The 115,343-nt window shown below is 57.1% G+C and carries 105 protein-coding genes, 1 tRNA gene and 1 pseudogene (2 of these 107 cut by a window edge); 53 read left to right on the top strand and 54 right to left on the bottom strand.

Translation table 11 applies throughout. The features are described 5' to 3' along the window. The 10 genes from GOV88_RS02145 to GOV88_RS02100 form a co-directional block, all read right to left on the bottom strand. Window positions 1-1,798: the 5' portion of an efflux RND transporter permease subunit gene (locus GOV88_RS02145; protein ID WP_171121181.1), read on the bottom strand. Its footprint begins 1,340 nt before the window's first position; the window shows 1,798 of its 3,138 coding nt (coding positions 1-1,798); its start codon is at window positions 1,796-1,798; the stop codon falls past the left edge of the window. Between the two features lie 3 nt (window positions 1,799-1,801). Continuing rightward, complete coding sequence (locus GOV88_RS02140; protein WP_171239396.1) at window positions 1,802-2,980, bottom strand: efflux RND transporter periplasmic adaptor subunit; 1,179 nt, start codon at window positions 2,978-2,980, stop codon at window positions 1,802-1,804. Window positions 2,981-3,264: 284 nt separating this feature from the next. Further along, on the bottom strand, window positions 3,265-4,983 hold the full coding sequence (metG, locus tag GOV88_RS02135) for a methionine--tRNA ligase (protein WP_171239395.1): 1,719 nt from the start codon (window positions 4,981-4,983) through the stop codon (window positions 3,265-3,267). A gap of 105 nt (window positions 4,984-5,088) precedes the next feature. Further along, window positions 5,089-6,324 (bottom strand): MFS transporter, encoded by a 1,236-nt coding sequence (locus GOV88_RS02130; protein ID WP_171121184.1) that lies wholly within the window; start codon window positions 6,322-6,324, stop codon window positions 5,089-5,091. 70 nt (window positions 6,325-6,394) lie between these two features. Continuing rightward, on the bottom strand, window positions 6,395-6,991 hold the full coding sequence (locus GOV88_RS02125) for a YceI family protein (RefSeq protein ID WP_171239394.1): 597 nt from the start codon (window positions 6,989-6,991) through the stop codon (window positions 6,395-6,397). Next, entirely contained in the window at window positions 6,988-8,202 is a 1,215-nt protein-coding gene (locus GOV88_RS02120) for a CynX/NimT family MFS transporter (protein WP_171239393.1), read from the bottom strand. Before GOV88_RS02120 ends, GOV88_RS02125 begins: the two co-directional genes overlap by 4 nt. A gap of 64 nt (window positions 8,203-8,266) precedes the next feature. Then, the gene (locus tag GOV88_RS02115; protein ID WP_171239392.1) at window positions 8,267-8,887 is read right to left on the bottom strand and encodes an ImuA family protein; all 621 of its coding nucleotides are present in this window, start codon (window positions 8,885-8,887) and stop codon (window positions 8,267-8,269) included. A gap of 48 nt (window positions 8,888-8,935) precedes the next feature. Next, entirely contained in the window at window positions 8,936-9,517 is a 582-nt protein-coding gene (locus GOV88_RS02110; RefSeq protein ID WP_171239391.1) for a TIGR02281 family clan AA aspartic protease, read from the bottom strand. A 41-nt stretch (window positions 9,518-9,558) separates the two neighbouring features. Further along, a complete protein-coding gene (locus GOV88_RS02105) occupies window positions 9,559-10,179 on the bottom strand; it encodes a MarC family protein (protein WP_171121189.1) in 621 nt (206 codons plus the stop codon). After that, complete coding sequence (locus GOV88_RS02100) at window positions 10,176-12,029, bottom strand: ABC-F family ATP-binding cassette domain-containing protein (RefSeq protein ID WP_171239390.1); 1,854 nt, start codon at window positions 12,027-12,029, stop codon at window positions 10,176-10,178. The genes GOV88_RS02105 and GOV88_RS02100 overlap by 4 nt, the downstream gene beginning before the upstream one ends. A 109-nt stretch (window positions 12,030-12,138) precedes the next feature. Between GOV88_RS02100 and GOV88_RS02095 the strand changes: the two genes are divergently transcribed. Then, window positions 12,139-13,341, top strand: coding sequence for a multidrug effflux MFS transporter (locus GOV88_RS02095; protein WP_171210651.1), 1,203 nt, complete (start codon window positions 12,139-12,141; stop codon window positions 13,339-13,341). A 99-nt stretch (window positions 13,342-13,440) separates the two neighbouring features. Next, the gene (gene ndk, locus GOV88_RS02090) at window positions 13,441-13,863 is read left to right on the top strand and encodes a nucleoside-diphosphate kinase (RefSeq protein ID WP_170352964.1); all 423 of its coding nucleotides are present in this window, start codon (window positions 13,441-13,443) and stop codon (window positions 13,861-13,863) included. A 54-nt stretch (window positions 13,864-13,917) separates the two neighbouring features. Here the strand turns inward: ndk and GOV88_RS02085 are convergent, their stop codons facing one another. Continuing rightward, window positions 13,918-14,265 (bottom strand): TfoX/Sxy family protein, encoded by a 348-nt coding sequence (locus GOV88_RS02085; protein WP_171210652.1) that lies wholly within the window; start codon window positions 14,263-14,265, stop codon window positions 13,918-13,920. Between the two features lie 487 nt (window positions 14,266-14,752). Between GOV88_RS02085 and GOV88_RS02080 the strand changes: the two genes are divergently transcribed. From GOV88_RS02080 to GOV88_RS02070, 3 genes are read left to right on the top strand one after another with little or no spacing between them, the layout of a single operon-like run. Beyond that, window positions 14,753-16,105, top strand: coding sequence for a CHAD domain-containing protein (locus GOV88_RS02080; RefSeq protein ID WP_171239389.1), 1,353 nt, complete (start codon window positions 14,753-14,755; stop codon window positions 16,103-16,105). A gap of 3 nt (window positions 16,106-16,108) precedes the next feature. Then, on the top strand, window positions 16,109-16,864 hold the full coding sequence (locus GOV88_RS02075; protein ID WP_171239388.1) for a ParA family protein: 756 nt from the start codon (window positions 16,109-16,111) through the stop codon (window positions 16,862-16,864). Then, window positions 16,861-17,328, top strand: coding sequence for a CYTH domain-containing protein (locus GOV88_RS02070; RefSeq protein WP_171239387.1), 468 nt, complete (start codon window positions 16,861-16,863; stop codon window positions 17,326-17,328). The genes GOV88_RS02075 and GOV88_RS02070 overlap by 4 nt, the downstream gene beginning before the upstream one ends. Here GOV88_RS02070 and GOV88_RS02065 read toward each other — a convergent pair. The 10 genes from GOV88_RS02065 to GOV88_RS02020 form a co-directional block, all read right to left on the bottom strand. Beyond that, on the bottom strand, window positions 17,309-18,619 hold the full coding sequence (locus tag GOV88_RS02065) for a HAMP domain-containing sensor histidine kinase (protein WP_254449138.1): 1,311 nt from the start codon (window positions 18,617-18,619) through the stop codon (window positions 17,309-17,311). The genes GOV88_RS02070 and GOV88_RS02065 overlap by 20 nt on opposite strands. Window positions 18,620-18,668: 49 nt before the next feature. Further along, complete coding sequence (locus GOV88_RS02060) at window positions 18,669-19,349, bottom strand: response regulator transcription factor (protein WP_171121197.1); 681 nt, start codon at window positions 19,347-19,349, stop codon at window positions 18,669-18,671. Between the two features lie 183 nt (window positions 19,350-19,532). Next, a complete protein-coding gene (locus tag GOV88_RS02055) occupies window positions 19,533-20,969 on the bottom strand; it encodes a Do family serine endopeptidase (RefSeq protein ID WP_171239385.1) in 1,437 nt (478 codons plus the stop codon). 334 nt (window positions 20,970-21,303) lie between these two features. After that, window positions 21,304-21,507, bottom strand: a complete 204-nt coding sequence (locus GOV88_RS02050; protein WP_171239384.1) for a hypothetical protein — start codon at window positions 21,505-21,507, stop codon at window positions 21,304-21,306. Window positions 21,508-21,720: 213 nt separating this feature from the next. Continuing rightward, a complete protein-coding gene (locus GOV88_RS02045; protein ID WP_171239383.1) occupies window positions 21,721-22,320 on the bottom strand; it encodes an NTP transferase domain-containing protein in 600 nt (199 codons plus the stop codon). A 31-nt stretch (window positions 22,321-22,351) separates the two neighbouring features. Further along, entirely contained in the window at window positions 22,352-24,769 is a 2,418-nt protein-coding gene (locus GOV88_RS02040; protein WP_171239382.1) for an FAD-dependent oxidoreductase, read from the bottom strand. 92 nt (window positions 24,770-24,861) lie between these two features. Next, the gene (locus GOV88_RS02035) at window positions 24,862-26,169 is read right to left on the bottom strand and encodes an HlyC/CorC family transporter (RefSeq protein WP_171121201.1); all 1,308 of its coding nucleotides are present in this window, start codon (window positions 26,167-26,169) and stop codon (window positions 24,862-24,864) included. 63 nt (window positions 26,170-26,232) lie between these two features. Beyond that, window positions 26,233-27,186, bottom strand: a complete 954-nt coding sequence (locus tag GOV88_RS02030; protein WP_171239381.1) for a site-specific tyrosine recombinase XerD — start codon at window positions 27,184-27,186, stop codon at window positions 26,233-26,235. 2 nt (window positions 27,187-27,188) lie between these two features. Continuing rightward, window positions 27,189-28,712 carry a hypothetical protein gene (locus GOV88_RS02025; protein ID WP_171239380.1) on the bottom strand — a complete coding sequence of 508 codons (1,524 nt, stop codon included), beginning with the start codon at window positions 28,710-28,712 and terminating at the stop codon, window positions 27,189-27,191. Next, window positions 28,702-28,851 carry a hypothetical protein gene (locus GOV88_RS02020; protein WP_171121204.1) on the bottom strand — a complete coding sequence of 50 codons (150 nt, stop codon included), beginning with the start codon at window positions 28,849-28,851 and terminating at the stop codon, window positions 28,702-28,704. Before GOV88_RS02020 ends, GOV88_RS02025 begins: the two co-directional genes overlap by 11 nt. A 79-nt stretch (window positions 28,852-28,930) precedes the next feature. Between GOV88_RS02020 and GOV88_RS02015 the strand changes: the two genes are divergently transcribed. Then, window positions 28,931-29,518 carry a shikimate kinase gene (locus tag GOV88_RS02015; RefSeq protein WP_171121205.1) on the top strand — a complete coding sequence of 196 codons (588 nt, stop codon included), beginning with the start codon at window positions 28,931-28,933 and terminating at the stop codon, window positions 29,516-29,518. Further along, window positions 29,518-30,630 (top strand): 3-dehydroquinate synthase, encoded by a 1,113-nt coding sequence (gene aroB / locus GOV88_RS02010; protein ID WP_171239379.1) that lies wholly within the window; start codon window positions 29,518-29,520, stop codon window positions 30,628-30,630. Before GOV88_RS02015 ends, aroB begins: the two co-directional genes overlap by 1 nt. On the opposite strand, the gene GOV88_RS02005 is transcribed toward aroB, so the two are convergent. Then, entirely contained in the window at window positions 30,631-31,701 is a 1,071-nt protein-coding gene (locus GOV88_RS02005; RefSeq protein ID WP_171239378.1) for a site-2 protease family protein, read from the bottom strand. 18 nt (window positions 31,702-31,719) lie between these two features. Continuing rightward, window positions 31,720-32,229 (bottom strand): single-stranded DNA-binding protein, encoded by a 510-nt coding sequence (gene ssb, locus GOV88_RS02000; protein ID WP_171123044.1) that lies wholly within the window; start codon window positions 32,227-32,229, stop codon window positions 31,720-31,722. A 209-nt stretch (window positions 32,230-32,438) separates the two neighbouring features. Here ssb and GOV88_RS01995 point away from each other — a divergent pair, with 209 nt between their 5' ends. Beyond that, window positions 32,439-33,023, top strand: coding sequence for a lytic transglycosylase domain-containing protein (locus GOV88_RS01995; protein ID WP_171123046.1), 585 nt, complete (start codon window positions 32,439-32,441; stop codon window positions 33,021-33,023). Between the two features lie 59 nt (window positions 33,024-33,082). Here the strand turns inward: GOV88_RS01995 and GOV88_RS01990 are convergent, their stop codons facing one another. The 5 genes from GOV88_RS01990 to miaA form a co-directional block, all read right to left on the bottom strand. Next, entirely contained in the window at window positions 33,083-35,170 is a 2,088-nt protein-coding gene (locus GOV88_RS01990; protein WP_171239377.1) for an ABC transporter ATP-binding protein, read from the bottom strand. Between the two features lie 94 nt (window positions 35,171-35,264). Continuing rightward, the gene (locus tag GOV88_RS01985) at window positions 35,265-36,728 is read right to left on the bottom strand and encodes an ABC transporter permease (RefSeq protein ID WP_171121211.1); all 1,464 of its coding nucleotides are present in this window, start codon (window positions 36,726-36,728) and stop codon (window positions 35,265-35,267) included. A 13-nt stretch (window positions 36,729-36,741) separates the two neighbouring features. Beyond that, window positions 36,742-37,788, bottom strand: coding sequence for an ABC transporter permease (locus tag GOV88_RS01980; protein WP_171121212.1), 1,047 nt, complete (start codon window positions 37,786-37,788; stop codon window positions 36,742-36,744). Between the two features lie 122 nt (window positions 37,789-37,910). Further along, on the bottom strand, window positions 37,911-39,581 hold the full coding sequence (locus GOV88_RS01975) for an ABC transporter substrate-binding protein (RefSeq protein WP_171239376.1): 1,671 nt from the start codon (window positions 39,579-39,581) through the stop codon (window positions 37,911-37,913). A gap of 327 nt (window positions 39,582-39,908) precedes the next feature. Next, on the bottom strand, window positions 39,909-40,802 hold the full coding sequence (gene miaA, locus GOV88_RS01970) for a tRNA (adenosine(37)-N6)-dimethylallyltransferase MiaA (protein ID WP_171239375.1): 894 nt from the start codon (window positions 40,800-40,802) through the stop codon (window positions 39,909-39,911). 96 nt (window positions 40,803-40,898) lie between these two features. Here miaA and pyrH point away from each other — a divergent pair, with 96 nt between their 5' ends. The 9 genes from pyrH (at window position 40,899) to GOV88_RS01925 (ending at window position 51,192) form a co-directional block, all read left to right on the top strand. After that, window positions 40,899-41,651 (top strand): UMP kinase, encoded by a 753-nt coding sequence (gene pyrH / locus GOV88_RS01965; protein WP_171121215.1) that lies wholly within the window; start codon window positions 40,899-40,901, stop codon window positions 41,649-41,651. Window positions 41,652-41,891: 240 nt separating this feature from the next. Next, window positions 41,892-43,118 (top strand): aminotransferase class V-fold PLP-dependent enzyme, encoded by a 1,227-nt coding sequence (locus GOV88_RS01960; protein ID WP_171239374.1) that lies wholly within the window; start codon window positions 41,892-41,894, stop codon window positions 43,116-43,118. Between the two features lie 45 nt (window positions 43,119-43,163). Continuing rightward, complete coding sequence (locus GOV88_RS01955; RefSeq protein WP_171239373.1) at window positions 43,164-44,588, top strand: deoxyribodipyrimidine photo-lyase; 1,425 nt, start codon at window positions 43,164-43,166, stop codon at window positions 44,586-44,588. 69 nt (window positions 44,589-44,657) lie between these two features. Continuing rightward, window positions 44,658-45,866 (top strand): cyclopropane-fatty-acyl-phospholipid synthase family protein, encoded by a 1,209-nt coding sequence (locus GOV88_RS01950; protein WP_171239372.1) that lies wholly within the window; start codon window positions 44,658-44,660, stop codon window positions 45,864-45,866. Between the two features lie 16 nt (window positions 45,867-45,882). Further along, on the top strand, window positions 45,883-46,323 hold the full coding sequence (locus tag GOV88_RS01945; protein ID WP_171121219.1) for a TrgA family protein: 441 nt from the start codon (window positions 45,883-45,885) through the stop codon (window positions 46,321-46,323). Between the two features lie 28 nt (window positions 46,324-46,351). Next, the gene (locus GOV88_RS01940; protein WP_171239371.1) at window positions 46,352-47,467 is read left to right on the top strand and encodes an NUDIX domain-containing protein; all 1,116 of its coding nucleotides are present in this window, start codon (window positions 46,352-46,354) and stop codon (window positions 47,465-47,467) included. A 69-nt stretch (window positions 47,468-47,536) separates the two neighbouring features. Beyond that, complete coding sequence (locus GOV88_RS01935) at window positions 47,537-48,571, top strand: cysteine synthase A (protein ID WP_171210669.1); 1,035 nt, start codon at window positions 47,537-47,539, stop codon at window positions 48,569-48,571. After that, entirely contained in the window at window positions 48,571-51,012 is a 2,442-nt protein-coding gene (locus GOV88_RS01930; protein WP_254449137.1) for a DUF3772 domain-containing protein, read from the top strand. Before GOV88_RS01935 ends, GOV88_RS01930 begins: the two co-directional genes overlap by 1 nt. A 90-nt stretch (window positions 51,013-51,102) precedes the next feature. Then, a tRNA-Ser gene (locus GOV88_RS01925) sits at window positions 51,103-51,192 on the top strand. A 6-nt stretch (window positions 51,193-51,198) separates the two neighbouring features. Here GOV88_RS01925 and nadC read toward each other — a convergent pair. From nadC to nadA, 3 genes are read right to left on the bottom strand one after another with little or no spacing between them, the layout of a single operon-like run. Beyond that, window positions 51,199-52,047 carry a carboxylating nicotinate-nucleotide diphosphorylase gene (gene nadC / locus GOV88_RS01920; protein ID WP_171123070.1) on the bottom strand — a complete coding sequence of 283 codons (849 nt, stop codon included), beginning with the start codon at window positions 52,045-52,047 and terminating at the stop codon, window positions 51,199-51,201. Next, on the bottom strand, window positions 52,044-53,609 hold the full coding sequence (locus GOV88_RS01915) for an L-aspartate oxidase (protein ID WP_171239369.1): 1,566 nt from the start codon (window positions 53,607-53,609) through the stop codon (window positions 52,044-52,046). The genes nadC and GOV88_RS01915 overlap by 4 nt, the downstream gene beginning before the upstream one ends. 8 nt (window positions 53,610-53,617) lie before the next feature. Continuing rightward, on the bottom strand, window positions 53,618-54,670 hold the full coding sequence (gene nadA / locus GOV88_RS01910) for a quinolinate synthase NadA (protein WP_171239368.1): 1,053 nt from the start codon (window positions 54,668-54,670) through the stop codon (window positions 53,618-53,620). A 458-nt stretch (window positions 54,671-55,128) separates the two neighbouring features. Here nadA and GOV88_RS01905 point away from each other — a divergent pair, with 458 nt between their 5' ends. The 5 genes from GOV88_RS01905 (at window position 55,129) to GOV88_RS01885 (ending at window position 59,370) form a co-directional block, all read left to right on the top strand. Beyond that, window positions 55,129-56,088 (top strand): glycosyltransferase family 2 protein, encoded by a 960-nt coding sequence (locus GOV88_RS01905; protein ID WP_171210674.1) that lies wholly within the window; start codon window positions 55,129-55,131, stop codon window positions 56,086-56,088. Continuing rightward, on the top strand, window positions 56,085-56,471 hold the full coding sequence (locus GOV88_RS01900) for a GtrA family protein (protein ID WP_171123078.1): 387 nt from the start codon (window positions 56,085-56,087) through the stop codon (window positions 56,469-56,471). Before GOV88_RS01905 ends, GOV88_RS01900 begins: the two co-directional genes overlap by 4 nt. A 9-nt stretch (window positions 56,472-56,480) precedes the next feature. Then, window positions 56,481-57,227 carry a methyltransferase domain-containing protein gene (locus GOV88_RS01895; RefSeq protein ID WP_171239367.1) on the top strand — a complete coding sequence of 249 codons (747 nt, stop codon included), beginning with the start codon at window positions 56,481-56,483 and terminating at the stop codon, window positions 57,225-57,227. Further along, the gene (locus GOV88_RS01890) at window positions 57,227-58,636 is read left to right on the top strand and encodes a hypothetical protein (protein ID WP_171239366.1); all 1,410 of its coding nucleotides are present in this window, start codon (window positions 57,227-57,229) and stop codon (window positions 58,634-58,636) included. Before GOV88_RS01895 ends, GOV88_RS01890 begins: the two co-directional genes overlap by 1 nt. Before the next feature lie 131 nt (window positions 58,637-58,767). Next, window positions 58,768-59,370: a YrbL family protein gene (locus GOV88_RS01885; RefSeq protein ID WP_171123084.1), complete on the top strand. Its 603-nt coding sequence runs from the start codon at window positions 58,768-58,770 to the stop codon at window positions 59,368-59,370. Window positions 59,371-59,450: 80 nt separating this feature from the next. Here GOV88_RS01885 and GOV88_RS01880 read toward each other — a convergent pair whose 3' ends face one another. The 5 genes from GOV88_RS01880 to GOV88_RS01860 all read right to left on the bottom strand — a co-directional run bounded on the left by GOV88_RS01880 (window position 59,451) and on the right by GOV88_RS01860 (window position 65,429). Beyond that, window positions 59,451-60,011, bottom strand: coding sequence for a sarcosine oxidase subunit gamma (locus GOV88_RS01880; RefSeq protein ID WP_171239365.1), 561 nt, complete (start codon window positions 60,009-60,011; stop codon window positions 59,451-59,453). Then, window positions 60,004-62,946 carry a sarcosine oxidase subunit alpha family protein gene (locus GOV88_RS01875; protein ID WP_171239364.1) on the bottom strand — a complete coding sequence of 981 codons (2,943 nt, stop codon included), beginning with the start codon at window positions 62,944-62,946 and terminating at the stop codon, window positions 60,004-60,006. Before GOV88_RS01875 ends, GOV88_RS01880 begins: the two co-directional genes overlap by 8 nt. Continuing rightward, window positions 62,943-63,230 carry a sarcosine oxidase subunit delta gene (locus GOV88_RS01870; RefSeq protein ID WP_171121233.1) on the bottom strand — a complete coding sequence of 96 codons (288 nt, stop codon included), beginning with the start codon at window positions 63,228-63,230 and terminating at the stop codon, window positions 62,943-62,945. Before GOV88_RS01870 ends, GOV88_RS01875 begins: the two co-directional genes overlap by 4 nt. Window positions 63,231-63,243: 13 nt before the next feature. After that, a complete protein-coding gene (locus GOV88_RS01865) occupies window positions 63,244-64,494 on the bottom strand; it encodes a sarcosine oxidase subunit beta family protein (RefSeq protein WP_171239363.1) in 1,251 nt (416 codons plus the stop codon). Window positions 64,495-64,571: 77 nt separating this feature from the next. Further along, entirely contained in the window at window positions 64,572-65,429 is an 858-nt protein-coding gene (locus GOV88_RS01860) for a LysR family transcriptional regulator (protein ID WP_171239362.1), read from the bottom strand. Between the two features lie 107 nt (window positions 65,430-65,536). Between GOV88_RS01860 and GOV88_RS01855 the strand changes: the two genes are divergently transcribed. From GOV88_RS01855 to GOV88_RS01830, 6 genes are read left to right on the top strand one after another with little or no spacing between them, the layout of a single operon-like run. After that, window positions 65,537-66,136: an amino acid synthesis family protein gene (locus GOV88_RS01855; RefSeq protein ID WP_171121236.1), complete on the top strand. Its 600-nt coding sequence runs from the start codon at window positions 65,537-65,539 to the stop codon at window positions 66,134-66,136. Next, window positions 66,108-66,887, top strand: coding sequence for an alpha/beta fold hydrolase (locus GOV88_RS01850; RefSeq protein WP_171239361.1), 780 nt, complete (start codon window positions 66,108-66,110; stop codon window positions 66,885-66,887). Before GOV88_RS01855 ends, GOV88_RS01850 begins: the two co-directional genes overlap by 29 nt. Beyond that, window positions 66,884-67,804: a flavin reductase family protein gene (locus GOV88_RS01845; protein ID WP_171239360.1), complete on the top strand. Its 921-nt coding sequence runs from the start codon at window positions 66,884-66,886 to the stop codon at window positions 67,802-67,804. The genes GOV88_RS01850 and GOV88_RS01845 overlap by 4 nt, the downstream gene beginning before the upstream one ends. Next, complete coding sequence (locus tag GOV88_RS01840; RefSeq protein WP_171239359.1) at window positions 67,804-68,838, top strand: LLM class flavin-dependent oxidoreductase; 1,035 nt, start codon at window positions 67,804-67,806, stop codon at window positions 68,836-68,838. The genes GOV88_RS01845 and GOV88_RS01840 overlap by 1 nt, the downstream gene beginning before the upstream one ends. Window positions 68,839-68,846: 8 nt before the next feature. After that, window positions 68,847-70,325 (top strand): aldehyde dehydrogenase, encoded by a 1,479-nt coding sequence (locus GOV88_RS01835; protein ID WP_171239358.1) that lies wholly within the window; start codon window positions 68,847-68,849, stop codon window positions 70,323-70,325. A gap of 26 nt (window positions 70,326-70,351) precedes the next feature. Continuing rightward, a complete protein-coding gene (locus GOV88_RS01830) occupies window positions 70,352-71,224 on the top strand; it encodes a DUF1989 domain-containing protein (protein WP_171239357.1) in 873 nt (290 codons plus the stop codon). Here the strand turns inward: GOV88_RS01830 and argE are convergent. Both argE and GOV88_RS01820 read right to left on the bottom strand, forming a co-directional pair. Next, entirely contained in the window at window positions 71,221-72,378 is a 1,158-nt protein-coding gene (argE, locus tag GOV88_RS01825; RefSeq protein WP_171239356.1) for an acetylornithine deacetylase, read from the bottom strand. The genes GOV88_RS01830 and argE overlap by 4 nt on opposite strands. Continuing rightward, complete coding sequence (locus GOV88_RS01820) at window positions 72,375-73,559, bottom strand: M24 family metallopeptidase (RefSeq protein WP_171123106.1); 1,185 nt, start codon at window positions 73,557-73,559, stop codon at window positions 72,375-72,377. Before GOV88_RS01820 ends, argE begins: the two co-directional genes overlap by 4 nt. An 86-nt stretch (window positions 73,560-73,645) precedes the next feature. Between GOV88_RS01820 and GOV88_RS01815 the strand changes: the two genes are divergently transcribed. The 8 genes from GOV88_RS01815 (at window position 73,646) to GOV88_RS01780 (ending at window position 82,899) form a co-directional block, all read left to right on the top strand. Then, entirely contained in the window at window positions 73,646-74,689 is a 1,044-nt protein-coding gene (locus GOV88_RS01815) for a pyridoxal-phosphate dependent enzyme (protein ID WP_171123586.1), read from the top strand. Continuing rightward, complete coding sequence (locus GOV88_RS01810; protein WP_171239355.1) at window positions 74,686-75,831, top strand: Xaa-Pro peptidase family protein; 1,146 nt, start codon at window positions 74,686-74,688, stop codon at window positions 75,829-75,831. Before GOV88_RS01815 ends, GOV88_RS01810 begins: the two co-directional genes overlap by 4 nt. Then, on the top strand, window positions 75,828-76,535 hold the full coding sequence (locus GOV88_RS01805; protein ID WP_171239354.1) for an aspartate/glutamate racemase family protein: 708 nt from the start codon (window positions 75,828-75,830) through the stop codon (window positions 76,533-76,535). The genes GOV88_RS01810 and GOV88_RS01805 overlap by 4 nt, the downstream gene beginning before the upstream one ends. Window positions 76,536-76,683: 148 nt before the next feature. Then, window positions 76,684-77,775: an ABC transporter ATP-binding protein gene (locus GOV88_RS01800; protein ID WP_171239353.1), complete on the top strand. Its 1,092-nt coding sequence runs from the start codon at window positions 76,684-76,686 to the stop codon at window positions 77,773-77,775. 98 nt (window positions 77,776-77,873) lie between these two features. Next, entirely contained in the window at window positions 77,874-78,962 is a 1,089-nt protein-coding gene (locus GOV88_RS01795; RefSeq protein ID WP_171121247.1) for an extracellular solute-binding protein, read from the top strand. 68 nt (window positions 78,963-79,030) lie between these two features. Then, window positions 79,031-80,302, top strand: a complete 1,272-nt coding sequence (locus GOV88_RS01790; RefSeq protein WP_170649476.1) for an ABC transporter permease — start codon at window positions 79,031-79,033, stop codon at window positions 80,300-80,302. A gap of 5 nt (window positions 80,303-80,307) precedes the next feature. Further along, entirely contained in the window at window positions 80,308-81,519 is a 1,212-nt protein-coding gene (locus tag GOV88_RS01785) for an ABC transporter permease (RefSeq protein ID WP_171121249.1), read from the top strand. A 162-nt stretch (window positions 81,520-81,681) separates the two neighbouring features. Continuing rightward, window positions 81,682-82,899: an aminopeptidase P family protein gene (locus GOV88_RS01780; protein ID WP_171121250.1), complete on the top strand. Its 1,218-nt coding sequence runs from the start codon at window positions 81,682-81,684 to the stop codon at window positions 82,897-82,899. A 21-nt stretch (window positions 82,900-82,920) separates the two neighbouring features. On the opposite strand, the gene speB is transcribed toward GOV88_RS01780, so the two are convergent. Continuing rightward, a complete protein-coding gene (gene speB / locus GOV88_RS01775; RefSeq protein ID WP_171239352.1) occupies window positions 82,921-83,895 on the bottom strand; it encodes an agmatinase in 975 nt (324 codons plus the stop codon). Between the two features lie 139 nt (window positions 83,896-84,034). Between speB and GOV88_RS01770 the strand changes: the two genes are divergently transcribed. The 3 genes from GOV88_RS01770 (at window position 84,035) to GOV88_RS01760 (ending at window position 86,423) form a co-directional block, all read left to right on the top strand. Further along, window positions 84,035-84,877 carry a glycosyltransferase family 25 protein gene (locus GOV88_RS01770; protein WP_171239351.1) on the top strand — a complete coding sequence of 281 codons (843 nt, stop codon included), beginning with the start codon at window positions 84,035-84,037 and terminating at the stop codon, window positions 84,875-84,877. A gap of 122 nt (window positions 84,878-84,999) precedes the next feature. Beyond that, window positions 85,000-85,368, top strand: a complete 369-nt coding sequence (locus GOV88_RS01765; RefSeq protein ID WP_171121253.1) for a group 1 truncated hemoglobin — start codon at window positions 85,000-85,002, stop codon at window positions 85,366-85,368. Next, a complete protein-coding gene (locus tag GOV88_RS01760; RefSeq protein ID WP_171121254.1) occupies window positions 85,365-86,423 on the top strand; it encodes an adenylate/guanylate cyclase domain-containing protein in 1,059 nt (352 codons plus the stop codon). Before GOV88_RS01765 ends, GOV88_RS01760 begins: the two co-directional genes overlap by 4 nt. Here GOV88_RS01760 and GOV88_RS01755 read toward each other — a convergent pair whose 3' ends face one another. The 9 genes from GOV88_RS01755 to guaA form a co-directional block, all read right to left on the bottom strand. After that, window positions 86,424-87,038 (bottom strand): TetR/AcrR family transcriptional regulator, encoded by a 615-nt coding sequence (locus tag GOV88_RS01755; protein ID WP_170384099.1) that lies wholly within the window; start codon window positions 87,036-87,038, stop codon window positions 86,424-86,426. 103 nt (window positions 87,039-87,141) lie between these two features. Then, window positions 87,142-88,011 carry a polyphosphate kinase 2 gene (gene ppk2, locus GOV88_RS01750; RefSeq protein ID WP_171239350.1) on the bottom strand — a complete coding sequence of 290 codons (870 nt, stop codon included), beginning with the start codon at window positions 88,009-88,011 and terminating at the stop codon, window positions 87,142-87,144. Window positions 88,012-88,060: 49 nt separating this feature from the next. Next, a complete protein-coding gene (locus GOV88_RS01745; protein WP_171239349.1) occupies window positions 88,061-89,020 on the bottom strand; it encodes an alpha/beta fold hydrolase in 960 nt (319 codons plus the stop codon). Further along, a complete protein-coding gene (gene metA / locus GOV88_RS01740) occupies window positions 89,004-89,921 on the bottom strand; it encodes a homoserine O-succinyltransferase (RefSeq protein ID WP_171121257.1) in 918 nt (305 codons plus the stop codon). Before metA ends, GOV88_RS01745 begins: the two co-directional genes overlap by 17 nt. Window positions 89,922-89,960: 39 nt before the next feature. Then, a complete protein-coding gene (locus GOV88_RS01735; protein ID WP_171239348.1) occupies window positions 89,961-90,833 on the bottom strand; it encodes an ATPase in 873 nt (290 codons plus the stop codon). A 49-nt stretch (window positions 90,834-90,882) separates the two neighbouring features. Beyond that, window positions 90,883-91,779, bottom strand: coding sequence for a DMT family transporter (locus GOV88_RS01730; RefSeq protein WP_171239347.1), 897 nt, complete (start codon window positions 91,777-91,779; stop codon window positions 90,883-90,885). A 98-nt stretch (window positions 91,780-91,877) separates the two neighbouring features. Next, on the bottom strand, window positions 91,878-93,008 hold the full coding sequence (locus tag GOV88_RS01725) for an OmpP1/FadL family transporter (RefSeq protein WP_171239346.1): 1,131 nt from the start codon (window positions 93,006-93,008) through the stop codon (window positions 91,878-91,880). A gap of 124 nt (window positions 93,009-93,132) precedes the next feature. Continuing rightward, entirely contained in the window at window positions 93,133-94,038 is a 906-nt protein-coding gene (locus GOV88_RS01720; RefSeq protein WP_171239345.1) for a DMT family transporter, read from the bottom strand. A 96-nt stretch (window positions 94,039-94,134) separates the two neighbouring features. Then, window positions 94,135-95,694, bottom strand: a complete 1,560-nt coding sequence (guaA, locus tag GOV88_RS01715) for a glutamine-hydrolyzing GMP synthase (RefSeq protein ID WP_171239344.1) — start codon at window positions 95,692-95,694, stop codon at window positions 94,135-94,137. Window positions 95,695-95,785: 91 nt separating this feature from the next. Here guaA and GOV88_RS01710 point away from each other — a divergent pair, with 91 nt between their 5' ends. Continuing rightward, entirely contained in the window at window positions 95,786-96,235 is a 450-nt protein-coding gene (locus GOV88_RS01710) for a GNAT family N-acetyltransferase (RefSeq protein ID WP_171121263.1), read from the top strand. Window positions 96,236-96,359: 124 nt separating this feature from the next. After that, the gene (locus GOV88_RS01705) at window positions 96,360-97,904 is read left to right on the top strand and encodes a trimethylamine methyltransferase family protein (protein ID WP_171239343.1); all 1,545 of its coding nucleotides are present in this window, start codon (window positions 96,360-96,362) and stop codon (window positions 97,902-97,904) included. A 1-nt stretch (window position 97,905) separates the two neighbouring features. Here the strand turns inward: GOV88_RS01705 and GOV88_RS01700 are convergent, their stop codons facing one another. After that, on the bottom strand, window positions 97,906-98,205 hold the full coding sequence (locus tag GOV88_RS01700; protein ID WP_171239342.1) for a DUF6477 family protein: 300 nt from the start codon (window positions 98,203-98,205) through the stop codon (window positions 97,906-97,908). Window positions 98,206-98,446: 241 nt separating this feature from the next. On the opposite strand from GOV88_RS01700, the pseudogene GOV88_RS01695 reads away from it, so the two are divergent. Both GOV88_RS01695 and GOV88_RS01690 read left to right on the top strand, forming a co-directional pair. After that, a pseudogene (locus tag GOV88_RS01695) lies at window positions 98,447-99,545 on the top strand (DUF6456 domain-containing protein). Window positions 99,546-99,601: 56 nt separating this feature from the next. Continuing rightward, window positions 99,602-100,525 carry a hydrogen peroxide-inducible genes activator gene (locus GOV88_RS01690; protein ID WP_171239341.1) on the top strand — a complete coding sequence of 308 codons (924 nt, stop codon included), beginning with the start codon at window positions 99,602-99,604 and terminating at the stop codon, window positions 100,523-100,525. Window positions 100,526-100,567: 42 nt separating this feature from the next. On the opposite strand, the gene GOV88_RS01685 is transcribed toward GOV88_RS01690, so the two are convergent. Further along, a complete protein-coding gene (locus GOV88_RS01685) occupies window positions 100,568-101,116 on the bottom strand; it encodes a peroxiredoxin (protein ID WP_171239340.1) in 549 nt (182 codons plus the stop codon). Between the two features lie 260 nt (window positions 101,117-101,376). On the opposite strand from GOV88_RS01685, the gene lipA reads away from it, so the two are divergent. Together lipA and GOV88_RS01675 are read left to right on the top strand one after the other, a co-directional pair. Then, window positions 101,377-102,327, top strand: coding sequence for a lipoyl synthase (gene lipA / locus GOV88_RS01680; RefSeq protein WP_171121268.1), 951 nt, complete (start codon window positions 101,377-101,379; stop codon window positions 102,325-102,327). Further along, window positions 102,324-103,475 (top strand): amidohydrolase, encoded by a 1,152-nt coding sequence (locus GOV88_RS01675; protein ID WP_171210704.1) that lies wholly within the window; start codon window positions 102,324-102,326, stop codon window positions 103,473-103,475. Before lipA ends, GOV88_RS01675 begins: the two co-directional genes overlap by 4 nt. Window positions 103,476-103,486: 11 nt before the next feature. Here the strand turns inward: GOV88_RS01675 and GOV88_RS01670 are convergent, their stop codons facing one another. Further along, the gene (locus tag GOV88_RS01670) at window positions 103,487-103,843 is read right to left on the bottom strand and encodes a hypothetical protein (RefSeq protein ID WP_171239339.1); all 357 of its coding nucleotides are present in this window, start codon (window positions 103,841-103,843) and stop codon (window positions 103,487-103,489) included. Window positions 103,844-103,951: 108 nt separating this feature from the next. Beyond that, window positions 103,952-104,494, bottom strand: coding sequence for a hypoxanthine phosphoribosyltransferase (hpt, locus tag GOV88_RS01665; protein ID WP_171239338.1), 543 nt, complete (start codon window positions 104,492-104,494; stop codon window positions 103,952-103,954). 73 nt (window positions 104,495-104,567) lie between these two features. Here hpt and GOV88_RS01660 point away from each other — a divergent pair, with 73 nt between their 5' ends. Next, window positions 104,568-105,014 carry a type II toxin-antitoxin system RatA family toxin gene (locus tag GOV88_RS01660; RefSeq protein ID WP_171123150.1) on the top strand — a complete coding sequence of 149 codons (447 nt, stop codon included), beginning with the start codon at window positions 104,568-104,570 and terminating at the stop codon, window positions 105,012-105,014. A gap of 38 nt (window positions 105,015-105,052) precedes the next feature. After that, window positions 105,053-106,348: an MmgE/PrpD family protein gene (locus GOV88_RS01655; RefSeq protein ID WP_171239337.1), complete on the top strand. Its 1,296-nt coding sequence runs from the start codon at window positions 105,053-105,055 to the stop codon at window positions 106,346-106,348. On the opposite strand, the gene pyrC is transcribed toward GOV88_RS01655, so the two are convergent. Further along, the gene (pyrC, locus tag GOV88_RS01650) at window positions 106,345-107,382 is read right to left on the bottom strand and encodes a dihydroorotase (protein WP_171239336.1); all 1,038 of its coding nucleotides are present in this window, start codon (window positions 107,380-107,382) and stop codon (window positions 106,345-106,347) included. The genes GOV88_RS01655 and pyrC overlap by 4 nt on opposite strands. Window positions 107,383-107,535: 153 nt before the next feature. Between pyrC and GOV88_RS01645 the strand changes: the two genes are divergently transcribed. Both GOV88_RS01645 and GOV88_RS01640 read left to right on the top strand, forming a co-directional pair. Beyond that, entirely contained in the window at window positions 107,536-108,444 is a 909-nt protein-coding gene (locus tag GOV88_RS01645) for a MoxR family ATPase (protein ID WP_171239335.1), read from the top strand. Between the two features lie 58 nt (window positions 108,445-108,502). Continuing rightward, complete coding sequence (locus GOV88_RS01640) at window positions 108,503-109,759, top strand: VWA domain-containing protein (RefSeq protein ID WP_171121276.1); 1,257 nt, start codon at window positions 108,503-108,505, stop codon at window positions 109,757-109,759. A 3-nt stretch (window positions 109,760-109,762) separates the two neighbouring features. Here GOV88_RS01640 and GOV88_RS01635 read toward each other — a convergent pair whose 3' ends face one another. Beyond that, on the bottom strand, window positions 109,763-110,263 hold the full coding sequence (locus GOV88_RS01635) for a hypothetical protein (protein WP_171239334.1): 501 nt from the start codon (window positions 110,261-110,263) through the stop codon (window positions 109,763-109,765). Window positions 110,264-110,510: 247 nt separating this feature from the next. Between GOV88_RS01635 and GOV88_RS01630 the strand changes: the two genes are divergently transcribed. The 4 genes from GOV88_RS01630 to GOV88_RS01615 form a co-directional block, all read left to right on the top strand. Beyond that, on the top strand, window positions 110,511-111,479 hold the full coding sequence (locus GOV88_RS01630; RefSeq protein ID WP_171239333.1) for an XdhC family protein: 969 nt from the start codon (window positions 110,511-110,513) through the stop codon (window positions 111,477-111,479). Beyond that, a complete protein-coding gene (locus GOV88_RS01625) occupies window positions 111,476-112,480 on the top strand; it encodes a molybdopterin-binding protein (RefSeq protein WP_171239332.1) in 1,005 nt (334 codons plus the stop codon). The genes GOV88_RS01630 and GOV88_RS01625 overlap by 4 nt, the downstream gene beginning before the upstream one ends. Window positions 112,481-112,586: 106 nt before the next feature. Beyond that, window positions 112,587-113,072, top strand: coding sequence for a (2Fe-2S)-binding protein (locus tag GOV88_RS01620; RefSeq protein ID WP_171121280.1), 486 nt, complete (start codon window positions 112,587-112,589; stop codon window positions 113,070-113,072). Between the two features lie 25 nt (window positions 113,073-113,097). Next, window positions 113,098-115,343, top strand: the 5' portion of a protein-coding gene (locus GOV88_RS01615; RefSeq protein ID WP_171239331.1) for a xanthine dehydrogenase family protein molybdopterin-binding subunit. The gene runs 115 nt beyond the window's last position; 2,246 of the gene's 2,361 nt are visible here — the first part of the coding sequence; the start codon lies at window positions 113,098-113,100; its stop codon lies off the right edge, out of view.

Genomic DNA, 115,343 nt, shown 5'->3' with positions numbered 1-115,343 from the left:
CCGGGATTTGGCGAATTTGGTCGTCCACGCGGCTCGAGACCGCCTCGGTGCGTTCAAGCGTTGCGGCGTCGGGCAACTGGATGTCAACGAACAGGTAGCCGTTGTCCTCAAGCGGGATAAAGCCGCTCGAAGTTTTTGACATGATTGTTCCTGTTCCCATCGCAAGGGCAACAACGATCCCCAAAGCGATGACCGGCAGGATCAGCAGCTTGCGCACGATCGCGACATAGCCGGACCGAACCGTGCCAATGAACTTTTCGAACAGAGCCAGCAACCCCTTGGGCGGGCCAGAGCGGGCGCGCAGAACAAGTCCGCACAAAGCCGGCGACAACGTAAGGGCGTTGATCGACGAGATGACCACAGCCGTCGAAATCGTCACGGCGAACTGAGAGTACAGCCGCCCTGAAATTCCGGGCATGAAGGTCACAGGTACAAACACCGCCAGCAGAACCAGCGTGGTTGCAATCACCGGCCCGGTGATCTGCCCCATGGCCTTGCGGGTCGCTTCTGCCGGGGGCAACCCCTCATCCGCGATAATGCGTTCTACGTTTTCCACGACAACAATGGCGTCGTCGACCACAATCCCGATCGCAAGCACCAAGGCGAACAATGAGATCGTATTTAGCGACATTCCAAAGGCCAGCAGAAACGCGAACGTCCCGATAAGCGAGACAGGGATCGCAACGGCAGGAATAATAGTTGCGCGCCAACTGCCCAGAAACACGAACACGACCGAGATCACCAGAATGAAGGTCAGGATCAAGGTTGAGACAACGTCCTTCAGAGATTGCTCTACAAAGTCGGTGGTGTTGAACGGAACCTGATATTCCACATCCGTCGGGAACGAGCGGGACAGGCGCTGCAGTTCCGCCTCAACCCGCTCGGATACGGCAAGTGCGTTAGCGCCGGGGGCCTGATAAATGCCGATAACGGTCGCGGGGACGCTTTGGAAATAACCTGAGGCGGCGTAGTATTCAGCCCCCAACTCGACCCGAGCGATATCTTTGACGCGGACGATCGAGCCCGCTTCCCCGGTCCGAATGACAATGTCACCAAACTCTTCCGCCGATGTCAGTCGACCCTTGGTTTTGATCGTATATTGGAATGTCTGTCCCTTCGGTACCGGCGGGGCGCCGATCGAACCCGCAGACACCTCGACGTTTTGTTCGCGGATGGCGCTGATCACATCGCCGGGTGTGATAGACAGCGCAGCCATCTGATCCGGGTCCATCCAGATCCGCATAGCGTATTCCAGATTGGTCAGAACATCGGCCTTACCAACCCCCTGAACCCGTGCCAGCGCGTCTTTCAGATTGATAGAGGCATAGTTCGACAGGAACACGCTGTCATATGTACCTTCGGGCGAAGTCAGCGTGACCAGCAACAGCATGTTCGTCGACGCTTTTTGCGTAACCACCCCCGATGATGTCACCTCGGCCGGCAGCGACGACATGGCCTGCGCAACGCGGTTTTGCACGTTCACGGAGGCGATATCCGGGTCGGTTCCGACTTCGAAGGTAATATTCAGCGAATAGCTTCCGTTGTCCGAGGAGGTCGACGTCATGTAAATCATGTCGTCCACGCCGTTTACCTGCGCCTCGATCGGGGCGGCTACGGTATTTTCAACAGTCTCGGCATTGGCCCCGGTGTAGGTTGTCGTCACACTGACCACTGGGGGCGTGATGTCGGGGAACTGGGCGACCGGCAGGACCATATAGCCAATGGCGCCCATAATTGTGAGGACAAGCGAAATAACAAGGGCCAGCTTTGGCCGGCTGATGAACAGGGCTGAGAACATGGGTTATTCTCCCGGCTGCTCAGACGCCACGACAGCGTCGACCGCGACGCCGGGGCGGACCCGTTGCAGGCCCTCGACGATGACGCTTTCTCCTTCACGCAACCCGTCCTTGACGATCACGGCGGTGCCTTCGTTGTTGCCAGTCGTGATATAGCGCTGTTCGACCATTTGCTGATCGTTGACGACCAGAACGAACTCACCCCGTTGATCACGTTGCAGCGCGGCTTGCGGGATCAGCACTTCGAGCGTGGGTTGCAGGGCTTCGATCCTGACGTTCAAAAATGCCCCATCGACGATCAGCCGTTTGGCATTCGCAAACTCGGCCCGCATCGAAATCGCGCCGGTCAATGGGTCGATCCGGTTGTCGACGAACACGATCTTGCCAGTCTCATCCAGTTTCGTTCCATTTGGAAGGTCGATGTGAACATTCGGGCTTTTGTCGCTTTCTGCAAGGGACGCAGGATTTTCGCCAACAGTTTCCAAAACCGAGGTAAATTGCTTTTCGTTTACCGAAAAATTCACGTAAATCGGCGCTTCGCTGACGATATTGACCAAGGGTGGATTGGTCGGACCAACCACATCCCCGACGCTTATTCCGACGCGGCCAATTCGACCGTCAAAGGGTGCGTGGATTTCAGTATAGCTCAGGTCCAGTTGGGCCTGTTGAATAGCAGCTTTCGAGGCTTTGACCTCAGCTTCGGCAACCAACTCATTGGCCCGCGCAATGTCGCGTTCCGATTCCGGCGTGGCATCCCGCTCATACAGCTCTTGCTTTCTTGTCAGCTCGACCTTGGCAAGCTCCAGATTGGCTTCGGCCCGGTCGAGATCGGCGTTACGGGCGTCTAGTGTCGCCTGATACAGATCGGGTTCAATGGTGAACAACAGATCGCCTTGTTTCACCAGAGCCCCATCTTCCACGTTCTGAGATTCCAGAAACCCGCTAACGCGTGCAACGATATCGGCTTTATTCAGCGCCTCGGCCCGTCCGATGAACGCGGCTTCCTCGGTGATTTCCTGCGTGTAGGCCGCGGCGATGGACACTTTGGGCGGCGCTGCGTCGTCCTGATCCTGAGCAATGGCAGGATGTGCCAGTCCGATTACGGTCAAAGCCACGGCGTGCCTCAGAAAACTGGGTTCCGCTTTGCTTTGGCCAAGTTTCAACAACGTCGATGCAAGGGACATGGCAATTGCCTCATTAAATTAAACTGTACGCAACCCGGATTTCCGGCCGCGATCCGAGTCGAGTGAACTTTTAGGCAGGATGGCGGGTTTGTTTCTTTTTCTCAAGCATGTTGACGCGTTTCCGCCGGATCGCTGGCGGAATTTCTTGCGGTAGCGTACGGGGTTACGAGCGCGCTTGCGCGAAAGATCGCGCGCCGGGCAGGTTAAAGGACGAGTCTGAGCACGAACCTGACAACAAAAAGGGGGCAAATTGCCCCCTTCGTGTTCAATGCTGTCGCGTGGCTTTAGTCGCGTGTACCGGCAAAACGGGTTTGCCAATCTTCGCGCTGTTCGTCGGTGATTTTGGCGAACAGAACGTCGGGAACAGAAAATTCATGCCCCGCTGGTAGTGCTTTCAGTGCCTCGGTCACGTCGTCAGGCCAGCTTGTGTCCAGCGTGTTCATCGCGCTCAGCATCTTGGCCGAGGTTTCGGGGATGAACGGCGCGCTCAGGACCGCGTAAAGGCGGATCAGGTTCAGACCCAAGCGGACCTGCGCAGCGGCCTGTTCGGGGTCTTCCTTGAAGGTCGACCAAGGGGCTGAAGATTGCAGATATTCGTTGCCCGCCACCCAGATTGCGCGCAGCTCCTGTGCCGATTTGCGAACTTCCATCGCCTCCATGAACCCTTCATAGGCGCGGACGCGCCGGGTAAGTTCCGCGATAAGTTCTTGTTCACGCTCGCCAAATGCGCCGCCTTCGGGAACCGCTTCACCGAATTTCGAACGGCAGAACTTGGTGATCCGGCTGACAAAGTTGCCCAACACGTCGGCCAAATCCTTGTTCACCGATTGCTGGAAATTCTCCCACGTGAACTCACTATCGCTGCTTTCGGGCGCATGGCTCAGCAGCCACCAGCGCCAGAAATCGGCAGGCAGAATGTCCAGCGCCTGATCCATGAACACGCCACGGCCCTGAGAGGTCGAGAACTGGCCGCCGTCATAGTTGAGGTAGTTGAAGGATTTCAGGTGATCGACCATCTTCCACGGCTCGCCCGAACCCAGAATGGTGGCAGGGAAACTGAGCGTATGGAAGGGCACGTTGTCCTTGCCCATGAACTGCACATAACGAACATCATCTGCGCCTTTGTCGGTGCGCCACCAGCGTTCCCATTCGGAATCCGGTTTGCCGCTGGCATCGGCCCATTCCTTGGCGCAGGCGATATATTCGATCGGCGCATCGAACCAGACATAGAAGACCTTGCCTTCCATCCCCGGCCAGTCCTGATCACCTTTTTTGACCGGAACACCCCAGTCCAGATCGCGGGTGATGCCGCGATCCTGCAACCCGTCGCCGTCATGCAGCCATTTCTTGGCAATGGATGTGGTCAGGATCGGCCAGTCGGTTTTGCTGTCGATCCACTCATCTAGTTGATCCTTCATCGCGGATTGACGCAGATACAGGTGCTTGGTCTCGCGCACCTCAAGGTCGGTCGAGCCACTGATCGCGCTGCGTGGCTCAATCAGGTCAGTGGGGTCCAACTGTTTGGTACAGTTCTCGCACTGATCCCCACGGGCACGGTCGTACCCGCAGTTGGGGCAGGTGCCCTCGATATAGCGGTCGGGCAAGAAACGACCATCAGCGTTGGAATAGACCTGTTTCTCGCTGACCTCGCGGATCAGGCCCGCATCGTCCAGCTTGCCCGCGAAATGCTGCGTCAGGTGCTTGTTCTGGTCGCTGGAGGACCGGCCAAAGTGATCGAAGCTTAGGCCAAACCGGTCGGCGATATCGGCCTGCACGCCGTGCATCTCGGCACAATACTCTCCTACTGGCTTGCCCGCCTTGGCGGCGGCCAGTTCCGCCGGAGTACCGTGCTCATCGGTGGCACACAGGAACATGACCTCATTCCCGCGGCCACGCTGATAGCGTGCGTACAGATCGGCGGGCAATTGTGAGCCGATCAGGTTGCCGAGGTGCTTGATCCCGTTGATGTAAGGGATCGCCGAGGTGATGAGAATCCGAGCCATTTTGTGCTTCCACGTAACTGTCTGCGCGCCCGTCTACATGATGTGACCGGCCAGCAAAACCCCAGCTTTTGCTTACCTGCCAGTTTGGACGTGAAAATCCAGAGTTCAGGGGCCGGACTTATGCTCTTCCCGTGACTTCTTCAGTAGCCGCCCGATTGTGAAAGAGGTGCGCGGTGCATAGACGTAATTCGTGCGCTCTTCTGGTGTTGGGCGCGATTGCATCCGGGCCAGACCAAAGACGATCAGCCCGACATGACCAACCGCCACAAATGCAAACAGCGCACCCGGTCCGAATTGCTGAATCAGGGTTGATGAGATGAATGGTGAGGCGATCGCCCCGAGCGCGTACCAGAACATCAATGCAGCAGAGAGTTCGACCCGCTGTTCCGTTGTGGCAAAGTCGTTGGCGTGGGCGGACGAGACCGAAAAGATGGGAAAGGTTGTCAGGCCAAATAGTCCTGCGGCCAGCATCACGCCGAACGTCCCGGCACCGCTAGCTGCCATGGTCACACCACAGCTTAGTACAGCGGCGACCGACAGCCAGATCAACACCCAGCGGCGGTCATATTTGTCCGCCAGCCAGCCCAAAGGATACTGTGCCAGCGCCCCACCCAAGACAAAGGACGCTAGGAAGAAAGCGATCTGATCTACGTCCAAGCCAACTTCTTGCCCGTAAACCGGCCCGACCATCCGAAACGATGCCGAGCTTAACGCAGCCACGATCACGCCCGCCACCGCCAAGGGGGAGCTGCGCCAGGCAAGCTTGGGTCGCAGTCGCGGCGCGTCAGGGGTTTTCGGCTGGCTTGCCCGTGTCAGGGTCAAGGGCAACAGGGACGCGCAACACAATATCGCCAACAGGTTGTACGAGACATAAGAGGCAGGCGGCAAAACGGCGATGATCAACTGGGCACATAAGGACGCGCCCATATCCGCGATCCGGTAAGTGCCCATCGCGCGCCCGCGTGTTTCGTTGGTCACCTTGGCGTTCAGCCAAGCCTCGATCACGGTATAACACCCGGCGACGCAGGTGCCCGATGCGATACGAAGCACCGCCCAAACATACGGATTTTCCGTCAACGTATGCCCCAACAGACCCATTGCACCCAAGGCAGTACAGACCGCAAAAGCGCGCGAGTGACCCACGCTTCCCATCAGGCGCGGCGCCCACCAGCAACCGATAAAGAACCCGATGAAATGCGCCGAGCCCAAAAGACCGATCTGCTCGGTCGTGAACTCAAGCGTCAGGCCCGAGATGGCATCCAGCGGGCCGACGCCGCCTGTTGATAGCTGCAACAGTATGACCGAGAGGAACAGGGCGGCAAAAGAAATGATGGTGCGCATAATGGCCTCAGATTGGCGCATCCTAAGCGGGACGCGCGCAGCTTATCGACTTTGTCACGTCGTTTTTCACCTATCCGATGCGTTTGATGCGGGCCTGAATGTCCAGCCCGACTGTATCCTGCACCAGATCAGCATAACCGGACGCGCCGAAGTCGTGCCTGTTTAGTGCTCCGGTCAAGTTGATTGAAAGATCGTCAAGATTGTCGGTGGCGCTGCCGCGTTCCCGAAACAGGTTCGCCTGGAGCGCGATAGGGCGGGTAACGCCGCGCAAAGTCAGATCACCGATAACCATCGCCCCGCGAGAGATACGCCCGCCTTCGCCTAACAGAATGCTGGTCGATTCGAATTGTATGGTCGGAAACGCGGCGGCGTCCAGAACGCTTTCGCTTAGCATCGGTTTGCGTGCAAACGGGACTTTGGTGCGTGCTTCGGCAACGCTCAGGACGACTGCAACGCGGCTGTTTGGCAGGTCGAGAAGGTCGATCTGAATATCGGCGCTTTGGATCGGCATCGTGCCGGATTGGGTGATGCCCGATAGCGCAAAGGTAAAGTCAACTGATGTTCCGTCCTGCAGCAGTTCGTAAGGCTGTAGCGCGGCCAGTGCAGGGCGGACCATCGGTAGGGTGACAAGCCCGGCCAGTAAGGTACGCCGTGACAGTATGGTCATGCGGGTACCTCTTGCCTGCGCGGGCGTGATCGGTTGAGCAGGGTCAAAAGAATGACGATGTTCAGACCATTCCAGAGAATGCCGTTGATAAATGCCAGTTGGTAGTTTCCGGTAAAGTCGTAAATCCACCCGGACATCCACCCGCCTAGGGCCATGCCCATGATTGTCATCATCATGACAAAGCCGACCCGCGCTCCGGCCTCTTGCGGAGGCATGTATTCGCGCACGACCAAAGCATAGCTGGGTACGATCCCACCTTGCGCCAGCCCGAACATAAGGCTGATGACATACAGGGAAACCATCCCGTCATACGGAAGGAACAGGAACAGGGCGATGCATTGCAGGACCGAGCCGATCAGCAATGTGTACAGACCGCCCAGCTTGTCCGCGACCATCCCCGAGATAACCCGGCTGACCACACCGCCAAGAAGCATCAGAGACAGCATTTCGGCCCCGACAGCAGGGCCATAACCCAGCCCCACGCAGTACGAAACGATATGAACCTGTGGCATCGACATCGCCACGCAACAGCCGATCCCGGCTAGACCCAGAATGTACTGCAGTGTTCGTGGGGATATGCCGACACTACGCGCGTTGATTTGCGCGTTTGCGGCTGCGGTTTGATGGGCCTCGACCGGGACCTGACGGCGCAGTAGCAGGGACAGGGGGATCACGACGACCAGTGTGATAATCGCCAATGTCAGATAGACCTGCTGCCATCCCTCGCGCGCCAGAATGCCAGACAGCAGGGTCGGCCAGATTGCGCCAGATAGATAGTTCCCGCTGGCCACCAGCGCCACGGCGATGCCGCGCCGCTTCATGAACCAGTGCGAGATATCGGCGATCAGCGGACCAAATCCGATCGAGGTTCCCAGGCCCAGCAACAGATGAGCCGCAGACAGTAGCGCCATGTTCGGTGCCCAAGTTGCAAGCAGGTAGCTGATTGCGCTCAGTGCCGCGGCCCCTATCAGCGCCTTGGTCACACCCAGCCGATCCACCAGTTGGCCCAGCCACATGTTGCCCAGCGCAAAGCCGATCATGGACAGGACATACGGGAACGATGCCTCGGCCCGGCCAGCGTCGAACTGCGCCTCGATTGCGGGCATCACCACGATCACGGCCCACATGCCTACATTCGCCACCGTCGCAATGGCGAGCGTGATCAAGAGGCGAAGCCAGGAATAGCGGTTGTCGTGGATCGCGTGGCTCATCCCGGCACGCTAGGGCGCAGGTTTGGTTTTGGCTAGTCACATCTTGCGTGATCTTCCGCCAGTGTCACACGCGGGCGTCTTCGGTTTTCATCTGGCGCAGGTTCAGCCCCGCGCGCGGTTTGGTCTGAGTGGCGTGCCAACTGACCGGGGGCAGGGCGCGGGCACGGCTGCGGGTCAGGGTCCAGCTGCGGACTTCCCCCGCATGATCGGCTGCCATATGCCAGCGCGTTTCGACACCCTGCGCACCGCCATCGCCGGGGGTCAGCAGCAACCCCAGCGGAGCCCGCCCCATCGCGCCGCCCTGTTCGGCGGCCAGATGCATCCGGCGCACGGGTGTCAGGCCGGGGGCACCGGGCAGGTCACCGATCACCAGCGGAATGGCCCCGCTGCGCAGCGCCTCTTCAAGGCACCACAGTACGTCTTCGGCACGGGTCGGGTGGACAAAGATGAACCGGGCCGGATCCGCAAAGGGCATCATCCCGTCGGGGTTTAGTTGACCGGGCTCCCACGCGGGGGAAATCCACAGCACCGGTCCCTGCGCCTGACCCGCCAGCCACATGGCAAAGCTGCGCCGGGCGGGGCCGCAGGCTTCGTGCACGCGACCCAGTTGCAGGGCGACTTGCGGATCAAGATTTATGCCCGGCGCTTCACGCGCGGGTTTGCGGCCAAGAAGATGAGTAGACATGCTTTCAATCTAGCATGTTCTTATTTTGTTCTCAATTTGGAAATGCCCTCAGCGGGACAAAATCATTCGACCGTCGGCAAACTGAATGTTCGAGAACCTGTGCAGGTAGTCCATCCCCAGAAGGGACTTGTGCAGCTCACCCTCATTGATCCAGGCCGAGACATTCTGGTCGGTGATCGGACCAACTGTAAAGGTTTCAAGCCGAACGGGTGCTGTCCGGACCTCACCGTTCGCAGTGGCCGCGCGGCCGAAATAGTTCAACTGATCGGGATCAATACCAACGCGGGAGGCGTCCTGTGCGCTCAGCACAATCTGACTGGCACCGGTGTCGACAAGGAAGGTAATCGGCTCTCCGTTCACCACAACGGGCAAATAATAGTGGCCATCATGGGCGCGGGGGACTTCGATCGTTTCGCCCGTCACAGTCATCTGCGGGGCAGGGCCGACGGTCGTGCGAATGTCTTCCCACAGACCCACAACGGCAATCACGCCGATAAAAATGAACACCCAGGCCATCGCCTGTTGCAGCGTCTTGTTCAGCGTCTGCCTGTTCTGCGAAATAAACCAGGCCACGACAGCCGCGCCAAGCAGTCCCAGATACGCAATGCGAGCTATGCTGTCGCCATCCATACTTTCACCTTAAACCATGAGCTTGGGTGATATATGGGGAGTCAGGACGCAAATCCAAAGGCTTTGAGGCCGTCCAGAATGAACTGTACGGACAGGGCGGCCAGCAGCATTCCCAGCAGGCGTGTTAGGACGTTCAGGCCGGTCTTGCCCAGAATGCGCGCGATAACGCCCCCAGACAGAAAAAAGGCGAAAACAACGGCCATAACGGCCAACATGACCACACAAGCCTCGACAATTCCCAGAACGCCGGGGTGTTGACCGGCCAGCAGAATGATCGTTGCAATCGACCCCGGCCCAGCGATCAGGGGAATGGCCAGTGGAAAGACCGATGGGTCAGGGTGCTCCTCTTCTTCGGCCCGGTCCTCGCGCCGTTTGGTGCGGCGGTCAAACAGCATATCGAGCGCGGTCAGGAACAGCAGCGCGCCACCCGCCACGCGGAAGGCGGGCATTGAGATGCCGACAAAGCCCAGCACGGCCTCGCCAAAGGCGGCGAAGGCAATCAGGATGCAGACGGCGGTCAGGCAACTGCGGATCGCAGTTTTGCGACGGGTTGCGGCGTCCATATCCTGCGTTAGCGCCACGAAGATGGGCGTGGTGCCGAATGGGTCGATGACCACGAATAGAGTGGTGAATGCGGTTACGAAAAAGGCCAGATCAATCATGCCGCGCTCTCTGCTTGTTCCAGGCGTTCGGCGGCTGCGACCCACAACGCTTCGGCTTTTTGCATGGCTTCGACCACCTCGGCGAACTTGCGGTTCCACGATTCCAGATCGCTGATCCGGTCATCTTCATACAGCGCCGGGTCCGCCAGTTTCGCGGACAGCTTTTCATGCATGTCTGTCAGCTTTTCAATCCGGTCCTCGCATTTGCGCAGATCGGCACGCAGGGCCAGCATGGTGTCACGTGACGGGCGTTTGGGCTTGGCGATTGCTGGCTTTTCCTTCACCGGTTTGTCACGGGCCAGCAGCATGGCACGATATGCCTCCAGATCACCCTCGAACGGCTTGACCGTCCCTTCCGAAACCAGCCACAGCCGATCCGCCACCAGTGACAAAAGATGCATGTCGTGACTGACCAGAACCACCGCGCCGGAATAGGCGGTCAGCGCCTCGACCAGCGCCTCGCGACTTTCGATATCCAAGTGGTTGGTCGGTTCATCAAGGATCAGCATATGCGGCGCGTCGATCGTCGCGATCAGCAGCGACAGGCGGGCTTTCTGACCGCCTGACAGACGACCGACCTGCGTTTCTGCCTGATCGGCGTTCAGTCCAAAACCGGCCAGACGGGATCGCCACTTGCCCGGTGCCTCATCCGGGCGCAAACGGCGCAGATGGTCCAGAGGGGTTTCGTCCACATACAGTTCATCCACCTGATGCTGCGCGAAATAGCCGATGCGCAGCTTGGAACTGCGGGTCATCTTGCCCGCCATCAGGGGCAGGCGATCGGACAGCAGTTTGGACAGGGTCGATTTACCCTGACCGTTCTTGCCCAGCAGGGCGATGCGGTCATCCTGATCAATGCGCAGGTTCAAACGGCGCAGCACCTCTGTGTCGCCATAGCCTGTGATCCCGCCTTCAAGATGGATGATCGGGGGCGACAGTTCTTCTGGCACGGGGAAAGAGAACGCGCGCAGGGCGGCCTCTTGCGGGGTCGAGACCAGTTGGATGCGTTCGATCATTTTCAGGCGCGACTGGGCTTGCACGGCCTTGGTGGCCTTGGCGCGGAACCTGTCCACAAAGCTTTGCAGGTGGGCGATGCGGGCCTTGGCCTTGGTGTTCTCCGATTCCACCTGCGCAATACGTTCCGCGCGGCGTTCGGCGAATTTATCGTAAGGCACCGCGTAATAGGTCAGCTTGCGGTCTTCCAGATGCAGGATCGAGCCCACCGCGCGGTTCAACAGTCCGCGGTCGTGGCTGATGATGATGACCGTATGCGGGTATTTGGCCAGATAGCTTTCCAGCCACAGCGCACCTTCAAGGTCCAGATAGTTGGTCGGTTCGTCCAGCAGCAACAGATCGGGTTGAGAAAACAACACCGCCGCCAGAGCGACGCGCATCCGCCAGCCGCCCGAGAAATCCGAGCAGGGTTTCAGTTGATCCTTATCATCAAACCCCAGACCTTTGAGGATGGAGGCCGCGCGCGCCTCGGCCGACCATGCGTCGATATCGGCCAGACGGGTCTGAATCTCGGCAATGCGCGAGGGGTCTGTGGCACTGTCGGCCTCGGCCATCAAGGCGCTGCGTTCGGTATCGGCGGCTAGCACCGTGTTGATCAGTGAGACATCGGACGAGGGCACCTCTTGCGCCACGCCACCGATCCGCGCGCGTTTCGGCAGTACGATATTGCCCGATTCCAGCGCAAGTTCCCCTCGGATCAGGCGGAAAAGGGTGGTCTTGCCGGTGCCATTGCGCCCCACAAGGCCCACCTTGTGTCCATCGGGAATGGTCGCACTGGCCTCATCGAACAGGGGGCGGCCTTCGACGGCATAGTTGATGTCTTCGATCCGTAACATGAGCCGCTCTTAGCAGAGCCGTGTTGCCGCCGCCAGCGGCTTGGCATGTTCTTCCCGGACACGATGTGATAGCGCTGGTCCGATTGGATTTCAGACGGTTTCTTGACCCATGCGAGCGGCCCAGACGCCCCCTTCCTTGGTCACCTTGATCTTTGCGACGGCACTGTCGGTGCTGTCGCTAAACATGTTCCTGCCGTCACTGGCACGCATGGCCGAGGATTTTCAGGTCGACTACGCACTGGTTAACTTCTCGGTCGCCGGTTACCTGGCGGTTTCAGCGATATTGCAACTTATCGTGGGCCCCTTGTCGGACCGGTTCGGGCGCCGACCTATAATGTTGATCGGGTTGGGGATATTCGCAATCGCCTCGCTGGGGTGCGTTTTGGCCGAGTCGATCTGGGTCTTTCTGGGTTTTCGATTGCTGCAGGCGGCCGTGGTTGCTGGCCCGGTTTTATCAAGCGCGTCGATCCGTGACAGATACGCCCCGAATGAAGCTGCCAGCAAACTGGGATACGTCGCCATGGCGATGGCCTTGGCGCCGATGCTGGGTCCGATGCTGGGTGGGGCCTTGGATATGCTGTTCGGTTGGAAGGCCGGATTCACATTGTACACCATGCTGGGGGCAGGGATGTTTGCGCTGCTTTGGCTGGATATGGGCGAGACGAACAGCACCCCATCAGCAACGTTTGCGGCTCAACTGCGCGAATACCCGCATCTGTTTCGGGCCCGCCGATTCTGGGGATACGCCTTGTGCGCGGCATTTTCGATCGGTGGGTTCTTTACCTTTATCACGGGAGCGCCCCTTGTGGCCGCCGCTTGGTTCGACCTTAGCCCGGCGTCGTTGGGGCTGGGTATTGGTATTATCACTGGCGGGTTCATGGTGGGGAATTTCATCACCGGGCGGATCGCGGCCCGAACACGCCTAACGACGATGATCCTGATCGGGCGAGTCGTGGCATCGACCGGTCCATTCTGCGGACTGCTGTTATTCTTGGCAGACTTGGGGTCTGTCTGGGTCTTCTTCGGATCAGCGATCTGTGTAGGCTTTGGAAACGGTTTGACCAACGCAAATGCATCGGCCGGAGTAATGTCGGTTCGACCGAAACTGGCAGGCAGCGCGGCGGGTTTATCTGGCGCGATGATTGTCGCTTTAGGGGCGGTGCTGACATCAATGACCGGGGCGCTGGTCAGCCCCGAAAACGGTCCTTACCTGGTGCTGGGCATGATGAGCGCGTGCAGTTTTGCAGGGCTGTTGGCCATTTTGTACGTGCGCTGGGTCGACCGGGTAGAGCCGTTGCCCGACGCGATCTGACGGTAAGGTCATCATAACGCTTTTCTTGGGTCAAATACCGTGCTAGGCGGCGCGCGATGGATTTCGGCGCAGCGCGCCAAACACGAAGGAGAGGCCGACATGGCACTGGAACGCACATTCTCGATCATCAAACCCGATGCAACCCGCCGCAACCTGACTGGCAAGATTAACGCCAAGTTCGAAGACGCGGGCCTGCGCATCGTCGCGCAAAAGCGCATCCACATGACCAAAGAACAGGCTGGCAAGTTCTACGAAGTCCATGCCGAGCGTCCTTTCTATGATGAACTGTGCGAATTCATGTCGTCGGCTCCGGTCGTTGTTCAGGTTCTGGAAGGCGAAGGCGCCATTGCAAAGAACCGTGAAGTCATGGGCGCAACCAATCCCGCAGACGCGGCCGCCGGCACCATCCGTGCCGAGTTTGCTGAATCGGTTGGCGAAAACTCGGTCCACGGTTCGGACGCACCTGAAACTGCAGCGGTTGAGATCGCTTACTTCTTCTCGGGCATTGAACTGGTCGGCTAAATCGTTGCCGGAACAAGTTGAAAAGCCGTCCTCAAAACTTGAGGTCGGCTTTTTCTATGCGGGTTTCAAATCGTCCGGTGACACCCGCACGCCGATCGCATCAAGGTCGGAAATCATTTGCGCCTCAGGCGCTGTTCCGACACTTGCTTTGATTGCGTCAAACCGTTTGCGCAGCGCCTTTTTCTCATCACCCTTGCAATCGTTCCAAGGGCGACCCTGCAGCCCCATAACCAGCACGTAATAGCCGATGAAATGCGGGCGTGATCCGGACTGTAGCAACTTGGTATACGCAGCATCTGCGCCCATCTCGCGCAGGTCCTGAGCCGAGTGTATGCCCGCACGCGCGCAGGCCTGTTCAAACGCGGGGCCAAGGTTGCGGATGGATGAAACCGGGTCAGTCATACATGCGTCTTAGCGATGCCAGTTGCTGCTGTCATGCACTTGTTCCGACCGCGTATGTAAGGTCAGCCAGATCAGGTGAGGTTTGGCAGGCTTGCTTTTGACAGACGTATGCGATTGCATGACAACATCCTGTCAAGCGAGGTGCCGATGTCCAAGAACAAGGAATCCGCAAAGAACGAAGCCAAGGCAAAAAGAAAAAATCTTTGCCGCTGGATGGGAACCCACTCAAGCTTCGCGCGATTGAAGAAGGTGAAAGCGCGCAGAACTTCGTGGAAGTCCTTGTGAGCGAGCACCTTGCAGCGCCACGGAAGGAACGCACGCTATGACAAGGGCGGACGCTTTGTTCGTTATTCATGGCGGGTTTGAACCTTCTTTGCTTGCGAAGCCGCTAAAGAAACTTTGCTTGAGGGTTGAGCCCGCAAAGGCCGCTCAGAAATTTCAGATACTGGACTGCTTTGATCAGTCAATCAGGATGTCCGGAGACGCCTTGGTTGAAACGTCCGGGTCGCTATTGCTTTTTCAATTCAGTGGTGAGGTATTGGCGCAGAACGCCCGGGGGAACGGCGCGTTTGTTCAAGATCTTCCAGACGGAGCCGTAAAGTCGGCTTTGCAGGGCTTTCCCAAATTACGCGCGTTGACCAGCATTGGAACAGGAACGCTCCGAGTTCACGAGTTTTCGGTTCTGGATGGCCTACAAAAAACTCAGGTCCGTGGATGCGTATATGCCTTGGACTCTGAGGTTGGTAAAATAAGTATCGTGTTCGTTCAGCGGCTGAAAGGATACGACAGTGCATTCAGCGCCGTTTGCACAAGGTTGAAAGGACTGGCAGCGAAGACAAACGGAGCAGACGCTTTGTTCGGGACGCTCTTTCCAGACGCGGTTCCGTACCGCGTAAAACCGGATATCACATTGAGCAAGGAAGAGCCGTCCATCGAGGTGGCAACGGACATCATTCGAACTTTCCTAGCCGTAGCGCGCCAAAATGAGGCAGGCGTAATTGCAGATATCGACACCGAGTATCTGCATGATTACCGAGTGTCCCTGCGTCGTGTCAGGTCGGTGTTGAGCCTGTTTAAAGGTGTGTTTTCAACTGAGCAGACAATCGAGCTGAAACACGCGTTCTCAGAGTTGATGGCCCCGACGGGACGGGTTCGTGATCTTGATGTGTATTTGCTGGATAAAGATAGATATTTCAAATTATTACCCTCCGGCCTTCACTTAGGCACCGAGGCCATGTTCGCGCAGTTTGAAAAAGAGCGTTTGCAAGCCCTTGGCACTCTTTCGCGACGGTTCAAATCTGCTGAATATGATCGTCAGTTGAATGATCTGACCGCACTCTTTTCAGATGTTGGAAGCCTTGAGCCCGGGCCCAACGCAAGTCGGGGGGCTTATGGGTATGCCTGCGCCATGATTTGGAAACGCTACCGAAAGGTTTGCAAACTGGCGCGGCAGATCACCCCCGAAACCCCAGACGAATTGGTTCATGATTTACGGATCGACTGCAAGAAGCTGCGATATCTGATGGAGTTCTTTGGGCCTTTGTTCGACGCAGGGGATTTCAAAACAATCATCAAGCCGTTGAAAAAGCTGCAAGATAACCTTGGATTGTTCAATGACTGCTCGGTTCAGCAAGAGGCGCTTTTGGAATTTGTTGCACGGGAAAGTAACTCTCAAAATCGTGCAAACGCTCAACTTGCTATGTCTGTCGGCGGGTTGGTTGCCATGCTGTATCGGCGGCAGAAATCAGAGCGAGCGCGCGTCATTGCCAATTTTCAGCATTTCAACAGCCCGAACATCCGACACCTGTTTCGCAGTCTGTTTCACCACAAGGAGGACTAGGGATTGAAGATCATAGCCTGTTACAGCAACAAGGGCGGCGTTGGAAAAACTGCGACTGCGGTCAATCTGGCCTATGCCTATGCGAAGGCAGGGAAAACTGTTCTTCTGTGTGATCTCGATCCGCAAGGGGCGTCAGGATTTTATCTGCGTGTCAAACCTTCGAAGAAACTGACGGATGCCCGTTTTTTCGAGGATGTAGAGCGCTTTACCAAATCTATCCGTGCCAGCGATTTCGAAGGGCTGGACGTTCTGCCGGCGAATATGACCTTTCGCGACTTTGATGTGTTTCTGTCTCGGATGCGCAACAAGAGATCGCGGTTGAAGAAAGCTCTGGTTGCGGCAGGCAGTGATTATGACGTGATCGTTTTGGACTGCCCGCCGAATTTTTCGACCTTGTCCGAGAACATTTTCAAAGCCGCAGACCAGATTGTTGTACCCGTCATACCGACGACACTGTCCGAACGGACCTTCGACCAACTGGTGAATTTCTTTGATCAGAAGGGGCTGCCAAAGAAAAAATTACGCGCCTTCTTTTCGATGGTCCAACGCCGAAAGACGTTGCATGTGGAAACGATGATGGTGATGCGAAAACTGTATCGAAAACGGTTCTTGCAGGCGTCGGTCCCGTTTGCCGCGGATGCCGAGCGGATGGGGCAGAATAGGGCGCCCGTCAGCGTCTATGCGGGACGCAGCGCGGCCAGTGCCGCGTATCGCGCGCTTTATGATGAGTTGGAAAACGGAGTGGTTTCAGACAAATGAGTACCGAAATCGAACGCAAATTCCTTGTGGCTGACCTGCCGGATTTAAGCCGTGCGGATAAGGCCATCGTGCGGCAGGGCTATCTGACATCTCCTAACGATTCGGCCGAATTGCGCCTTCGGCAGAAGAACGATCACTACTACCTGACCCTCAAGGGCGGTGGCTCGATGGTTCGGGTCGAGCGTGAGGCGGAAATTTCAGCCGAGCAGTTCGAAACCTTTTGGCCTGAAACCGAAGGACGCCGGGTCGAGAAAGAGAGGTATACCGGCGTGCTCTCGGATGGGCGTGTGTTTGAACTGGATGTGTTTCAAGGGGACCTAGCCCCGCTGCAACTTGTCGAGGTCGAGTTTTCGACCGAGGCCGAGGCGGTGGCCTTTACGCCCCCGGATTGGTTCGGCGCAGACGTGACGTCGGACAACCGGTACAAGAATAAGACAATGGCGACTAATGGCGTCCCAGCTTGATGGTCGCTTGCAGGCCGGGGTTGCTGTTTGAGGCCATGAAAGCACCGCCATGCATGTGCGAGATCGCGGCAACCAGTGCCAACCCAAGCCCCGCGTTTCGTTCGGTACGTGCGGGATCCAGCGTGACGAACGGCACTTGAAGGCGGGGCAGGTCTTCGTCTGGAACGCCGGGGCCGTGATCGCGGACACTCATGCACATGAACGGGCCATCCTCGGAAATTGTTATGTCGATGGATGTATCTTCAGGTGCATAGCGCATTGCATTTTCCAGCAGGTTTGACAGGGCCTGCGACAGCAAAGGGCGGTGACCCTGAATTGGTCTTGCCGTTCCATTGACGGTGATCTGAACTCCTTGATCCGAGGCCACGGGTTCATAAAGTTCAACAACATCGCCAACCAGTTGTTGCAGGTCGACGATTTCAAATTGCTCGCGTCCCACACCGGCCTCGGCACGCGAGATGTCAGTAAGCTGGCCCAGCACTCTGAGAACATGATCAATTTCCGCTGCGGCTCGTGCCACATCAATCTCGCGGTCCAGATCAGTTTTGCTTGGGTCGGACAGGGTTTCAATTCTCTGGCGCAGGCGCGACAGAGGGGATCTGAGGTCGTGCGCGATCGAGTTTGAGGTCGTGCGCAGATTGCTGATCAGTTCCTCGTTTTTGTCCAGCATGGTGTTGAGCGTGCGGGCCACCTGATCAAACTCATCACCTGTCCCGCGTAGGGGCATACGCCGGGACAAGTCTCCGGACACGATATTCTCGGCGGTGCTGGCTATATCTGACAGGCGAGAGAACACCAGTCGTGTAAACAACCACCCTGTTAAGACACTGAGCGCAAGGGCAATCGCCAGTGCTATGCCAACCGAGCGTAACAGAACCCTGTCAAACTGCTGCCGCGCCAGGGCGTCCCGTCCGACCAGCAGACGTTCACCACCCGGTAAGCGGATCGAGGCGGCGGAAATGGGGACCAGTTCATCATTGTCGGCGCGCCGAAGTTCAAGATCCACCCATCCGCTGCCGGCGGTGACGTCCGCAGGCCATTGTTTGAGATTGCCTGCAAGCTTCGCGCCAAAGCGATCGGTTAACAGGTACAGCGCATCCCTCTCGGACGCTGAGGGCAAGCGGCGTTCGATGGCCGTCAACAGACCTATAAGGCCGCGTCTTTCGTATTCATCGGCCAACCCGGTCAGTTCGGCGGATACAACCGATCGTGTTTCACCTTCGATACTGCGGTTGGCCGTGACATAGACCAAAGCCAGCACCGTCGCTGTCAGCAAGGTGCTGAGGACCATGCTGGCGAAAACCAATCTCGTTCGGGAATTATTGAAGGAAAGTTGAAGGTTATCCATCAGAGATCATGTAGCCGGCACCCCGGACGGTTTCAATCAAAGGCGGTCCGCCACCTTCATCCAACTGACGCCGCAGTTTTGAGATATGGACGTCAACCACGTTCGTATTCGGATCGAAGTGGTAATCCCAGACACCCTCAAGCAGCATCGTGCGCGACACCACGCGGTTCTTTCTGCGCAGAAAATACTCAAGGATCTGGAACTCTCGCGGGGTCAGCGAAACCTCGTGCCCGTCGCGCGTGACCTTGCGGGTCAGCAGGTCCATCTCAAGGTCGCGGCAGGTCAAGGTCGCGTTTTCTTCGGCCTCCTGAGGGCGCCGCAACAACGCTTCGATCCGCGCGTGCAGCTCTTGGAAAGAGAACGGTTTTACAAGGTAGTCATCCGCGCCCGAGCGCAGCCCCTTAACCCGCTCATCAACTGCGCTCATCGCGGTGAGCATCAGGACGGGGGTCTTCAGACCCGCAGCCCGAAGGGATCGGATCAGCGACAACCCGTCCAGCCCCGGCAGCATCCGGTCCAGCACAATGGCGTCAAACCCGCCGTCGGTGGCATGATACAGACCTTCACGGCCATCAGCGGCCTGTTCGACCACATAGCCCTCTTCGCCAAACCCTTTGGCGATGAACTCGCGGGTGTCTTCATCGTCTTCAACGATCAGCAGGCGACGGCTCATGGTCCGAACTCCTTTCTACCGGTATTTAAACACAAAATTTCGGGTAAAGCACTGGTTTTAGGGAAAGAACGTGCCGGGTGCGTCGTTGCGCACCCGGCAGTCCCGGCAGATAGCGGACAATTCAATCCGCCGGGGAGGCGCACGCCAGATATTCCCCATCACGTGGCGCGCGCGGGTGTCTGATCAGGCGATTTCAACCGCGACGAAGATCTGGTTGCCGCCACGATTGATCAAAACCAGCGCAGGATCGGTCTTTTCGCTGTCGAGTGCGGCCTTCAGCGCATCCGGCGAAACGGTTTCCTGCCCGCCAAGTTTCACGATCACGTCGCCGCGTTGCAGGCCAGCCTTGGCCGCCGGGCTTTCGGGCGTAAGGTCGGTCACGACGACGCCGTTGACATTTTCACCCACTCCCATCTCGGCACGGGTCGTATCGGTCAGCGGTGCGACGGTTACACCCAATGCGGTCCCCGAGATGGTTTCATCAACGGATTTGTCGATGTCTGCCGAGGCGCTTTGATGCTGGCCGATGGTCAGCTCAAGCTTTTGTTCCTTGCCATCGCGCAGAACTGTCAAAGTGCTGTCAGTCCCCACCTTCGTCGTGCCGACCAATAAGGGCAGGTCGCTGCTGGAGTCGACGGATTCATTGTTGAAGGTCAGAATGACATCGCCCTGTTCCAGGATTCCCTGGGCCGGGCTTCCATCGACCACTTCGGAAACCAGCGCACCTTTTGAGGCATCAATTCCCATCGCTGCGGCAATTTCAGGGCTGACATTCTGGATCGAAACACCCAACCAACCACGACTGACCTGACCGTCATCACGCAGGTCGGCAGTGATATGTTCCACGATGTTTGAGGTCACCGCAAAGCCTAGGCCAACAGACCCGCCGCTGGGCGAATAAATCGCCGAGTTCACGCCGACAACTTCGCCTTCCATGTTGAACAGCGGTCCGCCTGAATTGCCCTTGTTAATTGCCGCATCGGTCTGGATGAACTCGGCATATGGTCCTTGAGAAATGTTACGACCCTTGGCCGAAACGATGCCCGTTGTCACGGTCGAGCTCAGGCCGAAGGGATTGCCGATTGCCACAACGTCTTCGCCCACGCGGATCACGTCGCTGTCGCCCAACTCAACGGCCTGAAGGGACTCACCCGCGTCGATCTTCAGAACTGCGATGTCCGTCAGCGGGTCGGTCCCGACAACCTCGGCGTCAAAGGTGCGATCGTCGCTCAGGCGAACGGTGACGTTGGACGCGTTGTCGACAACGTGGTGATTGGTGACGATGTATCCTGCCTCATCCAGAACAAAGCCCGATCCGAGACCTTGTGCCGGGCCGCGTTGCGGGGCGTTGAACCCTTCTGGCGTACCAAACCGCTTGAAAAATTCACCGAACGGGTGGCTTTCAAAATCAAAGTCCTGTCCTCTGGCCGGAACCGCGGTGGCGTCCTGTTCCGCGATGATCGTCACGACGGATGGTGACACGCTCTCAACCAGATCGGCCAGTGCTTCGTCCGCTTTCGAGGGCAGGGCAGTCGTCGCAAGCAGAGCGGTGCTCAGTGCGGTGACACCCACCCAATTGGACGTGCGTGGCGTAAGAAGAGAGGATTTACGGATGCTCATATTGGTCTCCTGTTTGTATCACGCGGTTGCGGCCGCGCGTTACATCAGCAGATGACGTATCAGTCTTTGTGTTTCCTGTTTGAAAGATTAAGAAATCTTAATTTCGCCACATTGGGCCCGTCTTATACGCGGGTTGGGCGGTAAGACTTCGTGCGCCCAGGCGAATCAACGGCTCGAATCACCGGATTGTTGACGCACATGCGGGCAATGCCTGAAAAGGGCTGAATTGAAACAGTTTGGTTAACAAAGGAACGGATCCACAGATCCTTTGGCAATCGCTCGTGTTTTGGTTGTGACCAGGTATGGGGTTTAGTCTTTACTGGCTTCAACAAGCCTAAAATTGACTGGTCTTTAGTTGAATAAGAGCGCTCATAATGGCGATTTTAGCGCCGTTAGCACAAATTTCGGTTCCCTCAATGATTGTTTTTTCTTCGGCAGGATGTTGCGCAAAAACCATTCTGATACGTCGAAAATTTACCGTTCTTTCCAGTTTCCCGTTGTCTGATCCGGCGCGATGGGTGACGATGATCAGGCCCAAGCGAGGGGAGCCGAAGGCACTAGGGGGTGCCAACGGCCGTCACAGTCACTGGAAGCGCTGAGCGGCATGTTAACGAGGGGGTCTTGTTTAGGTTCAGCGGCGGAATAGCCAGCGTGCTACATGGCACAAATGGCCGCGCTTTCAGGATTGATGAAAAGTGGTAGTCCTGTTTTGGGCACCGGCCCGGTCTGAAAAGACCGGGCCGTGTTCTTTTCAGGCGTTTCTTTTTTGGTGCCATGCATCCCAGTCTTCCGGGGTGTCCAAGTCCAACAACGCGTTTTGATCCGGTAGGGGAACAAGGCACACGCGGTCAGCATGTGCCCGGACAACGGCCTGTGCGCCTTCATCGCCCGTCAGTCTTGCAAGGTCATCAAATAGTGATCGGTGGAAAACAACTGGATGGCCGGGTTTTCCGTTAGCCGTCGCGCCGCGCCAAACTAGGTTGTCCGGATGGTGTTGAACCGTGTCGATCACTGCTTTCAGGTCACCGGGCGTGATATCGGGTAAGTCTGCCAACAAAACCATGACGGCGGTGGCTTCAGGTGGGACGTGCCGCATCGCTCCGCGCAGGCTGGCATTCATTCCTTCGACAGCATCTGGAATTTCTACCATCTGCGCGTCCAGACCTTTGATCACGTCGTAACGCGGGTGCGGCTTTGGAGGAAGGGCGACGATGGTCGGCCCGGCCTGCAGCGCCGTTTCGAGTGAGCGACGCAACAAAGGCATACGGTCAACAGCTTGCAATAGCTTGTCCTTGCCACCCATACGACGTGACTGTCCGGCGGCCAAAAGGATAATGGGTAACGGAATCATGTGGCTAGAATGCCGCTGCCGGGGACGTATGTCATCCCCGCATGCGTGCGCCATCCGCGTCAAATAGTGGTTCCGAAATCACTCGAGCCTTCCTCAACTGGCCGAGAATTTCGATCTCGACCTCAAGCCCGTCGCTGATTTCTTCGACTGGCAGGAACCCCATCGCCACCGATTTTCTGGCATAGTGCGAATATCCGCCAGATGTACAGAAGCCGACGACCTGACCGCCCAGCCAGATCGGCTCATATGCGTTTACATCTGTGTCGTCCGCGTCAACTTCAAAGGCCACAAGTCTGCGTGCCGGGCCTTCGGCACGTTCTAATTCGGTCGCCGCACGGCCGATGAAATCCACGTTTTTCGAAAATGCAATGAAGCGGTCCAGCCCTGTTTCTGCTGCGGTGTAATCTGGTGAGTATTCGCGCATCCAGGACCCAAAGAACTTGTCCAGACGCAGGCTCATCATGGCGCGCATCCCAAAGGGCACCATGCCATGAGGCTGCCCAGCCTGCCACAAAGTCCACCAAAGTTGCCTCTGCGCCATGGGATCGCAATAGATTTCAAACCCCAAGTCGCCGGTATAACTGACCCGTTGAACGATGCAGTCCGTCATACCGATTGTCATGCGCCGCACATCCAGAAAGCGGAGGATTGCGACGTCGTCTCGCGTGCAGGCTGATAACACGTCGGCGGCCTTGGGACCGGCGATCTGAAACCCGTTCAAACGATCGCTGACATTTTCGATGATCACGCCGTCGGTTTGATTTTGCAGGAACCACCTCATGTGGAACGCTTGGCTGCCATAAGAGGCGGTGAGCTGAAATTCTTCGTCGCCAAGGCAGGATATGGTGAAGTCGCCAATCAACTTGCCCTTAGACGACAGCATGGGGGTCAGTGACAATCGTCCCGGTTGTGGAATTCGCCCCGCCATGATCCGATCCAACCATGCCCGCGCATTGGCGCCAGAGATGCGATATTTGCCGAAGTTGTGCACCTCGTTGATACCGACGCCGTTGCGGACAGCGTTGACCTCGCGGCCCGTCGCCGAGAATGCATCCGAGCGTCGGAACGAGGGGGTTTCATAGTCCGGCTCTTCGCCTTGGGCGAAATAGTTGGGCACCTCCAGCCCGTATTGCTGGCCCCAGACCGCGCCCAGATCACTGAAGATGTCGTACATCGGCGTCGTTCGGTTCGGGCGGGCGGCGGGTAGTTCCTCGTTCGGGTAGGCGACGCTGAATCGCTTCTGGTAGTTTTCGATCACCTTGGGGCGAGTGTAGCCGGGGCCGATCCAGTCGCCGAAACGTGCCACGTCCATGGCAAAGACATCGCGTTCGGGTTCGCCTTCGATCATCCATTGGGCCAGCGTCAGTCCAACGCCACCGCCCTGACTGAACCCGGCCATCACACCGCAGGCCGACCAGTAATTCCGCAGCCCCGGCACAGGTCCGACCAAAGGGTTGCCGTCTGGCGCAAAGGTAAACGGCCCATGGATCACCGATTTCACACCGGCCTCGGCCAGAACAGGAAAGCGGCGATAGGCGAATTCGATACTGTCGGTGATCTTGTCAAAGTCGTCCGGCAGGAGTTCGTGCCCAAACTCCCACGGGGTCCCATCCACGGCCCAGGGTTTGCAGGGTTGCTCATAAAACCCAATGCACAAGCCCCGACCTTCCTGCCGCAGATAGCTTTCGCCTGCGGGGTCCATCACATGCGGGTGTTCGCCCCCTGCATCAATGATGGCTTCGATCTGAGGAATCGAGTCGGTGACCAGATACTGATGCTCCATCGGGTGTAGCGGGAAATACACACCTGCCATGGCGCCGACCTCGCGCGCCCAAAGACCACCGGCATTGACCACATGTTCGGCATGAATCGTGCCTTTGTCGGTGACGACATCCCAAGTTCCGTCCCGCCGTTGAAGCGTTTCATGCACCATGCAATGTGTTTCGATGGTTGCACCGCCCATGCGGGCAGCCTTGGCATAGGCATGAGTTGTGCCGGACGGGTCCAAGTGGCCATCCAGCGGATCATAAAGCGCGCCGATTATCCCATCCGTGTTGGTGATAGGCGCAATTTTCTTGATCTCTTCGGGGACCACAATTTCGGTCTCAAGGCCCATGAAGCGGTGCTTGGCACGCTCGGCCAGCAGCATGTCGAACCGATCCTGATTGTCGGCCAGCGTAACACCGCCCACATGATGCAGGCCGCAGGACATGCCGGTGATCTCTTCCAGTTCCTTGTAAAGACGGATGGTATAGCCTTGCAGGGCGGCCATGTTGGTGTCGCCGTTGAGCGTGTGAAAACCGCCTGCCGCATGCCATGTGGAGCCGCTGGTCAGTTCGGACCGCTCCAGCAGCATCACGTCTGACCAGCCCAGTTTGGTCAGGTGATACAGGACCGAGCACCCGACAACACCACCCCCAATGACCGCCACCTGCGTTGTCGTCTTCACGTTGCTGCCTCCATCCGGTTTCGGCCCGAGCCTGCAAGCGCAGGCTTGGGTTTACTGTTCCGTTCCCGACATGCTGTGTCGCTGGTCGCGCGTCAGAGAGGGCGGATTTTCAACTCGGTTATCCGGTTGCCCTCGCGCGCCGTGACTTCGAAGCGGAAGCCGTGGAACGAGAAAACCTGGCCCGTTACCGGGATCATCTGCGCCTCGTGAATAACCAGACCTGCGACGGTGTTGGCTTCTTCGTCGGGCAGGGACCATTCCATCGCACGGTTCACGTCGCGGATTGTCATCGCTCCTTCGACCAAAAACTGACCGTCCTCGGTTCGCGTAACGGGGACGTCCTCTTCAAGATCGAATTCGTCGGCAATTTCACCCACGATTTCTTCAAGGATATCTTCCAGTGTGATCAGACCGCGCAGCGAACCATATTCATCCACGACCAGCGCAAAATGGCTGTGCATCCGCAGGAATTCTCGCATCTGGTCGTCCAAAGTCGTTGTTTCAGGGACGAAATACGGGTCGTTGGCAACCTTTGAGATATCAAACTCTTTCAGCCGGTTTGCATCCCCTTCGCTGCTGCCTGCATGCGCATACATGGCGCGGAACAAGTCCTTGGCATGAACGACACCCACGATGTTTTCAGGCTCATCCCGGAAAACGGGCAGGCGGGTATGGGGGCTTTTCAGGCACTGCTGTAGGATAACCTCGGGCGTATCCTCTGCATCGATCATTTCAATGTTCGAGCGATGAAGCATGATTTCTTCCACGGTTCGATCACCCAGATCCAAAGCACCCAGAATGCGGTCGCGATCTTCTTTTTCAACAACTCCTTCGGAATGGCCCAGTTGCAGCGCGCCTGCGATCTCTTCTCGTACCGCAAGGATGTTACTGTCGGGGTCGATCTGCACCCCAAACAGGCGCAAAACGCCGCGCACCAGCAAGCGCACCGCGGAAACGACCGGGGAAAACACGGTCACCACTACGCTGATCAATGGGGCCACGGCCGAGGCCGCTTTTTCTGCGTTGGTGATGGCGTAGGTCTTGGGCAGAACCTCGGCAAAGATCAGAACCAGAAGGGTCATGACCAGTGTCGCCAAAGCGACGCCGCTTTCCCCAAAGAGACGCGTGAACAAAGCGGTGGCCAAAGACGCCGCGAGGATGTTCACCAAATTGTTGCCCAGCAGGACCGAGCCGATCAGGCGTTCGTTGTCATCGGTGATATCCAGCGCCTTTTGCGCCCCGCGTGACCCTTTGTCGGCCTGCGCCCGTAGCTTGCCGCGCGACGAGGCGGTCAACGCTGTTTCAGAACCCGAGAAAAAGCCCGAAAGGACGAGCAAAAACAGAATGGCGCCGGTCGTAAACCAGAATGCGCCGTCGATCAGAGAAGAAGAGGGTTCCATCGGTCCTTGGTTGTTCGTGTTGCTGCAATGGTTATGGGGGCGCTGCCCCTGCAGATCAAGGGGTTAGCCCTTGTCGACGGGGTCTTTGGCAAGCGGGTGATGCTCGTACACCAGTTCGGCAAGCCGTTCGTCTAGTACATGCGTGTAAATTTCCGTGGTCGCAACATCAGCGTGGCCAAGTAAAGTCTGGATCGAACGCAAATCTGCGCCGTTGGCCAGCAAATGTGTTGCAAAGGCATGGCGCAACGTGTGTGGCGTGACTTTTTCGGGCGAAACGCCCCCTTGAACCGCAAGGTCCTTGATCAGTTGAAAGAACATATGCCGCGTCAGATGCCCGGATTTACCACGCGAGGGAAACAGGAATTTTGAGCGCTGAGCGCCATCTGAAACTTTTTGATCCTCGGTCTCATCCCGCACACTCAACCACGCGGCAAGCGCCTCTCGTGCGGGTGGAGACAACGGGACCATCCGCTCTTTGCCGCCCTTGCCAAGAACCAGCAGCATGCGTGGATCACCCCGTGCCGATGACACAGGCAAAGAAACCAGTTCGGTCACGCGCATTCCGGTGGCGTATAGCAGTTCCATCAGGCAGGTGTTGCGCACACGATCTTCCTTGGTACGCCCGGTTTCGCGCGCTGCTTGCAACAACCGGTCGACTTCGGGCACGTCCAGCGTTTTTGGCAGGCGCTTTTGACGGCCCGGTCCTTTGATCTGAATTGCGGGGTTGGCCTCACGCCAGCCTTCTTCAAACGCAAATCGGTAAATCTGTTTGATAGCTGAAAGCCTGCGCGCACGGGTGGATTGTGAAAGCCCCTGCGCGTCACAGTAGATCAGGTAGCTCTCGATCTGGTCGCGGCTTGCTTCTGGAAAACCGGTTTTTCGCCGATCCAACCATTCGGCAAAGTCCTTCAGATCCCTGCCATATGCCAGCAGCGTATTCGTGGCTGCACCTAATTCGGCCGCTTGTGCCTGTAGAAACGTGGAAATCCAAAGCTCCTGAGTGGCGGGGGCGGTCATGATCAGGTGCCCTGCAGGATCAACAGGTTCAGTGCAGCGCGTCGCGCGGTGTCCTCAAGACCCACGAGGCGCAACGTGGCAATAGCCGCCGTCAGATCAACAAGGTTCCCGCGCGAGCCATGCGCGAAAAGCTCCATCGTCTCAAGGATCGCTTCGCCCAACTGGTCATTGGACAGCAGGGCATTGATGTCCGAAGGCACTGGCGCGGCCCATGCAAACCCTTCTGCCACCGCATCCGCCAACGGAGAGGGGGACGGGGCGCGCCCGGGATCACCTTGCGCCAGCGCCGCCAGAAACTGACTTTCCTCTGACTGATCGGGGGCGGAAAGGGCCGCAGTTTCGTAAAGGTCAGACAACAGCATAATCCGCCACCGCAATTGCTCGACCGCCGGGTCGTCCAATGTGACGTGAGACAACTGACCTGCGAACAGTTCCGAAAATGGCACCTCTAGCCCGACGCTGCGCATTTGCTCCCATACGATGGGTAATGCCTCTGTGATGGCGGTCGGGTCGCCCGAGTTCAACGCGGTTTCAAATTGTTGAACCGCTGTGACCCTGTCCCACACGGCACCTGAGGCCGCCGGGGATCGTTCCGTATAGAGCCCAAGTAACTGGTTCGGTGTCAGCGCACCCACACGCGTCAGACGCTCAGCCGCTTCGATCTGGGCTTTCCAGCCTGCAACGTCGCGCAGATCGGCGTTCGCAAAGACTCGGGGCAGAGAGGCAGAGGGTAAACGCTCGCCAATGGCTTCGTAAAGGCGGAAGCTCAGCGGATCAGGGTTTTCCGGCTGCGGCAAGTATTCTGCGTCTTCGAACAGTTCCGGGCTGAGAAACCGGTCAAGGACATCAAGATCCTCGGGGGGCAAGACCTCTAGCGCGTGCGCGGCTTCCAGGGTGAGCGCAGCAGAGGGCCAATCCCCCCGGCGGGCTTTGCAGAAAATCTGCGCGGCATAGTCCTGTGACAAGTGGGGCTGGGCAATCAATGCGGTGCAGCTTCGGTCTTCGTCACCGGTCAGCAAGGTCGCGTCGAACCAGCGTTTGAAACGCTCGCGGCTGTTGGTCGGGCCGGCAAGCTGAACGAGAGATTGCGCCGGATCAGCCGCCCCTAGCTGCATCAGCCTGTCCAGACGTGCCAGCAATAGTGTTTCTTCGGCCTCGGGTCCGGACGGCGCGCGCGCCTCCGACAACAGCAAGGTAAACAGCAGGCGTTGCATGGCCGGGTTGTACTTGACCGGGACTCGGGCGATCAGTTCTGCCAGACGATCCGTTTCGCTGTTCTGCCAAAGACCGATGGGCAGGCCAGTTACGTTCGATGAAACAAGACCCAAGGGATGCGACAGCGCCTCCAGACGCGTGACCTCGACCTTGGGTCCGAGACCTGTTTGTGTCACCGGTGGTTCCAGCAAGACAGTACCCGGCAGGTTTTCGGGTGGCTCGCTCAGCCACTCAATAACAGAAAGAGGTTCCTGCTGCGCGTGGACCGAAGTGGCGAGAAACAGCGCAGCAACTGCGGCCTTATTCGACATTCAGGATTACCGGTTCTCGTATCTCTTGCTGCGGGGAGGAAAAATCCACGCCGAAGAGAGGGCCTAGATAGGCGTAGCCCACCAGCCCGATGAAACACAGGCAAACCAGATATATCAGGAACTTGATCAGACGACCCATTGCTCAACGCTGCCTCAATTTTGTGTTTTGTCCAAGTTATAACTGGCATTTTTCTTAAGATCACGTCATTCACGGTGAAATGAGCGAAATTAAGCATAACACCGTGACGTCCGAACACGATCACAGCTTCATACTGCACAAAACAGTGGTTTTGGTAGGTATGATGGGGGCTGGTAAAACAGCCGTTGGCCGTGCTTTGGCTGCAAGGCTTGGTGTTCCGTTCCTCGATAGCGATGCCGAGATCGAATCGGCGGCCAATATGACTATCCCGGAAATCTTTGAACGCGACGGTGAGCCGTTTTTTCGTGCGAAGGAAAGTCAGGTCATTGGGCGGCTTCTGGACGAAGAAAAAGGTGTTCTGTCCACCGGCGGCGGGGCGTTTTTGGCCGGTCAGAATCGCCAGATGATTACCGATCGCGGGGTTTCTGTCTGGTTAAAGGCCGATTTGAACGTGCTGTGGAATCGGGTCAAGCACAAGGACACGCGGCCCTTGCTGCGCACAGCGGACCCTCATGCGACGTTGCGCGCCTTGTATGAGGAACGTGTGCCGGTCTATTCGCAAGCCGACCTCTCGGTGACTTCTGACGGAGAGACGTCGATAGAAAATATGGTGGACAGGGTCGTCGATGCCTTGATGACGCGCCCGGATGTTTTGGAACGGAATTAATGCACCAAACCGTACATGTAGAGCTGGGTGAGCGATCCTACGATGTAGAGATCGGGCCTGATTTGCTGGGCCAGTCGGGGAAGATGATCGCACCTTTGCTCAACCGTCCCAAAGTTGCGGTTCTGACGGACGAAAACGTCGCAGCTTTGCATCTGGACGCGCTGCGGGAAGGTCTGGCCGATGCGGGTATCGAGATGTCGGCGCTGGCTCTACCTGCCGGAGAAGCCACCAAAAGCTGGCCGCATTTTGAGCGCGCGGTCGAATGGCTGCTAGCCGAAAAAGTCGAACGCCGCGATGTTGTCGTGGCCCTTGGGGGCGGCGTCATTGGCGATCTTGCAGGCTTTGCCGCCGCCGTTTTGCGGCGCGGCGTTCGGTTCGTGCAAATCCCGACCTCTTTGCTGGCACAAGTGGACAGTTCGGTTGGGGGAAAAACCGGGATCAACGCGCCGCAGGGGAAAAACCTGATCGGGGCTTTTCACCAACCCTCGCTGGTTCTGGCTGATACCTCGGTATTGGGTACAATGACCCAAAGGGATTTTCTGTCAGGCTATGGTGAGGTCGTAAAATACGGTCTGCTGGGCGATGCCGCGTTCTTTGAGTGGCTCGAGGCCAACGGCACCGATGTATCGGGCGGCGACATGGCAGCGCGCGTCCGGGCCGTGACGCGATCGGTTCAGATGAAGGCCGATATCGTCGCGCGCGATGAAACCGAACAGGGCGATCGCGCGTTGCTGAACCTTGGCCACACCTTCTGTCATGCGTTGGAGGCCGCAACCTGCTATTCGGACCGCTTGCTGCATGGCGAGGGTGTAGCTATTGGCTGCGCGCTTGCGTTTGAGCTGTCGTCGCGCCTTGGTTTGTGCGCGCAAGAAGACCCCAGCCGCGTTCGCGCGCACCTGCGTCAGATGGGAATGAAGACGGACCTTGCCGACATTCCGGGCGATCTTCCGGGGGCAGAGGCATTGGTCAATCTGATGGCGCAGGACAAAAAGGTTATCGACGGGCAGTTGCGCTTCATTCTGGCACGAGGAATCGGTCAGGCATTCGTAACCTCGGATGTCCCGCGCGAAGCTGTCTTGTCGGTGCTCGAGGACGCTCTGGCCGCCGCTTGATTAGCGTCCCCGGATGACCATCAACTCACCGATGTTTTCGCGCGTAATGTAGCCCACCATGTGACCGGCCTTGGTACAAACCGCTATGGCTGGCGCGCCTTTGTGCAGACGTTCCAGAACTGTCTCCAACCCGCTGGTGAGCTCTACCTGCGGAATATCGGCTTCCATTATGGAAATGGCGAGGTCTGATCGCGGAGTTTCCGCAGCCAGAGCCGCAAACAGGCGGTTGCGGGTCACGAAACCCTTTAGCGTTCCGTCTGCGTCCAACACTGGGAATTCATGCTGTGTGGTATGAATAACGGCTTGGGCGGCCGTCGCCAGAGTGTCTGACGGCGACAGCGATTGGTATTCGGTGATCATCGCATCGCGCGCCATAACCCGCCGCGCGACAGATCGCATGACCACGTCCTGACTCTCTGCGTTGGCTGCAACGAAGACAAACACAGCGATCAGAACCAGCAGTGGATTGCCCGTGCTGAGACCAAGAAAGCCAAAGCCCACAGCGACCGCTTGTCCGGCAAGCGCCGCGACCCGCGTTGCCTTGACGCGATCCATTTTAAGGCAAAGCAAGGCGCGAAAGACCCGTCCGCCGTCCATTGGAAAGGCCGGTATCATGTTGAAGGCGGCCAACAGCAGATTGACATAGGCCAACCGGTTCAAAAGGCCGGGGGCCGTGCTGTCGATTTGCGTCATCGTTTCCCAAGGCATTCCGGCCCCGAACGCAATCAGAATGATCCAGATGACGATGTTTACCGCAGGGCCAGCAAGGGCGACCCAGACTTCCTGCATTGGCTTCTCCGGCATTCGTTCCAGCCGAGCCAGCCCGCCAATTGGCAAAAGGGTAATGTCAGGAGTCTTGATCCCGTAACGCCGAGCCATCAGCGCATGGCCGAATTCATGCGCCACTACACAGGCAAACAGGGCGAGTACGAAGATCAGGTTCTCGACGACCGCCGACATGCCGCCGTTGGAGTATGCCGCAAAGCCGACCCAGGCCAGCAGCAGAAAAAAAGTGACATGGACCCTCAGTTCCGACCCAAATAACCGGCCGAGTGAGAAGGACCATGTCATCACCAATCTCCGTTTTGCTTAGAACGGAATCTCGTCGTCGTCGATTCCGCCGGATGCAGGGGCAGGGGATCCAGAGGGCGCGCCGTAGGGGTCGCCGTAACCGCCGCCGGCCTGACCGCCGCCATAGCCGCCAGACTGGCCTCCGCCGTAACCGCCGGACTGTCCGCCGCCGTCGCCACGACTATCCAGCAACGTCAGTTCGCCGCGATAGGGGCGCAAAACAACTTCTGTCGTATATCGGTCTTGGCCGGACTGGTCCTGCCATTTACGTGTTTCCAACTGGCCTTCGATATAAACCTTGCTGCCTTTGCGCAGGTACTGTTCAGCAATGCGGGCCAGAGGTTCCGAAAAGATCGCGACCGAGTGCCACTGTGTCCGGTCACGCCGTTCGCCGGTGTTGCGGTCCTTCCACGTTTCCGACGTGGCAAGGCGCAGGTTGCACACCTTGCCGCCGTTCTGAAACGACCGGACCTCGGGGTCTGCGCCCAGATTTCCGACCAGAATGACCTTGTTTACTGAACCCGCCATGTATGTCCTCGTTCTTGTCTGACTGGATCGCGCCCGAATCTGGCGCTTGTGTTCTGCTGCCGACCCTATACGGCCTGCGGCGCGGTTAAAACATAGTTGATGAAGACCGCACCGAGCAGCAAATCACTCAGAAAATTTTTACCAAGCTTTCATTTTTTACTGAAATATCTATACTCGGTCGGGTTCGTGGACGAGCGGGATTGGCATTAATGCGTTTTCTGGTTGGTTGGTTTTTAGGGTTTTGCCTTGCGCTGGTTTCAGTTCCGGCTGCGGCTCAGACATTGTCTACCAAAAGCCGCAAGGACATTTTTCTGAAGCAGGCCAAGATTTTGGACACTCGCGCGGCGACTCAGTATCGCGATTCCGAACGGCTGAAGCCCAAGCGAAAAACAGCTTCGGGGACGTTCAACAAGCGCTATAACGGTAAGTACCGCGGTCAATACCTTTCGTTGGCACGTCAAGCGGCCCGCAAGCACAATGTGCCTGAAGATCTATTTCTTCGACTTGTTCAGCAGGAAAGTGGCTGGAATCCCCATGCCGTATCGCACAAGGGTGCGCTGGGTCTTGCGCAGCTAATGCCCGGTACTGCGCAGCTATTGGGTGTGAATCCGCATGATCCCAAACAGAACCTTGAAGGTGGTGCGCGTTACCTGTCGTGGCAGTACCGCAAGTTCAAATCGTGGCGCTTGGCTTTGGCGGCCTATAACGCGGGGCCAAAGGCGGTTGAAAAGCACGGTGGTGTTCCGCCGTACAAAGAAACCCAGAACTACGTAAAGGTCATCTGGGGCGGGTAATTCAAACGATCTAGGGATAAAAGAACCGGCACTGTGACCGGTTCCGTCGCTATGATCGTTTATTCCGCCGCAATTTTGATGACGGGCTCCATCCGCGCCAAAATATCATCAGCCAAATGGCATTTTATCTGATGGCCGTCGGCAAGGGCTTTGACGGGCGGCACGTCATGCTCACACCGTCCGTCCGGCACCTCGGATTTCCAGCGGCAACGCGTCTGGAAAGGGCAGCCGGGTGGCGGGCTCATTGCGGACGGAATGTCGCCTTCAAGAACGATATGCTGTTTTTCGATCGACGTATCAGCGATCGGGACAGCACTCAGCAGGGCCTCGGTATATGGGTGATACGGAGGTGAGAACACCTGGTCCGTCGTCCCCAACTCGACCACATGACCCAAATACATCACCATCACTCGGTCACTCAGGTATCGCACAATAGACAGGTCATGGCTGATGAACAAAAGCGTGGTTTTTTGTTCGCGTTGAATCTCCATTAGCAGATCCGTGACCGCAGCCTGCACCGATACATCCAGCGCTGAGACCGGTTCGTCCGCAACCACGATCCGCGCGTCTCCGGCAAAGGCGCGGGCGATACCGACACGCTGCTTCTGCCCACCTGACAATTGCCGCGGCATTCGATCGGCAAAGGCGCGTGGAAGCTTCACCAGATCCAAAAGCTCCAGCATCCGCTTTTTGCGTTCAGCCTCAGAGTTCCCAACGCCGAAAATCTCCAGCGCCCGAATGATCTGACGGCCGACGGTCATGGATGGGTTCAGCGTGTCAAACGGGTTCTGGAATACCATTTGCACTTCACCCACGGTCTTGGCGTCGCGCTCTTCGATCGGCACAGCTTCGATGTTGCGATTATCCAGCAAAATCTGACCATCGGTCGCTGTTTCCAGCCCCATCAGAACCTTGGCAAATGTGGATTTGCCACAGCCAGACTCACCCACGATGGCCAGAGTTTCAGACTCATGAGCCTCAAAACTCAGGGTTTCATTGGCCTTTACAACTTTCTTTTCACCGCCACCGAATAGGGCATTTGCGGCCACCTCATAGTATTTCTTGAGGTTGTCCATCTTCAGAACAGTACGGCCGATTTCCGCTTTTTCCTTCTGCTCAGACACAGTGATCGGCGCGTTCCAGTCGATTTCCTTGAATTTCAGGCACCGCGTATGGTGGCGGTCGTTGCCCGGCACCGCCTCCATCAGAATGTTCTGCGCGTCACACCGGCCTTCCTCGAAATAGTCACAACGCGGCCCGAAATTACACCCCGGCGGGCGTTCGTGCGGCAAAGGAAAGTTTCCCGGAATTGCCACCAGAGGCCGCGCGTTCTTGTCAGCCCCAGGCAGGGGGATCGAGCGGAACAGCGCCTGCGTGTAAGGGTGCTGCATTTCGTCGAACACGTCATGGATCGAACCACGCTCAACAGCCTCACCGGAATACATCACGCAAAGCCGGTCGCAGGTCTCTAGCACCAGCCCCAGATTGTGCGAGATGAACAGCATCGAAGTGCCGTATTTCTTGCCCAAGTCCTTGACCAGCTCGACCACGGCAGCCTCGACCGTCACATCCAGCGCCGTTGTCGGCTCGTCCAGTATCAAAAGCGCGGGCTTCGACATCAGCGCCATAGCGATCACAATCCGCTGCTGCTGCCCCCCCGACAACTGATGTGGGAATGAGTTCAGCATCCGCTCAGGGTCAGGCAGGCGTACATCTGTAACCACCTCCAGAGCGCGCGCATAGGCTTCTTCTGCACCGACGCCTTCATGGATCATCGGCACTTCCATTAACTGCTTGCCGATCTTCATGGCAGGATTCAGCGATGCCATCGGCTCCTGATAGATCATCGCGATCTCATTGCCGCGAATATCGCGTAGTTCGTCCGATGTCATCTCGGCCAGATCGCGCCCTTTGAACTTGATGGTACCTCCGACAATGCGCCCGTTCTTGCCAAGGTCCTGCATGACCCCCAGTGCGACGGTGGACTTGCCGCAGCCGGATTCACCGACCAGTCCGACAGCCTCCCCGGGCTGGACGCTGACCGAAAAATCCATAACGGCCGGAATTTCCCGCAAACGGGTAAAAAACGAAATCGACAGCTTGTCGATCTCAAGAATTGGCCCGTCATAATCCGCCAGTTTGTTCATCTTGCTTACTCCTCGCGAGAGTCAGGGGATCCCCTTCATCTGGCTAAAAATATCCTGGGGGTCCGGGGGCAAAGCCCCCGGCCTTCGATCACAATCAGTCCTTCAGACTTTCTTCGCGCAAACCATCCGCCAACAGGTTCAGTCCCAGAACCAAAGACAACAGGGCCAAGGCAGGCGGCAGGGCGGGGTGCAGATAGATCGACAACAGCTTACGCCCTTCGTTGATCGTTGATCCCCAATCCGGGCTTTCCGGTGGCAATCCCAGCCCAAAGAAACCCAAAGTCCCCAAAAGGATGGTGGTATAACCAATCCGCAGACAGAAATCGACGATCAGCGGACCCCGCGCGTTGGGCAGGATTTCCCACAGCATGATATACCACGGCCCTTCACCGCGTGTCTGAGCCGCAGCGACATAGTCGCGGGTTTTGATGTCCATCGCCAAACCGCGCACGATACGGAACACGGTTGGTGAGTTTACAAAAACCACTGACACAAAGACGACTAAAATCCCTCCGGGCACATCAAAAAGGTCCAGATAGGTGGGCAGTCCCCAAATGCTGTAGTTGTCCGTGTTTACGATGTAGCCATTCGTTGAGATCAGCGACAGATACAGCCACAGCGCAACACCCAGAACACCAATCAATAGCGGTGTGCGGAACGTCGGCCTTGTGTAATAGCGCGAGTTCAGAAGCACACCAAGGAAGATGATCGGGAAGATGAACAGGATAGCGGCCATATAGTTCGGCACACCTGTTGCCACGATCTCGGGCGTCACAAGCAGGTAGAACAGCAGGATCACCGGGAAGGCCAGGATCAGGTTCGCCAGGAACGACAGCAGCGTGTCCAGACGTCCACCGTAGTAACCGGCGGGCAGGCCCAGCGTGATCCCGACCATGAAGGCAAACATCGTTGCCAGCGGCGCAATCTGAACAACGATCCACGCCCCTTTGACCATACGGCTGAACACGTCCCGGGCAAGATTGTCGCCCCCTAGCAGATACCAGGCGTACTCCCCGTCTTCTATACTGGGCAGAGGTGTCCCGGGTACTTTGTTTTTCATCCCCGAAACCTGCGAGAGCGGGTCGTGTGTCACGATCAGGTCAAGCGCGCCAAAGATGCCGGTAAACACCCAGAACATCACAAGCCCAAAGCCGATCATACCAATCGGGCTGTCAAACAGTTTACCGTACAGACCCAGCTTACGTTTGAATGCAATCGACATGGCGTAGAGAAGGACCAGCGACAACCAGACAGGCAGGAATTGTTGGGCCATGGCCCCGATGATACCGGCGCTTGTTCCCATGAGGACGCCCAGAACGATATAGGCAACGCCCAGCCCGACGCTTGCCAGAAAGCTAAAGCGCAGCACGGTTTGAATGAGGTTTCTCACACCCGATCCAGACGTCAGCGTCCCATCTGGGTTCACGGTCATCTGGGGTTCCGGCAGGATGATGCTGGCCAGTATCCAGGCCAAGATCGAAATAACCATCAGCGCCAAGGCTATGGCCAGTAACGGGTTCAGGAAGGCGATAGAGCCGGTCCAGGTAAGTGGTTCCATGATCTATCCCTCCTTACGAAATGCGGATGCGCGGGTTGAGGTAGACATAGCCGATATCCGAGATCAGCTGCGTCACCAGCACCACAAAGACCGACACGACCGATATCGCCAGCAAGAGCTGGATGTCGTTATTCCCCGCCGCCTGCACCAGCGCCCAGCCAAAGCCCTTGTAGTTGAACAGGGTCTCGACGATTACCACGCCATTCAGCAGCCATGGGAACTGCAGCATGATGACGGTGAACGGCGCGATAAGCGCGTTGCGCAGTGCGTGTTTCATAACGATGTTCGGGAACGACACACCTTTCAGGCGCGCGGTTCGGATGTATTGCGCCGTCATCACCTCGGTCATCGAGGCGCGGGTCATGCGGGCAATGTAACCCATCCCGTATAGGGCAATGGTCAACACTGGCAGGAAAAAGTTCTCGAACGTTGGATTTTCCATCGCTTGCGTGGCGGTCCCTTTGAACCATTTCAGCCCGACGGCAGACGAGGTGAAGATCGCGATGAAGATAACACCAGACACATATTCCGGCGTTGCCGTGGTGGTGATCGCAAAGGTCGAAAGGGTCCGGTCGGTGGCTGACCCTTCTTTCATGCCCGCCAGAATTCCAAGGATCAAAGCGGATGGAACCATCAACAGCATGACCCAGAACATCAGACGTCCCGTAAGCGCAAGCCGGTTACCAACAACAGTTGAGACTTCTTCTTTGAAGACCGTCGAATATCCCCAATACCCCTGCAAAATCCCGCAGAAATTCGGAGATTCTTCGGCTGTTTTGCCGGGCAGGATACATCTGCCTTGCACCGTGCCGTCTTCATTCGTGTGTCTGTAAGAAGGCAAGACACCCAGCCATTCGCCGTACTTTATGGGCGTTGGCTGAAGGTATCCGCCTTTTTCCAGAAAGCTTTCGACTTGCTCGTCCGACATCCTGAAATTGCCCTGCGTCTTCGCAAGCTTTTCAAGGTTCGGGTAGAGGTTGGTCAGAAAGAAGACCAGGAAGGTAAGGCACAGTGCGGTCAACAGCATAATGCCGACGCGCCTTAGTATGAAAAGTCCCATGGTAGCCCCTGTTGGTAGGCTAGCGTGTTGGTGGTTTTACCGCACGCATCGCTGTTTTTCTGGTCGCCGTGGTCAGGACGAAAAGGCCGCCCCCGGTAGGCGCGGCCTTGTGTTTTTTTGGCTTAGGAAACGATGCCGAACTTATACAGCTGCGGCAGATCCGCGATGTGCTTTTCGACGCCCACCATGTTGTCACGGTGGTGGCGCATTGCGGTCCTCCAGTATGGCTGGATGACGACGCCTTCGTCGATCATGATCGCTTGCAGCTTGGCCATCACTTCGCGGCGCTGGTCGACATCCGCGATCGAGTTTGCCTCGGCCAGCAGCGTATCGAACTCGTCATTGGCAAAGCCGGACTCGTTCCAGGCCACCCCGGACTTGTAAGCCAAAGCCAGAACCTGCGTGCCGAGCGGACGGTGGTTCCAGTTGGTCGACGAGTAGGGGTACTTGGTCCAGTCGTTCCAGAAGGTCGAGCCGGGCAGGATCGTATGCTTGGCTTTGATGCCCGCGTCGTTAAGCTGCGCGACGACGGCCGCGGTGGTGTTGCGACGCCAGTCATCGTCAATGGACTGAACTTCATGCTCAAAATCGCCCATGCCCGCTTCGTCCATCAGGGCTTTCGCCGCTGCAGGATCATACGGGATGCGGGTTACAGCCGAGTCGTGCTCGGGGTGCATCGGGCCAACGTGGCAGTTGTCGGCGGGAATGCCGTAACCTGACATCCCAAGTTCCAGACAGACTTCGTTATCGACCGCCATGGCCAGAGCCTGACGGACACGCTTGTCGCCATAGATCTTGTTGCCGTTCTCATCCTCGGCCAACTGGTTGGGGCGAATGACGATGGTAAAGCCCGACGGGATTTCCGAACGCACAAGACCGATGCTGTCAAAGATATCGACAAATTCGCCGACCGACTCCCAGTTCATGTCGATCTCTTCGGCCTCATAAGCAGCCAGGAATGCCGCAGGGTCGGTGCCGTAGTCGATGAACTCGATCCGGTCGATGTAGCCGCCTTTGCCGGCCTCATAGCCCCACCATTCGAATTCTTCGTTGCGTACAAGAACACCTTTGACGCCAACTTCGTGGCTTTCGGGGATCATGAAGCCCGTGCCGACAGGGTTGGCCAGCATATTATTTGCGTCAAAGCTGCTGTGCACGATAGCCGCCGGATAGTCGGCCATGCCCGGAATGATCGTGATGTCCGGGGCGCTGCATTTCAGCTTAACGGTATGAGTGTCGACAACAGTGATGGCCCCGTCTGCGGCTTTCTGGGTGCTCTCATCTACAAGCGATGCCATGCGTGACGCCATCGAGTTACCCTCGAGCCCTGCATCACACCAGCCTTCGATGTTGCGCGCAACGTCTTCGGCGGTGAAGTCGTCGCCGTTATTCCACTTGACACCCTTGCGGACATTCAGCGTGTACTCGGTCGCGTCATCGTTTGCTTCCCAGCTTTCCAGCAGCATGGGCTTGAACGAGCCGTCATTGTTGTATTCGACCAGATATTCCAGCCAGCCCGCGGTGAAGGTGGCAATCTGTGTCCAGTCATAGGTGCGCGGGTCCTTCAGGGCGCGGACTTCCATCTGATAGCGAATGGTGCCGCCACGCTGGGGTTCTTGGGCTGCCGCAGGTGACTTCAGGCCGATCATGCCATAGGCGGCTGGAACGGCGACACCCAATGCAGTTGCGCGCGCCATGAATTCGCGCCGACTAAGTTTACCGTCCCGATACTCTTGCGCATGCATTTCTGCCGCCCAGTGCATCGGTGCTCCGGTGATTGTTTGGTTTTCCATTTATGTCTCTCCCTGTGACATAGTATTTTTATTGATAGAGTTTCGAACAGCTCAGACCCGAACACGTCGGGCAGCAGGTTCTCGGGTTCTTGTTTTTCGGAATTTGAACACCCCCATGGGGACATTCGGCACCAGAATTTAAATCAGGTCAATGTTCGAAATCGTCATTCGAGGTACAAAAGCGACATCGGTGGCCAGAGTTTGTTAGCAACAATGTCCGGTTAACGTGCGCCGTTGTACCTCTTTGGCTGCGTCAGCAGCGGAGATTCGGGGAAATTTGAGGGGCCGTTGGAAACGCAGATCTTGGAGTTCAGCCTGCACAAGGTATCACTTTGAGAAATCTACCCGATTCCAGTTTTTCATTCTTGCGCGAAACCACGTCCGCTGCCGCTTGGCAAACTGCCGGGTCGAGATAGTTGCGCGCTCACGGGCATCCTGCAACGACATATGACCTTCAAGGTAGGCCATAAGCTCGGGTACGCCGATGGCTTTACAGGCTGGAAGCGTGGGATCGTACTTGTCGCGCATCGCTTCCACTTCCTCAAGCGCGCCAGTGTCCAGCATCATGTCAAAACGCCGCGTTATCCTGTCCAGAAGCCATTGTTTGTCCACGTCAAAGACGATGGGTACGGTGTCGTGTAGCCGTAGTATCGGGGGCGGTGTGTCGGCCTGCCAGTCGCGCAGGCTTCGGCCTGTGGACCGCTGCACTTCCCAGGCACGTTGAACACGGGCACGGTTTTGCGTGTCGATGCCCGCCAGGGTTTCTGCGTCGACACCATCCATAAGAGTGGACAAGTCCAGCCTGTCCGCCTCGGCCCGCACATCGGCGGGCGTGGCTGGAATATCTGCCATACCTTCGGTGAGGGCCGAGAAATACAACCCGGTCCCACCTACGACGATCGGGCGTTGACCGCCCGCCAATATCGGTTTGACGTCACGCAGCCAGTGACCCGTTGAATAGTCCTGATCGAATGCGACATGGCCGTATAACACGTGCGGTGCGCGCGCCTCCTCTTCGACTGAGGGACGGGCCGAGATAACGCGCCAGCAGTCATATACCTGACTGGCATCCGCATTGACGATGACGCCGCCGAACTGTTCGGCGATCTCTAACGCAAGGGCGGATTTTCCAGACGCCGTCGGGCCTGCGATCAGCACCGGAACACCATCCGGAATCTTGGGCAGGCGACCCAGGGTCTGCAGAGTTTTGCCATTGGTCATCCCGGCACGCCTCATTCCTTACCATCCGCATTGAACCTGCCGAGGTTTTGCTTCATTTTGCGCCGGAATTAAACCCGTGCCAGCCCGGAGCGCAACATGAGCCATTCCCCGACAACCAACACAGTTGAACCCCCTAAAACAAAGTACAAGCGCGTGATGCTGAAGATATCCGGCGAGGCACTGATGGGGGATCAAGGCTTTGGCCTGCATCCACCGACCGTTCAGCGTATCGCGCAAGAAGTGAAATCGGTTCACGATCTAGGCGTCGAAATCTGCATGGTCATTGGCGGCGGCAACATTTTCCGCGGCCTAAGCGGTTCGGCACAGGGGATGGAACGCACGACCGCTGATTATATGGGAATGCTAGCGACCGTGATGAACGCGCTTGGGATGCAGTCCGCCTTGGAAGAGGTCGGCGTATTTACCCGCGTTATCTCGGCCATTCGGATGGATGAGGTCTGTGAGCCCTACATCCGCCGCCGCGCCGTGCGTCACCTTGAGAAAAAGCGGGTTTGTATTTTTGCGGCCGGAACCGGAAACCCTTATTTCACCACCGACACCGCCGCGACGCTACGCGCCAACGAAATGGCGTGCGAGGCGATCTTCATGGGCAAAAACGGTGTCGATGGCGTGTATGACAAAGACCCCAAAGAACACTCAGATGCCGTGCGCTATGACACGGTGACCTATGACGATGTACTGGCCAAGCGACTGCGGGTGATGGATGCATCGGCCATTGCGCTTGCACGGGATAACAACTTGCCGCTGATCGTTTTTGGTTTGGATGAGCCGGGCGGCTTTCGCGGTATTCTTGCGGGCGAGGGGACCTACACCAAGGTTCAGGGTTAAATTACCCAAATCACGTCGCAAAGCCGGGTTTAAATGCTCGGCTTTTTTTGTCGTGAAGGAGGGCTCGCTTGACGACTAACGGTGTTCTGGGCAATTTGGCCCCGTCCTTGTGATCCGCAAGGGCTGCCGGTGTTTCCAAAGCACAGGCTGGGCTGGAAGACCTGCCATGATTTTCGAGGGGACCGAAATCATGCGCGGGCTCCTCATGGATTTAAGTGCATGATCAAGGAGGCCCGTGCAATGAGCACTCTGGATATCAACTTTGTTCGGTCACAGTTTCCGGCGTTTTCCGAACCTAGCCTGCAGGGGCAGGCGTTTTTTGAGAATGCAGGCGGTTCTTACACCTGCAAACCGGTTCTCGACAGGCTGAGCCGATATTATACCCAACGCAAGGTTCAACCTTATGGTCCCTATGAAGCCAGCCGATTGGCGGGGGAAGAAATGGACGAGGCCCGCAGCCGGATGGCGACCATACTGGGCGTTGAAACTGATGAACTCAGTTTTGGCCCGTCGACCACTCAAAACACCTATGTTCTGGCACAGGCATTTCGCCAGTGGATGAAGCCGGGCGACGCCATTGTCGTGACCAATCAGGATCACGAGGCGAATTCAGGTCCTTGGCGGCGGCTTGCGGATGAAGGCATTGAGGTCCGCGAATGGCAGATCGACCCCGAGACCGGGTCGCTGAACCCGCACGATCTTGAACACTTGCTGGATGAAAAGGTGCGTCTGGTTTGTTTCCCCCACTGTTCGAACGTGATCGGTGAGATCAATCCGGTTACCGAAATCACGGCCATCGCACATGCGGCGGGCGCTTTCGTTTGCGTCGACGGTGTTTCATACGCGCCGCACGGGTTTCCGAATGTCGGAGACCTTGGGCCGGATATTTACCTGTTTTCCGCCTACAAAACCTATGGACCGCATCAGGGCTGCATGGTGATCCGGAAATCTCTTGGAGAACTGCTGCCCAATCAGGCGCATTTTTTCAACGCGGATGTGCTGTATAAACGATTTACGCCCGCTGGCCCCGACCATGCGCAAATCGCGGCGAGCGCAGGTATGGCGGATTATGTCGACCTTCTGTGTGACCATCACAACGGGCCGGATGGCGACGCCACTGAACGCGGTGCCTTTGTACATGACCTTATGCGCGGGCAGGAAGTGGCCTTGCTTCAGCCGGTTCTGGACGCAGTCAAGGATCGGAATGCCGTTCGGCTGATCGGAACCTCCGATGCCACTCGGCGCGCGCCGACGGTGGCACTGGCTCTTACGCGCAACGCCGAGTCGGTGGCGGCTGATCTCGTGAAATACGGTATCATGGCAGGCGGGGGCGACTTCTATGCAGTGCGGCCATTGAAGGCGATGGGGGTTGATCTAACCCAAGGCGTGCTACGCGTCAGCTTTACGCACTACACCTCTCAACAGGAAATTGATCAATTATTGAATGCACTTGAGGCTGTTTTGTGATCCACTTTCAGCCCTGTTTCGTAGATCGAAGAAAACAGGGCAAAAATGGAAAACGAGCGGCCACCGATTATTGTTTGGTTCCGACGGGATTTGCGCCTGTCGGACCATCCCGCGCTGACGGCTGCCGTCGCCTCAGGACGGCCGGTCATTCCATTGTTTATTCTGGACGATCAGGCCGAAGCGCTCGGGGCTGCACCCAAATGGCGTTTGGGATTGGGCGTAGATGCGCTGGCGCGGGCGCTGAACAATTTGGGCAGTCGTTTGGTTCTGCGTCGCGGGCGCGCTCTTGCGGTTCTACAAGATATTATCGCGCGGACAGGTGCAACGGCCGTACACTGGACGAGGGCATATGATCCCGATGCAATTACTCGGGACAGGGATGTAAAGTCGCGATTGTCGGAGCAGGGCATCGAGGCAAAGTCTTTCACCGGTCATCTGCTGTTCGAGCCTTGGACCGTTGCGACCAAAGCGGGCCAGCCGTTCCGCGTTTTCACACCAATGTGGCGGGCAGTACGAGTTCGGGACGTCGCGCCGCCTGAACCGGGCCCCGCCACGTTGCGGGGTCCGCAGAGTTGGCCGAATTCAGACGATCTGTCAGAGTGGAATTTGGCCCAAGGTATGAACCGTGGGGCGACAATCGTGGCCCCTTATGTGCAGGCAGGCGAAGCCGCAGCGTTCGAAGCGCTTCAAGGCTTTCTGGACCGGATTGCGCATTATTCTGAAAACAGGGATCGGCTGGATCGTGATGCAACGTCCAATCTGTCCGAATATCTGTCTTTGGGGGAAATAAGCCCGCGCTCCGTTTGGCACTCCGTTCAAAACGCGGCGATGACTGGAGTGTCAGGGACCGATGCCTTCTTGCGCCAGCTTGTGTGGAGAGAGTTCGCTTACCACCTGATGTTCCATACGCCACACCTGTTGGCAGAAAATTGGAAACCAGAGTGGGAGATGTTTCCGTGGAATACGGACGCCACTCGCCCCGAGGTGATTGCTTGGCAAACGGCCAGAACCGGAATTCCGGTTATAGATGCCGCGATGCGCCAGATGTACGTCACGGGCCGGATGCATAACCGGGCACGGATGATAACATCCAGTTACCTGACCAAGCATTTGATGACGCATTGGAAAATTGGGATGCAGTGGTTTGCTGACTGTCTGATCGACTGGGACTCAGCCTGTAACGCGATGGGCTGGCAGTGGGTTGCAGGCTCGGGGCCTGATGCCTCTCCGTTTTTCCGTATCTTTAACCCTCTGACTCAGCAGGAAAAATTCGATCCGAGCGGGGAGTATGTGCGCCGTTGGATTGCCGAAGGGCAGTCAACGCCACCCGCGACGGCGTGTGCGTATTTTGACGCCGTTCCACGTTCTTGGGGCATCTCTGAGACCGATTTGTATCCCAACCCGATTGTTGAATTGCCTGCCGGTCGCGCACGTGCACTTGCGGCTTATGAAGGCCTAAAAAACCACTAAGGAACTGAAAACTTGCCAGAAACACAAACTCGTCCTAGCCTGAAACAACAACCGCATAGGGGAAAGCGGATGATCCATACGACAACAGAAGGGCAAAAGGGACTGCCGAGGTATTTCGCGCAAGTTCTGAAAATGCTGAACAAGATGGAATCCGGGCGGCTTGATATCGCTCTGCCGGATGGCCGCATTTTTCGAACCGAGGGCGCCAAGCCCGGACCGGTCGCACGGGTGGACATTCACAACCCCGACGTTTTCGCGCGACTGATCCGCGAAGGAGAGCTGGGTTTTTCCGACGCCTATCTGGAAGGAGACTGGAGCACCCCAGACCTGCGGTCCTTCATGGATCTTGTGCATTTGGGCACTGAAACGGTCTATGACGACTTTACCGGCAAGTTCCTTGTTCAGACCTATGAACGTTTACGGTTCTGGTTGCATGGCAATAGCCGGAAACAGGCAAAGAAGAACATCTCGTACCACTATGATTTGGGCAATGATTTCTATGCCTTATGGCTGGATGATACGATGACCTATTCCAGCGCCTTGTTTGAGACGGGGCAGGAAAGTCTCGAAAACGCGCAGACGGCGAAATACGCCAGTCTAGTTGATGAAATGGGCGCAAAGCCGGGTGATCATATTCTTGAAATTGGCTGCGGCTGGGGCGGATTCGCGGAATACGCTGCGAAAGAGCGTGGCTTGCGGGTCACAGGGCTGACGATTAGCCAAGAGCAGTTGAAGTTTGCCAGGCAAAGAATTGAAAAAGCCGGGCTTTCTGATTTGGTCGAGTTCAAGCTTCAGGACTATCGCGACGAGCGGGGCCAATACGATGGCATCGCGTCGATTGAAATGTTCGAAGCGGTTGGGCAGAAATATTGGCCAGCATATTTCGAAACTGTGAGAGAGCGCCTTAAACCAGGCGCGCAGGCGACATTGCAGATCATTACCGTGGCTGATCATCGGTGGGACGTCTACCGAAATGGTGTTGATTTCATTCAGAAATATATCTTTCCGGGTGGAATGCTTCCGGCACCTTCGGTGTTAAAAGAGCAGGTCACGCAAGCCGGGCTGAACGTCGTGACATCAAAGGAATTTGGCAAAAGCTATGATCTGACCCTGCGACGCTGGTACGAGACATTCAACGACAAATGGGATGTCATTTCAGAAATGGGATTTGATGAGCGTTTTCGCCGCATGTGGAATTATTATTTGACCGCCTGCGGCGCAGCCTTTGACACCGGCAATTGCGATGTGACACAGATTACCGTAGCAAAACCAACATAGTTAACGGATCTGCCCAATGCCCAGTGCCTCACGTCTTATTGCCGCCATCTGTCTATTGGTGGTGGCATTTCTCGTGTCGAGCATGATCATCGAGAATGGGGAAGAGGGTAAAGATTACGGCGCTTTCACCTTTGTTAACATGGTTTTGGGCGTTGTTTGTGGCTGGACCGTCATGGGTAAGCGCGCGGGCAAAGGATGGACTGCGGCGATCAATAACGGCATGACGGGAATTGCCACTTTGGTTTTCTGGGGGCTGTTCCTTCAAGGCTGTTACGAAATGTTCAGTCTGGCGATGCGCCACAGATACAATGGCCCATTCGAAGCCCTGTTGGCGATTTTCCAGATCGGTATTGAGTATGGTCAATTGCTTCTGACGTCCGAAATCCTGCTGACCTTGGCTATCGGTGGGGTGGTGGCAGGCCTTGCCACAGAAGAGGCCAGCCGCCGCTGGCGATAAATTCCTGTCTGCAAACGAGACTTCTTCTTTGTCTAATCTCTTTTTCTACGGAACGCTCAGATACCTGCCATTGTTGGAATTGGTATTGGGTCGTCCATTGTCACGTCTTGAGGCAAAGCAGGCTGCTTTACCGGGGCACGCAGTGTACAGCGTAGATGGGCAGCCATTTCCGATGATCGTCAAAGAAAAATCTGGCCAAGCAGACGGTCTGCTGGTGCAAGGGCTGGGTCCAGAAGACCTGCGGCGTCTGGTGTTTTATGAAGGCGGGTTCGATTATGACCTGAGCCCGCAAACGATCCATTTGGAAGACGGTTCGCAAACGCAGGCAAGCGTCTTTTTCCCCGAACCCGATCTGTGGTTTCCCGGCGACCGCTGGTCCTTGCAAGCTTGGATCGATCAGTGGGGGGAGTTGTCGATCGCCGCAGCTCAGGAGGTTATGAGCTTTTACGGTCGGATGGATGCCAAAGCGGTCGCACGCTGCTTTCCGTCGATCCGAACCCGGGCGTGGGCGCGAATGGCCGCGCGGCGTCGACAGACCGGTGATCTGCGCGATGTTGGGTCAGATGTCGTTCTGCATAAGCATGAACGGGCGTACCTAAGCTATTTCGGCATGAACGAGATTCGAGTGCAGCACCGCCAGCATGACGGAACCATGGGGCCGGTCCTGAATCGCAGCGCCTTGATGCAGGGCAGCGCTGTCGTGGTGTTGCCCTATGATCCTGCAAGGGACACGGTCCTGCTGGTGGAGCAGTTCCGAGCCCCGGTTTACTTGATTGACGATCCCGAACCCTGGATGTGGGAGCCGGTGGCAGGAATGATTGACCCCGGAGAATCCCCCGCGCAGGCGGCGCAGCGAGAAGTGCTTGAAGAGGCGCAAGTAGACCTGAGCAGCTTGGAATATGTAGGGGGTGCTTATTCCTCAAGCGGGTCGTCAACCGAGTACATTCACCTTTATGTCGGACTGGCCGATCTGACCAAGACAGTTGAAAACGGTGGGGTCGCTTCGGAAGGCGAGGATATTCGCACTCAAATTCTGCCATTTGCCGAGTTCATGGACCGTGTGGACAACAATGGGTTCAAGGACTTACCCCTGTTGATGTTGGCCAATTGGCTGGCGCGTCACAAGAACCGTTTGCGGGCATAGTTATCGCGGCTTGTGGTTGTCGCGCGTCGACTGTAAATCTTCGTTGATATGTAAAGAAAAGAGGGTGCCATGCGCATTGCACGAGACCTTGCTGACGCAGTAGGAAAAACGCCGTTGATCCGGCTGAAACGCATCAGCGAAGAAACCGGGTGTGAAATCCTTGGCAAGGCCGAGTTCATGAACCCCGGCCAATCGGTCAAGGACCGCGCGGCGCTTTATATAATCAAGGACGCCATCGCGCGGGGTGAGCTGAAGCCCGGCGGAACCATTGTCGAAGGCACCGCAGGAAACACCGGAATCGGCCTTGCGCTGGTTGGGGCATCGATGGGGTTCAAGACCGTGATCGTGATCCCGGAAACCCAGTCCGAAGAAAAGAAGGACATGCTGCGGCTTGCCGGGGCGCAACTGGTGCAGGTTCCCGCCGCGCCTTACCGCAACCCCAATAACTTTGTGCATTACTCGCGCCGACTGGCCGAGGAACTGGCGCAGACCGAACCCAATGGTGCGATCTGGGCCAACCAGTTCGACAATGTGGCAAACCGTCAGGCGCATGTGGAAACCACTGGCCCAGAGATCTGGGAGCAAACCGGCGGCAAGGTTGACGGTTTTGTAAGCGCCGTGGGCTCCGGTGGGACTTTGGCAGGCGTCGCGGATGCTTTGCAGCCCAAAGGGGTCAAGATCGGCCTGGTCGATCCGATGGGCGCGGGGCTTTATTCCTATTACACTACCGGTGAAATCGCGATGGAGGGCAGCTCGATCGCCGAAGGGATCGGTCAGGTGCGCATCACCAAGAACCTTGAGGGTTTCAAGCCCGACTATGCATATCAGATGACAGATAACGAGGCGCTGCCCTACATCTTTAGTTTGCTGCGCGAGGAAGGTCTGGTCATGGGCGGCTCGACCGCAATCAACATGGCCGGTGCCGTGCGTCTGGCCAAGGATCTTGGGCCGGGCCATACCATTGTGACGATCCTCTGCGACTATGGCACACGCTATCAGTCCAAACTGTTCAACCCGGAATTCCTGCGTGAAAAAGAGCTGCCGGTGCCTGATTGGATGACCGAAGCCCCCCGCAGCATTCCTGGCGTGTTCGAGGACGTATGATGCCGCGGCAGGTCCGCCTGTTTCTTGCCCTTGTAACGGTTTGTTTGGCCGTTTGCGGTGGCCCTGTTGCCGCCCAACTGACCGACCGACAAAGTGAGTATTATCAGGGCTGGATCAGCACGGCGGACCGGGCCGAAGCGGTAATCGAAGCGAACCGCGCTTCGAATGCTGCTTTGGAGAACCTGCGTTCTGAAATCAACGAGTACCGAGAGGTCTTTAATCGCGCGCGGGATGCAAATACGGAACGTATTCAGACGCTGGAAAGTCAACTCAAGGCATTGGGGCCAGAACCTGAGGGTGACGCCTCTGAACCCGAAGACATTGCGACAATCCGTGCGCATCTGGAAGAACAGCTCAACAGCCTTCGGGTCCCGCGTGTTGTATCCGAAGAGGCGTATAGCAGGGCCAACGGGCTTATCAGTGAAATAGACCAGATCATCCGGCACCGTCAGACCAAAGAGTTGTTGGAACGAGGTCCGTCGCCTCTTAATCCTACATATTGGGCACCTGCCTGGGTGGACGTGAAAGAAGCCGCCCGTGGCTTGATCAATGAAATAACCGAAAACCTGAGAACGGATGTCGCCCGCGAGCAAATGAGAGAGCGCGGGTTGGGGATATTTGTCCTGTTGGTCATATCGGCGGTGTTGCTGATTTTCGGGCGGCACTGGTCGGAAAAGGGCGGTGATTACCTGCGGAAGTTGGGGGGCTCTGGCACGGGCGTCTGGACTTTTGTGATATCCCTGTTGCGGATCATCTTGCCGTGGTTGGGCGTCCTAGCCGCAGTTGTCGCAATTAACCTGACCGGGGTGCTGGGTGTGCGGGGCACCTTGCTGCTTGAGGAAGTGCCATACTGGGCCGGAATTATCTTCTTTTATGACTGGATCGGGCGGCAAGTATACCTGATGGGGCAGGCCAGAGGGTTCAAGCGTCTGTCCGCTGCCAGGATCAAGGAACTTCGCGTCTATATTGATCTGCTGGCTGCGATGCTCATCCTTCATGAACTGGCCGTCTTGTTCGAGCAGATCGAAAATATCTCGGATTCCACGCGTGCAGTAGTCAGTTTTCCTGTCATCGTGGCCACGGCTTTGTTGCTGCTTCGGGTGCGCCATATCCGGACCAATGACGCGCAACCAGACGAGGCCGAAGCCCCAAGTGTAGCTCGGGCGGCAGGCTTCAGCCAACTGGTCGAATTTCTGCGGCGCGCCTTGTTGCTTCTGGGTATTGCGACACCTGTTCTGGCCGTCTTTGGGTATACCAATGCGGCCGAAGCCATAGTCTTTCCCGCAGTAAAAACGCTGGTTCTGATTGCTGCGTTGGTCATTTTTCAGCGCTTCATTACGCAGGTCTACGGCTGGATCACGGGGCAGGGCGAAGCTGTCTGGGATTCGCTGTTTTCGGTTCTGGTCGGTTTCGCGTTGGCTATCTTTGCTTTGCCGATCCTTGCCCTTTACTGGGGGGCGCGTCAGACCGATTTGCTTGAAGCTTGGTCACGTCTGTTGCTGGGCTTTGATATCGGCGGAGTGACGATATCGCCAAGCAACTTCTTCGTCTTCGTGATCGTGTTCCTGATCGGTTACGGTCTGACCCGAATGCTGCAAGGCGGATTGCGCAACTCTTTGCTGCCAAAGACAAGCATTGACCCCGGCGGTCAGAACGCGATCGTTTCCGGCACCGGGTATATCGGAATTTTTCTGGCCGCGCTGGTTGCCATTATGGTTGCCGGGTTCGACTTGTCCTCGCTGGCAATTGTCGCCGGTGCCTTGTCCGTTGGGATCGGTTTCGGGTTGCAGACCATCGTCTCGAATTTCGTGTCTGGGATCATCCTGCTGGTCGAACGTCCGATTTCAAAAGGGGATTGGATCGACGTTAACGGGATGATGGGCTACGTGCGCGACATCTCGGTCCGGTCTACGCGGATTGAGACGTTTGATCGTACGGATGTGATCGTTCCCAATTCTGACCTGATCAGCGGCGTTGTAACCAACTATACGCGCGGCAATACCATCGGGCGTGTCATTGTTCCGGTTGGCGTCGCTTATGGGACGGATACCAAACTGGTTGAAACGATACTGGGCGAAGTCGCCAATGCGCACCCAATGGTTTTGGCCAATCCCGCGCCCAGTGTCGTGTTTCAGGGATTTGGTGCGGATTCGTTGGATTTTGAGATCCGGGCCATCCTGCGCGACGTGAACTGGGTGCTTTCGGTAAAATCGGACATGAATCACGAGATTAACCGGCGCTTTGCCGACGAAGGTATCGAGATTCCGTTCGCCCAACGCGACGTCTGGCTGCGTAATCCGGATACGCTTAGGGAATCGTCAGCCGCGCCTACGCCTGAACCGGCAAATGAGGCGGGGGACACCCCGACCGACACAGACAAGTCTTCCCCGATCGAGATGACCGAGGCGGATATGCCCGACAGCGACGGGGATGAGGTCTGAGGCCGGTTTAAGCGCGATCCGAAAAGGTTGAATTTTCGCTATATTCGGGCCTTGCAAATCCCCAAGCGATAGTCCAAATATCGCGCCCACGGAGAGGTGGCCGAGTGGTCGAAGGCGCACGCCTGGAAAGTGTGTAGGCGGGAAACCGTCTCCAGGGTTCGAATCCCTGTCTCTCCGCCATTCACCCTAAAAATCCAGACCCAGATCGATTGTCCTGTAGGAATGCGTCAGCGCCCCGGATGAGATGTAGTCGACGCCCGTTGCTGCGATCGCGGCCACGGTTTCTTTGGTCACGTTGCCAGAGGCTTCGGTTGTGATTTGCCCGTTTGCCATCGAAACCGCTTTGGACAGCATGTCTGGGGTCATGTTGTCTAACAAGACGACATCCGCACCTCCAACCGCAAGCACGTCTTCCAGTTGTTCCAAATGGTCCACTTCGATTTCAACCTTCATCATGTGGGACGCACGCGCCTTGGTTGCTTCGAGGACCGCCCGAACGCCTCCGGCGGCGGCGATGTGGTTGTCCTTAATCAGAATTGCGTCGGACAATGAAAAGCGGTGATTAAAGCCGCCGCCGTGCAGTACGGCCTGTTTTTCGACGATACGCAGGCCGGGCGTTGTCTTGCGGGTGCAGGTGATACGCGTATTGGTGCCTTTGGTTTCAGCGACCAGAGCGGCAGTCGCAGTAGCCACCCCTGTAAGGCGTCCGGCAAAGTTCAACGCCACACGTTCACCAGACAGGATCGAGGCTGCATTGCCGCGTATCTCCATCAGGGTCTCGCCCTTGGCGCAGCGTTGGCCATCTTGCACGTGGCGAACGATCTCAAGCGCAGGGTCGACCAGACGAAAGGCAAGCTCTGCCACTTGCATGCCGGACACCACCGCATCTTCACGCGCGTTTAGCCGAGCAGAGTAGGTTGTTTCTGGCGGTATGACCGTCAACGAGGTGACGTCGCCGTTGGATCCCAAATCCTCCATCAACGCCGCGCGGACAATCGGTTCTAGGATTAGATCGGGTAGGGCAGGAACGGTCATACGTTTTCCTTTGTGTATTTGTCTCGAAACGCCAGCGCCTGTTCAAGCGTCAGCATTGATCGTTGTCCGGGGCCGGAATGCGTCTGTGGAAAATCCGACCTGTAGTGTGCGCCGCGACTTTCTTCTCGCATCAAAGCCGCCGCCGCGATCAGTGTCGCGGTCGCCGTCATATTGAGAAATGCCGGTGAGTTTTGGTTTTCGGCTTCGAGCAGAGCTATGCGGCTCAACGCTTGGCGCAAACCTGTTCCCGTGCGAACGACGCCGACCAGATCCATCATGATCCCGCGCAGCTCTGCCGTGGCTTGCAAGATCGCTGTTTGGCAACTGGGCGCAAAATTTAGATCTACCGGTTCGGCATCGTCACAAGGGACATGCTTTGCAATGTCTCGCGCGCAGGTACGAGCAAACACCAACGCCTCTAGCAATCCGTTTGAAGCGAGCCGGTTTGCCCCATGCAGCCCGGTCGAGGCCGCCTCACCACAAGCCCAAAGCCCGCCCAATGTGCTGCGCCCGGACAGGTCTGCCGCGACGCCACCCATATGATAATGCGCTGCGGCCGTGACAGGTATGGGCGACAGCACAGGATCGACGCCATTGCGACGACAGGCTTCAGTAACTGCGGGGAACTGCGACGCGATGTCGACGCCGATGGCCTGCCGCGTATCCAGCGCAGGTCGCAGGCCGGACTGGGTTAGCAGAAAGACCGCGCGGGCAACAATGTCCCTAGGCGCGAGCTCTCCATCCGGATGCAGTTCAGGCATAAACCTGTGCCCGGTCTTGTCGATCAATACCGCACCCTCGCCGCGCAGGGCTTCGGTGGCCAGTGGGCAGGGGTCTTCGCCGACATTGATCGCCGTTGGGTGGAACTGAACGAATTCTGCATCTGCAATTTTCGCTCCGGCTCGCGCCGCCATGCCTATGCCCTGACCTCGGATACGGGTGGGGTTGGTTGTTTGCGCGTAAAGCCCGGCGGACCCACCAGTTGCCAATACATAAGCCGCCCCGTGCAACGCAATCGAGGGCGTATCTGATCCATTCGCCGGGGTCAGGTAGACGCCCTGAACCTGCTGGCCATCACTGTCAAAGCCGATGGCCTGTACCCCTTCAATTACTTGGATCGACGGCGTCGCACGTAGTGCGGTGACCAATGCGCGCATGATTTCCGCACCCGCCTGATCGCCTTTCACACGGACGACCCGGGCGGCCGAGTGGGCGGCCTCGCGGGATTGAACAAAGGCCCCGTCGCTGGTTCGGTCAAAGTCGGTGCCAAGATTTGACAGGTCAAGAATATGATCCGGCGCGGCGCGCGTTACGAAATCGGCTACCTCTTGCAGAACCGAACCGGCCCCTGCGCGCACTGTATCTTCCGCATGAGCCTCAGGGCTGTCAGTTTCGGCCATCGCAGCGGCGACCCCCCCCTGCGCCCAGGCCGAGCTGGCGCCGGTCCCCAGCGCCTCGGGCGAGATCATCACGACGGGTCGCGGTGCCAGTTTCAGCGCGGCATAGACGGCGGCCAATCCAGCGCCGATGATCACCACGCGCTTGGTGCTGACGTGTTGCATCCGCCCGGTCAGATACCCAGTTTGCGCGAAAGGTCTATCATCCGCTGAACTGACAAGCGGGCTTTGTCGGCCACATCTGCTTCAACTTCGACCTGTCCGGTCATGGTATCCAGTGCATAAAGCACTTTTTCGAGGGTGATTTTCTTCATGTATGGGCACATGTTGCAAGGACCCACAAAGTCGACCTCGGGCAGTTCGTCCGCAATGTTCGAAGCCATGGAGCATTCGGTGATCAGCAGCGCTTTTTCGGGTTTTTCATCCGTGACGTATTTGATGATGCCGCTGGTCGAGCCCGAGAAATCTGCCTCGGCCACCACGTCGGGGGGGCATTCCGGATGCGCGATCAGTCGGGTGCCCGGGTTCCATTCGCGGAAGTCTCGCAGGTCGCTGGCCGAGTATTGTTCGTGAACGATGCACGATCCTTCCCACCAGACAATGTTCTTTTGTGGAACGTCCCGTGCCACGTTCTGCGCCAAGTACTGATCAGGGGTCATGATGATGGTGTCGCTGTCTAGTGCCGCAACGATCTGTGCCGCGTTAGACGATGTGCAGCAGATGTCAGAGGCCGCTTTGACCTCGGCCGTGGTGTTGACGTAAGACACCACTGGTGCACCGGGATAACGACGGCGCATTTCGGCCACGCCGTCCGCCGTTATGGATTCGGCCAAAGAACACCCAGCTTCCATATCGGGCATTAAAACCGTCTTGTCCGGGCTAAGGATTTTGGATGTTTCGGCCATGAAGTGCACACCGCATTGCACGATCACGTCCGCTTCGACCTCGGTTGCCTTGATCGCCAGTTGCAGGCTGTCGCCGCCGAAATCCGAGATGCCGTGATAAATCTCGGGCGTCATGTAGTTGTGGCCAAGGACAACTGCATTGCGTTCGGCCTTTAGGTCGTTGATCGCTTTGACATAAGGCGCATAGATCGCCCAATCCATCGGCGAAACGACGCGGGACATGCGCGCATAGATGTCTTCCATGCTGGCTGCCAGTTCCGCTGAGGGGCTAAGGTCGTACTTTTCGGAAAGATGCGCACGCTGCGCAGGTAGGTCGAACACGGGTCTGATATCTGCCTGTTTTACACTCGCGGCACTGAATATGTGATTTGAAAGTGATTGACCACCGCTCCGCTGGGAAGAATGTTCCAAAATTCCCGGCATCCACGGAACTATATTGTTTTCGTGTGGGATTTTTCTGTTCTATGAGTGCATTTGCCGCGCAAGGCACCGAATTTCGACAGCTTTCCGTCCTTTGTCGCAAGATTGGCGCAATGCTGCCACAAGAGGTGGCAATAACTCCGGTATTGCATCATTGGGTTGGTCGTTGGCGACTGACCCCAAGGATGTGTCGCGGCGGTAACTACGGTTTGGAAACTGGAACTTACCGATTAGCGAAATGTGACAGTTGAGATATCAAGGGCAGCGACCCAAAACGAGAAAAAACCAAAGCGACGTGTTCTAGAAAACGCGATCCCATCGCAAATAATCGAGCAGGACAGTTCGCGTTCGGAGGTTAAATGTTATTGTCTGTAGTCGTTCCTTGTATGAACGAAGAGGACTCTGTGCCGATGCTGGTCGAGCGTCTGGTCGCGGCAACTGATCCCTGGTCCACTGACCGGGAGATCGTGCTGGTGGATGATGGCTCTACCGATGGCACGTGGGACGAAATCTGCAAGCAGAGCGAAAGCCACGCAGGTGTTCGCGGCATAAAGCTGTCAACGAACCGTGGGCACCAAGTCGCTTTGACGGCGGGTTTGATGGCGGCCAAGGGGCAGCGGATTTTCATGCTGGACGCCGATTTGCAGGACCCGCCCGAACTGCTGCAAGATATGATGGCCATGATGGATCGCGGGTATGACGTGGTCTATGGGCGCCGCAGCGAACGCAAGGGCGAGAGCTGGTTCAAGAAGATGACCGCGCATGGGTTTTACCGGGTGCTGAATCGGCTGTCGGATGTGCCTATTCCCAACGATACGGGTGATTTCCGTTTAGTGAGCCGCCGCGCATTGGATGCGGTTTTGGATATGCCCGAGCGGTCCCGGTTCATCCGGGGAATGTTCGCTTGGGCTGGGTTCAAGCAGATTGGCATTGAATATGTTCGCGACCCGCGCGTGGCGGGTGAGACCAAGTACCCGATGTCCAAGATGATCCGTCTTGCGTTTGATGCCTTGTCCAGCTTCTCGATCAAGCCCTTGCAGATGGCCACCCGGCTGGCCTTTCTGACCTTGCTCATCGCCGCATTGATGGCTGTATACGTGTTCTGGTCACTGATCTTGTACAGCACGGTTGCTGGTTGGGCGTCGACCGTTTTGGTCATCAGCTTCTTTTCAGGCATTCAGTTGCTGACCCTTGGCATTATCGGAGAATACCTTGGACGGCTTTATGTCGAAGCAAAGGGGCGGCCCTTGTTCTTTGTGGATGAACAGGTTGGCAATGGTGTCGAAACTCTGTCCGAGAGAGCGCAGAAGACGTCATGAGTGAACCCAAACGCATATTTCGGTTTGCAGTGGTCGGAACCGGTGTCGCCGCATACTATTTTGTCACGTATCTTGGCCTGCTGCAGATATTCAATTCCCCTTGGATCGCAAACCTGCTGGCATTCGGGTCTGCAATCCTTATCCAGTATGTTGGCCAAACCGCTTGGACGTTTGGTAGGCCAGTGGTCGCGCCGGGTCAGTTTGGCCGCTTTTTGTGCATGATTGCGATCGGCTTAGTCGTTTCCTCGATGATAACGGGCATCCTTGCACCTAGGCTGGCCCTCGCCGAACCGGTCGCCGCCGGTTTGGTCGTAGTTGTTCTTCCCATCATAAATTTCGTGATCCTGCGTTTGTGGGTCTATCGCGAAGAAAGCTCAATTTAGAGAGTGGTCATGTCGCATATCTATTCCAACGAGTTCTTTGACTACATCGACCGTGGAGCGCGCAGCTCGGCTGTTCGGCTGATCGAAACGCTTCAATCCCATGTCAAACCAGACAGTGTCGTGGATTTTGGGTGTGGGCGCGGCGTCTGGTTGTCAGAATGGGCAGCCGCCGGGTGTCAGGATGTTGCAGGTGTGGATGGCGATTATGTCGATCGCGAGACATTGGCCATTCCAAAGGACTGCTTTTTTGGCAAAGACCTGAGTCAGCCTGTCGATTTGGGCCGTAAGTTTGGGTTGGCGCAATCGCTGGAAGTAGGCGAGCATTTGCCCCATGAGGCATCGGCCAGCCTGGTTCAAAGCCTAACAACGCATAGCGATCTGGTTCTGTTCTCAGCCGCCGTGCCGGGGCAGGGTGGTGAGTTCCACATCAATGAACAGCCTTTGTCGTTCTGGCAGGGACTGTTCGCTGAGCAGGGCTATGCGGCCTATGACTGTCTGCGCTCTATTCTGTTTGACGATGCCTCGATCGAACCCTGGTATCGCTATAACAGCGTCCTTTACGCAAACGAAGCTGGCGCCGCGACGCTTCCGGCAGAGGTTCTGTCGACCGAAGTGAAACCGGGCGCGTTGAAAGAGGTGGGCACGTTCGGTTGGAATTTGCGGAAAATGATCGTTCGCAGATTGCCACAAACGGCGGTCACCAAAATAGCACAGGTCCGCGCATCCGTCATCGCGCGCTCGCACCGGAGCCAGTGATGAACGTAAGACCTCTGTGGCAGGACCTATTGCGCCTGTGGTTGCTGGCTTTTGCGGCTTTGCTGGTGATTTACGGGCCGCTGGTTATTGATCCGCTTGTGCGCCACGATGACTTCCCCGCACTGCTGGGGCAAAAATTTATGGCCAATCGAAAAGCCTTGGATGAAGGGCGGTGGCTGAATTATTGGTGGCAGTTCAGGCCGTTTCTGTGGTCTTCGCCCGTTAGCTTTGCCTTATACCTGATGGCCTGGGCCACATTTTCCGCCTGTACATCAATCACGATGCTCGGGCGCGAGGCACCTGGATGGTACAAGGGTTATTTTGCGCTGTTTGTCGCGCTTTCTCTCCCGGCATTCATGATCGCATTTTGGTTTAACACGCTATTGCCAGGCGTTTGGATCATTACTTTTTATGCGTTGGGCGTCGTGTTCCTGCCGCATCGGGTTTCGGTCGCATTGCTGATCGTCGCGGTGCCGTTGTCCTTTATGGCCTATACAACTTATCCGTTCCTTTTAATGGCCTTGGCGCTGATGTCCTACAAGGCGCCGAAAACATACAAGAGCATGGCGATTACTCTGTTCGTGTTCTTTTTCAGCCTCGGTGTAGGTATGCTGTCCGTTTACAGTCTGAATTACATCTATCACGGTGTTTTTGGCATACCGATTGCCGACTGGCGCGCCCCGTCCGAGGTCCAATCAACCGAGGATCTGATAAGGAACCTCGGTAAGTTGCGCATCTATCTTCAAACGACGATTAGACAGCTTGGAGGCGGAGCGGCTGGCAGTGGCGTTGTGCTACTGGCATTCTTCGCTATCGGTTGGGGCATATTGTTCCGCTCTCAGCGGTTCGTTGCCATTACGGTGTTGGTTGCGATGTTGGCGGGTCTTGTACCGTTGCTTGGCAAATCACTGATGTCGGGTGTTTTTGTCCCGGCCCGTGCATTTGGCTGGATTTGGCTATTGCTTGGGTTCACCTTCACCGCCGCAACTTTGCATCTGTCGTTGACGCCGGGAAGGGTGGCAAGTATCGCCCGGATCACCATTATGTACGTTCTGCTGATCAAGATCATTCTTTTTGGACGTGCGACATATGTCAGGGTTCCGCCATGGCAAGAAGCCACTCGGGACTTGGCTTCAGCGATACCTGACACCACGGAAACCGTGTATATCTATGGGCACTATCTTGGCCTGACTGGTGCAGGACCCGCCGGCATTCAGTTCCCCCGAGGTTTGAGGTTGCGTCTGGTTTATCTCACAGGTTTAGACGTCGTTATATGTGATGAGACACCCGACGAATGTGCTGACGTCGAGCCGCCGATTGATCCACGGGGTTGGACGCATATCCCAATTATAGAGTCCGAAGGTAATCAAACCTTCATGCTGATGCCTTACCCGCCGATCGGACCGTAGTCTGCGCGCATTTTGCTCATGCCGAAAAAAGCAATTTGTAACACTTAGGAGAAGGATTTATGAACGGGTTTCAGTTTAGCATTTAATCCAGTGGCGGGATGTTCGGCTTCTGGCCCTAGATAGCAGGCAAAATGATAGATCTGAGCGAATTGAAACCCTTGCGCAAAAGCCGCAACTACCTGATTTTTCAGCACCCCGAAAATGACAAGGCTTTGCTGAAGGTCAGGGTAGATGAGCCTGTCCGCAACCACCTTATCCCTCGATACGCCGAATGGCGCTATGGGAACCTGCGGCAATGGAACCGTGAGGCAAACGAATATCTGGCGGCGCTGCATCGTGGCCGCCCCGAGATTGAGCGTTTGGCGCGTTTTATGGGCTATGCTCCGACCTCGTTGGGGCCGGCAATTGTGGTCGAGAAACTGACAGGCCCGGATGGTGATCTTGCACCGACGCTGCATAAGGAACGGTTGGGCCTAAGGAATGATCCCGAAGGGTTGGAACGTCTGCGCCAGGAATTCATGGGTCTTCTGGATGATCTCGAAAAAGGCCGCATCATCGTTGGCGACATGAGCTATGAAAACATAGTGCGTGCACAAGAACGGGGTGGAAAACTCACTATCATCGACGGTCTGGGAGAGAGGGTTTTGTTCCCGCTTGCCTTAATCAGCGACTGGGCGTTTCGCTTGTCGATTCAACGGCGCCGCGATCGCTTGGGTGGCGGCTTCGGGTTTTGACCAAGCGGGTCTGAGATTTCACTAAGTCTTGAAAGCGTGCGGCTGCCTTAACTCTCAGGCTGACCGCCTGCTTGGTAGTATTAGTGGGCCGATCTCATGGCGGTAATGATCGCATGATGCAGTGACCCGGCCGAGGATCTGGGTCCATAAAGGCTAACATGGTCGGTACCGCGACACAGGGCGAAACACCCAATATGGTGAATTGAACCGCGCGCCGCGTACCCGGGCTCAAACCGTCGCAGATCCAATTGACACAGAAGTTCCAGAACCGCATTGATCCCATCGCCCTGCAAATCGAACCGCGCCCAGGCATCCGTTTGCTCCGTGACCGAAGCTGTATCGCCGAAGATTGCCTTCACCTGATCCGCAAGGTCTTCGTGGCTGTCAAAGGGTGCTTCGATCATCCACTGGTCTGGCCCTGACCAAAAGGCGATCACCTGATCTCCGGTAAATCGCTGAACTTCGGGCGCTGGCGCCCCAATCATTTTGGCCATGGCCTTTTGCGCCTGTGTTTCCTTCCCACGGCGCGCAGCGACCGAGGCCAAGGCCACACCTGGAACTTCAGTACATGTGACCGACCCAACTGTGTCAACACGCGGCTCAGACCCACCAAGGGCGGTTGTGGCGACAAGATCATGCACGAAGACGTTCTCCTTCGGGATCAACAAAATGGGCCGAGACGATTTCGACTTCGATCGTCAGGTCGGTCAGCGGGGAAACAAGGTGCATCTTCTCGCCCAGCCGTTCATCGCCACGTTTCAGCAGGCCCAGACCGATGTTGCTGTTCAGGCTGGGGGAATAGGCCACCGAGGTCACATATCCCTGATCATGCGCTGCATCGATGGGGCCTTCGACGTTCATAAGGTGGCCTCCGGCAGTTACCTTATCTTCAGGAGTGATCGGCTTTAGCCCCACCAGTTTCAATATGTCCGGTGCGGTCAAAGCCTCTCGCTCGGACAAAACCGACCCGATACTGTCCTTTTCCTTTGAGACCACCTTGCCCATGCCAAGGTTCAGAGCCGTGGTGGTTCCGTTCAACTCATTGCCGACCGGGTGGCCTTTTTCGATCCTCATTACGCTTAGTGCCTCGGTGCCATAGGGCGTGACGTCGAACTCCTCACCCTCAGTCATCAACCTTCGCATCAGCGCATCGCCATAGCGCGCGGGGACGGCGATCTCGAAGGCCAACTCGCCCGAGAACGAGATGCGGAACAGCCGTGCCCGCAGCCCACCGCAGACAGTGATCTTGCCGCAGGCCATGAAGGGAAACGCCTCGTTCGAGATATCGAATTCGGGGTCTACGATCTTTTGCAGAAGCTTGCGCGAATTTGGCCCTGCGACCGCGTATTGCGCCCAGCCGTCTGTGGTCGAGATCAGCTGCACATCCAGGTCTGGGAACAGGCACTGGCGCACAAATTCCATGTGGCGATAGACACTTACAGCGTTTGCGGTTGTGGTGGTGACGACGAAATGATCCTCGGCAAGACGCGCGGCGGTGCCGTCATCCATGACCATCCCATCCTCGCGCAGCATCAGGCCATACCGCGTTTTGCCGACCGCCAGCTTGGCGAAGCCGTTGGCGTAGACGCGGTTGAGGAAATCGGCGGCATCCGTGCCTTGAACGTCGATCTTGCCCAGCGTGGTGCAATCGCACACCCCGACCGAGGCTCGAGTCTGGCGCACCTCACGGTCGACGGATTCGCGCCAATGCGTTTCACCGGGTTGAGGGAACCACTGCGCGCGCAGCCAGTTCCCGGCCTCGACAAACACCGCTCCGCGCTCCTTGGCCCAATGATGTGACGGGGTCAGGCGGGTTGGGTGGAACTCCTTGCCAATCATCCGTCCTGCAAACGCGCCGATAGGAACGGGCGTGTACGGTGGGCGGAAAATGGTGGTGCCGGTTTCAGGGATCGACTTGCCCGCGACCTCGGCCATGATCGCAAGCCCCGTGATGTTCGAGGTCTTGCCCTGATCGGTTGCCATGCCCAGCGTAGTATAGCGTTTCAGATGCTCGACCGAGCGGAAGCCTTCCTGATAGCTGAGTTTCACATCCTTGACGGTCACGTCATTCTGCTGATCAACCCATGCCCGTTTGCAGCCCTGCACATACCAGAACGGCTTTTGTGCAATGGGCGAGTCCTCGGTCTCGGGCAGGTCGGGCAGGGTGGTTAGGTCCAGCGCGGTGGCGGCTGCTTGGGCGCCTGAGCGAAGCGCGCCATGGGTCGACATGACTCCATTGGCAGCGCCAGCGACGGACATGCCGACCGGTAGGTTTTCTCCCGGCACGAATGAAGCAAGGGCTTCGTTCCAAACAGGCTGCCCGCGCTGGTGGCAGGTCAGGTGGACATTCGGGTTCCAGCCGCCTGACACGCCCAGCGCGCCGCAATCCAGCATTCGGGTCGAGCCATCGGGCAGGGCGATCTCGACAAAGCTCAGGCCCAGACGACCCTTGGTGTTCAAGACCTGCGCGCCCTTTAAGACCTCGTAGTCATAGCTGAGCGGTGCGTCTTCGCGCACATCCACCACGGCGGCGATTTTCACACCTTTGGCGTGCAGGTCCGAGGCTGTGCGGTGACCGTCATCATTGTTGGTAAAGATCGCCACGCGCGGCGCGGCGGTTACTGCAAAGCGGTTGGCGTAGGTTCGAAGCGCGCTGGCGGTCATGATGCCGGGTCGATCATTGTTTTCAAACGCAATCGGCCGCTCGGTCGCCCCGGCACACAGCAGCGCCTTTTGACTATGGATCCGCCACAGGATCTGGCGCGGTTTTCCAGCGGGCAGCGAAGGCAGGTGATCGCCAGTCCGTTCCACGGCCCCATAGATTCCGTGGTCAAACGCTCCGATCACAGTGGTGCGCGGCATCAGCCGGACGTTCGGCACGGCGGAAAGTTCGGCAACGGCCTGCGCCGCCCAGTCGGTTGCGCTGTGGTCGCCGACCGAAAAGGTCTCGCTGTTCAGACGTCCGCCGAGCATGAAGTCCTCATCCGCCAGTATGACATCTGCGCCCGCGCGTCCGGCGGCCAGCGCTGCCATCAGACCTGCAGGCCCGGTACCGATGATCAACAGATCACAATGACGGAAGCCTTTGTCATATTCATCCGGGTCAGGCTGCATCGACAGCGACCCAAGGCCAGCGGCGCGGCGGATGATCGGCTCGTACAGCTTCTCCCAAAAGGCGGCGGGCCACATAAAGGTTTTGTAGTAGAACCCTGCCGACAGGAAGTTAGAAAACATGTCATTCACGGCCATCGCGTCGAACCGAAGACTTGGCCAACGGTTTTGCGAGTTTGCGATCAACCCGTCAAACATCTCGATGGTCGTGGCGCGGGTGTTGGGTTCTTTGTGCGCTCCGCTGCGCAGTTCCACCATACCGTTGGGTTCTTCGGAACCCGCCGTTAGCAACCCGCGCGGACGATGGTATTTGAACGACCGCCCAATCAGCCGCACATTGTTGGCCAGCAGCGCCGAGGCCAGAGTATCGCCGGGATGCGCAGTATAGCTGCGCCCGTCAAATCGGAAGTTCAGGGTCGTATCGCGGTCGATCTGCCCACCGGTCAGCCGGTTCGCCTGTGTCATTTCGAACGCCCCCGCGCGCGGGCCACATCGCGGGCCAGTTCCACCTTGGAAATCTCGTGGGTCAGTGTGTTGCGAGTGATGACCAGCCAAGACCGATCCCCGGCTTCGTGATACCAAAGCTCTTGATGCTCACCGGCGGGGTTGTCGCGCAGATAGGCATAGTTATAGAACGCGTCGGCGGCATTTTCGGCCATCCCGTCAGGCCGGTCGATCAGGGAGGCATCGCCCAGATATGTGAACTCCGAAGCATCGCGGGGCCCAAGCAGGGGGTGGTTGATGATCATGTCCGTGTTCCCCTTAGTGCAGGTTGGGCTGGTTGCCCGCGCCTTTTTCGTCGATCATCCGGCCAGTGCGGAACCGGTCCAGACGATAGGCGGTGGCAACGGGGTGCGGTTCGTCTTTTGCCAGCAGGTGCGCAAAGCAATAGCCCGAGGCAGGCGTGGCCTTGAACCCTCCGTAGCACCAGCCGCCGTTGAAATAGAGCCCCTGAACCGGGGTGCGGTCGATGATCGGAGAGCCATCCATCGACATGTCCATCACACCACCCCACATCCGCAGTAATCGCGCGCGGCCGATCATGGGCATCAGGGCCATGCCGCCCTCACACACATCCTCGACCACAGGCAGATTGCCGCGTTGGGCATAGGTGTTATAGCCGTCGATATCGCCGCCAAAAACCAGCCCGCCCTTGTCGGATTGGCTGACATAGAAATGGCCCGCACCAAAGGTGATGACGCTGGGCAGAATGGGCTTTAGCCCCTCAGACACAAACGCCTGCAAGACGTGGCTTTCAATGGGCAGGCGCATCCCGGCCATGCCCATCACACGGCCCGAGTTTCCAGCGACCGCACAGCCCACTTTGCTGGCCCCGATAAAGCCCCGGCTGGTTTCGACCCCCAGACAGGTGCCGTTTTCGATCCGCAGGCCAGTGACCTCGCAATTTTGGATGATGTCGACCCCGTGTAAATCCGCCGACCTTGCATAACCCCAAGCCACCGCGTCATGGCGGGCCGTGCCCGCGCGACGCTGAACCAGACCTCCCTTGATAGGAAAGCGTGCGTCGTCGAAATTCAGATAGGGATGCTCGGCCCGGACCTGGTCGGCGTCCAGCAGTTCCGCATCCGCGCCGTTCAGGATCATCGCATTGCCGCGCCTTATGTAGGCGTCGCGTTGTCCGTCGGTGTGAAATAGGTTGATGATCCCGCGCTGGCTCATCATCGCGTTATAGTTGACGTCCTGTTCCAACCCTTCCCACAGTTTAAGCGAGAATTCGTAGAAAGGCTCATTCCCGTCCAGCAAATAGTTCGAGCGTACAATCGTCGTATTTCGCCCTATGTTGCCGCCCCCGATCCAGCCTTTCTCGACCACGGCCACGTTGCGCAGTCCAAACACCTTGGACAGGTAGTGCGCCGTGGCCAGACCATGACCGCCGCCGCCAATGATGATGACGTCGTAGTGGGGCTTGGGCTCAGGCTCACGCCAGACCGGTTTCCAGCCCTTGTGACCGGTCAACGCCTCTTTGATGACTCGAAAGCCAGAATATCGCATGAATCGGACCTTTTTCGCCAGAATTCACTATTTTGGGGCGGTTGGATATCCTCAGATGCGACATCGACATGTCTGAATCAGACCCTTGCCTGAAAACGCACCAAGTCCGAGAACCAGTCGGCAAATTCGGACACGGCGGCAGAGTCGCGTTGGACCGACAGGAAATACCCCTCGCTGGCCGCCGCGGGTTGATCAAAAGCGGGCTGAACGGCCCCGGTTTTAAAGGCATGAGCTGCGATGATCGAGTTAACCAAGGCCACACCGTTTCCAGCCACCGCGAGTTGCAGCGCCAAACCATAGGAATCCACAAAATAAGTTGGGTGCCCGACCTGTTGGCCAGTTACCTCGGACCACGAAGCCCAACTGTCGGAGGTTCCCACAGATTCAATTAAAGGCAAGGTTTGCAGATCGCCAACCAACGCAGGTGCCTTGACTGGGATAAGGCGGTTCGGCTGCAAAGGAACCGCGTTCTTGCCGACCTGCTTTTCCGACCCGAACCTGATTTCGATATCCGCACGCGATGCCACGTATTCGTCGGGCCAGATCGTGCTGACAAATCGCACTGATGTTTCGGGATGCTGCGACCTGAACCGTGGCAGGGCGGGTGCAATGACCCATTCGATTATACTGATCGAGGCCGCCACGGTGATATGCCGCTCTTTTTTCTCGGTCAGGTAGGGCGATGCGGCGGTCTCCAGCATCTCAAGCGCTGCTTCGACCTGTGGCAGCAGTTTTCGGCCTTCATCCGTCAGGGACAGCCCGCGCGCGTGCCGGTGAAACAGGACCACACCCAACCGCGTTTCCAGCGCGCGGATTTGCTGGCTGACGGCGGATTGCGTCAGGCCGATCTCATCAGCGGCAGCGGTAGAGCTTAGCCTGCGGGCGGCTGCTTCAAAGGACCTGAACCATGTAAGCGGGGGCAGTGTTTTTGCCATCGGTAACTGACCTATTAGTGATGGTAATACCTAAGGCTAAAGTTCTTTCGTTTGTCAAAAGATGATTCCGGCGGTGATATTTTGCCTGACTGAAAAAGGGGGCAACCGTGAAGCCAAACATCCGAAAAATCGTAACCTATGATGAGGAAGTTCTGGTCGAAGGATTTCGTAAAGCCGACCGTACTTGGCGCATGTTTGCCGTTGCAGCGGTTGTGTCGAACCCGTGGGCTGGTCGGTATGTCGACGATCTGCGCGCTGAAATCCTTGCTTATGGACCGATCTTGGGTGAATTGCTGACCAACCGAATGGTCGCGCTGGCCGGAGGGGGCGATGCGATCGAGGCCTATGGCAAAGCTGCCGTTGTCGGATTGGACGGTGAGGTCGAGCACGCCTCGGGTCTGATCCACACCCTGCATTTCGGGAATTTTTTCCGGCAGGCGGTTGGTGCAAAATCCTACCTGTCTTTCACCAATACACGCGGGCCCGCGAACACGCCGATCATGGTGCCGATGATGGATAAGAACGACGCGGGCCGTCGGTCGCATTACCTGACGCTGCAATTTGCGATTCCCGACGCGCCGCGCGCTGATGAGGTTGTTGTGGTTCTGGGTGGTGCGACTTCGGGGCGGCCACATCATCGTATCGGAGACCGCTATCAGGATTTGAAGGATCTGGGTCATGACGTGGACAACCCGGCCTCGGTTTGAGTTTGGCGATCTTGCCGTCATAGAGTCAGGCGAGGGGCCGCTGGTCATCCTGTTACACGGGGTTGGCCTGCGGGCTGAGGCGTGGAATGCGCAGATTGATGCATTCGGCGCGGCAGGCTTCCGCGTGTTGTGTCCGGACATGTCTGGCCACGGTCGGTCACCCTTCCGTGACCCCGGTGGGCTGCTCAGCTACGTTAAAGCCGTTGAACCCCTATTGTCCGAACCATCCGTTCTAGTCGGACATTCGATGGGCGCGTTGGTAGCGTTGTCGTTGGCCGCGTCTGGACATGAGCATGTCAGGGGTGTTGCAGCCCTGAATGCAGTTTACCAGCGTGATCCCAAGGCGCGTGAGGCGGTTATTGCACGCGCCACTTCATTGAGTGCAGACGCATCGAACGATCCGTCAGGTACACTTAGACGCTGGTTCGGCGGTCACGAGACCAAAGAACGCGACGCGTGTGCCCAATGGCTGACCGAGGTGAACCCGGCGGCCTATAAAGCCGCCTACAGCGTCTTTGCTGAAAGCGATGGGTTGTCGGATGATGACCTATCCAAAATCACGTGTCCCGCGCTGTTCATGACAGGCGCGGACGAGCCGAACTCAACCCCCACTATGTCCCGCAAGATGGCAGATCTGGTGGCGCAGGGACGTGCCGAGATCGTGCCCGGCGCGGCGCACATGATGCCAATGACTCATCCGGTTGAGGTGAATTCGTATCTGTCGGGGTTCGTGCAGGAGTGCCTGATATGACGACCATCGACCCAAGGGCGCTGCGTGACGCTTTCGGCAGCTTCATGACCGGCGTAACCGTTGTGACCACACTTGATCCCAATGGGGCTCCGGTCGGATTCACGGCAAACTCATTTTCGTCCGTATCGCTGGATCCGCCTTTGTTGTTGGTTTGTCCGGGCAAGTTTCTGTCCAGCCACGATGTTTTTGCCAAGTGCTCGCATTTCGCTGTCAACATCCTGTCTGAGGGTCAGCAGGAAGTGTCCAACACCTTTGCAGGCTTTAAAGGCGACCGTTTTGCCAAGGTTGACCACTCCAGAGGGTTAGGTGACCTGCCATTGATCCAAGGGGCATTGGCCCAATTTTGTTGTGAAACGCATGCCGTTGTCCCTGCCGGGGATCATACGGTTTTGATCGGCCGAGTTCAGGAGTTTTCACACGCCAAGGGCAATGGTCTGGGTTATGTCGGCGGGGCGTATTTCAGCCTGGGTCTGGAGCGCGAGATCGACGCGAAAGAGCCAACAATCTGCGGTGCGTTGGTGCGGTCGAACGGCCATGTTTTGCTTGAGGTTCACAACGGTCGGCACCAACCGCTTCAGATCGCAGGTGTCGAACCCGGAGGGCAGCGCAATAGGTTGGCGCAAGGGCTGTCAGACCGTGGTGTGACTGCGCGGGTAGATCAGGTGTATTCCTCGTTTAGCGACGCGGCAAACGCGCTACACTATACGTTCTTTTTGACCACTTGCCACGATACCCCCGCAGTAGAAGGCACCAAATGGGTGCCTGTCGATGCATTGCCCAAGCTCACCTATACCACTCAAGCCATCCACGACATGATGACCCGCTTTGCGATCGAGGCGCAGGAGGGGAATTTCTCTCTCTACCTTGGCGACGCGAAACAAGGTGACATCCACAGTTTGAATGAAGGAGCCCGTTGATGGAGTTTTCCCTGTTTGCCCATATGGAGCGTCTGACGCCGCAGCAGCCTCATGACGTTCTTTACGATGAATTCGTTGGGCTTGTTAAAATGGCGGACGAGGGCGGGATGCGCGCGGTCTGGACGGGCGAGCATCATGGGATGGAGTTCACCATCGCGCCGAACCCATTTCTATCGTTGGTCGATCTGGCGCATCACACGCGCAACGTCCGTTTGGGGACTGGGACGGTTGTCGCCCCATTCTGGCATCCGATCAAACTGGCGGGTGAGGCAGCGGCAGCGGATCAGATCACCAAAGGGCGAATAGAGTTGGGGATCGCGCGCGGGGCGTATTCCTTTGAATACGAACGCCTAATGCCGGGCATGGACGCGTGGGAAGCGGGTCAAAGGATGCGCGAGTCGACGCCGTTGTTGAAAGAAATCTGGCGAGGGGACTGTGCACATGATGGTGAGTTCTATTCCTTCCCCGCAACGACGTCCGCGCCGAAGCCATTGCAAGAGGACGGACCCCCGATCTGGATCGCAGCACGCGACCCCAACAGTCACGAGTTTGGCGTCCATAATGGGTTTAACATTCAGGTCACCCCCTTGTGGCAAGGCATGGAAGAGATCGAAACCCTGATGGGGCGGTTCAACGATGCCTGCGACAGCTATTCTGGACCGCGCCCCAAAATCATGTTGCTTCATCACACATATGTCGGCGCTGATGAAGATGATGTTGCTCGGGGCGTCCAGGACTTGCGTCGGTATTACAATTATTTCGGTGCGTGGTTCTTGAACAAGCGCCCGATCACTCAGGGCTTGATTCTGCCGATCTCGCCAGACGAAATGGACGCGAACCCTATGTACACGACCGAGAAGCTGGCGGCCGATCTGACCGTCGGCACCCCGCAACAGGTCATCGACCGCATCAAGCGGTACGAAGATTTGGGCTATGATGAGTTTTCGTTCTGGATCGACAGTGGAATGACCAACGATCGCAAACGCGCGTCGTTGGCTCGGTTCATTGACGAAGTCATGCCGGTTTTTCAGTGAGGATCACGATGGGTAACTTGCCGCACTTTAAGCTTTTCATTGATGGCCGCCGGACCGAAGGCGCGTCGACACAGGTTATGACGTCTGAAAACCCGGCTACCGGTCAGGGTTGGGCGACCTTCGCCTGCGCCGCGCCCGAGGATGTTGACCGCGCTGTCGCAGCAGCAAAACGCGCGTTGGACGATCCGCTGTGGCGCGATCTGTCAGCAACCGCTCGGGGGAAACTGCTGTATCGACTGGCTGATCTGGTTGCCGAAAACGCATCGCGTCTGGCCGAGCTTGAGACAACGGACAGCGGTAAGTTGCTGGCGGAAACTGCGGCGCAAACGGGGTATGTCGCGGACTATTATCGGTATTTCGCGGGGTTGGCTGATAAGGTCGAGGGGACGGTTCTGCCAATCGACAAACCGGACATGCACGTGTTTACGACGCGCGAACCGATTGGAGTGGTCGCCGCGATCGTGCCGTGGAACGCGCAGATGTTCCTGACTGCAACAAAACTAGGCCCCGCTCTTGCGGCTGGGTGTGCCGTGATTCTGAAAGCCTCGGAAATCGCACCGGCCCCGATGCTGGAATTCGCTCGATTGATCGATGAGGCCGGTTTTCCGCCAGGTGTTGTGTCGGTTATCACAGGGGATGCCGAAAATTGCGCCATACCCCTGACGCGCCATCCCGACGTGGATCGCATCGCTTTCACAGGCGGGCCGGAAACCGCGCGCCACGTTGTGCGAAACTCGGCTGAAAATTTCGCGGTTACCTCTTTGGAACTGGGCGGTAAATCCCCGATACTGGTGTTTGAGGACGCGGATCTGGATGGGGCGGCGAACGGCTTGATTGCAGGTAACTTCGGCGCGTCCGGCCAAAGCTGCGTCGCGGGAACCCGTGGGCTGGTGCACCGGCCTGTTCTGGATGCTTTGATAGAGCGGATCGAAGAAAAATCCCGCGCGATTCAGGTGGGTGATCCTTTGCATGGGGACACGCATGTTGGCCCGCTCTGCACGCAAGCTCAGGTTCGCAAGATCCAAGAGACGCTGGCTGCAGCACGCGGGCAGGGTGCAGTGATACGGTTCGGTGGGGATACCGCAGACAGGCTGGGGAATTACATGAATCCGACGCTGGTTCAGTGCAACTCGCCCGAAACGGAGACCCTGAAGGTCGAAATGTTTGGCCCTGTGATGTCCCTATTGCCGTTTGATACCGAGGAGGAGGCCATATCGCTGGCAAATGCCACACCCTACGGGCTTGGATCTGGCGTTTTCACGCAGAACCTTGCGCGCGCGCACAGGGTTTCCAAGCGGATCAGGGCTGGCATCTGCTGGGTAAATACGTATCGCGCAATCTCGCCCATCGCGCCGTTTGGCGGGTTCAATCAATCCGGCTATGGGCGCGAGGCCGGGGTCGAGGCGGTATTGGATTACACACGGACCAAAACAACATGGATCAGCACCGCGCAAGAGCCGATGGCGAACCCGTTTGTAATGCGCTAAGTCTGGGCCGAAACAGGGAAGGGAGTATGCCCGTGAAATTGAAGAACCCGCATTTCAGGGCGCCAACGGACGCAAACCAGCGCAAGGGAATCCCTCCGGTCATCTGCTATTCGCCAGATACGTTGCCGCAGCCTGATTTGGGCGCTCTGAGCGCGCTTAGGCAGCAGGCATCCAAGATTGCCGAGGTGACTGCCGCACCGCGGGACGCGGCCTGCATAGATGTGCCTGCCGGCGCTTTCGTTCGGGTTGTTTCGGTCGATGGCCCACAGGTCGGCGATCTGAATATGTGGAACAAACACGACCTGTCTGAGCGGTTCTATTCCGGCAAAACCCGCGCCCTGCACGGGACACATCTGTCGACCGGAGATCGCATGTGGTCCAGCTTTCCCAACATGCGCCCAATGGCGACCATCGTGGGTGATACGTTGGACTGGTACGGGTTTGACGAATTTGGCGGCTCTGTTCATGACGTGATCGGCACGCGTTGTGATCCCTATACGGGCCGCCTTCTGTCTGGCGACGACTATCACTATTGCTGCCACTCGAACCTGACGCGGGCTCTGGCCAGCCATTGCGACCTGCCGCTTCATGAGGCGGAAATGCATGTGCATGACGTTCTGAATGTGTTCATGTGCACGGGGTTCACGCGCGATACCGGACAGTATTTCATGAAAGCCAGCCCAGTGCGCCCCGGCGATTTTCTGGAATTCTACGCTGAGATTGATCTGATCGTCGGGCTTTCGGCCTGTCCGGGAGGGGACTGTTCGTCCGAGCACTCCTCGGATTCCGCGGCCTGCTATCCGTTGCTGATTGAGGTGTATGATCCGGGGCAAGACGCGCGAGATGCGCATGTCCAGCCCGCACGATCAGCTTATGATCGTTCTCACGGCGCAGGCTAGGCGGTCATTCGACGCCCCAAGCGGTCGAGCATCCGACAGCAAAGCTCAAGCTGTTCAATCTCGACATATTCGTCTGCTTTATGGGCTTGGGTGATTGATCCCGGCCCGCAGACAATTGCCTGAACCCCAAGCTGTTGAAACAGCCCCGCTTCTGTCGCGAATGAAACGACGCCCGTGCCGTTGGCACCGGTCAGCTCGGCCACAAGGTCTCGGGCTGCGTTTTTGTCCATCGGTTCAAGGCCTGCAACTTCGGCGACGGCCTGTTGCGTAATATTGGCGGCGCTGTGCACGGCCTGCATTTCAGGCAGCAACGTGCGTTTGACATAGTCGGACAGAGTGCGCTTGACCAGATCCGCATCGCTGGACTGAACGGGCCGCATTTCCCAAGCAACCTCGGCTTTGCTGGCGATCACATTGTGCGCGACACCACCGGAAATAAGCCCGATATTCACGGTCGTCCAAGGTGGTTCAAACGGGCTGCCGGATGGTGCGCGGGACTTTAGGACTTGCCGCAATTCCAGCAGCTTTCCGATATAGCGGGCTGCATACTCAGCCGCGTTTACTCCGTCATCCGGGGCTGAGCTGTGCCCTTCGAGCCCGATAAAGGACGTGGTGTATTCATAGCAGCCCTTGTGGCCCTCAATCACGCGCATTTCTGTCGGTTCACCTATGATGGCGATATCTGGAACGATGCCACGCTCGGACAGGTCATCCACCAGATTGCGCGCGCCAAGGCACCCGGTTTCCTCGTCATAGGTGAACGAGAAATGCAGCGGTTGGGTCAACTGCTTCGCATCAAGAGTTTCCGCAAAAGCCAAGGCCGCGGCTATGAACCCCTTCATGTCGCAGGTACCGCGCCCATACAGCTTTCCGTCACGCTCGACCATCTGGAACGGATCGCTGGTCCAGTCTTGATCGGCCACGGGAACAACATCCGTATGTCCGGACAAAACAATGCCGCCATCCATCTCTGGCCCAAGCTTGGCAAAGACGTTGGCCTTTGTTCCAGTCGCATCCTGAGTCTGAATACACCGCGCACCCAGTGCCGTAAGAAAGTCGGTCAAATAGTGGATGATCTCAAGATTGCTATCCGCCGAAACCGTTTCAAACGCGATCAAATCGGACAGGATTTCCTTGGTTCTTTGCAATGTCATGGCTTTACGAACAGTTTGCGGGGGCGGTCACAGAAACACTCTGCTGGCCCGGATTCAGTGATCAGGATGGACTCGGTGATCTCAAGCCCCCAGTCATCCATCCAAAGGCCGGGCATGAAATGGAAGGTCATGCCAGGTTCAAGAACGGTTTCATCCTCGGGTCGAAGGGATATGGTGCGCTCGCCCCAATCTGGCGGATAACTGAGGCCAACAGGATAGCCGCACCGCGCGCCGCGTTCGATCCCGGAGCGTTCCAGCGGCGCGGCCAACGCAAGCGCAATATCGCGGGCCTGATTGCCCGCGCGGGCTGCATTCAAGCCTGCTTCGAGCCCCTCAACCAACGCCGCTTCGGCGCGCAGCAGGTGATCAGGTGGCTGACCAAGGAACACCGACCGGCAAAACGGGGTATGATAGCGGCGATAGCAGCCAGAAAGTTCAAAGAACGTGCACTCACCCGATCTGAACGGCGCGCCATCCCACGTTAGGTGGGGTGCCGCCGCGTCTGGCCCCGAAGGAAGCAAGGGCACAATGGCCGCATAGTCACCCCAATTCCCGTCAGCGCCATGAATTGCATCGCTATAAATCTGGGCCACTAATTCGTTTTTTCTAAGCCCCGGTTCCACGCGTTCCAGAACGCCGTCGATGATATGTTCTGAGATACGCGCGGCCTTGCGCATCAAGACAATCTCTTCGTCGGACTTAACCGCGCGTTGCCAATTGATCAGCGCGTTTGCGTCAATCAGTTCGGCGTTGGGAAGCTCTGCCTGAAGGGTCAGGTGGGCCTTGGCCGAATAATAGTAGTTGTCTAATTCGACACCGATACGCCCGTCGGCAAGACCGCAATCTGCAATCAACGCTGCAAGGTCCTGCATCGGGTGACGAACGGTCGACTGAACATATTCGTCCGCATAGCCGCGAATGCGGTCGTTCGTCATCCAGACAGTGCGGCGTGCCCCGTTGGCATCCTGACCTCGACCCCACCAGATCGGATCGGCATCGTGTAAAACCACGACGCCTTGATGCACGTAGAACGACCAGCCCTCATACCCCGTCAGCCACGCCATGTTCGAGGGGTCTTCGACAAACAGCGCGTCCAGGCCAGCCTTTGCCATCGCCGCGCGCGTCTTGGTCATGCGGCGGTCATACTCTGCCTGAGTAAATGCCGGATCAGCGTGGGCCATGGGCTGCTCCTGTCTGGTGTGAAGTCTTGTTGACAGAACTTGACGAAATCGGTCACGTCAATGGGCAACACAGGAAAGGCAGGCAATTGAAGATCTCATCCAACCCGTATCGCGGTGGTCAGAAACTGATCCCAGAGGCGCCATTCCCCTCAACCGACGCCGCGCGAGTTGCGGCCCTGTTGGGTCAGTGCCCCGCAGCCGCTGAAACTCCGCTGACTGAGGTTGGCGGCCTTGCCGGTGTCGCAAATCTCTGGGTGAAGGATGAGCGTGGGCGGATGAACCTTGGGTCGTTCAAGGCGTTGGGCGCGGCATATGTGATTGCGCGCCACGCTGCGGATATCTCCGACGCCCCCGACGATACAACCTTAACCGGGCGGACTTATGTGACCGCCAGCGCGGGCAATCACGGCATGAGTGTTGCGGCTGGTGCGCGGATATTTGGTGCAGATGCAGTGGTGTATATCGCTGAAACTGTGCCCGAAAGCTTTGCGGATCGCTTGCGGTCTCAGAACGCGCGGGTCGTGCGTCAGGGTGTTGATTATGCGGCCAGTATGGAGGCTGCGGCGCAGGCCGCTCGGGATAATGGCTGGACGTTGCTGTCTGACAGTTCCTGGCCCGGCTACTATGAACTGCCGCATATCCTGATGGAAGGCTACCTGCAAATGGCGGCCGAGGCCGTGCGTCAATGCCCACAGGTGCCCACGCATATCTTCTTGCAGGCTGGCGTAGGTGGGTTGGCAGGGGCCGTCGCCGCCTATGCCCGCCATGTATGGAAAGATGCTCCTCAGATTGTCGTGGTCGAGCCCGAGGCCGCGCCCGCTTTGCAGGCCAGTATCGAGGCGGGCGCGTGTGTCTTCGCCGATGGGCCAGACAGCGTAATGGGCCGCCTTGACTGTAAAGAGCCGTCGCTGATTGCGCTGAATGGTCTGGCACGAGACGCGGATATGTTTCTGACGCTCTCGGATGAAGAAGTTCTGCGTTATCTGCCGGCAATGGCCAAGGCAGGCATCGCAACAACGGCGTCTGGCGGAGCAGGGATCGCGGCGGTTATGAATGCTGGCCTGCGCACTGAATTGGGTATTGGCCCCGAGGCGCGGGTTCTATGCTTTTTGTCCGAGATCGCCGAATGAAGGGGTTTGAGGATACCGAATTCGCGGCACGCACCGAACGTGCCCAGCGTTTGATGAGCGAGCATGGGCTTTCGGCATTGCTGCTAACCACCGAGCCCGAAGTGCGCTATTTCACAGGTTACTTGACCCGGTTCTGGGAAAGTCCGACGCGCCCTTGGTTTCTGATCGTGCCTGCATCTGGCAGACCCATTGCCGTCATTCCTTCGATTGGCGCGGCGCTGATGGGACAAACGTGGATTGATGATATCCGTACGTGGAGCTCGCCGGATCTAAGCGATGATGGGATCAACCTGCTGGCAGACACACTACGAGAGGTGACTCAGCCTGGTTCCCGTATCGGATTACCAGACGGGCACGAAACACATATCCGAATGCCCCTGGCCGATTTATATCGCCTGAAACAGTTGGCGGACGATCGCGTATTTGCAGGCGACGCGGGTATTTTGCGCAGGCTCCGAATGGTGAAATCCGAAGCCGAGGTTGCAAAGATCGAAGCGGCTTGTACCATCGCGGGCCGTGCCTTCGCGCGTGTCCCAGAAATTGCGGGAGCCGGTGTCACGGTTGCCTCTGTTTTTCGCCACTTTCAGATGTTGTGTTTGGAAGAAGGGGCGGATTGGGTGCCTTACCTCGCCGGAGGCGCGGAACAGGGCGGGTATGCAGACGTGATTTCACCAGCCCGAGATACCGCTATGGCACCCGGAGATGTTCTGATGTTGGACACGGGATTGGTTTGGGACGGCTATTTTTGCGATTATGACCGCAACTGGTCGATCGGTCCGGCCACGGCAGGTGTCAAATCGGCATATGCAACCTTGATTGAGGCGACTGATGCCGCGTTTGAAGTCGCCCGTGCAGGCGCGCGTGCGTGCGATTTGTATCAGGCGATGAACTCTGTTCTGTCACGCCAAAGCGGGGACACCGGGGCAGGTCGGTTGGGGCATGGGCTTGGAATGTCACTGACAGAGTGGCCGTCGCTCATACCCGGCGATGAAACAGTTCTTGAGGCTGGTATGGTACTGACGCTTGAACCCGGCATCGCAGTTGGTGACAAAATTCTGGTTCACGAGGAAAACATAGTTATCACCGAAGACGCGCCGCAGTTTATCAGTCCTAAGTCTGGGACGGAGTTGATTGAGATATGAGTTACTTACCATACACTCTTGATGCAGATGACCCATCCGTCAGTCCGCTTGGATTGATTGTCCTGCAAACAGACGAAACAATCGAGCCCGAGTTCAGCGCCTATTTCGCGGATCGCAGCGTTCCGCTTTACGTATCAAGGATTCCAAGCGGGGCCGAAGTCACGACGGACACCCTGTCAGAAATGGAGAAATCATTGCCTGCGGCTGCGGACCTGTTGCCAAAAATCCGGCCGTACAAGGTTGTGGGATATGGCTGCACCTCAGCCAGTTCTGTGATTGGCTCAGATCAGGTTGAACGGATGGTTCAGCGCACATGTGACGTTGCAACCGTCACGAATCCTTTGCGCGCAGCTTCGGCCTGTGCCGCAGAACTTGAGGTTTCGAAATTCGCGCTTTTGTCCCCATATATCGAAGAAGTGAACGAACCTCTTCGACATGCTTTCTCTCAAAATGGGATTTCGATGGATGTTTTTGGCTCTTTTGGGGAGGCAGAGGAATCCAAAGTCGTGCGGATATCCCAACGATCCGTCACCGATGCCGCCATCCGGCTGGGTTCTGATTCGGCGGTCGAAGCTGTTTTCATAAGTTGCACGAATCTCAGAACTTTTGACGCGATCCCGGAAATCGAAAAACAGCTTGGTAAGCCCGTGCTTTCCAGCAATCAGAGCCTTGCCTGGCACATGCGGCACCTGAATTCCGCCTGAATATCAGGCGCGTGCCAATTTCTTTGTCATTCTCTAGACATATTTTGGTTGCGCGACGCGTCCCGCTTGTCCTTAAATGGGCCGGACAGGTCTTTGAGATCCGGATGAACCGGGCAACCAAGGACGGCACAGGGGAGCCAAGTTGGTAATGACTAATGACGCAGCGTTCGTCGAATTTCAGCGTGTCCAGAAATCTTATGATGGCGAAATACTCGTTGTAAAAGATTTAAATCTTTCAATGCCAAAGGGGGAATTCCTCACGATGCTGGGCCCGTCGGGTTCCGGCAAAACGACGTGTTTGATGATGCTTGCCGGTTTTGAAACGGCAACGCATGGCGAGATCATGTTGGACGGGCGACCGATCAACAACATCCCACCGCATAAGCGCGGCATTGGCATGGTTTTCCAAAACTATGCGCTGTTCCCGCACATGACTGTCGCCGAGAACCTATCGTTCCCGCTTGAGGTTCGGAAGATTTGCAAGGATGAGCGCGAAGAAAAGGTCAAACGCGCTTTGGATATGGTTCAGATGGGCGCCTTTGGCAGTCGTCGCCCTGCGCAATTGTCGGGTGGCCAACAGCAGCGTATCGCTCTTGCGCGTGCCTTGGTGTTCGAGCCTGAGCTTGTCTTGATGGACGAACCGCTGGGGGCCTTGGACAAGCAACTGCGTGAGCATATGCAGTTCGAAATCACACGTCTGGCTCATGAGTTGGGGATCACAACTGTTTACGTGACCCACGATCAGACCGAAGCCCTGACAATGTCGGATCGTGTCGCCGTGTTTGACGACGGACGCATTCAGCAACTTGCGCCGCCGGATCTGCTGTACGAAGAGCCGGAAAACAGTTTTGTTGCCCAGTTCATTGGGGAAAACAACACGTTGGAAGGTGTTGTTAAATCTATTGATGGCGACTCGTGCGTGGTCACACTTGACGATGGTTCTGAAATTGACGCCAAGCCAGTGAACGTCACCAAGGCAGGTGAGCGGACCAAGGTGTCGATCCGGCCTGAACGTGTTGAATTCAACAAGGATCGCCTGCACGCCGATGCCCACACTCTGAAGGCAACGGTGAAGGAGTTCATCTATATGGGTGACGTGTTCCGTTTCCGCCTGTCAGTGGCGGGCAATGATGACTTCATCATCAAGACCCGGAACGCACCTGACGCCATCAGGCTGTCCCCCGGCCAAGAGGTCGAGATCGGCTGGCTGGCGCATGATTGCCGGGCGCTTGACGCCTGAGGCATGAATACCCCGCCGTTGCGGGGCAAGAGTTGGCCGGGTTGCCCCGTGACCCGGTCTCAAAATCTAAATTTAACGGGTATAACAGGGAGTTAAACATGAAAGTTAAAACCACTCTGATGGCAAGCGCAGTTGCTGCCGTTGCCGGTGGCGCGATGGCCGAAGAGATGACCATCGTCTCCTGGGGCGGCGCGTATTCCAAGTCGCAGCTCAAAGCGTATCACGAACCCTATTCGGAAAAGACCGGCGTCACCATCCTGAATGATGACAGCTCGGCCGAGGCCGTTGCAAAGCTGCGCGCGATGAATGAAGCGGGCAACATCACTTGGGATGTGGTGGACGTTGTTGCCGCGGACGCGATCCGTCTGTGCGATGAAGGTCTGGCGCTTGAAATCGACTTTGACAGCCAACTTGCCGCTGCACCGGACGGGACACCGGCGTCCGAAGATTTCGGCGATCTTCTGGTTAGCGACTGCTTTATTCCGCAGATCGTGTATTCGACTACATTCGGCTATCGCACCGATCTGGTAGGCGATAACCCTCCGACCGAGATCTGCGCCGTTTTCGATCTGGAGAACTATCCGGGCAAGCGCTCGCTTGAAAAGCGTCCGATCAACAACATGGAATGGGCGCTACTGTGTGACGGCGTGGCCAAGGAAGACGTTTATGATGTTCTGGCAACACCGGAAGGTCAGGATCAGGCGCTGGCCAAGCTGGGTACCATCAAGGACAACGTTGTTTGGTGGTCTGCCGGTGCCGACACGCCGCAGTTGTTGGCCGACGGCGAAGTCATCATGGGCTCGACCTATAACGGTCGTCTGTTCAGCGTGATCGAAGAGCAGAAACAGCCCGTCGCAATGCTGTGGGACGCGCAGGTGTTCGATCTGGACGGCTGGATCATCCCCGCCGGTCTGAGCGAAGAGCGTCAGCAGCGCGCGTTGGACTACATCATGTTCGCAACCGACACGCAGCGTCTGGCGGATCAGGCCAAGTACATCTCGTACGGTCCGGCCCGTGCGTCTTCGGCGCCGCTGGTGGGTCAGCACGCCGATCTGGGTATCGACATGGCGCCGCACATGCCGACCGATCCGGAGAACGCCAAGAACACGTTCCTGTACAACTACGAGTTCTGGGCTGACTACCGCGACGACATCGACGCCAAGTTCCAGGCGTGGTTGGCGCAATAAGCCTGCTTTAAGTCATTGGTCGGGGCCGCCATTGGCCCCGATCCACCAAGAAAGACCAAGGGACGCAGATGACTGACGCAACTCAATCCGGTCCGATGCTGGCCGCCGATGGCACGCCGCTGAAGAAATCTCTGGCGCGGTCTTTGCGCCGCCGCAAGCTGAGGGCACTGGCCCTGATTGCGCCGCTGCTGCTGTTTGTCCTGCTTTCCTTTGTGATTCCGATCATGTCTATGCTGTTCCGCTCGGTCGAAAACAGCATCGTGGCCGACACGCTGCCTTTGACTGTGGTCGAATTACGAAATTGGGATGCCGACAGCGGTGAACTTCCGGATGAGGCGCTTTATGCGGCCTTCACCAAGGACATGATCACCGCGATCGACGAGAAAACGCACACCCGTCTGGGCTCGCGTTTGAACTATGAACAAACGGGTATGTCTTCGATGTTCCGCCGGTCTGGTCGTCAGATCAAAAAGTTGGATCCGGAAACAGACGGCCCGTTCAAAGACAAGCTGATTGATATTCACGATGGCTGGGGGGATGTTGAGACTTGGCGCACGATCAAGACGCACGCGGTTCCCATCACTAACGGCTATTTCCTGAATGCAATCGACATGCGCCGCACCCCCGAAGGCGCGCAGGCGCAACCTGAAGATAAGCAAATTCTGATCAAGCTGTTTGGCCGCACGCTGATGATGTCGCTGATTATTACGGCGTCTTGTATCCTGCTGGCTTACCCAGTGTCCTATCTGTTGGCGACGCTGCCGATGCGTGTGTCGAACCTGTTGATGATACTTGTGTTGTTACCTTTCTGGACGTCACTTCTGGTGCGAACCTCGGCGTGGAAGGTGATGTTGCAACAGCAGGGCGTGATCAACGAAACGCTGGTCTGGCTGGGGCTGGTGGCTGATGATGCGCGATTGGTGATCATCAACAACCAATTCGGGACGATCATTGCGATGACGCATATCCTGCTGCCGTTTATGATCTTGCCGATGTATTCGGTGATGCAGACCATTCCAGACTCCTACACACGCGCGGCAAAATCCATGGGCGCGACCAACTGGACGACTTTCTGGCGCATCTACTTCCCGCAATCCATTCCAGGCATCGGCGCAGGGTCGATCCTCGTGTTCATCCTCGCAATCGGCTACTACATCACTCCCGAGATCGTGGGCGGCACTAAGGGTGTCTTCATCTCGAACCGGATCGCTTATCACATCTCGTCCTCGTTGAACTGGGGGCTGGCGGCGGCCTTGGGTACGATCCTGCTGGCGGTCGTTCTGTTACTCTACTGGTGCTATGACAAGATCGTGGGCATCGACAACGTGAAGCTGGGATAAAGACGATGGCAGCACTTACACCTATATCCCGCAAGCCCATGTCGGTGGTTCTGCCCGCGGTGGCCATTGCCGGAGGTTTCCTTGGCATGTTCGTCGGGGCCGGGCAGGGCAGCGTCCTGCTGGGGATTTTGATCGGAGCCGCGCTTATGGCGGGGCTGGCCTGGGTCTATATGAACGTTCTGGACAATGAGAGCGTGGCTCGGTGGATCACGATACTAGGGCTGGGCGGGCTTGGCTTGCTGTTTGCCGGTGTTACCGGGCTGATTGTCGGGCTGCTGGCCGGATGGTTCTTCGCCTTCTTCATCTTCTGGCTTTATGAAGGCCGTTACCGGCAGAAACTGCTGCCGTATATGACCGGTCAACAGGTGTTCTGGCACTATACGTTCCGTGTGATCTGTGGTGCGATCTTCGTGTTCCTGATCACGCCGATCCTTGTGGTCCTGCCGCTGTCGTTCAACGCGCAGGATTTCTTCACCTTCACGCCCGAGATGCTGAGGCTGGACCCTGAAGGATATTCGCTGAAGCACTACCGCGACTTCTTCACCAATAATGAATGGCAGCGCAGCTTCAAAAACTCGCTGATCATCGCGCCGATTGCGACGTTCATTTCGGTTTCGCTGGGTACTTTGGCGGCCATCGGCCTCAGCCAGAGTCATGTTCCCGGGCGGCGTGCGATTATGGGTATCCTGATCTCACCCATGATCGTGCCGCTGATCATCTCGGCCACTGGTATGTTCTTTTTCTACAGCGATATTGGCCGGTTCCTTGAAGGCACATTGGGAATGGACAAGAACTTTGTGGGCTATGTGAAGGTCATTCTTGCCCACGCGGTTCTGGGTATTCCGTTTGTGATCATCACCGTGACGGCGACTCTGGTCGGGTTTGACCAGTCACTGACGCGGGCAGCGGCAAATATGGGGGCAGGGCCGGTGCGGACCTTCTTCAAGATCCAGATGCCGCTGATCCTGCCGGGTGTGATCTCGGGCGGATTGTTCGCCTTTATCACCTCGTTTGACGAGGTGGTTGTGGTGCTGTTCGTCGGCTCGGCCAGCCAGAAGACGCTGCCGTGGCAGATGTTCACCGGCCTGCGCGAACAGATCAGCCCGACCATTCTGGCGGTGGCGACGATCCTTGTGGTGATCTCAATCGCGCTGCTGACCACGGTTGAATTGCTGCGCCGCCGGTCCGAGCGTCTGCGGGGACTTTCCCCCGCTTGACGCACGCCGCGGCGTGATTTAGCCATTGCGATATGTAGCCCGGTCACGATGGCGTCGTGACAGTCAAACGGGCGCATGGCTCTCGGTTCCCGAGGCCGCTTGTCCTGAACGCCGGGACTTGTGGCCGGGCACCCTTCGTCCGGCATTGCAGGAGAGAGCATGATGACAGATCTGACAAACCGCCCCGAGTTCTTCACCAGCCACAATGGCGACAAGGCCCCGCTGCCGTTCAGCAAGGCAGAATACGCCCGCCGCCTGTCGGGCCTGCGCGCCATGATGGCCGCGCGGGATATACCGGCGGTGTTACTGACCTCGATGCACAATATCGCCTATTACTCGGGCTTTCTGTATTGCGCCTTTGGCCGTCCTTACGGCTGTGTTGTGACGCAGGACGCGTGTACGACGGTTTCGGCCAATATCGACGCGGGCCAGCCTTGGCGACGCTCGGTCGAGGAAAACGTCATCTACACCGACTGGAAACGCGACAATTACTGGCGCGCGGTGGCCGACCTGATCGGTGGTGCTAAGCGGATCGGTATTGAAGGCGACCACATGACACTGGCCGCACGCGACACGGCGCTTGCAATGCTGGGACAGCCCGAGTTGGTGGATGTAGCCGGTGATACGATGGCGGCCCGGATGGTGAAATCCGCAGAAGAGATAGAACTGATCAAGGGTGGGGCCCGCACCGCAGATGTGGGCGGTGCCGCTATCCACGCCGCGATCCGCGAAGGCGCGACTGAGATCGAGATCGCTATGGCCGGGCGTGACGCGATGGAGGCTGAGATTGCCCGCGCATACCCGGATGCCGAATACCGCGACACCTGGGTCTGGTTCCAGTCTGGCCTGAACACTGATGGCGCGCATAACCCCGTAACCAAGCGGGCCCTGCAAAAGGGCGATATCCTGTCGCTGAACACCTTCCCGATGATCTCGGGCTATTACACCGCGTTGGAGCGTACGCTGTTCCTGGGCGAGCCAGACGCTGACAGCCTGCGCATCTGGAAGGCCAACGTCGCCGCGCACGAATTGGGCCTAAGCCTGATTAAACCCGGCGCGACCTGTTCGGGCATCACCGCCGAGATCAACCGGTTCTTCGCTGATGAGGGCCTGCTGCAATACCGGTCGTTCGGCTATGGCCACTCGTTCGGCGTCCTCAGCCACTACTATGGGCGCGAAGCGGGGCTGGAGCTGCGCGAGGATATCGACACGGTGCTGGAGCCGGGCATGGTCGTGTCAATCGAGCCGATGCTGTGGATTCCCGAAGGTCAGCCCGGCGCGGGTGGTTATCGTGAGCATGACATTCTGGTTGTCGGCGATGACGGAGCCGAGAACATCACCGGCTTCCCCTATGGGCCGGAACACAACACGATCAACTGACACAAAGGGCAAGAGGGGCGTTTAGCCCCTCTTGCCACGTTCGTGAAAAATGAAGCCGATGAAATTCAGCAACACCTGCGCGGCTAGAATTTGTGTGCTTTCGGTTGGGTCGTAATTCGGCGCGACTTCGACCAGATCAATGCCTACCACATCGCCGCGTTGCGCCAGACCTTGCAGGATTTCCAGCACGTCATAATACAGAAAACCCCCGTGGCTGGGCGTGCCGGTGCCTGACGCAATCGAAGGGCAAAAAGCGTCGATATCAATCGTCACATAATACCGCGCGCCCTCAGGGATGCGGGCCAATACGCCCTCGGTTCCCAGTTTGCGGACCTGCCGCACCGACAGAATGTCTGAGCCACGGGCGCGGGCATCCTCGTAGCCTTCTTTCGCGGTCGAGGACACGTTGCGAATGCCCAACTGGGTCATGCCCGAGACATAGTCTTTCTCGATCGCGCGCCGCATCGGGTTGCCGTGCCCGGCAGTGACACCATGGCGTTCATCAACGAAATCCAGATGCGCGTCGATCTGGACCACATGGATAGGACCATTCTCGGCACAATTCGCGGCAAATGCGTTGATGCAAGGGATATTGACCGAGTGATCGCCGCCAATGGTGACAGGTAGGGCCCCTGCGTTCAGGATTTTCCGCACTCCGAACTGGATGTTGGCGTGGCTTTCCTCGGTCTTGGTGTGGATGATGTCGGCGTCCCCGATATCAACCATGCGGACCGAGCTATCCAGATAGGTCGCGTCATCTTCGTGATCATAGGCCCCCGCGTGACCAAACCTGAACAAGGTCGACGCCTCGCGCACGGCACGCGGCCCGAACCGAGCGCCCGACCGCCACTGGGTGCCGAAATCGAACGGAGCGCCAAGAACGGCCACGTCTGCGTCTATCTGATCCCAGTCCTCGACATAGGGTGATTTGCCGAAGGTTGATATGCCTACGAAAGGTAGGTTGAGGCGTCCGCTGGAATACCCATGTGATGACATAGCTGAAGACCTGTTTCTTGTTTTCAAATCAAAACTTAGCCGGGTTCTTGGTCGGTGGATAGATCATCCAGATGAAGTTGGCGGTTGAATGTCCCCGCCGCCGGTGTCTATCTGACGGGGCGACTGGAAAGGAAATGCCGTGAGTGATCACGAACTGCCCCCGGAAACGGGTATTTTCTATATCAACTTGGACCGTGTCCCCGCACGGCGTGACTTTATGGAAGGGCAGTTTACCGCTGCAGGCGTGGCCGGTGCCGCACGGTTCAGCGCAGTCGATGGTCAGGTGCCGGGCGCCTTGGACAATAACGGCTATGTGCCGGGTGCAGGCAGCCGCTGGGGGCTGAAGCAAAGTGAAATTGCGTGCTTTGAAAGCCACCGTGCGGTTTGGCAGGATGCGTTGGATCGCGGCCTTCAGTCGGTTGCAATATTTGAAGATGACGTGGAATTGTCTGCGGAAACGGGCAAGACAGTCTCGACCTTGCTGAGTAATCCGGCTGAGTACGATATGGTCAAGCTCGATTATTCCCCAAGGTCAATGAGGTTTGGAGAAGTAGGCCACATTTCGGACGTTCCGGTCAGACCTATGCTTGAGATGGCTCCTAGCTCAGCCGCTTATATTGTGACTCAAACCGCGTGTCGGAAGCTTCTTTCCTGGTCCGAGCAGTATTCAGACCATCTGGATGACTTCATTTCCTATCCGCGTACAGATTGGCGCATGTATCAGTGTTTTCCCGCCGTGGGCGTTCAGATGATCTGGTCAAAGCAACAGGATCAGACAGATGAAGAAGTAAAGGTCAGTGAGCGGTCGATAGACACCAAAACGAATACCGGTCTGGATAAAGGACCAAGCTGGTTCCGCATTCGGCGTGAACTTCGCGCGGCTCAGAGGAAATTGTACTGGCGGGTGGGCGGTGAAAAGCGATTGTTGGAGCAGGGCGGTTACGTCGGATTTATCCCCTGCGCAAAGGATCTAAAGGTGTAAGCGCGCAACGATTGCAGCGTCATTTGCACCGAACGTGGTCATTTGCCCTATAAGCGTTAACAAAACTACCATTTTGATATAACCTCGCGGTGTTGTTTCCAATTGGCACTTGGGTTTTTGGTATGAGTCAGACGATTTATGAACGCTATGGCGGCTTCAAAACGATCAGCCGGATCGTGATGACGTTCTACGAGATGGCTTTGGATTCCGACCAGATCGGAGATCATTTCGAAGACATTGACATGCCTCGCCTGATTGATCACCAAACCAAGTTTGTTTCTTCGCTTGTGGGCGGCCCGGCGTCGTTCAGCGATGACAGGATCGAGGCCGTTCATCGACACCTGAATATTTCTCATGCTGATTTTGACGAAATGGCGGATTTGTTCGGCCAGGCTTTGGAAATGCACGGTATGGAGGACGCTCATATCAAGATCGCGCTGAATGCCATTGAATCCAAGCGCGCAATCATCGTGACGCGCAACGCAGCATGAGCATTCTGGCGATAAATGAACAATTGCTGCGGGCAATTGGAGTGGGGATTGCCGTTGTGCGGGCCTCGGACCTTGGGTTTGTATTCTATAATGGTCCCTTTTCCGAATGGTTCGGAGCACCGTCCGAAGGGCAGACATTGCTGGATATGTTCCCCGATCTGGACCCGCGCGAGTTGGATGACGTCAAACAATCGGGTCTGCGCTACTCGGTCGAAATGCAGATCAAACCAAAGCGTCGGACTCTGGTCTTTGCGATGGCCGTGTCTCTGGCAAATGGTTCGGAAGAGCAGTTGCTGGTTGTTGAATACCAGAACATCACGCGCATCCGCGAGTTGGAGAGTATGATCGACAGCTACTCGACAATGGTCGAGCGTAACACACGTGAACTAGAGCGTGAAAAAGAGCGTGTCGAGCGTCTGTTGCTGAACCTGATGCCGCGCGCGGTGTATGAGGAGTTCAAGACCTTCGGCGTTGTCACGCCGCAGCTTTATGATCAGGTTTCAGTGGTCATGCTGGATTTCGTCGGTTTCACGGATTTCGCTGCGAAAACAGATCCCACAGTCACGTTGAGCGAGTTGAACGACATTTTCACGGCCTTTGACCGGATCGTCGAGCAATTCGGATGCGAGCGGATCAAAACAATCGGGGACGCCTACCTTGCCGTGTCCGGGATGCCGGACGCAACCCCGGATCACGCGACGGCGGTTGCGCATTGTGCGGTCAGATTCCTGCGTTATCTGGAAAGGCGCAACGAAAGCCACCCTCATAAATGGCAGGCCCGCATCGGGCTTGGAATGGGGCCTGCAGTGGGCTCTGTTGTCGGGATTCAGAAATATGTCTACGACGTGTTTGGACCGGCGGTGAACATCGCCTCGCGGCTGCAAGTCTTTGCTAACCCTATGAATATTGTCGCCCCTGAAGACATGAAATACGCCCTGATTGATGAATTCCAGGTTTCGGAGTTAGGACGTGTGGACATCAAGGGGATGGGGGAGATGGATCTGATCAATGTAACCTCTGGCCTTAGCTTGCCGCAGCCAAGGTCAGTGTTCTGATCAATCGTCTTGCGGCACCAATCCCAAACCCCTGAGATAAATGCCAATACCCGACTCCAGTAAGTCTTCGGGAGGGAAGGGCGATGTTGCACCGGTGTTTCTTGCATAAAGTTCCACGACACCGTGGCTCATGGCCCAAATATGGGCGCTGAACATGGAGGCTGGAGGGCGTTTTTCAGGTGGTATGTGCTGCGACAAGTCCGCTGCGGCCTTTTCCAATACGCTTTTTGCCCGGTTGGCAGCCAAGGAAAGTTCAGGCGTGCGGTTGATGGAAACGCCACTTTCGAACATCGCGATGTAATGGCCCGGGTGCTTGCGCGCAAATGCAAGATAGGCGCGCCCCGTTGCTTCGAACGCAGCAAGTGCCGACGGTTGCCCCTTGTCATAGGCATATTGCATGAGGTCCGCAAACATCTCGAACCCTTGTCTGGCTGCTTCGGCAATCAGGTCTTCACGGCCCTGAAAGTGCCGGTAGACCGCCGCTGGCGTCACCCCGGCGGTTTTGGCGGCCTCAGACAGGGTAAAACCCGTTGGGCCCTTTTCCTCGATCAGGGATAAAGCGGCCTCGATCAGGGCTTGTTTGAGGTTGCCGTGGTGATAGCCGCGTTTCGTCATCCCTGGGTCAGGTGCCTTTGTTGTCGTGAATGGGCGAAACTTGACATAATCCGAGTTGGCGCCTTCGTCCAATGTCTATCGCGTTGGAGACACGTGAATTTCATCACGAATCCCAGATTTCGGGGCCGCCGCAGATTTTCGTGTCGACCTCGCCTATGGCTTTGACGTCTTTCTCGTCATAGTCCAAGGCGTGTAGAACGGTTCGAATGGCGGCAAGGCGCGCACGTTTCTTGTCATCCGATCGCACGATGGTCCACGGGCACTGTTCGGTGTGGCTGCGCGTCAGGGTTTCCGAGATCGACTGGCTGTATTCATCCCATTTACCAAGCCCCTGAATATCAATCGGGCTGAGTTTCCATTGTTTCAACGGGTCAGTCTCGCGGGACAAGAACCGGTTAAGCTGCTCGGCCCGTCCCACATTCAGCCAGAACTTGAACAGATGAATTCCGTCGTTGATCAGACTGGTTTCCAGCGGCAAAACCTGTCGAAAGAACCTTTCGCGTTCTTCCGGGGTGCAAAACCCAAATACGTTCTCGACGACACCACGATTATACCAACTTCGGTCGAAGAACACGATTTCTCCAGCTGCGGGCAGGTGCGGGATATATCGTTGGAAATACCATTGGCTGCGTTCTTGATCAGAGGGTTTGCTAAGGGCAACGTTTCTGGCGCCCCGAGGGTTTAGGTTTTCTCGAAAGCGTTTGATCGTGCCGCCTTTGCCCGCCGCGTCGCGCCCTTCGAAAATGATAGCGATCCGGCGTTTGGTTTCCTTCACCCAAGATTGCATCTTGACCAATTCAATCTGCAACGCCTCCATCTGTTTTTCATATTCTTTGCGCTTCATTCGCTCGTCATATGGAAAGCCGGGATTCAGGATGTCATCCTTATCTGCTTTCTCGATAGCGGATCGAACGTCCTTAGGAGCGTCTTTGCGGAAGTACTTTTCGATGGAACCTTTTTCAGACCGGGCCATGAACTACCTCTCGATAAAATCCAATTCCTACTATGGATTAGCCGAGGCTTTAACGCAAACCCGCCCGTTGAGCCGCCCGGTCGATGGCTTCGGCCACTTCAGGCGCGGCGACCACTTGTGGCATGTGTCCAATTCCCGGCAGTTCGATCAATTCGGCGCCGGGGATTTGTTCAATCAGGCGCTCGGAGTGCCACCCCAGCCCAACTGTATCGTCCGCAGTTCCATGCACAATCTCGGTAGGAACGGAAATGTCTATGTAACGCGGTTGCAGGGCGCGGATTTCTTCAAGAAGATTTGCGCGCTGTTTGGCATTTGCATGCATCGACGCTCGGCGAATGGTCAGGCCGGGCCCAAAGTGGCTGGCGTAGCCGTCTGGTGCGGACTGAGGGGCAAAAACCTGATCAAGCGCTTTTTCTACATACCAGTCCGGCACAAATGCGCTGATCAAAGGCAAAGCCAGTGTGTTGCCTGCCGAAGTTGACGCGAGCCTGTTGAACCCATCCAGCGGGGTTTCCCACGGGATCGCGGCGGGGGCGATCAGGACCAAACCCGCGATATTGTCCGGACGTGTAACGGCCCATGCAAGCGAGACTGAACCGCCATAACTCTGACCGGCAACAATCGGTTTGTCTGCGCCAAGCAGCGCGGCAGCTTTCTGAAGGATTTCCGCTTGTTCTTCAATCGTTTCCCCGTCGGGGTTAAAGCTTCCGCTATAGCCAAGACCGGGGCGGTCAAAAACGATCACCCGGAAGTTTTCAGCCAAAATCGGAGCCAACGCAAACGTCATATCTCGCGTATTCCCGCTGGACCCATGGATCAGAACCACATCCGGGCCTTGCCCCATCACGACCGCATGGATTGGGATGCCGTCCACATCGACAATCTGTCCTTCGGGCGGGAAGGATACTTCGGCGCGCGCTTCGTTTTGTGACGCGCGCCAAGCCGTTAATAGTGTAAGGCCAGATAGGAACAGCCCGAGGGTTATGACGGTTTTAACGGCCAATTGCATTCATATCGAATGGGGTCGACTGATAGATCTCATTGATCCAGTTGCCATAGAGCAGATGCGCGTGGCTACGCCACCGGTTCTGCGGAGATTGGCTTGGATCGTCATCCGGATAGTAGTTCTTTGGCACATTGATGGGCGCGCCGCTCGCTACGTCACGATCATATTCCTGCTTTAGCGTGTCACTGTCATATTCGAAGTGATTGAAAATGTAGATTGCGCGGTGCGCGGGGTCCTCGACAAGGCAGGGACCAACTTCTTCGCTGCCCAGCAAGGTCTTCAGTCCCTCAGCACTGTCAATCTCATCCTGTTTCATTTCGGTCCAGCGGCTGACAGGGATCACGCAATCGTCTGAAAATCCACGAAGAAACGGCGAGGCCGAGTCCAAGTTTCGATGCCGGAAGCACCCGAAAGCCTTGGCGTCCAGCATGTGTTTTTTGACGTCATGGAAGTGGTTGATCATCGCCATCCCACCCCAGCAAACGCCAAAGGTCGAGTGTACGTTGGTTTGTGTCCAGTCGAACACTTCGCTGATTTCGTCCCAATACGTCACATCCTGAAACTCCAGATGTTCGATTGGTGCGCCAGTGATGATCAGGCCATCGAATTTCTGATCCTTGACCTCCTGAAACGGGCGATAAAACTCGGCCATGTGTTCGGCTGCTGTGGTTTTGGTCCGATGCTCGGTCATGCGGATCAGCGACAGATCAATCTGCAATGGGGTCGCGCCGATTAGACGGGCAAACTGGTTTTCCGTCTGGATTTTCTTGGGCATCAAGTTCAACAGCCCGATGCGCAAGGGGCGAATATCCTGACGCATAGCCTGATCCTCGGCCATGACCATGACGCCCTCATTGGTGAGGACGTCAAATGCGGGCAGGTCGGCGGGAATCTTGATTGGCATCAGGTGCTAGCCTTTGGAATTATTGTGTAAGAGCGATAGTTAAGCGCGGTTTGGGCGTGTCTCAAGGGTGCGTTCGATCAACTCGTCGAAATCAGAGGCATCTCTGACGTCGTGCATGTCTTTAGCCGAGATGGATACACCCCAATTGTCGGCCATCGCCTGATAGCGCGGCTGCCGATGTGCAAGCGCGCGCGCATAGGTCCATCGGACGAAGGCATCCGGGTCAACTTGCGCGGGCTGGCACCCGTGTTCATCCAAATATTCCTCCCAGACCCGTGTAAGGAATTCGGGCTGGTAGGACATCGGTTTGGGGGCTTTGTCAAAACGGCGGATCAGCTCGGCTGTATGTTCCTCGTCGCCCTTTAGCCAGATCATCAGTGTCTGGCGTGACAATTCGGATAAGACCTGATCACGAGGGTCGTTTGGATCAACCCACTCACAGATCGAACCACCCGTGTCGCAAATGAAATGAGGGTACTGATACAGGCGTTCTGCGCGGTCGATGAAGTATTCCGTATCCAAAAGGGCGTGAATCTCGGCCATGCGAAACTGTTCCTGCCTGCGGCGATATTCTGACAGTTCCAGCCCGCCCAGCGCCGGATCACCCGGTTTGCCGAGATAAGCGGCAACCGGAGTTAGGTTTTCAAACGTGATGTTCGAGCCGATATAGATTGAGTCCGACAGCAGAAGGTCGCGCAGAAACGGCACTTTCATGGCCTGCGCTTTGGCATTGTCTGCGATGTACTCGCCCATGTATCGCGTTCCGATACGGTAATCGATCGAGTAGTGGAACCAGTCGCCAGAATCACGCAGGACATTGGACACATAGGTCTTGCCAAGGCCCGACATGCCGAAAAACAGCACCTTCTTTCTTGCCGCCTCGCGCCACTCTTTTGCCGAGCTGTAGATCATGGTCCGCTATCCCTTTTTGCGACCTTGCTAAATGGGGCAGGGGGCGGCGTCAATCAGGAGTGGATGAGCGGTTGAGTATCAGCAGCCCCAGCGCGAGCACGGCGAACCCCGCATAGGCCTGAGGCTGCAAGGTTTCATCCCGAAGGATTGCGCCCAAAACAATCGCCACGGGCGGGATTATGAGGGTTACTAGCAATAGGTTTCCAGCACCTGCCATGGCCAGTACGCGGTAATACAACAGATATGCGCCCGCCGTGGCAATCAGCGCGTAATACGCGATGGCCAGCCAAGTTGATGCGGGCAACGCCAGCGATGGAACACCATCAACTGCAAGTGTTATCGGCAGGATAACGATGGTTGAGCTTGTAAGCATTCCCGCTGCCGCAACAATCGGTGGGAGGCCAGACAAAGTCTTTCGGGCCCATGCACCGGCCAATGCATATGAGATTGCGCCAGCGATGATCGCCAGTTGTGCGGCACTTTGCAGATCGAATTTGGTGAAGTTGTTTAGCCCAATAGCAATCGCCACGCCCGTAAAGCCCAGCCCCACGCCCAGGGCACGACCCTGAGTCAGTTTTTCATCTTTGAAGAACATGGCCGCGATCAATACGCCAAAGATCGCTGTCGCCGCATTCAGGATCGAGGTCAGGCCCGTTTCGATATGCAACTGCCCCCATGCCATCAAGGTAAAGGGTATCGCGTTATTCAGAAGCCCCATAACCAGAAACGCGCCCCAGATACGCGGGTTATTCGGGATTTTTGTTCCTTTGATCCATACGACGATCCAAAGTGCCAACATCGCCCACAGGACACGATGAAGAACCGAAGTCATGACGGGAATGGTGTCCAGCGCAATCCTGATAGAAACAAAGGATGCGCCCCAGATCAGCCCAAGCAACAAAAGCTCGGCCCAAGCCTGAGTGGATATGCGTTTCTGCGGTGCCATGCTGATGTTTCGCATTCAGCCGAAGGAAACGCGACCCGAAACATGCGAAAAGGCCCCGCCGATTGGCGAGGCCTCTATTCAGATCGTTTGACGCTTGATCAGTTCAGAGCGTAGGTCAGCTGCAGACCAACACTCCAGGCTGAGTTGCCCGAGAACTGACCGCCGGTGGTGGTCGTCGCATCACCAATGTCGGTGTAGCGGATACCGCCCGAAATCTGCGCCTGCTCGAACGAGTATGTGCCGCCCAGACCAAGGCTCCAGAACCCGTCAGTCGGGCCCAGGTTGGAGACCAGTGCGTCAGTCGAAGTTTCGTAACCAACGGAAACGGCCCCCGAGAATGCTTCGGAGAACTGATAGCCTACGCCCAGCGTGTAGGTGAAGGTATCGTCTTCGTAATCCACAAGGTTAGAACCGGTGATTGCAACATAGCTTGGCGGAGCCAGAACCGTTTGCGGCCAGTCAACCCAACGGACCGATCCAAAGACCAGAGTCTTGGGTGCAACACCTGTCTGAAAGTCCAGGTTGACCGATTGCGGTGTTTCTACCTCGGTTTCGGAAGAAACCGAAACAAGCGGGGCAGGAACCGGCGGTGGGCGCAAGTTGAAGGTCTCGGTGCCGGTGAAGTCGTGCGTGATCTTCGAGTTGTAGACCAGCGAGACACGCGCCGCGATCTCAGGGCGTTCCCATGCGACACCGACAACATAGCCGAAGTCAACTTCGGCGCCGGGATCAAACGAATACCCAGCAGCAGCAGGGACCGCAACGGACGCATCTGCACGCTGGCCACGGATACCACCAATGGCGCTGAAACCGCCATCGAACTTGTAGCGAAGCAGCGCAGTAATTGCGTCTACGTCAGCTTCGGCGCGCAGGACGTCGTTGTTGCGTCCGCCTGCAATAGCAAGCGGGTTTTGCGACAGCGGATAGGCGCTGGGATAGCTGACATCCGCACCGAACGGCTCGTCGTAGATGACCGCAAAATCCAGACGGTCATTGAACGAATGCTTGTACGCAAGGCCCGGCGAAAAGAAGCTGTTTGCCACGTTGCCGGACGGAACGCCATTCTGCGACCCGCTCACGTCCGGGTCAGCGTAGCCAAGCCGCAACTGAACAACATTGCCTTCTTCGAACAGAATGTTGACGCCCTGGCCGCTGCGGTCCAAACCGCCAGCATAGGCCCCAGTAGCACCAACGCACACAGCGCACGCCTGTAGAAGCGCTTTTTTCATCTAGTTCCTCCCTCAAAGGTCACTTGTTGGGTCAGCACTAGTGCTTGAGTGGATAAGGCTGACCACCTACATGATGCTCGTTATTCTCTGATGCTTTACCTTATCGTCAACAGGTGACGGTGCGTTACTTGTTTGGCTGGTCGCCGGGGAGTGTTGCTAATCGGTTACGATTTTCGGCGTGAACATTCATAAAGATACCTGAGAAGATCACGGCAGCGCCCAGAAGGGTCCATTGGTCAAGCGGTTCTTGGTAGAGAATCATACCGACGATCGCGATTGTCGGCAGTCGCGCAAAGTCAAAAGGCACCACGACAGTCGCCGGAGCAATCGCCAAAGCGTTCGTTATACAATAGTGGGCAAGCAGCCCCGCCAGACCAACCAACAGCAAAAACGGAGCCGTTTGTGCCGATGGCAAAGCGATTTGTCCGTCTATCCCAGATGCCACCAAACCCAGAATGGCCTGAATGATAGTCAGCCAGAACATGATGCATCCAATACTGGCGAATTGGGTTAGTTTCTTTGTCGATATTGTCGTGAGTGCAAAGAACACTGCTGAAAGAGCTGCAGTAATCAGGCCGGTACTCAGGGGGGCGGCTCCGGGGCGGGCGACGATTAGGATACCCGCGAACCCGATAAGTGCCGACATTACCCTTACGGTTGTCAGCCTTTCCCCCAGTAGCAAAGGAGAAAGAAGAATGACCCAGATCGGTTGCGTAAACTCAAGCGCGAAAACCTGCGCCAAAGGAATAACCGTAACGGCATAAAACCACAGGTTTTGCCCGGTGAAATGCATGACATTTCGCACACAATGCAGGCCAATGCGCTTGGTGGTAACGTGATGCCACGTGCCGGACAGAGTTAGAACCAAGGACACGACGACGATTCCAACAAGGCTGCGGTAAAACATGATTTCAAACGTGTCGTGCGTCACGCTCAACTCACGGCCCGCGATTGCCATTGACGAGAAGGACGCAATGGCCCCCGTCATCCAGAGCGCAGCCTTTCCGATCTGAGGTTTACTACTGTCCATTCACCAGCCTGAAGGAATCGTGGTTTCTGACATGAAACCTATGGGTTTCTGGGTGAAGTTAAATAAAAAAGCCGGGACAGAGCCCGGCTTTTTGTTTCATTCCCACTCGATCGTTCCGGGTGGTTTTGAGGTGATATCATATGTGCACCGATTGATGCCTTTGACCTCGTTGATAATCCGCGTGGCGGTTTCACCAAGGAATTCGTGGGTGAAGGGGTAATAATCGGCGGTCATGCCGTCCACCGACGTCACTGCCCGAAGCGCGCAGGCGTAATCATATGTGCGTCCGTCCCCCATCACGCCCACGGTGCGCACCGGCAGGATGGCCACGAAAGCCTGCCAGATCTCATCATAAAGGCCGTGCTTGCGAATCTGGTCGATATAGACGGCATCCGCCTCGCGCAGGATGTCCAGTTTCTCGCGGGTGATTTCACCGGGGCAACGGATCGCCAGACCAGGGCCGGGGAAGGGGTGTCGGCCGATGAAGCTGGATGGCAGGCCCAGTTCGCGGCCCAAAGCGCGGACCTCGTCCTTGAACAGTTCGCGCAGGGGTTCGACCAGTTTCAGGCCCATTTTCTCGGGCAGGCCGCCGACATTGTGGTGCGACTTGATCGTGACCGACGGGCCGCCGGAAAAGGACACCGATTCAATGACATCGGGGTAGAGCGTGCCCTGCGCCAGGAACTCGGCCCCGTCGATAGTGTCGGCATGTTTCTGGAACACGTCGATAAACAGCTTGCCGATGATCTTGCGCTTAGTCTCGGGGTCGGACTGGCCTTCGAGTTCGCCAAGGAACAACTCGCTTTCGTCAGCATGGATCAGTTGGATGTTGTAGTTGTCGCGGAACATGCCGACGACTTCCTGGGCCTCGTTCTTGCGCAGCAGGCCGTGATCGACGAACACACAGGTCAACTGATCTCCGATCGCCTCATGGATCAGGATCGCCGCGACCGAGCTGTCGACGCCGCCAGACAACCCGCAGATGACCTTTTTGTCGCCCACCTGCTCGCGTATTTTGCGGATCATCTCGTCACGATAGGCACCCATCGTCCAGTCACCCTTGAACCCGGCCAGTTTGACGAAATTCTCGTACAGTTTCGCGCCTTTGGGGGTGTGATGCACCTCGGGGTGGAACTGAACGGCATAGAAGTGGCGTGTGCTGTCGGCAGTGATCGCAAAAGGCGCGTTGGGCGAGGTGCCGAACACCTCAAAACCCGGTGCGATTTCGCTGACGTGATCACCGTGGCTCATCCAGACCTGCTCGTCACCCTCGGAAAACCAGCCATCTAGAATGTCCAATTTGCCCTTGGGTGTGACAAAAGCACGACCGAATTCGGCGGTGCCGTGGCCGGTTTCGACCTTGCCACCCAATTGGTGCATCATCACCTGCTGGCCATAGCAGATGCCCAAAATCGGCACGCCATAGTCGAAAATCTCTTGCGGGGCGCGCGGTGAACCCTCGCGCGTTACGCTGTCGGGGCCGCCCGAGAAAATCACAGCTTTTGGCGCCATCTTGCGCACAAAGTCCATCGTGACATTCTGGTAGGGGTGGATTTCGCAATAGACGTTCAGCTCACGAAGGCGTCGCGCAATAAGCTGCGTTACCTGGCTGCCGAAGTCGATGATCAGAAGGCGGTCATGGGTGTCCTGGGTCATGGTTGGCTATTAGGTCGCAAGCCTTGCATGTGCAAGCGCAATGACATCATTTGTGCAATTGTGCCTCAGGATAACGCCAATAGGATCTTACATGTCAGAGATCACGTTGCGAAAAGCCACTCTTGCTGATGTAGGCAAGGTCACGAATTGTCTCGCCGCCGCTTATGCACCCGCATTGCGCGATATTCCGGATCTGCCGGATGTAACAGGGGGTGTGGCCGATGACATCCGGTCCCATGGCGGGGTTGTGGCCGAGATGAATGCTGAAATCGTTGGATACATCGTTTTTGGGCAAGTGGACGATGCAGTGATGATATTCAATCTTGCGGTGGCACCCAACGCACAAGGCCGAGGGATCGCGGGACGATTGCTGGACCAAGCAGAAAGCGTTGCGCGCGACAGGGGAATATCGCGCCTCACGCTGCGGACTCACCGTTTGATGCATTCCACGGTGTCCATGTACCAACATCTGGGTTGGAACGTGGAAAAACAAAGCGAAAACAGATTACTATTGGGTAAGTCTATATCAAAGTCGCCCTAATCAGCTAACTGGTGCGCTCAACGGAAATGTCGCTTTTTCACCTGTAGCGCCGTAATTTATATGCTTTGCCCCTGTCAGCTCCTGTAACAGAATTCTCAAACCAACCAACACACGGGATCTTCACATGGCTGAGGCAAACACCCGGCGCAGGGCGAGAGGTGGCGGTGGCGCTGCCCGCCGCGCCGAGCGCACCGCGGTACGAATCGAAACGGCAAAATACATCGAACGCAATATTCCGAACTTCGAAGTTCTGAACGAAGAAGCGTTGCAGATCATCGAAACCAACGCCGAAACCATTCTGGCCGAGGTCGGTGTCAACTTTGTCGACAACCCCGCCGCACTGGAGCGTTGGAAGGATGCGGGTGCAGATGTGGATGGCGAGCGTGTCCGCATCCCCCGAGGTCTTGCGCGCGAGCTGATCAAGACCGCCCCCAGCGAGTTCACCCAGCACGCACGCAACCCCGAGAAATCGGTGGTCATCGGTGGCCGTAATCTGGTTCTGGCCCCGGTCTATGGCCCGCCCTTCGTGCGTGATGCGCAGGGTGGCCGTCGCTATGCGACCATGGACGATTTCAACAAGTTCGTGAAGCTGGCTTATATGTCCAAGTGGCTGCATCACTCGGGCGGGACAGTCTGCGAACCCACCGACATCCCGGTGAACAAGCGTCACCTCGACATGCTGATGGCGCATATGACCCTGTCGGACAAACCGTTCATGGGATCCGTTACAGATCCGTCACGCGCGCAGGATTCGGTTGAGATGTGCGAGATCCTGTTCGGCAAGGAATTCGTGCAGGAAAACACGGTCATGACGTCGCTGACCAACATCAACTCGCCGATGACCTTCGATGATGTGATGATGGGCTCTTTGGAAGTCTACGCGGCCAACAATCAGGCCTGCATCATTTCGCCCTTTATTGTGGGTGGCGCGATGGCGCCGGTCTCGGTCGCTGGAACGCTGACGCAGGTTCTGGCCGAAGTTCTGGCTGGTGTAGCCTATAGCCAGATCATCCGTCCGGGTGCGCCTGCAATCTTTGGTGCGTTCGTGTCGTCGATCGACATGAACTCGGGTGCGCCGACCTTTGGGACACCCGAGGCGTCTATGGTCACCTACGGCGCGGGCCAGCTGGCACGTCGTCTGGGGCTGCCGTTCCGATCGGCGGGCTCGTTCTGCGGCTCAAAGCTGCCGGACGCACAGGCCGCGTATGAAACCGCGAACTCGCTGAACATGGGTCTGATGTCCGGCGTGAACTTCATGCTGCATTCCTGCGGCTGGCTGGAGGGCGGTCTGGTGGCCGACTTTGAAAAGTTCGTCATGGATGCCGACCAATTGGGCGTTCTGCACGGTATCGCCAAAGGCGTGGCCTATGATGAAAACGCGCAGGCCATGGATGCTATCCGCGAAGTCGGCCCCGGAGGACACTATCTGGGATGCGCTCATACGCAGGCCAACTTCAAAGAGGCGTTCTGGAAGTCCGATCTGCTGGATTACAAGCCGTTCGAAACCTGGGAAGACGAGGGCGGTCGTGACACGCGTCAACTGGCGACGTCGCGGGTCGAACACTTGCTGGCCAACTATCAGCAACCGCAGCTCGACCCAGGCGTCCATGCCGCTCTGAACGAGTACATTGAAAAGAAAAAGGCATCCATGCCGGACGCCTTTGCCTAAGTCAGTGATATTGAGGGGCGCGACTGGCTTTGAACAGTTGCGCCTCTCCCAGTAGCGCGATCAAAATATCCAGATGCCGAACCAGAGAATAGGCAGCGTCTTCGGCCATTCTTTGCGCGTTGGCTTCTTTCTCCATCTCTATCAAGCGAACGAGGGCCGCCCCGTTTCCGGGCAATGAGCCATATCCCAAAATTCGCTGTAGATGACGATCCCGATCATAGTCTTGCGCGCCGTGCTTTGCAGCGCGGGCCAACAGGCGCGGGCGGCGTAGGGTCGAGATCATTGTCATCAGGTCTTGCATTTCAAAGTTCCATTGCAGTGTGGCAGTTGCCCTGAGTGTCACACAACCTAAGCGGGTGTTGCCTCAACCACGGTCTGGCCGAACTCTGACTTCATGAGTGTTTATGTTTTTAAAACAAATCTGGTTCTTGTCCTCGCTGGTTAACGAACGAGTAACGAAAGCGACTCTAGTTAGAATTGGTTAACAAATTCACCGGGGGCGATAGAGAACAGAATTGCATTGTATACGAGGGCAACTAACTATGGAAAATAACATGGCTTTCACCATTCCGGCTTGGGTTCCCGAAGGGGCGCAGCGGTATCTTGCGCATACCGAAACCGGACAGTCGATCCGCGACATTGCGCGGTCAGCAGGTTGCCATGCGTCAACCATACTCAGGCAGATACGACGTATCGAGTCGCGTCGGGACGATCCATTGGTGGATGCCGCGCTGCAATCTTTGGCTGCCGAGCATTTTTCGGAAAACGCGGCCAAAGATGAACCATTGTCTGGCCTTCGGGGCGATGACATCGCCGCAGCTGAAGAAGAATTTGAGCGTGAGGCACTAAGAGTTCTGCGACGGCTTTGCGAGACCGGGTCAGTCTTAGCCTTCGCCAAAGATATGGACAAAGCCGTGGTCGTTCGTGGCACGGGCGATCAGGGAAGCACACGAACGGCTGTCGTCGATTGCAGGGTTGCTCAGGCGCTTGCCCTAAAGGACTGGATTGCCTGTGATAATCCGGGCCGTATCTCACGGTACCGTATCTCTTCTGCCGGACGAACCGCGCTGAGTCAGTTGATGGCCGAGGTGGAAAACCGGGCGCGGACACGCAATGAACTCGGGATGTCCGAGGCGCAAACTCCGTTCCAGCCAATGACTGCACAGGCTCAGGCTGGGGGGGGATCGACCCCGCAGAATTCGCTACAGTGTCGCGGAAAGCCCATTGATCGGGCTGGCGCGCCGACGTGATCGGGACGGAAAGCCGTTTCTGGACGAAGCGCTGGTCAGCGCCGGAGAACGCCTGCGGGAGGATTTTGAGTTGGCGCAAGTCGGGCCAAGGGTCGCGCAGAACTGGGATCACTTCCTGACCGCCGGAGGGCGCGGCAGCTTTGGGAACCATAGCGGTGATGGTTGCGGGTCATCGGATGCCCGTAATCGGGTTGAGAGTGCCCTTTCCGATATTGGCCCCGGATTAAGTGACGTTGCATTGCGTTGTTGTTGTTATCTTGAAGGGTTGGAATTGGCAGAAAAGCGGATGGGGTGGTCTGCCCGGTCCGGAAAAATCGTACTGCGGATCGCACTTCAAAGGCTCAAACGACACTATGAGGAAAAGGCTGAACAAAACCGACTTATAGGGTGATCGGACCAGCGATAGTTCTGCCTTGCGGGTCTGGCGCGATATGATAATCAAAGGTTATGAATTTTACCCTTAGGCAATTGCAGTATTTTAACGCCGTGGCGGAACAGCGGAATTTTGGCAGGGCTGCGCAGGTCTGCCATGTTTCGCAACCCGCTTTGTCCGTTCAGATCAAGGCGTTGGAAGAGACACTTGGCGGAACGCTGTTTGAACGGCAAGCCCGCGATATTCTGCTGACCCCGTTGGGACGGGATGTGCTGGACTATGCACGGCAGGTTCTGGGGGCTGCGGATCGGCTGGATCAATTTGCAAAGGATCAGTCGGGTGGCCATAGATCGCTTTCGATTGGGATAATTCCAACAATTGCTCCGTACCTGCTGCCTGGGGTTCTTGCCGGGCTTCGCGCGGCGGATGTTTCTCTGAAGGTTCAGATACGAGAGGCAAGGACAGAAAGACTGCTCTCGATGCTTCGCGCGGGTGAGGTTGATGCCGGATTGTTGGCACTGCCGGCTGGAGGCTCCGAGTTGTTTGAGCTTCCGTTATTCGAAGACCGCTTTCTGTTGGCGGGCAGCGCCGGGCGGCTACAGTCTATGCCGCAACACCCTGAGGCGCTGCATCCATTGGATCTGCAGGCGACACAACTCATGCTGCTGGATGACGGTCATTGCCTAACGGATCAGGCGTTGGAGGTGTGTGGACAGGATCGAAGCAGTGGGTTGATCAACATGGGTGCGTCTTCGCTGGCCACCTTGTCCCGGCTGGTCGCCGAGGGGTTTGGCCTGACGCTGATGCCCGAACTTGCCGCCCGCGCCGAGACTGAGGCCGTTCCCGGCCTAAAGCTGCAGCGTTTCGGTGCGCCCCAACCATTCCGAACAATCGGTCTGGTGCGTCGTATGTCCACCAGCGCAGAAGATTGGTTCGACAGTCTCGCGGATGTCATACGTCAGGTTGGCGAAGACATCGTTGCTGGGACGCGAAAATAGTAAGACCCGCCGGGACGGGTCTTAATCTTTGAGCTTATGCGATTAAGCGAGGGCGGGTTCTTTCGCCTCATCCAGATGCTTCATCAGGTTATCGGGCGATGACACGCCGTAAGGATCTTCGGGGCAGTTGTCCATCAAGCCTGGTTCTTCAAACCAAGCCTCGACCACGCCGTCATTGACAATGGCAGCGTATCGCCAAGACCGCATTCCGAAACCAAGGTTGTCCTTGTCGACCAACATGCCCATTTTCCGGGTGAATTTCCCGGAACCATCAGGAATGACCTTTACGTTTTTCAGGCCTTGATCCTGCGCCCATTTGTTCATGACAAAGCTGTCATTCACAGACATGCAGTAAATGGCGTCGATTCCCTTTTCCGCAAAGTCGGCAAAACCGTTTTCGAACCCCGGAAGCTGATAGGTCGAGCATGTTGGCGTAAACGCGCCCGGCAGGGAAAACAGGATGACCCGCTTGCCCGAGAAAAAGTCCGCTGTGGTTTTGTCTTCCCAGCGATATGGATTTGGCCCTTCGACGGCCTCATCGCGAACGCGGGTGTGGAAGGTGACAGCAGGTAATTTTGTGCCGGTTTTCATCAACAAGCTCCTGTGATTCATGATGATTTGGCACGTATTTAAAATAGTTCTAAATTGGCTTCAACGTCAGAATTGCTGCAACCGCGAATTCCCCGAGGTTATTGAGAGAACGTCCATAATTTGCCCAGGATTGTTCATATGTTCTACGTTTCCGAAAAGCAGATACTATGTTGCATGTCAGGTATGTGTCGGTGGCATGGTACAGTTTGACGTACTATGTTAGAGCAAAGCAAATTGACCCAAAGTCAGGAAAGCCAGCCGTGCGTGATCTGAAGATCCCCGAACAACGTCACCCTGAAAAGGCGCATCGCCCGGACAACGCGCAGCCCAAAAAGCCCAGTTGGATTCGCGTCAAAGCACCGGGCGGCAAGGGCTATGCCGATACCCGCAAGATTATGCGGGACAACAACCTTGTCACCGTCTGCGAAGAAGCCGGTTGCCCGAACGTCGGCGAATGCTGGAGCCAGGGCCACGCCACCATGATGATCATGGGCGAAATTTGCACGCGCGGCTGCACCTTCTGCAATATCGCGACGGGACGGCCTGACGATCTGGATGTTTTCGAACCCGGACGCGTTGCCCATGCGGTCGAAAAACTGGGTCTGAACCATGTCGTCATCACCTCGGTCGATCGTGATGATCTTGCGGATGGCGGGGCGGATCATTTTGCGCAAACTATTCGCGCCATTCGTCATCGGTCCCCCAAAACGACTATCGAAATTCTGACGCCTGACTTTCTGAAATGTGAGCCCGAGGTTTTGGAAGTCGTGGTCGAAGCCAAGCCGGACGTGTTTAACCATAACCTTGAAACCGTACCGGGGCTTTATCCCGAGGTTCGACCCGGCGCGCGGTATTTCCATTCTTTGCGCCTTTTGCAGCGTGTGAAAGAGCTTGACCCGTCTATCTTTACCAAGTCCGGCATCATGGTTGGTCTGGGTGAAAAGGAACAAGAGGTGCGGCAGGTCATGGACGACATGCGCGCGGCGGACATCGACTTTTTGACGATCGGCCAATACTTGCAACCCACGCCGAAGCACCACGGCGTCGACAGGTTCGTAACACCGGAAGAGTTCTCATCGTATGAGAAAGCGGCTTATGGCAAAGGGTTCCTGATGGTGTCGGCAACGCCGCTGACCCGCTCGTCCTACCACGCTGGCGATGACTTTGCGCGCCTGCGGGATGCGCGTCAAAAAATGCTGGAGCAAGGGTGACCCCGGACGCCCTTGAACGGCTCACGGTCTTACGCCGCGATCTTCACAGCTACCCCGAACTATCCGGGCAGGAGCGAGAGACTTCGGCGCGCGTGGTCGGTTTGTTGTCCGATCTTGGTGCGGACCGTATCTTGCAAGGGTTGGGCGGCTATGGAGTCGCTGCAGTCTTTGAGGGCAACAGGCCCGGCCCGACGGTCGCCATCCGCTGCGAGTTGGACGGCTTGCCAATTCAAGAGATCAGCAATGCGGAATACGCGTCGCAGAACGCTGGTAATGGCCATTTGTGTGGGCATGACGGCCATATGGTCATGGTGCTGGGTGTCGCTGAGGCGCTAAAGCGGTGTAGACCCTCCAAAGGGCGCGTCGTGCTGATTTTTCAGCCCGCCGAAGAAACCGGCAAAGGCGCTGCGGCGTTCCGAAATTCAACTGGTTTTTCGAACATCGCCCCAGATTATGTGTTTTCTCTTCACAACTTGCCGGGATTGGACCTTGGTTCGGTCGAACTGTGCGAAGGGCCCGCAAATTGTGCCTCTCGCGGAATGAAGGTGACACTGGTCGGGAAAACCTCACATGCCGCGGCACCGCAAGATGGGGTGTCTCCGGCATTTGCGTTGTCTGAGCTAGTCCCGAAATTGGCCAACCTAAGCCGCGGTGACGATCTGGACGAGGATTTTGCGCTGGTGACGGTCACTCATGCGAATTTGGGCGAGCGGACATTCGGCGTTGCACCTGGACAAGCAGAGCTATGGGTGACCTTGCGCACTGTGACGGATGCCAGAATGCATCAGATGATTGCGGACGCCGAAGCGTTGGTGCAGGACGCTGCGGCGTCTGATGGGTTGGCGTGCCAGATCACTTACGACGATGTGTTTGAAGCCTGCGTCAACCATCCTGAGGCGGTCGAATATCTGCAGACTGCATGCAAGACGTACGGCGTGCCTTGCAAGCTTGTCCAAAGCCCACAGAAATTCTCCGAGGACTTCGGCCAGTTTTCCAAAGGTGCAAAGACGGCCATGTTCTGGTTGGGTGCAGGTCGGACGCACCCGCAATTGCACAACCCGGATTATGATTTTCCGGATGACTTGATACCTGTAGGAACCGGCGTGTTCCTAAGCGCCATAGACGCAGTGCTGGAAGGGGTGTTCTAGTATCGGCCCGCCTAGTTGGCCAAATCGCTAACAATTCCAACGGCTTCTATTACAGTTTTCGTGTCGTCCGAGATGGAAAGAATTTCGTCGTCGACCCGAATGTAGCGTTGACCGGGACCCAGCGGCTTCAGCTTCCAGTTATCGAGGTCGTCAATGTAGTCAAAGTTCAGATCATTCGGCAATTTCTGGCCGCGCGTATACCGTTTGATTTGTCCGGGCGGAACAGCCTTGCCGTTTGAGTTTATAACTTTCTCAGCTTTATTTTTTTTAGCTCCGTGCCCTTTGCCCTTATTGTCCTTTGCGGACGATGCACCGGCAAACGCTACAATCGCCATAACTACACCAACGGTCGCAACAAGTCGCTTCATCAAATTCCTCCCACTTTCATGGAAAGAGTAAGGGTATTTCGCGGTCCTTGTCTATTTGTATTCGAAAGTTTGAATTTAGTTGGCTACGCAGACACGTGTTTTGTCATCTTAGCCGTCCACAAAACGCACCTTGCCGATGAAGGGCAGGTTGCGATTGCGTTGGGCGTAGTCGATGCCATAGCCGACGACAAATTCGTCCGGTATTTCAAACCCGATCCAGTCCGAGCGAAAGTCAACCTCACGCCGACTGGGTTTGTCGAGCAGGGCAATAGACTTGAGGCGGCTGGGCTTCCGACTGTTCAACAGCTTGGTTACATGATTCAACGTATGGCCTGTGTCGACGATATCTTCGACCACCAGCACGTCACGCCCTTCAATTGCCCCACGCAAGTCTTTGAGAATACGAACTTCACGACTGCTTTCCATTGAGTTTCCGTAGGATGACGCCTCGAGGAAGTCCACCTCGATCGGCAGGTCGAGTTCGCGCACAAGATCGGCGATGAAGACAAAACTGCCACGCAGCAGGCCGACCACGATCAGCTTGTCGGTATTCCCGAATTCCTGCGTTATCTCGCGGCAAAGCTCTTCGATCCGGGCGGCGATCGCCTTGGCCGAGATCATCTCATCTATCACATATGCGCGGTCTGTCATCACTGCCCCCTTGATCTTTGGCGCGCAACATACGACATGACGCGCCATTGTCACCTGCAAATAGCGGACCGCCATGCCAACCCATTCCGAGACACGTCACCTGCCTTATACAGCCCAGCAGATGTATGACCTTGTCGCAGATGTGGCCAAGTATCCGCAGTTTCTACCGTGGTGCGCGGCAGCCCGGATCAGACGCACCTATGCGGCGGGCGAGGCGCAGGTGCTTGAGGCCGATCTTGTGATCTCGTTCAAAGTGTTCCGCGAACGGTTCGGCAGCCGTGTGACATTGCACGCCGAGGCTCGGCGGATCGACACCGAGTATCTGGACGGGCCATTCAAATACATGAAATCCGATTGGCAGTTCGCGGATGCGCCCGAGGGGGGATGCAACATCTCATTCCACGTGGATTTTGAGTTCAAGAACGCAATCTTACAGGGCATCATCGGAGTCGTCTTTAACGAGGCCATGCACCGGATTGTTCAGGCGTTCGAGAGCCGGGCTTCCGATTTATACGGCTAAGCCTTTACCAGGAATGGGCGCACGCTAGACTGCGCCTCATGACCGATTTCACTTCAGCTCTGGCCGAGTTTGCATCCGGCCCAATTTCGACTTCGTCCCAGACCCGTATTGTGACGTCCCTTTCGGTACTCGACTGGATGGCCGTTGGTCGTGCGGGCGCCAACGAACCCGTTTCTATGACGGTGCGCGATCTTGTTTTGGGCGAAGGCGGCACAGGGCAGGCGCATCTATTTGGTGGCGGCCGCGCACCTTTGCGAGGGGCCGCGTTGGTTAATGGGACAGTTTCTCATGCTCTGGATTACGACGATACGCATTTCGCTCATATCGGGCACCCGTCGGTCGCGGTGCTGCCAGCAGCGTTGGCGCTATGTGAATGGGATGATCGGATACTTGTAGATTTTCTCGAGGCCGCTTTGGTCGGGATGGAGCTGTCCATCCGGATGGGGCTGTGGCTAGGGCGGGACCATTATCAGGCCGGGTTCCACCAAACCGCGACGTCCGGAGCGTTTGGAGCGGCGGCTGCAGCGGGCCGGGTGCTTGGCTTCGATGTGGATCAGATGCGCAAGGCTCTGGGTCTGACCGCCACCCGGGCGGCAGGTTTGAAAGCTCAGTTTGGAACGATGGGCAAACCCTATAATGCGGGGCTTGCAGCATCAGCGGGCGTCGAAGCCGCGCTGTTGGTCGCCAAGGGGTTCGAGCCTAGTTCCGATGCGTTGGAAGGTCCTTTTGGTTTCGGTGCAACGCATCAAGGTCAATCCGAGGCAGAAGCAGCATTGAACGGGCTAGGGGATGATTGGTTGTTCGAGTCGGTCAGCCACAAATTTCATGCCTGTTGTCATGGCCTGCACGCGGCGCTTGAGGCCGCCTTGGAACTGGACATAGCAGAACCAGAAGTGGCCGAAATCAAGATCAGGACCCATCCACGCTGGATGAGCGTGTGCAATCAGATGTCGCCCACAACGGGGTTGGGGGCCAAGTTTTCCTATCGGACAGTGATTGCGATGCAGGCGCTGGGTTATGACACGGCGTTGCCAGCCAGCTATTGCGAAAAAACATGCGCCGATCCGCGTCTACTTTCGCTGCGCGACCGTGTGACGGTCGAGGCAGATGAGACTTTATCTGAGACTCAAGCCCACCTGACCCTGCTGCGCCGTGACGGTATCCGCAAAGAGGCGAGCCATGATCTGTTGACCCAGTTGCCTCTGTCCGAGCGCGAGGATCGGGTGCGCGGCAAGGCCACCAAGCTGATCGGAGGGGATGAAGCGGACGCGATCTGGTCGATGCTACGCACCGGAGGCCGCGCCCGTGATCTGGCAGAGCTTCTGGCGGGTTAGACCACGCGCCAGTGCAGCGGAAATCCCGGATCGAACACTGTGACAGGCCCGTCACCGGACTCGATCTTGTCGGGATAGACGACCGGTTCGCCCTTGGTCAGCGTAATTGTGCCCTCATTAACCGGCAGGCCGTAAAATCCGGGGCCATTGAGCGACGTAAACCCTTCCAGCTTGTCCAAAGCGCCTTCACGGTCGAACATCTCGGCCACCAGCGACATGGTGTTTGTCGCGGTGAAACACCCGGCGCAGCCACAAGCCATTTCCTTGTTCGCATCCGTATGCGGCGCGCTGTCGGTACCCAAAAAAAACCTTGCATCGCCCGAGGTCGCAGCAGCCAAAAGCGCCAGCCGGTGTTCCTCGCGCTTGGCGACGGGCAGGCAATAGTAATGCGGCTTGATGCCACCGACCAGAATGTGGTTGCGGTTGATGATCAGATGATGAGCTGTGATCGTCGCGCCCAGATCACTGTCATTGGCCTTGACGTAGTCTACACCGTTCGCGGTGGTAATATGCTCCATCACCACACGCAGGCCGGGCGTCGACTTGCGGATCGGGTCCAGAACACGGTCGATGAACACGGCCTCGCGGTCAAAGATGTCGATCTCTGCATCCGTGACTTCGCCATGCACACACATGGGCAGGCCAATCTCGGCCATCTTTTCAAGCACCGGACGCATCTTGTCGAAATTCCGCACGCCCGAGGCCGAATTGGTCGTGGCCCCCGCCGGATACAGCTTGCACGCCTTGATCAGCCCGCTGGCATGGGCTGCAGCGACGTCCTCGGCGTCTGTGTTCTCGGTCAGATATAGGGTCATCAGCGGCTCGAACGTCATCCCGTCGGGCAGGGCGGCCAGAATGCGGTCGCGATAGGCGGCGGCCTGATCACCGCGCACCACGGGCGGCACGAGGTTCGGCATGATGATCGCACGGGCAAAATGGCGCGCGGTTTCGGGCAGGACGGCTTCCAGCATCGCGCCATCGCGCAGATGCAGATGCCAGTCGTCGGGGCGGCGGATCGTCAGGGTATCGGTCATGGTCCCCGGCTAGCACAGTGCGCGCAGCCGCGAAAGGCCCCGATTTTGCACCTATCTCTTGTCAACTTGTCGGAACGTCGTAAGTCACCTGAAAGCCGATGGTCTTGACGCGCGCGTTCGGTCATGACCTGTTGTGCCGAAGGGGAGAAAACCATGACGCAGCCAAATTCTATCGACGCCGTTCAGACCATGCTGGGCGAACAGGGCTATGTCTGTGGCCGGGCCTTGGCCACGGTCGTCTTCCTGTCGCTGAAACTGGGCCGCCCGCTGTTTCTGGAAGGCGAGGCCGGGGTCGGAAAGACCGAGATCGCCAAGGCGCTGGCCGCCGGGCTAAACCGCCGATTGATCCGACTGCAATGTTATGAGGGGCTGGATGCGTCCTCTGCCGTCTATGAATGGAACTTCCCGGCGCAGATGGTAGCGATCCGTACCGCCGAGGCATCTGGTGGCGCGGACCGGGGCGCACTTCAGACTGAGCTTTTCTCGGACGACTACCTTATCGAACGCCCTTTGCTGCAGGCCATGCGCCCGGACGAACACGGTGCGCCGGTCTTGCTGATTGATGAACTCGACCGCACGGATGAACCATTCGAGGCCTTCCTGCTCGAAGCCCTCAGCGATTTTCAGGTGACGATCCCCGAGCTGGGCACTGTGAAAGCGCCCAAGCCACCTATTGTCATCGTCACCTCAAACCGCACGCGCGAAGTGCATGATGCCCTTAAACGCCGCTGCCTCTACCACTGGGTCGACTACCCGGACTTCGAGCGTGAGATCGAAATCCTCCACGCCCGTGCCCCCGAAGCGGCCGAAGCCCTCAGCCGCGAGGTGGTGGCTTTTGTTCAGCACTTGCGCACCGAAGATCTTTTCAAGAAACCGGGTGTGGCTGAAACGATTGACTGGGCCAAGTGTCTGCTGGCCCTTGATGTGATCAACCTCAGCCCTGAAGTCATCGGCGACACGCTGGGCGCGATCCTGAAATACCAGGACGACATTCAGAAACTTCAGGGGTCCGAGGCGAAACGCATTTTGGACGAAGCCAAAGCCACTCTTGAACCGGCCTGATGTTTCTTCTGCTCAAAAATACTTCGGGGGTATGGGGGCAGAGCCCCCTTGATTTTTGATGGTCGAGCAACTCCCGCTGGATATCCCTGAAAATCCAAAGCTGGCGCAGAACATCACGCATTTTGCCCGGGCTCTGCGCAAAGCCGGACTGCCTATTGGCACAGGCCGTGTCGTGGACGCCATTCGTGCGGTGCAGGCGGCAGGATTTTCCGAGAAACAGGATTTCTATTGGACCCTCCATGCCTGTTTCGTGAACCGACCTGAACATCGAACTGTTTTCGCGCAAGTCTTTCGCATGTACTGGCGTGATCCGCGCTATATGGAGCACATGATGGCCATGATGCTGCCTGCCGTGCGGGGCGTTCAAGAGGATCGCAAGGCCGATGCGGGCGAAAAACGCGCGGCCGAGGCTCTATTGGACGGTGTCGAGCGTGACCTTCCTGAAACGTCTGAATCCGAGGAAGAGACCGAACTTGAAATTGACGCATCACAAACGGCGTCGTCCGAGGAACGGCTGCGCAGCCTTGACTTTGAACAGATGAGCACGGCCGAAATCGCATTGGCTAAGCGCATGTTGGCGCGGATGACCCTGCCGGTAAAACCCATCGAGTCGCGGCGTGGACAGGCCAGCCATTTAGGCAACCGCATTGACCGCGCCCGAACCCTGCGCGCGGCCATGCGCCAGGGTGGAGAACTGCGGGACATCCAGCATCTCAAGCCGAAACCGCGCTGGCCCAATCTTGTCGTGCTTTGCGATATTTCGGGGTCAATGAGCCAATACAGCAGGATCATCCTGCATTTCCTTCATACGGTTTCAAACGCAAAGGGGGCGGGCTGGGCCAAGGTTCACGCGTTTACCTTCGGCACCCGACTGACCAACATCACTCGGCATTTGCAGCAACGCGATGTGGATGCAGCCCTTGCGGCGGCAGGGTCCGAAGCGCAGGATTGGGAAGGGGGAACCCGCATTGGTGATTGCCTGCACACCTTCAATCGAGACTGGTCTCGGCGTGTTATGGGGCAGGGTGCGGTCGTGTTGTTGATTTCCGACGGGCTGGACCGCGGAGAACCCGAGGCTCTGGCCAAGGAAACTGAACGTTTGCACTTGTCATCGCGCCGCCTGATCTGGCTGAACCCGTTGCTGCGCTGGGACGGGTTTGCGCCCAAGGCGCAAGGTGTTGCAGCAATGCTGCCTCATGTGGACAGCTTTCGCGCGGGACATTCCATTGCCACGCTAGAAGACCTAGCAGACGTAATTTCTAAACCCGACGATGTGGGTGAGAAAGCGCGGCTCATGTCCGCGCTTTCCGGGTGAAGTCTAACTTAGTTGTTCTTCGTTGCATTTGCGGGCCATTTCCATGGCCTTGTAGGTGCCCGTCAGATCAACGGTAAAGGCGAATTCCTTTTCGGGGAACACGACCATGACCTTTTGCTTGGCGATGTCTTCGGCAAATTGCGGGTCGTCCGACAAGACATAGCCGCCCGAGTACCCTTTGGTAATGTTGCCCTTCATGCCGGTCGCTTCGCCGATATAAAGGTTATCACCCAACAGAACGGCCACGGCCTCGGTGTCGCCGCGTTTGATATCGGTCTTGGCTTTGGTGAAAACGCCGACATATCCAACACCGCGATCTTCGGTTAGGCCCATCTGAACCACATTTTCCGAGTCATCCACCGCTTCGATCAGGCAGGATTTCTTGTCTTGGTCGATGAATACTTTCCAGCCCTCAACCTCGCCATAGCGCAGGAATGTGTTTGCAGATGCGATCGTCGATGTGAACAGACCAATGGCTATTCCCAGTGTAACAATGCGTTTCAACTCTCTGTCTCCGTTGTAAAAATGAGATCTGTTATACGCTGGATGCTGCCAGCGGTGGGCTCAAGCTACGACCAGAGAACACGACAATCAACGGTTTGAAAAATCCGCCTCGAACTGAGCCTTTTTGCGCCGAACGGGCGCGATGAACCAATGGGTTAGAAACGGTCACGAACATATTGGCCTTTAGGCTCACTTTTCATTACGGCAAACCTCCCTATGTTGGATCAGAATACGCCGGGAGGGTGCCATGGACAGATTCGACAACAGCCCGGAAACGGCTTTGCGTTGGTATGATGAGGGTAAATCTGCCGCTCTTGCCACTGTCGTTGAAACCTGGGGCAGCGCGCCGCGCCGCGTCGGAGCGCAATTGGTCATCGCCGGAGATGGCCGGATCGAAGGGTCAGTGTCAGGCGGTTGCGTCGAAGGCGCAGTCATTGTCGAGGCGCTGGAAGCGATCGACGAGAAAGAGGCGCGATTGCTGGAATTCGGTGTCAGCGACGAAGACGCCTTTGCCGTTGGGCTTGCCTGCGGCGGTACGATCCGGGTTCTGGTCGAGCCCATCGGAAGCGTGCTGCCCGAAGCCATGTTGCGTGAACTGGTCGATGCGCGGGCCGGGCGCAAGCCTGTCGTGTACGAAGTTAATGTCGAAACGGGCCACAGAGCCCTGAAACGAGATGCCTATCCGCAGCGTGTGCGCATGGACCGATCGGGTTTTGAGGAAGACGGAAAGACATTTGTGGCGGTCCATAACCCTCCGCTACGTCTGATTATCGTGGGTGCTGTTCATATTGCGCAGGCGTTGGTGCCAATGGCGCGGATTGCCGGGTACGACCCCGCGATCATCGACCCGAGGGATGCATTTGCCTCGGACTCGCGTTTTCCCGGGGAAACCATACTGACCGATTGGCCTGACGAAGCCGTTGCCAAGCTCGGGTTGGATGTGCGCACTGCCGTCGTTTTGCTGACCCATGACCCCAAGCTGGATGATCCGGCGCTTGAATCTGCGCTTCGGGCCGGGGTGTTCTATATCGGTGCCTTGGGGTCCACCCGAACGCATGCGAAACGCGTTGCACGACTGACTGAGGCAGGCTTCACCAAAGCCCAGATCGCCCGAATCCACGGCCCGATTGGTTTGGATATCGGGGCCGCCGACCCGTCGGAGATTGCGGTGGCAATTCTGGCTCAGATGACCGCTGTACTAAGAGGCAAAGCGTGAAATTCGGACCCATTCCCGTGGCTGATGCAAACGGCGCGATACTTGCCCACTCGGTCAAGGTTGGTGAAAGCAAACTGCGCAAGGGGATTGTTCTTGCGCCTGAACATCTTGATCAGTTGACGGCTGCGGGCCACACCTCGGTTACAGTTGCGCGACTGGAACCGGGTGACTGCCATGAAGATGATGCCGCGCAGATGTTGGCGGACTCGCTTGCGCCAGACCCGGGCGCTGTCGGGCTGCGCGTGACGTCGCCCTTCACCGGCCGTGTGAACCTGCTTGCGGATGGGCCGGGTGTCGTCGTTTTGGATGTCGACGCGCTTGAGGAATTCAATCGGGTCAATCCGATGATTACCGTGGCGACCGTGCCGCAGTATCAGCAGATGAGCGAAGGGGGGATGGTCGCGACAATCAAGATCATTTCCTATGCCGTGCCGGGGGCTGATGTGCTGCATGCCTCTCGTCTTGCGAAAGCTTCCATTCGATTGGTCCAACCAACGCTGAAAACAGCGGGGCTTGTGGTGACAGATATCCCCGGCGGACCGTCCAACGAAAAGGGAATTGCGGCAATCCGCAACCGGGTCGAAACCTTGGGAATGCAGCTTACAGATGTGCGCATTGTCCCGCATAGCCCCGAGCATTTGGCTGAGGCGATTGCAGCAATGTCCGGTGATCTGGTGATGATCTTAACCGGTTCTGCAACATCCGACGCTTATGATGTGGCACCCCAAGCGGTTCGCGCCGCCGGAGGGCAGGTGGATCGGTTTGGCATGCCTGTAGACCCCGGAAACCTGCTGTTTTTGGGGTCATTGGAATCCCGGCCGGTGATCGGTCTACCGGGATGTGCGCGCTCTCCGGCATTGAACGGGGCTGACTGGGTGTTGTCCCGCGTGGCGTGCGGGGTCGAAACTACGGGTGTCGATATTGCCGGGATGGGCGTTGGTGGCTTGCTCAAGGAAATTCCGACACGGCCACAGCCACGGTCATCGCGAAAGCGTAATTGAGTTCCGGCAATTCGCCAGACCGCAGAAAAATCGCAGTTTTTTGTTCTCAAATGAAAATCCTCGTGTTTAACTCTCGTTAAGGGAAAACACGAAATGGGAGGAATTCATGACACAGGTCTCGATGACTGTGAATGGCGTAGCTGTGAGCGGTGAGGTTGAGGGTCGGACGTTGTTGTCTGGTTTTTTGCGCGAGCATTTGTCTTTGACTGGTACGCATGTTGGGTGTGACACGGCGCAATGTGGTGCGTGTGTTGTGCATGTGGATGGTCAGGCTGTGAAGTCGTGCAACATGTTGGCTTTGGAGGCGGATGGAGCCGATGTTGGCACGATTGAGGGTCAGGCCAATGCGGATGGGTCGTTGAACGTGATTCAGCAGGCGTTTCAGGATCATCACGGTCTTCAGTGCGGCTTTTGCACGCCGGGGATGGTGATGAGCGCGGCGGCTTTGCTGAAAGAGAACCCGCGCCCGACGGAAGGAGAGATCCGGCATTACCTGGAGGGCAACCTGTGCCGGTGCACGGGCTATCATAACATCGTCAAGGCGATCATGGCCGCATCTGGTCAGGACGTGAGCAACATCGCCGCCGAATAAGCGGCCCGAGGGAGGAGAACAAGCAATGCCCAAAGACAGTGGCATCGGAGCCAGTTCCAAGCGGCGCGAGGACGTGCGCTTTCTGACCGGAGCAGGCAATTACACCGACGACATCAACGTGGCCGGACAGGCCTATGTGTATTTTCTGCGCTCGGATATCGCGCATGGTAAGATCAACAGCATCGACACCTCGGCGGCCGAGGCCATGCCGGGTGTGGTCAAGGTGTTTACCGGCAAGGATTTCGAAGGGGTGGGCGGCATCCCCTGCGGCTGGGAAGTGACCGACAAGCACGGCGCACCCATGCAGGAACCGGCGCATCCCATTCTGGCACAGGGCAAGGTGCGCCATGTGGGCGATCCCATCGCCGCCGTGGTGGCCGACAGCCTGGCCCAGGCCCGCGATGCGGCCGAGGTGATTGACGTCGACCTCGAGGAACTGCCTGCCGTGATCGACATGAAGGCGGCGGTGCAGGATGGCGCGACGCTGGTCCATGACGATCTGAAGAACAATGTCTGCTATGACTGGCAGTTGGGCGAGACCGACGATGCCAAGGTCAACGAGGTGTTCGCCAATGCGGCCCATGTGACCACGCTGGATCTGGTGAACAACCGTCTGGTTGCCAACCCGATGGAGCCGCGCGTGGCGGTGGCGGAATACAGCCGCGGGACCGAGGATTATACGCTCTATACCACTTCGCAGAACCCGCATGTGATCCGGCTGCTGATGTGTGCCTTTGTGTTGGGCCTGCCCGAGCATAAGGTGCGCGTGGTGGCCCCGGATGTGGGCGGTGGCTTTGGCACCAAGATCTTCCACTATGCGGAAGAGGCATTTGTGACCTTTGCCGCCAAGGCCTGCAACCGGCCCGTCAAATGGTCGGCCAGCCGGTCCGAGGCGTTCATGTCCGATGCCCATGGCCGCGATCACGTGACCACGATCGAACTGGCGCTGGATGCGGAGAACAACTTTGTCGGGCTGCGCACCAATACGCTGGCCAATATGGGGGCTTATCTGTCGACCTTTGCCAGCTCGGTACCCACATGGCTGCATGGCACGCTGGCGGCGGGCAATTACACCACGCCGGTCATTCAGGTGAACGTCAAGGCGACCTTCACCAACACGGTTCCGGTGGATGCCTATCGCGGCGCGGGCCGGCCCGAGGCGACGTACCAACTGGAGCGCGTGATCGACAAGGCCGCGCGCGAGCTGGGGGTCGACCCGATTGCCCTGCGGCGTCAGAACTTCATCACCCAGTTCCCCTATGACACGCCGGTCGCGCTGACCTATGACACCGGGGACTATAACGGGACCATGGACAAGCTTGAGGCTGCCGCCGATCTGGCGGGCTTTGCCGCGCGGCGTGCGGAAAGCGAAGCCAGGGGCAAGCTGCGGGGCCTGGGCATCAACTGCTATATTGAGGCGTGCGGCATTGCGCCCTCGAACATCGTGGGGATGCTGGGCGCGCGTGCGGGTCTGTATGATGCCGCCACCGTGCGGGTGAATGCCACCGGCTCGATCAGTGTCATGGTGGGCGCGCACAGCCATGGGCAAGGGCATGAGACCGCCTTCCCGCAGATTGTGGCCGACATGATCGGCATCGACGAGTCGATGGTCGAGATCGTGCATGGCGATACGTCCAAGATCCCGTTCGGCATGGGCACCTATGGCTCGCGCAGCCTCGCGGTCTGTGGCTCGGCCATGGTCAAGGCCACCGAGAAGGTGATCGACAAGGCCAAGAAGATCGCAGCCCACCTGCTCGAGGCCTCCGAGGCGGATATCGAGCTGAAGGACGGTCAGTTCAGCGTCGCGGGCACCGACAAGTCGGTGGCCTGGGGCGATGTGACCCTGACGGCTTATGTGCCGCATAACTACCCGCTGGAAGTCGAGCCGGGGCTGGAGGAGACCGCGTTTTACGACCCGGCCAACTTTACCTTCCCCTCGGGCGCCTATGCCTGCGAGGTCGAGCTGGACCCTGAGACCGGCAAGGTCACCATCGAGGCGTTCACCGCGGCCGATGACTTTGGCAACATCGTCAACCCGATGATCGTGGATGGCCAGGTGCATGGCGGTATCGGTCAGGGCATCGGTCAGGCGCTGCTGGAGAACTGCGCCTATGACGAGAACGGTCAACTGCTGAGTGCGTCCTATATGGACTACGCCATGCCGCGGGCCGATGACGTGCCTTTCTATGGCGTGGATCATTCCAGCCAGACGCCGTGTACGCATAACCCGCTGGGTGTGAAGGGCTGTGGTGAGGCCGGGGCCATCGGCTC

Origin of the sequence: Ruegeria sp. HKCCA5491, assembly GCF_013034565.1 — a bacterium.
Taxonomy (GTDB): domain Bacteria; phylum Pseudomonadota; class Alphaproteobacteria; order Rhodobacterales; family Rhodobacteraceae; genus Ruegeria.
The sequence above is the reverse complement of the archived record's forward strand: the minus strand, read 5'-3'. Positions and strand labels throughout refer to the sequence as shown.

Bases quoted from the DNA above. Each gene is read 5' to 3' on its own strand.
- GOV88_RS01660 (WP_171123150.1), top strand. From the start codon at position 104,568: ATGCCAACCCATTCCGAGACACGTCACCTGCCTTATACAGCCCAGCAG.
- GOV88_RS01790 (WP_170649476.1), top strand. From the start codon at position 79,031: ATGACTGACGCAACTCAATCCGGTCCGATGCTGGCCGCCGATGGCACG.
- GOV88_RS02015 (WP_171121205.1), top strand. From the start codon at position 28,931: ATGAGCGAAATTAAGCATAACACCGTGACGTCCGAACACGATCACAGC.
- GOV88_RS01645 (WP_171239335.1), top strand. From the start codon at position 107,536: ATGACGCAGCCAAATTCTATCGACGCCGTTCAGACCATGCTGGGCGAA.
- GOV88_RS02035 (WP_171121201.1), bottom strand. From the start codon at position 26,169: ATGGAACCCTCTTCTTCTCTGATCGACGGCGCATTCTGGTTTACGACC.
- GOV88_RS01980 (WP_171121212.1), bottom strand. From the start codon at position 37,788: ATGGGACTTTTCATACTAAGGCGCGTCGGCATTATGCTGTTGACCGCA.
- GOV88_RS02125 (WP_171239394.1), bottom strand. From the start codon at position 6,991: ATGACCATACTGTCACGGCGTACCTTACTGGCCGGGCTTGTCACCCTA.
- GOV88_RS01805 (WP_171239354.1), top strand. From the start codon at position 75,828: ATGAGTTACTTACCATACACTCTTGATGCAGATGACCCATCCGTCAGT.
- GOV88_RS01915 (WP_171239369.1), bottom strand. From the start codon at position 53,609: ATGCAACACGTCAGCACCAAGCGCGTGGTGATCATCGGCGCTGGATTG.
- GOV88_RS01895 (WP_171239367.1), top strand. From the start codon at position 56,481: ATGTCGCATATCTATTCCAACGAGTTCTTTGACTACATCGACCGTGGA.
- GOV88_RS02140 (WP_171239396.1), bottom strand. From the start codon at position 2,980: ATGTCCCTTGCATCGACGTTGTTGAAACTTGGCCAAAGCAAAGCGGAA.
- GOV88_RS01735 (WP_171239348.1), bottom strand. From the start codon at position 90,833: ATGATCTACAGCTCGGCAAAAGAGTGGCGCGAGGCGGCAAGAAAGAAG.
- GOV88_RS01865 (WP_171239363.1), bottom strand. From the start codon at position 64,494: ATGCGATATTCTGGCTTTCGAGTCATCAAAGAGGCGTTGACCGGTCAC.
- pyrH (WP_171121215.1), top strand. From the start codon at position 40,899: ATGAGCCATTCCCCGACAACCAACACAGTTGAACCCCCTAAAACAAAG.
- ndk (WP_170352964.1), top strand. From the start codon at position 13,441: ATGGCACTGGAACGCACATTCTCGATCATCAAACCCGATGCAACCCGC.
- GOV88_RS02020 (WP_171121204.1), bottom strand. From the start codon at position 28,851: ATGGGTCGTCTGATCAAGTTCCTGATATATCTGGTTTGCCTGTGTTTC.
- GOV88_RS01985 (WP_171121211.1), bottom strand. From the start codon at position 36,728: ATGGAACCACTTACCTGGACCGGCTCTATCGCCTTCCTGAACCCGTTA.
- GOV88_RS02095 (WP_171210651.1), top strand. From the start codon at position 12,139: ATGCGAGCGGCCCAGACGCCCCCTTCCTTGGTCACCTTGATCTTTGCG.
- GOV88_RS01955 (WP_171239373.1), top strand. From the start codon at position 43,164: ATGGAAAACGAGCGGCCACCGATTATTGTTTGGTTCCGACGGGATTTG.
- GOV88_RS01975 (WP_171239376.1), bottom strand. From the start codon at position 39,581: ATGGAAAACCAAACAATCACCGGAGCACCGATGCACTGGGCGGCAGAA.
- GOV88_RS01765 (WP_171121253.1), top strand. From the start codon at position 85,000: ATGAGTCAGACGATTTATGAACGCTATGGCGGCTTCAAAACGATCAGC.
- GOV88_RS01630 (WP_171239333.1), top strand. From the start codon at position 110,511: ATGGACAGATTCGACAACAGCCCGGAAACGGCTTTGCGTTGGTATGAT.
- GOV88_RS01905 (WP_171210674.1), top strand. From the start codon at position 55,129: ATGTTATTGTCTGTAGTCGTTCCTTGTATGAACGAAGAGGACTCTGTG.
- metA (WP_171121257.1), bottom strand. From the start codon at position 89,921: ATGCCAATCAAGATTCCCGCCGACCTGCCCGCATTTGACGTCCTCACC.
- GOV88_RS02030 (WP_171239381.1), bottom strand. From the start codon at position 27,186: ATGACCGCCCCCGCCACTCAGGAGCTTTGGATTTCCACGTTTCTACAG.
- GOV88_RS02065 (WP_254449138.1), bottom strand. From the start codon at position 18,619: ATGGTCCTCAGCACCTTGCTGACAGCGACGGTGCTGGCTTTGGTCTAT.
- GOV88_RS01960 (WP_171239374.1), top strand. From the start codon at position 41,892: ATGAGCACTCTGGATATCAACTTTGTTCGGTCACAGTTTCCGGCGTTT.
- pyrC (WP_171239336.1), bottom strand. From the start codon at position 107,382: ATGACCGATACCCTGACGATCCGCCGCCCCGACGACTGGCATCTGCAT.
- GOV88_RS02100 (WP_171239390.1), bottom strand. From the start codon at position 12,029: ATGTTACGGATCGAAGACATCAACTATGCCGTCGAAGGCCGCCCCCTG.
- metG (WP_171239395.1), bottom strand. From the start codon at position 4,983: ATGGCTCGGATTCTCATCACCTCGGCGATCCCTTACATCAACGGGATC.
- GOV88_RS01690 (WP_171239341.1), top strand. From the start codon at position 99,602: ATGAATTTTACCCTTAGGCAATTGCAGTATTTTAACGCCGTGGCGGAA.
- nadC (WP_171123070.1), bottom strand. From the start codon at position 52,047: ATGACCGTTCCTGCCCTACCCGATCTAATCCTAGAACCGATTGTCCGC.
- ppk2 (WP_171239350.1), bottom strand. From the start codon at position 88,011: ATGGCCCGGTCTGAAAAAGGTTCCATCGAAAAGTACTTCCGCAAAGAC.
- GOV88_RS01760 (WP_171121254.1), top strand. From the start codon at position 85,365: ATGAGCATTCTGGCGATAAATGAACAATTGCTGCGGGCAATTGGAGTG.
- GOV88_RS02115 (WP_171239392.1), bottom strand. From the start codon at position 8,887: ATGTCTACTCATCTTCTTGGCCGCAAACCCGCGCGTGAAGCGCCGGGC.
- GOV88_RS01890 (WP_171239366.1), top strand. From the start codon at position 57,227: ATGAACGTAAGACCTCTGTGGCAGGACCTATTGCGCCTGTGGTTGCTG.
- GOV88_RS02025 (WP_171239380.1), bottom strand. From the start codon at position 28,712: ATGTCGAATAAGGCCGCAGTTGCTGCGCTGTTTCTCGCCACTTCGGTC.
- GOV88_RS01875 (WP_171239364.1), bottom strand. From the start codon at position 62,946: ATGACACAGGCGAACCGGCTGACCGGTGGGCAGATCGACCGCGATACG.
- GOV88_RS01845 (WP_171239360.1), top strand. From the start codon at position 66,884: ATGACGACCATCGACCCAAGGGCGCTGCGTGACGCTTTCGGCAGCTTC.
- GOV88_RS01840 (WP_171239359.1), top strand. From the start codon at position 67,804: ATGGAGTTTTCCCTGTTTGCCCATATGGAGCGTCTGACGCCGCAGCAG.
- GOV88_RS01820 (WP_171123106.1), bottom strand. From the start codon at position 73,559: ATGGCCCACGCTGATCCGGCATTTACTCAGGCAGAGTATGACCGCCGC.
- GOV88_RS01835 (WP_171239358.1), top strand. From the start codon at position 68,847: ATGGGTAACTTGCCGCACTTTAAGCTTTTCATTGATGGCCGCCGGACC.
- GOV88_RS01995 (WP_171123046.1), top strand. From the start codon at position 32,439: ATGCGTTTTCTGGTTGGTTGGTTTTTAGGGTTTTGCCTTGCGCTGGTT.
- GOV88_RS02110 (WP_171239391.1), bottom strand. From the start codon at position 9,517: ATGGATGGCGACAGCATAGCTCGCATTGCGTATCTGGGACTGCTTGGC.
- GOV88_RS01670 (WP_171239339.1), bottom strand. From the start codon at position 103,843: ATGAAGCGACTTGTTGCGACCGTTGGTGTAGTTATGGCGATTGTAGCG.
- GOV88_RS01795 (WP_171121247.1), top strand. From the start codon at position 77,874: ATGAAAGTTAAAACCACTCTGATGGCAAGCGCAGTTGCTGCCGTTGCC.
- miaA (WP_171239375.1), bottom strand. From the start codon at position 40,802: ATGACCAATGGCAAAACTCTGCAGACCCTGGGTCGCCTGCCCAAGATT.
- GOV88_RS02085 (WP_171210652.1), bottom strand. From the start codon at position 14,265: ATGACTGACCCGGTTTCATCCATCCGCAACCTTGGCCCCGCGTTTGAA.
- aroB (WP_171239379.1), top strand. From the start codon at position 29,518: ATGCACCAAACCGTACATGTAGAGCTGGGTGAGCGATCCTACGATGTA.
- GOV88_RS01745 (WP_171239349.1), bottom strand. From the start codon at position 89,020: ATGCAATTGGCCGTTAAAACCGTCATAACCCTCGGGCTGTTCCTATCT.
- GOV88_RS02105 (WP_171121189.1), bottom strand. From the start codon at position 10,179: ATGATTGATCTGGCCTTTTTCGTAACCGCATTCACCACTCTATTCGTG.
- hpt (WP_171239338.1), bottom strand. From the start codon at position 104,494: ATGACAGACCGCGCATATGTGATAGATGAGATGATCTCGGCCAAGGCG.
- GOV88_RS01785 (WP_171121249.1), top strand. From the start codon at position 80,308: ATGGCAGCACTTACACCTATATCCCGCAAGCCCATGTCGGTGGTTCTG.
- GOV88_RS01725 (WP_171239346.1), bottom strand. From the start codon at position 93,008: ATGAAAAAAGCGCTTCTACAGGCGTGCGCTGTGTGCGTTGGTGCTACT.
- GOV88_RS01945 (WP_171121219.1), top strand. From the start codon at position 45,883: ATGCCCAGTGCCTCACGTCTTATTGCCGCCATCTGTCTATTGGTGGTG.
- argE (WP_171239356.1), bottom strand. From the start codon at position 72,378: ATGACATTGCAAAGAACCAAGGAAATCCTGTCCGATTTGATCGCGTTT.
- guaA (WP_171239344.1), bottom strand. From the start codon at position 95,694: ATGACCCAGGACACCCATGACCGCCTTCTGATCATCGACTTCGGCAGC.
- GOV88_RS01685 (WP_171239340.1), bottom strand. From the start codon at position 101,116: ATGAAAACCGGCACAAAATTACCTGCTGTCACCTTCCACACCCGCGTT.
- GOV88_RS01640 (WP_171121276.1), top strand. From the start codon at position 108,503: ATGGTCGAGCAACTCCCGCTGGATATCCCTGAAAATCCAAAGCTGGCG.
- GOV88_RS01830 (WP_171239357.1), top strand. From the start codon at position 70,352: ATGCCCGTGAAATTGAAGAACCCGCATTTCAGGGCGCCAACGGACGCA.
- GOV88_RS01710 (WP_171121263.1), top strand. From the start codon at position 95,786: ATGTCAGAGATCACGTTGCGAAAAGCCACTCTTGCTGATGTAGGCAAG.
- GOV88_RS01800 (WP_171239353.1), top strand. From the start codon at position 76,684: ATGACTAATGACGCAGCGTTCGTCGAATTTCAGCGTGTCCAGAAATCT.
- GOV88_RS01990 (WP_171239377.1), bottom strand. From the start codon at position 35,170: ATGAACAAACTGGCGGATTATGACGGGCCAATTCTTGAGATCGACAAG.
- GOV88_RS01900 (WP_171123078.1), top strand. From the start codon at position 56,085: ATGAGTGAACCCAAACGCATATTTCGGTTTGCAGTGGTCGGAACCGGT.
- GOV88_RS01705 (WP_171239343.1), top strand. From the start codon at position 96,360: ATGGCTGAGGCAAACACCCGGCGCAGGGCGAGAGGTGGCGGTGGCGCT.
- GOV88_RS01720 (WP_171239345.1), bottom strand. From the start codon at position 94,038: ATGGACAGTAGTAAACCTCAGATCGGAAAGGCTGCGCTCTGGATGACG.
- GOV88_RS02055 (WP_171239385.1), bottom strand. From the start codon at position 20,969: ATGAGCATCCGTAAATCCTCTCTTCTTACGCCACGCACGTCCAATTGG.
- GOV88_RS01755 (WP_170384099.1), bottom strand. From the start codon at position 87,038: ATGACGAAACGCGGCTATCACCACGGCAACCTCAAACAAGCCCTGATC.
- GOV88_RS02005 (WP_171239378.1), bottom strand. From the start codon at position 31,701: ATGACATGGTCCTTCTCACTCGGCCGGTTATTTGGGTCGGAACTGAGG.
- GOV88_RS01885 (WP_171123084.1), top strand. From the start codon at position 58,768: ATGATAGATCTGAGCGAATTGAAACCCTTGCGCAAAAGCCGCAACTAC.
- GOV88_RS01930 (WP_254449137.1), top strand. From the start codon at position 48,571: ATGCCGCGGCAGGTCCGCCTGTTTCTTGCCCTTGTAACGGTTTGTTTG.
- GOV88_RS01870 (WP_171121233.1), bottom strand. From the start codon at position 63,230: ATGATCATCAACCACCCCCTGCTTGGGCCCCGCGATGCTTCGGAGTTC.
- GOV88_RS02045 (WP_171239383.1), bottom strand. From the start codon at position 22,320: ATGATTCCGTTACCCATTATCCTTTTGGCCGCCGGACAGTCACGTCGT.
- GOV88_RS02070 (WP_171239387.1), top strand. From the start codon at position 16,861: ATGAGTACCGAAATCGAACGCAAATTCCTTGTGGCTGACCTGCCGGAT.
- GOV88_RS02120 (WP_171239393.1), bottom strand. From the start codon at position 8,202: ATGAGCCACGCGATCCACGACAACCGCTATTCCTGGCTTCGCCTCTTG.
- GOV88_RS01860 (WP_171239362.1), bottom strand. From the start codon at position 65,429: ATGGCAAAAACACTGCCCCCGCTTACATGGTTCAGGTCCTTTGAAGCA.
- GOV88_RS01655 (WP_171239337.1), top strand. From the start codon at position 105,053: ATGACCGATTTCACTTCAGCTCTGGCCGAGTTTGCATCCGGCCCAATT.
- ssb (WP_171123044.1), bottom strand. From the start codon at position 32,229: ATGGCGGGTTCAGTAAACAAGGTCATTCTGGTCGGAAATCTGGGCGCA.
- GOV88_RS01700 (WP_171239342.1), bottom strand. From the start codon at position 98,205: ATGCAAGACCTGATGACAATGATCTCGACCCTACGCCGCCCGCGCCTG.
- GOV88_RS01810 (WP_171239355.1), top strand. From the start codon at position 74,686: ATGAAGGGGTTTGAGGATACCGAATTCGCGGCACGCACCGAACGTGCC.
- speB (WP_171239352.1), bottom strand. From the start codon at position 83,895: ATGTCATCACATGGGTATTCCAGCGGACGCCTCAACCTACCTTTCGTA.
- GOV88_RS02060 (WP_171121197.1), bottom strand. From the start codon at position 19,349: ATGAGCCGTCGCCTGCTGATCGTTGAAGACGATGAAGACACCCGCGAG.
- GOV88_RS01950 (WP_171239372.1), top strand. From the start codon at position 44,658: ATGATCCATACGACAACAGAAGGGCAAAAGGGACTGCCGAGGTATTTC.
- GOV88_RS01780 (WP_171121250.1), top strand. From the start codon at position 81,682: ATGACAGATCTGACAAACCGCCCCGAGTTCTTCACCAGCCACAATGGC.
- GOV88_RS01620 (WP_171121280.1), top strand. From the start codon at position 112,587: ATGACACAGGTCTCGATGACTGTGAATGGCGTAGCTGTGAGCGGTGAG.
- GOV88_RS01935 (WP_171210669.1), top strand. From the start codon at position 47,537: ATGCGCATTGCACGAGACCTTGCTGACGCAGTAGGAAAAACGCCGTTG.
- GOV88_RS01850 (WP_171239361.1), top strand. From the start codon at position 66,108: ATGACGTGGACAACCCGGCCTCGGTTTGAGTTTGGCGATCTTGCCGTC.
- GOV88_RS02130 (WP_171121184.1), bottom strand. From the start codon at position 6,324: ATGCGCACCATCATTTCTTTTGCCGCCCTGTTCCTCTCGGTCATACTG.
- GOV88_RS01730 (WP_171239347.1), bottom strand. From the start codon at position 91,779: ATGGCACCGCAGAAACGCATATCCACTCAGGCTTGGGCCGAGCTTTTG.